We start from the raw sequence: 115,343 nt of genomic DNA, 5'->3' as shown, positions 1-115,343 counted from the left end.
ACCGCCGCCACCCTCCTGGACGAGGCCCAGGACGCAGGCCGCGAACTCGGCGGAGACTTCAACCACCGCTGGACGGCATTCGGCCCCACCAACGTCCAACTCCACCGCGTCAACATCGCCCTCCAACTCGGCGACGCCGGAGCCGCCATCCAGGAAGCCCGAACCGTCGACCTGGACCGCATCCCCCTCACCGAGCGCAAGGCAACACTTCTCATCGACACCTCACGCGCGCTCACCCAATGGGGCAAGCACGACAAGGCATACGACGTCCTACGCGTCGCCCATCAGTTGGCCCCCGAAGAGATCTCGGCCCGCCCCGCCGTACACCGCATGCTGCGCGACCTCATGGCCACCGCCCCACCCAGCACCAAACGCCAACTCCGGGACTTCACCACAGACATCGGGGTGCACCTGTGACCGACGAGCCCGACCGCCGCAAAGTCCTCTACGTCATCGTGTGCGCAGCAGGCCCCGCCGGCGACGTCGGAAAACTCGTCACACTCGCCCACCAACGACGCTGGGACGTCCAAATCATCGCCACCCCCTCCGCCCTGGACTTCATCGACACCCAAGCCCTAGAAGCCCAAACCGGCCACCCCGTCCGCAGCCAATACCGCAAACCAGGCGAACCCCGCTCCCCCAAAGCAGACGCCATCATCGTGGCCCCCGCCACCTACAACACCATTAACAAATGGGCCAACGGAATCAGCGACACCTACGCCCTAGGCATCCTCGCCGAAGCCCCCGCCCTAGACATCCCCGTAGTGGCTCTACCCTTCGTAAACAATGCTCTAGCCAACCGGCACGCATTCAAGCGCAGCCTTGCGACCCTCGAAAGCGAAGGCGTCAAAGCACTACTAGGGCCCGGAAAGTTCGAACCTCACGCACCTGGCAGCGGCGGAGACCGGCTAGATGCTTTCCCCTGGCCCCTGGCCCTCAGTGCTGCCGATGAGGGCGCATGACTCACCACGGCTGAGTTAAATTGGGCGCGCGTCAGCCCGGAGCTTGACCAGCGTCGAAATGCATCCATCACCGAAAACATAATGCCCAGGCACCCCAACCAGTCAACCAACGACCCCTTTCCGATCTACGGCTCCCTAGACTTCTTAAGGGACTTCTCGATATTGAGAAGAGTCTTCTGCATTGACTGCAACGACTCGACTGCTTCGTGAAGCGTTTTGGGCCTATGAAATCTCGGCCCATATAGAGTGCCCAAATCTATCTCATATTGCATGGTTTCCGCTGGCCCTTCGGGTCCGTCGGCTTCAACTCGAACCCTGTAGAAGGTGTCCAATCCTTGATCCAGGCGATCGGGGCCGAAATCCAAAAGAAATTCCATTCGGCGATGAGGTGGCAGCATCGGAATGCCATTCGTGAATATCTTTGCATCTCGTATTTTTCCGTGAATTGCATCACCAAGCGCCTCCTCGCGAGAACTTGCAAGGGGAGGCTCGAATTCTATACGCACATTCCGAGCAATGGTCGTGCCGATATTCTCAATCACAAGATAGAGAAAGTTCCTTGCAAACGGTGACTCTCGTATGTCAACGATGACATAGGGGTCGTTCTGCTCCTTGCGGATCTTCGCTGCAAGGTCGTATTGCTTGGAAGCTATTTCGGCCTGCTCCTTTGCTGAAACGGCTTGGTCGCTTGCCGCCCTGGCTGATGTACCGGCAGATGTCGCAGAATCTTTCGAGGCAGCCGCCTGTCGATATGAGAAAAAGGCTGCGGCTGCCGCTATCGCAGCTCCGATGATCGCAACGACGAGTGCGCCAGTGTCAGCGTCCATGATCCGCTCCCGCTATGTAGTCTCGGCACCAGCTTGCCAGTGTGTCGCCTACCGCGAGCCAGGAATCTGTCATTAAGGCAAACACACGACATGCACCGGACAATCTTGATCTCGTTTGTGGACTGGATGCTCTGCCGAATTGGGCTGTTTTGGATCAAGGGGCGGCGGCGCTCAGGCCGCTGCGCGGCCCCGCGCCAGGCCGCCCGGAGCGTGCGGCGTGGGCGCCGGTCACCGGACGGCCGCGCCGGGCCGCGCATCGCGACGCCCCGCCCAGTCCGCCGGCCAACGGCCGCCACGGGGTCGCGCCACCGCCCAGAGCTAGCAGATCCGATCGTCCGGAGTCCGCACCGATCACGGATGCAGGGATGTTGCCGACTGGCCTGGAAAGGTGCGGGGCTCCCCCCGACCCGATGTGTTCAGGATGGCGGCGGACGGAACCCGTCAAGGGCGCCCTACGGGCGTCACGCTGTGATGGCTTCGCCACCCTTGACAGAACCCGTCCGCCGCTAGGTACAGGTCTCGTCGGGCCGGGGGGAGGAAGGTGGGGGATGAACAGCGGCTACGCCGCTACCCCATCCACAGGATGTCGATGATGCGCAGCGTCTCAGCCTCGTCGTCGATCAGCAGCGTGAGCATGCCCTCACTGTTGGCGCCGAAGAAGGCGTGGCGGATGGCTGTCTGACCTGGCCGTTCAGGTACCGCGTCCCACGGTGTTTCCAATAGGTCGAGGAGTCGCTCAAGTAGTGGGCCGTCGCGGACTTCGTCAGGGAGCCCATTCAGCTCGTACAGCGCGCGTCCGTGGAAGCCGTCCCAGCGGTACGTCACACCCGGCCTTCCCAGCCCGGCGGGGTGTAGCGAACGAAGGTGTCTTCCCTGCCCCGTAGGGCGTCCTGCACCGCCTCGTCGTATCCGGGACGGTCGTAGGCGATGGCCCGCAGGCGCCACTGCCGAAGGAGGGTTTGGACCTGCTTGAAGCGCGCCAGGTCGTGAGCGGCGTCGAGCGCCTCGTCATACTCGGCCCGGAACTGGTCACGATGCGCCTGCGGGAGCGCATCGAAGATCGCAGCCGGATCCTCGCCGGGATCGCGCGGCGCAGTCGGTTCCTCGGGCTGGGCGGTCATGGTGTCCAATCTACCTGTGGGCCGCACGCCGCGCGGAGCCTCCCGCGGAGCAAGCAGCGGCCTCCGAGCATGATCCGGAGTATGTACGGAATGATCTTGTGTGGAGCGCAGTCCCGCCGGAGAGTATGCGCAGGTGAACGAGGGTGCGGAGCCGCCGTAGAGCTTCGGACTTCTAATCCGACGGTCGCGGGTTCGAATCCTGCCGGGCGCGCCCCCGCCTGACCTGCAGTCTTAACCACTGCCAAGATCTAAAATTCTGTCCGGTATGTCCCCGTGTTCGCTCGATGTTCGCTCGGATGTCGCGAACCTGTCGCCGCCACCCCCGCGAATCGCCGCGATCGCCGACCCAGCCGCTCCTACGGCCACAACCCCTGGTTGGCCACGGCACAAGCGCCGGTGTCCACGCCCAGACCAAGGGTCGGGTTGCGGACACCGGCGCGGTGAATCCGATGGTCAACCCTTGCAGGTCACCGTCTCGACGTCCCCGCTAGGTGGACGACACGTCCGGGTGACGTCGTTTCGTCCGGTTCGGTGCGGGCGTTGAGGATGACTGCGGCGGGCGTCTTCGGCGGGCTGGCGGGGCCTACTTACCGCTTACGAGTAGATCTTCGCTGCCACCGCGGCCTTGGCCTCCCGTAGGGACTGCAGCACCGGCCCCCCGAACCCGCCCCCGCCCGGCCGTTCCACCGCACGCAGGTCCTTGGCCAGCGTCCAGCCGCTGCCCCGTTCGATCAGCGACCGGTGCTTGGTCGAGTAGTAGTCGGCGTTGACCGCCACCGCCACACCATCCGCCCCCGCCGCCGCGGCAAGCATGTGCATGTGGAACCGCGTGGAAATCCAGACCTGTCCAGGACCGGCCGGAAGGCCGTGCCCCCACACACCCGCAAAGGGGTAGAACCGCGCACCGGGCAACTCGGGCTCGATGAGGTCGAAGACCGACCGGTCCACGCCCGGGATGCCCTCCACAACCCCGAGCCGGTCAGGGGTCACATCCCAGGCGCGCAGGGTCTCGGCCACGAACGACGCAAGGGCAGGACGCGGCATTTCCAGCAGATCGGACTGCAGACACAACATCACCTCGCGCAACGGCTCCCCGGGTCGCCGATACAGGTGGGAGCCGATACCGAAGAACATGTCGTCGCCGGTGTGACTCAAGGCCGACACGTCCTCGACCAGGTGCGCGGACGGCTCATCACGCACATCGACCAGGTCGAAGTGCGCGGCCAATTCGCGCACCAAGGTCGTCGCGTGCTCGGCCGCCGGCCACAGCCCTTGCCCTGTCATCACCGCCCGTCCGCCGGACCGTTGAACAGCGCCCACTGCAGCGGCCAGAAGGCCGTAGTGCTTGGGCCAGATGCAATTGATGTAGCCACCGCCGATGATGTGCACCACCTGCGCCTGTGCGGCGAGTTCGATGCCGGCCGCCCACCGGCACGCCATCGACGGGTTGTGCATCGCCTGGCGAACCCAGCGCGCAACCTCCCACGGCTCGTCCCCGGGTGCCTCCCAGCACAACCGCCAGAAAGTGTCGGTGAACCGGCTCTTGGGGTGTATGCCGCCCAGCAGGACCTGCGCCGGTCCCGGGCTCGGGCAGTCCAGCCAGACCTCCGCCTCCGGTGCCGTCTCCGCCAGGTGACGCAACCACATGGCCGCGATGAGCTCGTCCCCGTAATTCGGGAAGCCTGTCGTGCCGACAAGGTAGAACATCTCTCTCCAGAGAACTCGATTCACACCATGGACATGCCCCCACATGTCGCCGGATTGGTTCAGGGTAAAGGGAACGTGGTCAGGCGCCCCGCCACGAGCACCAGGCCGCGCACGGGCTTCCAGCCGAGCCGGCGGGCGACCACCATGGGCGCCACGAGATCGTCCCGGCCAACGGGCGGCGATTCACCCATCGCCGTCCTCCCGTGCTGATCCACTACGGACCCACCGCACTGTACGCCGAGGTCGACGACCACCCACCCACTCTCCCGGAGCCATGGTGAACCTCGAGACTCGGCGGGACGGTCAGGTCCTGATCCGCGCGATCGTCGCCCGGACCAGCGCGATCGCGTCGGCCTCTCCCTGGGCGGCAGGACGCTCGCCGTTGTAGTAGTACACCTTGACCAGCACGTTGGCGTGCCGCACCACGAGATCGAAGTCGGTGGCCGCCTCCTCCCGCCGGGGCAACCGCCATGCCTCGTCCCCAAGACCGTGCACGGGCACCGAGCGGGGCTCTTCGGTGGAGATGTACGGCGATCTCCTCCGTTCCAGGGCCATGTCCTCGCGTGCCTCGTCAGTGGCGCTCCCGAAGGCGACCCTGCGCGACAACTCCAGGTCCAGCGCCAGTGAGGCCCCGTCCTTGTCACGGCGGAAGCAGCCGGACATCACCGAATGGGTGAACTCTTTGAAGGAATCGCCCTCCCGCTCGTAATCGGCGGGGCCCGGCAGCATGCGCTGCTGGGTCGCGGGATCGATGGCGGAGCAGGCGCGCGGGGATCGTCTCGGCCTCGGCCCGTCCCGGCCACCAGGGCTCCAGCCAGGGCTGCCCGACGGTCACGGCGACGCACACCGCGAACGCGACCGCCCCCCACAGCACGGTGCGAACCGTCCTCACCGGCCTAGGGACGATCTGCACCTGTCCGGGACCTGCCAGCGCCCGCATCGTCTCCAGGGTGGCGTGCATGCCGGGATCGCGGCCGAACAGACCGTCGCGAGGCGCCGCCAGGAAGAATCTCTTGCCTTCCCCGACCTCCACCTGGACGACCCGGCCGAACAGCGTGGGTATCACCGAGAACAGGCCGGCGTCGCTCCACGGCACCGTCCTGGTCGTGAAGACCAGGCGGTTCCGGAAACCGGATTCGTCGGCCCTGGTGAAGCCGCGCAGCAGCTTGAGGATGAGCGCCGCCTGGACGACCAGCACGGCCACGAGGAAACCGAAGACGGACGGGATGCCCGCATCCCCGTAGGCCCTCGTGCACAACCAGGCGAGCACCGCGAAGAGCGGCAGCAGCCAGATCAGAGGCTTCCGCGATGGGCGAAGCGCCAGGGCTCGCGCGGGCGGTGCGAGCTCATCCCCTGCCGGACGATCGGCGGGCGGCGAGGCACTCACGAGCGTCCCCTCTGGATGAGCCGTTCCAAAGCCGGGGCACTGATCCATTATGGAGGACGGGAGTTAGCGCTGTGCGCCCCTCGCAAGAAGGACACCGAACCTGCTGGACGGGCGGGTGCCGCGCTCGCACACCCCCGGCGGGGTCGAGCAGGAGACCGGGGCGCTGCCCTGGCTGCTGATCTTGAGGAGGATGTCCGTGAGCACGGATGCAGGCTTCTACTCGATCATCGACTACTCCGTCGATGGCGTTGACACCCAAGGGAGCTCGTGGCGGCCTTCGCCGAGATCCAGGAGCGGTGGGTGTGCTGTGCCCGTGGTGCTACATCGGCAAGAGACGCCTGACCGCGGCGCTGGAGGGTCTCGCCGACCGCGCCGGTGTGGAGATCGTCTGGCGCGGCTACGAACTGGCCCCGGAAGAGGGTCGGGTTCCCGGCCCCACGCCCGCCGAGGCCATGGCCGGATGGTCGGGTGATCAGGCGGCGGACCGGATCGCCCGGATCCGGGCCCTGGGCGCCGCAGAAGGGTTGGAGCTCAACCTGCATCTGGCCCGGCCTGTGAACACCCCCACCGGCTGTGCCGGCTGGCCGCCGACCGTGGCCGGGTCGACCAGATGATGGAGCGCCTGCTTGGCGCCTATCACTCCGAGGGACTCAACGTGGCCGACCCGCAGATCCTGCAGGGCCTGGGTGAGGAGGCCGGCCTGCACGCCGCCCGGGTGCGCGCCGTCCTCGCCGGTGACGACTACGTCGAACAGGTGCGGTCCGACCGGCGCCGCGCGGCCGAGCACGGTGTCACAGGCGTCCCCTCGCTGGTGATCGGCGGCAGGCCGCCGGTCTCGGGTGTCCAACCCGCCGACGAACTACGCCGGCTGCTGGAGCGTGGCCTCACCGGCTGACATTTTCGCCCAATCGGCTTCGCCGACGGCCAACCTTGGCCGGTCATGGGCGCGCCGCCAAACAGGGCCAACGTTGGTGGCCGCGTCCTAGTCGGCCAGCGATCTCACGACGTGCCGACGCTGGTTCGCCGCGATATGGAGTTGCTCCAGGAGCATGCCATGCTCTACCCCGACGTGGTGCCTTTCCTCGAGGACGTCCGCCGGCCGGGGATGCGGACCGCTTCTGTGAGCAATTGTTCGCAGAATACGGTCCGCTCCTCCGCGCCGTCGGCCTCACCGATCGGGTTGACTACGTGGTCTTGTGCTGTGAGGTGAGTTCGGCCAAAGGACTACCGGGCTGCGCTTGACGCACTGCGTCCATGCGCGGGTCAGCTGTCGGTGACCCAGTCCATGTGGTCGATCCACTGGTCGAGCAGTGCCTGATCCCCATGCACTTCCAGCGTGCGAGCCGCATCCAGCGGACGGCGCCTGCTGAGCACGAGCAGTAGTTCGGTGGCTGGGCCGCGTACCGCGACGTCTGCCTTCGTGTGCGTGTGTTCCAGGACGACCTTGTCCGGTTCCCGGCGTGCCAGCCACTCTCCGGGCGCGTCGGTTGCGTGGAAATGCAGGGTCTGCCCGCTGCCGCGCATTCCATCGGCGAAGTCCGGCCTGTTCTCCCAGTAGCCGCGGGACGTCATCGTGTCCAGCCAGTCCTCGATGGCCGCAACGGCATGCTCCGGCTCCAGCTCGTATCGCATGTCGAGCGCCGCAGCCGCGTCCGCGCGATGCACGCAAGCCTCGCCGAACAGCCGGCGTGACCAGAACGGCACGCCTGCGGCGGCGCCGGACGGATCCCACACCGGCGTGTCATCGGCGACCGATTCGAACGCCTGCTTCGCCTCGGTCGCACCGTCGGTCAGCCAGGCGCGCCACTCGGCCGAATCGGTCGGACACGGGACGTAGCCGGCGAACGCCCTGCTCGGCTCGGTCATCCGCTCACCCACGAGCATGGTCACCATACGCTGTGTCGCGCCGACATGGTCGACGAGATCGGCCAGGGTCCACCTCGGACATGTCGGCACCGGGGCCGCCACGTCTTGGCCGTCTACCCAATCGGCGAGCGTGCTCGTCTGCTCGACAACAGCCTTCAAGTACGCGGACGTGTCCATTGCTGCACCTCCAGGTGCTCCGTCGATATCTTCTCGAACATGCGTCATGCCACGGACGCTACGCCGCCGCCGGTACGGCGGCGTACGTGATCGTCTTTCCCATGATGCTTTCCCCTCAGAACCCGGCCGGCCGGTAGCGCAGCCAGACGACTCCGGATCGATAGGGCGTGGCCGCGACCAGCTGCAGGCGGATAGGGCCGACACCATCGAGGATCCGCGGCCCACTCGGCCAAAGGTGCGGATTCACCCAGAACCAGAACTCGTCGACCAGACCCTGCTGAGAGAGAGTGTGCGCCAGTTCCCCGCATCCGGAGACGATCAGGTTGCCTGTGTGCTTCTCCTTCAGCGCGGGGACGGCCTGGACGACCTCGCCCTCGATGAGGGCGGCGTTCCAGTCCAGAGGTCCGGCGAGCGTCCGCGAGGCGACGTACTTCGGCATGCCGTTGATCCGCTCCGCGTAGTGACCCATCGTCGGATCCTCGCCGAGGTGCGGCCAGACGGCCGCCAGCCCCTCGTACGTCTTGCGGCCGAGGAGCAGCGCGTCGGCCAGGATCAGCTGCTCGAGGCCGGCGTCGCCGCTGTCGGCGTCGAGCTCCAGCCACTCCTCGGGTGTCGGCGCCTCGAAGGAGCCGTTGACGGTGACTTGGTTGTGGATGATGACCTTTCCCATGCCGGCGAGGCTAGGAGCCGGTCCGCTGCGTCCGCATCGGTCGAACGACTGCTGCTGAGCCGCCGGACACCGCGAGCTCGGATGCCGTCATAAGTCGAGCTGTCCCAGCTCGGCCCGTCGTCTGACCCCCAGTTTCGGATACGCCTTGTAGAGGTGATGGCCGACCGTGCGCGGGCTGAGGAAGAGCTCGGCGGCGATCTCCCGGTTGCTCATGCCGAGGGCCGCGCGACGCACCACCTGCAGCTCCTGGGGGGTGAGCCCGGCGGCGCTCCCGGCGGCGACCTCTCCCGGAGCGGTCTCGCCGAGCGCGGTCAGCTCGGCGCGGACGCGCGGCAGCCAGCCATGGGCGCCGATCCGGTCGAACGTCTCGTACGCCTTCAGGAGCTGCTCCTTGGCCGCGGTTCGGCGGCGGTGCCGGCGGAGCCATTCACCGAACAGCAGCCGGGTCCGCGCATGGTCGTACGGACCGCAGCGCTCGGCCGCCAAGGACTCCTCGAACCGCCGGTCCGCTGCCTCGCCGTCGTCGAGGAGCCCCTGGCAACGCAGCAGGAGGGCGAACGCCGCCGGGCTCTTGGTGTACGTCGCCCAGTCGGCGAGTCCTGGCATGAACCGCTGGGCCCGAGCGGTGTCGCCGACCCGCACCGCCGCCTCTATGTGGTCGGGGACTGCGCGCACCATGATGTCGCGACCGGGCGAACCTTCGCAGACACCCTCAAACCGCTCGAGCGCGCGCCGTGGGTCGCCGCCCATGAGGTCGACCAACCCGAGTGCCCAGGTCGCCTGTGCGGCCGCCATGCCGTGCTGCCGCGGGTCGTCCAGGACGCGCACCGCGAGCCGCTCGGCGCCTGCGCTGTCGCCACGGACGGCGGCAAGCCAGGCCGACATGGCGGAGAGGACGACGACCTCGAGATCCTGACCCAACTCCTCGGCCAGTGCCATCGCCTCCGCGACGTTGCCGTCCGCGTCACGGATCCTCCCCGTCACCAGCTGCGCGAGCACCAAGGGCTCCTGGGCGTATGGCAGCCAGCCTAACTCTCCGCGGCTGCGCAGCTCCGCGACTTGGGCGTCGAGCATCGCCACGGCCGGCTCGTCCTCGCCGATCAGCAAACCCATGAACGCGGCGTTCAATCGCTCCAGGGTGACCCCGCTCCCGATGTCCCGCGCAGCGAGGAACGCCCTGCGCATCGGCTCGACCGCGGACGCGATGTCGCCGCATAACAAGTCGGCGAAGCCCACCAGCCCGTCGATCAGAAGGGTGGGACCCGCAGGGATCGATCGGAGCCGCTCCGCGCAGCGACGCAGCAGGATGGGATCCGCTGTGTCACGGGCGCACCAGGTGGCCTCGGTCAGGATGGAGACGGCAAGGTCCGGCTCGATCGCCAGCACCGGCCCGGCCGCCTCCAGCGCGATCCGGGACGCCTCGGCCGGCGACGTACGCTCGTACGCCACCTGTGCGCGGATCCAGCCGGCCTCCGCCACCTCACCGGGCGCGCCGGTCAGCTCGGCGCCCGCTCCCGCGAGCTCGACGGCCCGGTCGAGCTGCCCGGCGTCGTACGCCGCCCGCGCGGCGGTCACCAGCCGCCTACCGCGGATGGCCGGTGCGGCGGTTAGCTGGGCCGCCCGGTCGAGAGCCCTCGCTGCGGCCGCCGCCGCGCCACGCCCCGTCGCCCGCTGGGCGACCTGCTCCAGACCATCCGCAGCCGCGTCGTCCGGCCCGCCGGCCGCGGCCGCGACGTGCCAGGCGCGCCGGTCGGCGTCGCGCGGATCGGTCAGCACCCGGGCAAGCGCCCGGTGCGCCGCGACCCGATGGGCGAAAGGGGCCTCCTGATAGACGGCCGCCCTGATCAGCGGATGGCGGAAGACCACACCATCGGAGGTCACGTGGACGAGCCGGCTCCGCTCGGCCGGCTCGAAGTCGACGACGTCGCCGCCGAGCTCCGCGGCCGCGGTGATGAGGGTCGGCAGGGCGGAGCCGTGGTCGGCCGCGGCGAGCAGCAGGACAGTCCTGGTCGGCTCCCCGAGACCCTGTACCTGCCGGCGGAAGTGCTCCTCGAGCCGTCCCGCGGCCGACAGCGGAGTGATCGGCGCCGGGACCGCGGGCGCCTCGGTCGCATGGGCCGCCAACTCGACGATGGCGAGCGGATTACCCTCGGACTCCCCGACGATACGGTGGGTGACATAGCTCGGCAGTACCGCCGAGGCCGCGGCGATACGAGCGGCGTCGGCGGCGCCCAGCCGCGGGAGCGTGACGCTCTCCACCCCGGGCGCGGGGAACGCAGGCCCACCGTCCCGGGCAGCGAAGATGGTCGCGACCGAGTCGGCGTGCAGGCGGCGTACGGCGAAGAGCAGGGCGTCGATCGACGACTGGTCGAACCACTGGGCGTCATCGAGCAGGCACAGGAGCGGCCGGTCGCCGGCGATCTCGGAGAGCAGCGACAGCGTCGCCGCGCCCGGCAGCCCCCGCTCGACCGGGACACTGCTCGCTCCGAACGCGGCCCTCAGGGCCTCCGCCTGCGCGCCGGGCAGCGCACCCAGCCGGTCGAGGTCGCGCACGAACATCAGCTGGAGAGCGGCGTACGCCACCTCGGCCTCGGACTCGATCCCCACCACCCGCAGCACACGCATCCCGTGGGCGACACTCTCCGCATAATCGAGAAGCACCGTCTTGCCGATCCCGGCCTCCCCGCGCAGCACCAGCGATCGGCTGCGGCCGTCCTTCGCATCGGCCACGAGGCGATTGATCCGTAACTGTTCCGCGGAGCGTCCAACTATCACAGCCGTCACGCTACGCCCTCGAGTCCATTTCCTCCCCAGGCCCGAGGGAAGCTTCTCGCCGTCAGATCAACAGGCTTGCGCGATCCGACTCGCCTCCAGCAGCAAGCCTCGACGATCACCAGCCAGAACTCCACATGACACAGCTAAAGCGTCAACGTTTTTGACGCGGCACTAGCGGCGGCATCTTCTCGATGGTCGCCGGCTTCCTGGTGTCCCGCTTTCCAGGGGGCATGTCGGCGGTATCGGTCCCCGGCCGGCAGGACGTGGAGAGCCGGTCACCGTGCGCTCATGTCGGCCAGGATGACCACGATCGTCATCACCGGTACTAGGAGAATCGCCAGGCCGACGAACACGTACGACAGGACGAGGCCGGGCCACTTCTGCGGCGCGGCGCCGAGCGCACCCTGCATGAAGGCGACCAAGGGCGCACGGTATTCGAGATGCACCTGCCGGTCCGCCTCCACCGGTACGGTCGCGCCGGCACGCCCGATCTCGGGCGGCAGGAAGTAGGGGATGTGTATCCCCAGCTGATGGTGGCCCGGCGGAAGCGCCAGCGCATTTGGGCCCCACCTGCCGGGGAAGCGCTGCCCGTTCAGCGTGATCACAGGTGACCAGAAGCGATAGATGAACGCCAGCGGATGGGCCTTGATGTCGACCACCAGTTGGCCTTGACCCGCAGCGGTCTGGCCCGCCCACTGGTGCTGGCCCGGCTGCCCGTATCCGCCCGGCGAAGGTTGCTGCGAGGGGTTCTCCCAGGGTTGATTCATGGCCCCATTCTTTCGGCGGTGCCGGACAACCGCTTTCAGTGGGGCCGGACGTGCTGACAGGACGAGCATCCGTAGGTGCGGTGCGCCCACGGGCCGACAGCGGTGTGCTTGCCGAAAACCCCGTCCATGCAGGTCAAGGAGCATCCCGGTACATGTTGAGGATTCCGTCCGGGACGGTACGGTCTTGAGAGATACTCCCCATCCGTTCAGCTCTCAAGACTGGACGTTCGAGGCCCCCTGCCGACACGGCAGCGGATGATCCAGGTCTCCGGCTTGCTGGCGTGTGACTTTCCGCAGGTCGACACCGTCCTCCCTGACCGCCGGTCGCCCGATATCGCACGCAGCGCCCGCGTGATCGCGCTGGACCGCGCCGTGGCCGCGCGCTTCGGGCTCAGAAGGAATCGCGGAAGGCCGCGAGCCTCTGCTGATCCTCCTCGGGTGTACCGGCTCGCTCCGGGCTGCCCGGATAGGTGTCGAAGAGCAGATGGGTCGCTCCCAACGCGGCGAACTCCTCGGCCTGTCGCAGAGCCTGGTCCACATCGTCCAGCCGGATGCGGGGTGCCAGTGCCGGCACCGGCCGTCCGGCCTCCTCGGCAGCCCTGCGCAGGGCCGGGAGCCCCTCGGTACGGAGCCGGTCCGGCGCGATGTTGATCGGGTGCCAGGCGTCGCCGAACCGCACGACCCGGCGCAACGCCCCGGGTGCCTGCCCGCCGACCCAGACGGGCGGGTGCGGTTTCTGGGTGGGGTGCGGCTTCGGATCGATCGTCTCGCCGCCGTAGGTGACCGAGTCCTGGGTCCAGGATTCCAGGATCACCTCCAGGTATCGGTCGGCAAGTGCCCCGCGCCGTTCGAAGGGCACGTCCAGCGCCGCGTACTCTCGCCTTGCCCAGCCGACACCCACCCCGAATATCAGTCGCCCACGGCTGAGCCGGTCCAGGTTCGCGGTGACCCGCGCGAGCTGCAACGGGTGCCGGTACGGCAGGACGGTGACCGTCGTGCCCAGTCCGATCCGTTCGGTCGTCCCGGCCAGCCAGGCCAGCACAGTGAACGGGTCGTAGAACGGCGCCGGATACTGCTCGGCGACATCGGGCGTGACCGCGAGATGGTCGGAAACCATCACAAAGTCGAATCCCGCCTCCTCGGCGAACCGGGCCCAGCCCGCGAACGCCTCCGGGGTCGCATGGGCACCGAAGTTGAGTATGTTGACACCGAGCTTCATGATCGGTATTAACGCCCCGGCCCTTTCCGGTTGTTCCTCGGGATGATGTTCAGCATCAGGAGTAGACCGATATCCGGGCGGTCGCCTCAGGGAGCACCACCTCAGGAGCGGTGTACCGCCCGCTGGTGCATGATAACGACCGCGACGTTCGGCGGCTCGAACCGCATCGGCCGAGACGATGGTGCGCACAGCGGGCACAGACCGCGTGGCGGCGGTATGTTCGCTCGTTATTTGCTCATATGTCACGAAGGCGTCAGCAGTAGGCAATATGCGCCATCGCGGGCCGCTGTCATTTCCCGATAATGGGACGGAGCGGCAGGCGCCGACACCCGGCATAAGAAGAGGCGCCCATCCTCGGGCGCCCCACAGGTGTCGAGGGGTTCCCAAAGGATCGCCGCCGGCTCAGGCGCAATGGCCGGTCGCTATGCCAGTTCGAGCAAGTGACGGCTCGGCGAATAATCGATCTTCCAATCAGCGCAGCACCCGAGCACCCCATCAGCGACGCATCGCACACCCACACTGATCCAGCGCACCTCACGACTGGCCAGCAACGAAAAGCCGACGGCGACCTCAAAGACTTCCCCCGTGCAGGAACAGGCGATCTCGTGAGGCTCGGCATCTTCCCAGGCGTCTGCGCTGTCAAGCATGAGGTGGGTCTCACCGCAGCCGACGCATGTCCGCTCCACGCCGCCTTCTAACGGATCCGCGCGGAGGCGGAAGTTTCGACCGGCGCAGGCGGCACAGGACGCTGAGACCGTCTGGTCGACGTGGTAGCCGCCAGCCGCATACTGTTCCAGGTAATCAGCGAGGTCAGCGGCACTGTCGCCACGCCACGCCTCGCCGCTCGTGTCGATGACCATTGCAGCAGGCTAGACGGACCCGGACCCGGACCCGGACCCGGACGCGGTACGGACGGCTAGGTGAGCCACCGCGGTCGGGCCGCTGGGGACGTCCGGGCCGCCGCGATCGCGGCCCGGCGATCAGTCGGCCTTTCCGGCCTCCCCGGAAGCGGCGACCGGAGTCTCCGTCCGCCCGGCGGCCAGTTCGGCTCGCAACGACCTCACCTCCGCCGCCAGCTCGGCCACCTGCTGCCGCGTGGCCCCGGCGCTCTCCTGCCCCTCGTTGAACTTCTCCACGAACCACGAGGCCAGCGTCGCGGTCACCACACCCAGGAGAGCGATCCCCGCGGTGAACAGCACGCTCGCGACCAGCCGGCCGCCCATCGTGACCGGATACGTGTCCCCGTAGCCCACCGTCGTTACCGTGGTGGCCGCCCACCACAACGCCTCGGGGAAGGTCGTGATGACGGCATCGGGCGCCCCGCGTTCGGCGTCGAGGACCGCCAGAGCCGCGCAGAACACGATGAGCACCGCGGCCACGGCCGCATAGCGGGACACGCTGGCGCGCAGAGTCGTCGACGTGTGCTTGTTGACCAGGCCCAGCACCATGATGACCCGCACCAGCCGCAACGACCGCAGCATCGGCGCCAGCAGCACCACCAGGTCGAACCAATTGCGCCGGACGAACTCCCAGCGGCGCGGTGCCAGCCACAACCGCACCACGTAGTCGGCACCGAACAGGACCCACACCACCGTCACCACGGCGTCGCAGGCTTCCCGCACCATGCCGGGCAGCCCGGGGTCGATGATCGGCCAGGCGTAGGCCGCCAGGAAGACCACACCCGCGAACACCATGGGCACGACCGTCCGGCTGCGCCACGCGTCCAAACGTGCGTCGCCGCGGCGGGCGATCCCCGTCGGCTCTCCTCCGCGCCGCGGCGGCACGTGCTGCTCATCCTCCCGGTGGCGATTGCTGGACATGTCTCCTCCAAGAAATAGCGCGCGTCCGAACCGCCGGCCATCGGTGCTGAGAAGGCCGTTGGCATTGGACGGTCCGACGTGGTGGCCGTGGCACGACGGGGTCGCAGCGGTGTCTCGCCCCGATACGGGCGGCCGGCGGCGCGGCGTCGTTGTTGTCTCGGCCTGCGCCCTCGACGGCGTTGACCAGGGCAGCGGCAAAATATCAGTCCTTGACAAGCGGGCGTAGCAGGGCGAACGCCTCACCTCGACCATGCCGGGCAAGCAGGAGCGAAAAGAACCCAGCGCTCGCCGTACTCGGCCGTGATCTTGGTGACACCTGACCGGTAGGTCTGTGAAAGAGCAAGAAGACCTCCTGACGTGAGGTTTCGCCGGACTTCACCAACCACAAGGCGGTCTTCGATAGGCGACGCAACGCCCGGCTGACCTACGGCAGATGCCTGCTCATTCGCCGTGTCGAGTTCCGCCAAAGAGGCGGGGACGGCCCGGCCCAACGGTCCCGCACCAGCCCGTCACACCCGAGACCGAGGAACGGTGGTGACAGCCCGCGGTGAGTTGCGGGACCGACCCCAATCAGATGCGCGGGCCACCGGCGTCCCGCCCCGCACCGTCACCCGCCCAGGTGCGGCCGCAGGTCGTCGGCTGGGCCGCGGGCAAGGGCGGCGTCATTCGTCCGGGAGGCAGACGACCTCGACCTCTTGGGGGGCGTTGTTGGCGAAGCCGCCGCGATTCCAGGCCTGGCCGTCCGGCTGCACGTTGCCCGCCTCGTCCGAGGCTCGTGCCGACAGCAGGTGGCGGCCGGGGGTCGGGGACCAGTCGATTGTCCAGGAGCGCCAGGTCCACGGTGCGCCGTCGTCCTCGTCGAGGGTGGCCGGTGCCCATGATCCGCCGCCATCGGTGCTCACCTCGACCCCGCGCACCGGTGCGCGACCGGACCAGGCTTTGCCTTCCAGCGTGATCGGCGCGGGCCGGACGATCCGTCTCCGGGACATGAAGTCGGGGAAACCCGGCGGGATCAGCAATGCGCGCGGTTCGATCCGCGTCACCGCCTCTCCCTCTTCGCCGGCGTCCTGGCGGAGGCGGTAGGCGACAGTCTGCTGGAAACCGGTGAACGGCTCGTCCACGGCCGTGATTCGCGTGAGCCACTTGACGTGCGCCATGCCGTACCAGCCCGGTATGACCAGGCGCAGCGGGTGACCGTGCTGAGCAGGCAGGGGCGCGCCGTTCATTTCGTAGGCGAGGATCGTCTCCTCGCGCATGGCCTCGGAGACGGGGAGACTGCGCTGATAATCCTGCTCCACGCCGCGTTCGACACCGTGATCCGCGCCGGTGAAGACCAGCTCCACGGCCGACTCGTCCAGACCGGCCAACGTGAGCACCTCGCGAAGGGGGACGCCGGTCCAGTCGGCGGTACCCACCGCCTCGACGATCCAGGGCTGGCTGACCGGCCGCGGCGTGAGGCGAGCCCGCCCGTTCCCAGCGCATTCCATGGTCACCCGCACCGTGCGGCTCGGCATCCCGCGCAGCGCGTTGATGTCCAACGCCAGCGGCCGACCCACGCATCCCCCGACATCCAGCCGCCACGTACCGACGTCGATCGCGGGGATGTCGTAATGAATGAGCAGATAATGCAGGCCCACGGGAGTCACCTCGTAGCGCAGGGCCTCCAGCGGCATCCCGTGATTGCGTGCGGCCAGCGCCAGTTCATGTTCGCTGAGACCCTCACCGACCTCGGCGAGGCGCGCCGACTCGCTGATCTCGCCCCGAGTCATGTCCACACGAGCCAGCATCGCATATCGCCTGTTCACCGCCACCCCGGCACGCAGCCCACGATGCTCTGCGACTGCCGTCGATGATCGTGCGCTTGCCGAAAACTCATCCACGTAGGTCAAGCAGCATGCCGATACTCGTTGGGGACCCGCCCAGACCTCGGCGTCTTCGTACATCCAGGCTGGCGATCTGGTCCGGATCGGTGACCGGTGTGGGCAGCGGATGCTATGGGCGAGGTTCGCGATGCCCTGGTGAGGTCTCGAACTCGCGTTGGGCGCAGAGCGGGTGCCGCTTGATCCAGATCAATGTGCGGTCGAGCAGTTCTACGCGCAGGTGACCCAGCTGAACGTCGGCCGGGTGCCGCAACGTGCTTTTAGCGCGGGCGCTGGCCAGGGTGGACGTTACCGATAACGACCGGCGCTACTCCGACCACCGGATACAGCACGCGATCGCGCCATTCCCGTCCGAGGGACGTCACCAGTGCTCTTACCGACCTGGGTCTGGACACCGGGTCGTCATTGAGCGTGCTGGCCGTCGATCTGTGGCGAAATCCGACCGGGCGGACGGGTCCGCTGGGCGACGACCTGGGTCACGCCCGCATCCTGCGAACGTCGGCGCTGACCGCCGTACCACGAATGTGCGCCGCCTAACCGGGTGTGACGCGGCTCGCCGACGTTCGGTCCGACGTCGTCGGTCCAGGAGCGCACCCCCAAACACGCGGCGGGAGACGACGTACGGCCGGTCGGCGAGCCGGACCGCAGGTCGCGGAACGAGGTGACATCGCTGCGACCGCACCGATGTCCGGCTCGACGACTCACCTCCTGGGGCCTGTGCCGTCGCGGCACTCCGGCACGAATTCGGGTCATGGTCGGCCTGTCCCGTCTCACGTCCAGTCGCACGGCCGAGTAGCCGGCCGGGCGGGCTGAGCGTCCTGCGCGGCGGCGATCAGGACCTGGTCGTCTTCTGGTGGCCGCCGACGACCTCCCGGAGCGCGGTCGCTCAACCTGCCACGGCGTCCAGGGATTCGGGGAGCACTTGGCCACCGTCGACCACGAAGGTCTGGCCGGTGATGAAGGCCGCTTCGTCGGTCGCCAGGAAGAGGGCCAGATTGCCGACGTCCTCGACCGTGCCCAGGCGTCCCAGCGGGATGGACGCGGCCATCGACTTCAGGTATCCGTCGCCGAGTTCGGCGACACCTTCGGTGAGGACGTTGCCGGGCAGGATGGCGTTGACCGTGATGCCGGCCTCGGCCAGTTCGAGGGCGGCGCTGCGGGCGAAACCGAGCTGGCCCGCCTTGCTCGCCCCGTAGTGGGACCAGCCGGCGAACCCGGTGAGCGGTCCGGTGATGGAGGAGGTGATGATGACCCGGCCGTTGCCCGACCTGGTCAGCGCGTCCAGGCAGGCCCGGACGGAGAGGATGGCGCCCTTGAGGTTGACCCCGAGAACGGCGTCCAGGTCCGCAGCGGTCATCTCGACGAGCGGGGTCGAGGGGAAGATTCCGGCGTTGGCGCAGACGACGTCGATCCCGCCGTGGCGTTCCCGCGCGGTGAGCGCCACGCGCTCGCAGTCCTCCTCGTTCGACACGTCCGCGGCGATGGCGGAGATCCGGCCGGTGACCGCCTCGTCCGCCGCGATCTCCGCGGCCGTCCGTCGCGCGGCGGCTTCGTCGCGTGCGGTGATGAGGACATGGGCGCCGGCGCGCGCGAAGACGGCCGCGATGCCCTTGCCGATGCCCTTGCTGCCGCCGGTCACCACGACCGAGCGCCCTGTTATGGGGGTGAACATTGCCTGTTCTCCTTGTCTAGTGGAGCACGTCCGGCTTGGCCAGGTATTGCTCCGCCATGGCGCATGCGGCGGGTGTGTACGTGGCGGCGAGCGTCTTGGCTTCGGGCACCTCGCCGTGGGATCCCAGCCATGCGATCATCAGCAGCCGGCGGAGCATGATCAGCGTGGGGATCTCCGCCAGTTCCGCGCTGGACAGTGCGCGGACCGTGCCGTATCCGCGCAGCCAGGCGTCGATCATCTGCCCGGCCCGCGGATGATCCTCGATGAACGTCAGAGCGGTTGCCAGGTCGTAGAGGTGCCAGCTGTATCCGCAGTCGTCGAAGTCGATGACGTGGGTGGTGCTCTCATGGTGCAGCAGGTTCGCCAGCCGCATGTCCGCGTGCACGAGCCCGAAGCGGTCCGGGGTCCGGCCGAATCGGTCCAGGCGCGCACGGACCAGCCGCTCCACGCGTTCCAGCAGCGCGGTCTCCGCGAGCCCGACGCCGGGCCCGTCGCGCCAGTGGCCCCAGCGGGGAAGTTCTCCGAAGGCGTCGTCGCAGTCCCAGCTGAACCTGCGGAACCACGGCGGGGGACGCCATCCGCGCGCGTGCCGGTGCAGCCCGGCGGTGATCTGGCCGAGCCTTTCGAACCAGGGGACCAGTTCCTCGTCTTCGGACGGCGCCTCTCCGGGCAGGCGTTCGAAGAGCACGCAGTGACGCCGTTCGATGCCGTCCGGATGGGCGACGTCGGCAACCAGCCGCCCACCGGTGGTGGGGAGCGCGACGGGGGCGGCGACCTGCGCCTCCTGGCGCAGCGAGGCCGTCCAGGCGAGTTCGGAACGGATGGCTTCGAGGTCGTGGTAATCGGGGCGGTGCACGCGCAGCACCGCTTCGAGTTCCCCGTCCCGGAGAAGGTAGGTCGCGTTCTCCGACAGGTTCAGCAAGGTGACCTCGGCCGTCGCCGGGTCCCAGCCGTAGTGCGGCAGCGCGGCCTCGGCGATCGCTCGCAGGCGGTCGGGGTGATGAGCGTTTCCCTGCTCGCTCATGTGTCCTCCACAGGTGTGCGGCCGGATGTCAGTCGCGGCCCTCGATGGACAGGAGCACCCTTTCGATCTCGTCGCGAGCCCGGGCGACACCCTCGGCCGCCCCGGCGATGTAGACGCGTCCCGCCGCCCCGATCATCTGGACGTCGACCAGCGTGTTGTCCGGCGCGACCGCCTCGGCCGCGTTGGCCGCGACGGCGGCGAACAGCGCCGGCGCCATCTCGAAGACCAGCAGGTGCTGGCCGGGCATGACCATCGACGCCTGCCGGTTCCGGTTGGCGATGACCGCGTGCTGGTCGGTGATGTTCTCGATGATGTCGGAGTACAGGATCCTCGGCCGCAGCTGGGCGCTGCCGCTCGCCCCGATCCCGGCGAGGATCGCCTCCCCGGACTCCATGACCTTGGCGAGGCTGCCGGCGTGCACCTCGAGGATGCCGAACTGGCGTTCCACGAACAGCAGGCCCACCTCGATCTCGGGGACCGACTTGACCGCCAGGTCGGTGACACGCTCGATCGCCAGGCCGGGCGCCACCTCCACGATCAGGGCGTGGTCGCCCTCCAGCGGCGGGTAGCCGCGCCCTCTGGTGGGGGTTCCCAGATATGCGGCGAACTGCCGGCGCAGGCTTTCCAGCAGCAGGTAGACCCGCAGTTCGGCGGTCCGCCCGGCCGCCGCGGTGCCGGCCTTGGCGGCCGGTGCCGCGGGCGCGGTGGCGCGGCCCGGCTTCGCGGGGGACTTCGCCCGCTGGGACGCCTGGGGCGGGGCCGTGCCTTCCGGTCGTTCCCGGTCGCCGATGCGTTTCGGGGGCATCGCGGTCACTCGGCGGCGACGTTGAAGTGCTTGGCGAGTTCGGCGTGGGGCCTGGGGATGACGTGGACGGAGACCAGCTCGCCGACGGTCGAGGCCGTCTCGGCGGCCGCCTCGGTCGCGGCCTTGACCGCGCCGACGTCCCCGTTGACGACGACCGCGATCAGGCCGTCACCGACCTCCTCCCGTCCGACGATGGTCACGTTGGCGGCCTTGACCATGGCGTCGGAGGCGGCGAGGGCCGCGACGTAGCCTCGTGTCTCGATCATTCCGATCGCATTGCTCGACATTTCGATGTTCCTTTCGGTGATGGTGCCTTACTGGACGCGCGATGCGCGGTCAGCCGGTCGCGTTCTCCGCGGCCGGCGGGTCGATGGACCCGATGAGCAGGGCGTCGATCGGGGGCGGCGGCGCGGGGAACTGGGCCGCGGCCACCGCGCCCTGGACGACCAGGACCTGCTCGCCCACGCCGCAGCCGAGGGTGTCGAAGGCGACGATGCGGGACCCGGTGTCGGCCACCTCGACTTCGAGGAAGGCGCCACTGGGAAGATCGGGCAGCTTCCGGCTGGCCCAGACGGCCCGGATCACGGTCGCCCTCAACACGGCGGTTCCTTCTCGATCACGACGCCGAGTTCGCGTGCCTTCTCGCGCGCCAGCGGCGTCAGGACGGCGCGGCGTCCGAGGAGCAGCGTGAGGTTGCGCCCGGCGGCATCGGCGACCTGCCGTTCGGTGACCGCCCCGCGCTCGACCCTGCGTACCGCCGGTTCCCGGGGAACCGGTTCTCCGGAAGGCGGATCCGCCGGAGGCGGATTCGCCGAGGGGGAGGCGGACGCCGGGGGCGGCGCCAGGCGGTATCTCAGGCGTCCCTCGCGCAGTGCCCGCCGATCGCCGGGGACGTCGAACAGCCGCAGGAGATCGCCCACGAACGCCGCCAGCTCCGCATCCGTGGTGATCGACACGGTCCGCTGGACGACCGTGGGCGGGGAGGACGCCGGGCGTTCCAACGCGGCCACGACCTCCCGCACGACGTCGCGCACGACCTCCCGTAGTTCGGCCGGGCCGGCGAGCGTGGTCATCGGGCCCTCCGCAGGGCCCGCTCGGCCGCCTCGGCGGCCATGCGCACGTCGGTCTCGCGGCCGCTGAGGTAGACGCGTCCGGTGGCGCCGATCATCCGATAGTCGATGACCTTGATATCGGCGGCCTTCTCGGCCTCGTTGGCGGCCAGGATCGCGTAGGAGGCCGGCTGCATCTCCAGCACGAACAGCGATTCGCCGGGAAGCGTCATGGAGCCCGCCTTGTTCCGGTTGATCAGGTAGGCGTGCATGGGATCCACGCTGGTGATGATCTTCGAGGCGAGGACGGTGGGGGCGGCCGTGGCAGATGTGTCCGCCCCGAGCGCGTCGAGGACCGCGGCGCCGGCGCCGCGCACCGCCGAGGTGGAGCGGGAGTGCAGTTCCAGGTAGCCGAACTGCCGCTCGACGACCAGGATCCCGGCGTGCACGTCGGAGTGCTTGAGCGCGACGTCGGTCAGCGGCTCGATGTCGAGTCCCGGCGCGATCTCGATGATCTGGGCGGCCATGTTGGTGCGGGGCAGGCTGCCCCGGATCCAGGTGCCCAGGTAGCACATCGTCTGGGGTTGGAGCTGGTCGATGAAGATGAACGAGCGGAGTTCAGCCATGGTCGGTCCCGATCACGTCGTGGAGTTCCTGGATGACCAGGCGCCGGATCTCCTCGCGGAGCGCGGCGAGATCCGGCCGGTCCGGTGACGCGGGTCGATCGCCGGGGCGATGCCCGTTCGGCGGCGCCGCGGCGCGCACGGCCTCGCGGCCGGTGTGTTCGATCTCGTCGGCGTCCCAGGGCTGCAGGCCGGTGAAGTCGCCGAAGCCCGCGGCACTGTCGTAGGCCACGCGCTGCCAGTCGACCAGGTGCTGCGGTCCCAGGTTCTCGCCCAGCGAACTGCGCCCCAGGTAGCCGGTCCCGACCGTCATGGTGGGGGCCAGGGCGGTGCTGAAGCCGCCCGCGCCGGTGCTGCTCCCGGTGTTCACGATCACCCGGAGGGCGCCCACGCCCGCCGCGTAGTGCATGATCTCCCTCGGCACGGACGAGTGGATCGCGGCCGAGTGCCCGGCACCGGCGATGCGCAGGATCGCGCGCGCCGCGGCCGTGCCCTCCCGCGCCCCCGCCACCGTCTGCAGGCCCAGCACCGGGGAGAGCTTCTCGTGGGTGAACGGCTCCTCGGGCACCGCGGACTCGAACGGGGCCAGCAGTACCCGGGTACCGGGGGGCACCGTGATGCCCGCCTCGCCGGCGATCCAGGTGGCGTCCTTGCCGATGGCGGAGGTGTTCAGCGCCCCACCGGGGAACAGGTACGAGCGGAGCCGGTCGCGGTCTTCGGGCGTGCAGGGGTGGGCGCCCGCGTGCCGGAGATGCTCGACGAGCGGGACGGCGATCCGCTCGTCGGCGATGACCACCGACTCGGCCGTGCACATCACCGAGTTGTCGAACGCCTTGCTGGTGACGATGTGCTCGGCCGCTGCGGGAAGATCGGCCGTTGCGGTCACGAACACCGGCGCGTTGCCCGGGCCGACCCCGAGCGCCGGGTTGCCGGACCCGTAGGCGGCCCTGACCACCGCCTGGCCTCCGGTGGCCAGGATCAGGTCGGTGCGCTCGTCCGTCATGAGCGCCTCCACCAGGGCGATGGACGGCTCGTCCACCACCTGGATCGCCCCGTCGGGGGCCCCGGCCGCGACCGCCGCGCGTTCCAGCGTCCGGACCGCGTCCGCCGAACTGCCGCGGGCGGCCGGATGCGGGCTGATGATCACCGCGTTCCGGGTCATCAGGGTGAGCAGCACCGTGAAGTAGACGGTGGAGACCGGGTTGGTGGACGGCGTCAGAGCGAAGATCACCCCGGCCGGGCGGGGTATCTCCACGATCTTGGCGGCGGCGTCGACGCGCGCGCTGGTGAAATCCGCGCCCGCATAGTGCTCGACCAGGCCGCGCGAGCACAGCTCGTTCTTGATCCGCTTGTGCTCGACGACGCCGAACCCGGTCTCGCGCACCGCCCGTTCGGCGTACTCCTGCGCCGACGCCGCGGCGGCGTCCGCGACCTGGGCGACGATGCGCCGCACGTGGTCCGCGTCGAAGCGCGCGAACTCCCGGGCCGCCCACCGCGCCCGGCCCAGCATCAGCCGGGCGCGCTCGGTCCGCCGCTGTTCCTCGATGCTCCGCCCGTTCATGCCACGGCCTTCCGGTACGGGCTCGCGGTGGCTTCGCGGCGCGCGGCGCCGACGGCCGCGTCCAGGCGTTCCAGCAGCTCGTCCACCAGATCCGGGCTCATCTGCAACCCGGGCTTGAACTGCAGGACGGCCGGATCGAGGGTCGCGTGGATGGCCCATACGCCGCGTTCGTACAGCGCCCTGCTCACCAGCTTGCCGCCCTGCGGATGGGCGAATTCCAGGCCGATGACCAGACCGTCCTGCCGGATCCCGTGGAAGAAGTCGCCGTGCCGCGCGCTGATCTCCGCCAGGCCCCGTTCCAGCGAGCCGGCGATGTGGCCGACGGTGGAGCGCAGCTCCGGGCGCCCGCAGATGTCCAGCACGGTCAGCGCCATGACGCAGCCGAGCTCGGCGCCGCCGAAGGTCGAGACGTGGCCCCAGCCGTCCTCGTGCAGCCAGCGGGACGCCCGCTCGTTCAGCAGTGCCGCCCCGATCGGGTACAGCCCGCCGCCCAGGCCCTTACCGGTGACGAGGATGTCCGGGACGACCCCGCGCTTGTCGATGGCCCACATCTCGCCGGTGCGCATGAGCCCCGTCTGGACCTCGTCGATGATGAAGAGGGCGCCGTGGGTCTCGCACAGCCGTTTGACCGTCTCGAGGTACCCGGGCGCCGGCATGGGAAAGCCGAAAGTGGCCGGGATCGTCTCGAGCAGCACGCCGGCCACGTCACCGCGGGCCAGCACCTGTTCCATCGCGGCCGGGTCGTTGAACGGCACCTGGGTGAACTCCTCGGGCCGGGACGCGCGGAACGGCTCGGAGAAACGCCGGTCGCCCGCCGCCACCGCCAGGCCCGTGTGCCCGTGGAAGGCCTTGACCGCCGACACGATCCGGGACCGCCCGGTCGCGTGGCGGGCCGACTTGATGGCGATGTCGATCGCCTCGCCGCCTCCGCTGCTGAAGACCACCTTGCTCATGTGCGGGGCACAGGTGGCCAGCAGCGCCTCGGCGAGGGCGGTCCGGGCCAGCGCCGGAAAGTGGTGGTTGCCCACGTCGAAGCGCTGCACGGCGTCGCGCAGCGCGCCCACCAGTTCCGGGTGGAGGTGTCCCAGGCTGTAGGTCCCTCCGTTGAGGTGGACGTCGATCAGTCGCCTGCCCGACATGTCCCAGATGAAGTAGCCCTCGCGGCGGTCGATGACCAGGTCGATGCCATCGGCCAGCCAGGCGCCCGTCTTGCCGGGGTTCCACGTTCTCGCGGATCTGTCCAGCAGATCTTCCTTGGACGTGTAGGCGAAGTATCCGTAGTCGAACACGATGCTCAGGACCTGCCTCGATGTCGGCCACCTGACGGCGGATCGAACCATTTAGTGAACCGTAAGCATGATCTGGTTCAATTATGGTTGTCAAGGGGCGGCGGCAGAACCTGCGGAATCCCGGTGGCCGGGTCAGGGCGACGACACCCGGCGGGACGCAGGGATGGCGCGCGGGAGCGTCGGCGGGGGAACGGTTCGACGTCCGCGGCGTTCGCGGACGAACCGGCGGCGTTCGCGGATGAACCGAAGGGGCGCGGAGGACACCCGCCGTTCGCGGACGAACCGGAAGGTTCGAGGAAGAACGGAGGTCAGGTGCCCTCGACGTCGGTGCGGGTGATGCGGACGGCCGCCGCGTCCTCCTGGTGCCCGGTTCCGGCGTTCTTGCTCTGCACGGTGATGCGGGTGCGGTCGGCCCGGAACAGATCGCGGGAGTGCTCGAACGGCACGTCGTCGGCCGAGCGGGCGACCCGGTCGATCGACAGGAGCGGGGCGCCGGCGTCCACGCCGAGCAGCCCCCCTTCGGCGGCCTTGGCCGACACCACCTCGATGTGCTCGGTGACCGTCACCGGCCGCACGCCGTAGCACTCTTCCAGCAGCTGGTAGATCGACCCGCCGAGCGGCCGTTCCAGCAGGCCGGGGAACAGGCTCTCGGGCAGCCGGGCGTGTTCGAGGGAGATCGGGATGCCGTCGGCCAGGCGGATGCGGATGAGCTCGACGACGAACGTCCCCTCGGGGAGGCGCAGGGCCCGCCGGACCGTCTCGTCCGCCTCGACCAGGCCGGTGCGCAGGATCTTGGTGCCCGCGCTGTAGCCCTGCCGCCGCAGGTAGGCGGGAACGCCGGCGACGTGCGACAGGTCTCGCTCGACCGGGCGGTGGCTGACGAAGGTGCCGCCGTTGCGCCCGGCGGTGCGCCGCACCAGACCGGCCCTGGCCAGGCTGTCGAGCGCCTGCCGCAGCGTGTTCCGGCTCACGCCGTACCGCTCGGCCAGCGCGCGTTCGGCGCCGAGCCGCTCGCCCGGCCGCCGGCGGCCGCCGTTGATCTCATCCAGCAGGCGGCGCCGGACCTCTTCGACGGCGCTGTCCCGGTTGTCGAGGTCCGGGTCCGTGTCCGCTTCGCCCGCCACCCCATGCTCCCCTCATCGCTCGCGCGTTACGGTCCGACCGCTACCGGTCAGCATAGACCGTTGGCTCCGCGCTCAGGCCTGCAGCACCACGCGGCCCAACTCGTCCACTATTCGGCTCTACCGATATCTTGTTTGGTCAGAATCGGTATGCCACCATGCCGGTACCGCCGATCGCGGTCGTCCAGCACCGATTCGTCCGACGTAAGGCGCCCCCACCGAGTGCGCCGGCCGTGGATGCGTCGGTCGCAGCCACCAGGCCAGTCCCCCGAGGAACTCTCATGATCGAGAACTCATCGACCGATCGAGCGACTCCGTCCCAGCGGCAGCCCCGGATCCAGGCGCTGCGGCCCAACAGCGTCGGGCTGGTGGGCGTCGTCTTCATGGTGGTCGCCACGGCGGCGCCGATCTCCGCGATGACCGGCAACCTGCCCGTGGCGCTCGGCTTCGGCAACGAGACCGGCGCCCCCGCCGGCTACCTGGTCGCCACCGTGGTGCTGAGCGTGTTCGCACTCGGATACACCGCGATGGCCCGCCACATCACCACGACCGGCGCGTTCTACGGCTACATCTCCCACGGGCTCGGCCGCGGCCCCGGCATGGCCTCCGGCCTGCTCGCCGTCATCGCCTACATGCTCTTCGAGCCGTGCCTGATCGGCCTGCTCTCCTCGTTCGGGCACGCGACGCTCAAGGCGCAGTTCGGCGTCGACGTGCCCTGGATCGCGATCGCCCTGGTGGCGCTCGCCGTCAACGCCGTGCTGGCCCACTTCGACCTCAACCTGGCCGCGCGGGTGCTGGGCGTGCTGCTGATCGGGGAGCTGGCGGTGCTCACCGCCATGGCCGTGGGCGTCCTCGTCCAGGGCGGCGGCCCGGACGGGCTGCCGCTCGAACCGATCAACCCGGTCAACGCCTTCGACGGGGTCAACCCGGGGCTCGGCCTGTTCTTCGCCTTCTGGTCCTGGGTCGGTTTCGAGTCGACGGCCATGTACGGCGAGGAGTCCCGCGACCCCCGGCGCGTCATCCCGATCGCCACCATGATCACCGTGGTGGGCATCGGCCTGTTCTACGTGTTCGTCTCCTGGATGGCCGTCTCGGGGCTCGGCCTCGCCGAGGCGGTGGCCCTCGCCCGGAACGACCCGTTCGCGATCATGCTCCAGCCGACGGAGACCTACCTCGGCCCCTGGGCGGTGGACGCGTTCCAGTGGTTGCTGATCACCGGGTCCTTCGCCTGCGCCCTGGCCTTCCACAACTGCGCGAGCCGTTATCTGTACGCCATCGGCCGGGAGGGCATCCTGCATCGCGGGCTCGGCCGCGCCCACGCCCGCCATGGCTCGCCGCACACGGCCTCCGCGGTGCAGTCGATCATCGCGACCGCGATCGTGCTGCTGTTCTGGTTCACCGGCCAGGATCCGTACCAGGTGCTGTTCGTGCTCCTGGCGCTGACGGGCACCATGGCGATCCTGATCGTGCAGGGTCTGTGCTCGTTCGCCGTCATCGGGTACTTCCGGCGGAACCATCGCGAGTCCCGGCACTGGTTCCGGACGCTCACCGCGCCCCTGCTCGGCGGGATCGCCTTCATCGCCCTCATCGTGCTGCTGTTCATGAACCTGGAGACGGCCGCCGGCACGGCCGCGGGCAGCCCGCTGTTCCCGCTGATCCCCTGGCTGGTGCTGGGCGTGTTCCTGTTCGGGCTGCTGCTGGCCGCGTTCCTGCGCGCGACCCGCCCGGACAAGTACGCGATCATCGGCCGCGTCGTCCTGTCCGACTCCCAGGAACGCGCCGAGCCGGTGGCACCCCCGGGCGACGAGAACCTTCAGTGACATGAGGGGAAGGGCGGGTGTCGTCGCGCACACGCCCTTCCCCGCCCAGGCGAGGGCACCCGGGTCACCGTGCCCACCTCAGGCTCGGCCGGCCGTGACGGACGCACCGCCGCGGGCGATCGGCCGGTGCGGATGCGGTTTCGGTGAAGCCTCGCCTGGTGGACCCGGTCGCCGGCATCCGTGCGGGCAGGTTCTGATGTCGACGTAGTCGACGGTCATGCTGGACGGGAAGTCGGCCGGCTCCGGCGCACCCGGCCAGTACCCGCCGACCGCGAGGTTCAGCAGCACGAAGACCGGTTGGTCGAACACCCAGCTTTGCTCGCCCAGCTCAGCGCGAGTGACCGAGTGGTACCGATGCCCGTCGGCGTACCAGTCGATCCGGTCCGGATCGCTGTGCCAGTCCACCGTGTAGGTGTGGAATCCGTTCGCCAGGCTCGAGCGGTCGCGGTGGCCCGCCCGTTTCCCGATCGGTTCCCCGCAGCCCGGGCAGTGCGCGACGCCGTACACCTCGCTGGGCCGCGACCCTCTGTATTCGATCACGTCGATCTCGCCGGCGTCCGGCCACCTCAGATCCTTCCGGAACGAACGCCCCAGCGCCCAGAACGTCGCCCATGACCCGCGCGCTGCGGGGAGCTTCACTCTGGCCTGGATCCGCAGCGTGCCGCCTTCCGGCGGAAGGTGGTCGCTGCGCCGCGTCTCCAACCGCGCGGACCGGTAGGTCCCGTCCCGGTCGGCCGTGGCCGTGATCACGAGCCGTCCGTTCCCGTCCAGCCGGGCGTGCCGCGGTGACCGTACGTACTCCTGGATCTCGCCGGTTCCCCAGTTCGGCGGTCCCCCGGGGTAGCTGTGCCCGGTGGTGAAGAGCCAGCGCCGTTCGTCCGGCGGCGCGCCGGCCGGACCGGTGAAGTCGTCGCGCCAGACCGTTGCCGCCGTGGGCCGCGGGACCGGTGGCATCGGCGGCGCGGAGACCTGTTCCGCGGCCGCCGCCGCCAGCACCACTCCCGCACACGAGATCACCACGCCTGACCAGCGCAGCGGCAAGGCCGGCGGCGCGAATCCGAACACCCGGTCCGGCGGCAGCACGAACGTCAGCGCCATCGCCAGGCACCACGCCACCGGCAGGACGACCCACGTGTCTTCGGCGGCCGGCAGGCCGAACGCGGCGGCGGCGCCCGCATACCCGAGCCGGGCCGCGACGGCGGCGGCACCGACGATCACGGCCACGAGGTTGACGGCCACGATCGCCCCGCGGACCGCGGCGTCGGAGGCCGCGGACAGCCCGGGCGTCGCCGGCCCGTGCGTGGGTGCCCACCCGCCGCGCCGGCCCGCGAGCGCCTCCAGGAGACCAAGGACGTATGCCGGGCTCGAGACCGCGTGCGCGACCGCTCCGGCCATGCCGTAGGTCCCGTTCTGCGCCCTGTTCGCGAGCGCCACCGTCACGAACGCGCTGGAGACGAGCGTGAGCAGGATTTCCGGTGGCGCCGACACCGGTGACACACGCCCCAGCAGATGCGCGCTCGGGAAGAACGCCATGAGCAGGACGATGATCGAGGCGAGGTAGTGCGTCCCCAGCAGGCAGTACTGGAGACGCTGCCGATGGCTCAGCCGACTGCGTCTCCAGAGCTGACGGCTCAGAAGGATCTCGAACGCCCCACGAGCCCAGCGCCGCTGCTGGCGTAGGAACATCGGCCAGTCCTCGGGGGGTAGCCCCTGGGCGAGGATCTCCGGAAGATAGAGCGTCCCCCAGCCGAGGGCGTGCAGCCGGAGCGAGGTGTGCACGTCCTCGGACTGGCTCCCGGGGTAGAGCCCACCGACCTGGTCGAGTGCCGCGCGCCGGAAGACCACGTTGGTGCCCACACAGAGCGCCGCTGTCTGCGCGGCCTTTCCCGGCATGACATGGCGGTAAAAGGCGCCCTGCGCCTGCCGGGCACCACGCGCGGCCAGCGATCGGCCAGCGCCGTAGCTTTGCGGCGTCTGGACGAATGCCAGGCGCTCGTCCGCGAAATGCCCAATGGTCCGGCGAAGGAACTCGCGATCCGGTCGGTGGTCCGCGTCGAAGACCGCCACCAGCTCACCGCGGGTATGGGCGAGCGCGTGGTTGACGTTGCCCGCCTTCCCATGTCTCCGGTCAGAACGGCGAAGGTATCCGACGCCTGCGCGGTGACACAGTTCCCGCAGTTCCAGGCTTGCGCCGTCGTCGAGTACCCACGTCCGGTGGGACACGTCCATGTCCCGGGCCGCCCGAATCACCGGAAGCACGACGTCGAGCGGCTCCCCGCACACGGTCACGAAAACGTCGATTCCACCGTCCCACCCGTCGGCGGTGACCGCCCGGGTCCCGGGGTGCCCACGCGTGCTCCACCAGGCGGCGGCGGTATGCCCGACCACGACGAACTGCAAAGTAATGGCGCCGAGCCAAAGCAGGAGCTCAACCGAGGTATCGGTCGAACCGAAGACCAGGAGGACGGCCTCGAAGGCCAGCGCGTGGAGGAACGCGAAGAGGGAGGCGGCACTACCCCACCGGCGCTTACTCCGCAGCTCCGGGCGGTCTTGCGACACGCTCGCCCGACGTGCTCTTACCACCGCACCCACTGTGGCGATCTCCTCCAACGAATCGTTCTCCAGCTGGACCGAACGTTCACCGCTCCGCCCACACCGAATGCGTCGCAACAGTAGATATCGCCGTTCCAAGCCGGGTGTGCGGCGTTCAGGACGGCGTTGGTGGATGTTCGTAAATGGGGGATCCATCGAACGGTTCGCGATGTCGCGGACCGGTCTCCACCGGGTGACCCAGTTTCCCACGACCACCGGCGCCTGACGGTCCGGTGGTATAGACCGGGCGCAAGATTGAGCCCTTTCCAACCTGCTGCGGTGATCTGGGAGTTGGGCTGACAGACGAGCGAAGCCCCTGGTAGATGGGTTTTCGACCAAGAAGACCGGCTCCACCAGAGGCTTCGCATGCTTGTCTGCCCGTCCGGCATCGATATGTCCAGCGCCGCCCTCAGGACTGAACGCCACTACGGTGACCTCGCCGGCGTGGCCGGTCCGCCGGGCCGTCTCCAGGTTTCGTCGGTTTCCGGTGTCCGCGTAACATCGCCCGGCGGGTGCGGCTGTGGAGCGGCGTCCACTCCGGAGGTGGTGAAGACTTCTACGGCCCCGCCGCACCGAGCCGACCGATCGGCCGGACACGCGCCTGAATCGGGGTTTCTCAGCCTGGACCTCCGCGAGCCGGAGCATTCGCCACCCGGTTGTGGCGGGCGCTCTTGCGGATTTCTTGATTCCTGTCTGGGTCTTACGGGGCTTTGACGTCGGCCATTTTTGAGATACGGCGGCGTTGGATGTAGTGCCAGGTCACTGCCAAGAGCAGCGGCGGCCACAACACCGACGGAAGGTACAAGACGGCGACGTCCCATCCCGGGCGAGTACACCCGGGTGGTACCCGGTTCAGCGGTTCGGTGCCCATCACGAAGGTCGCCGTCATCCCCCATACTGCAAGGGTGGCCAGGATGGCCCCCATGATCGCGACTGCCGCGACCGCGGTCACCGGTATCCGGCGAGCGCCGATGAAGGGCACCCAGCGGGGAAAGACCTCCCCCCACCGTCTGATCAGGCCGAACGTCATTAGCGCGGAACCGAGTTCGATGAACGACAGCGACGGCACGTAGATCTTCTCTGCCAGCGACGCAGTCGGCGGAAAGCAGGGGTTCTCTCCGCCGGCATGGGCGCTGATCGCCGTGACCAGCCGCCAGATGGCAGAAGGAAGCACGGTCAAGGGGGCTGCCCAAGTGGCCAGTTTGGCCCACGTCGGGACGAGTTCGGGCTGGAACGCTGCGTTCATACGATCACCATGAGCGAGCCCAGCGAAACACCCAGACACGCCGAATGATGTCCACGGAGTCACTTCCTCATTTCCGGCCACCAAAAGCGTTGGGACGCCTGACACGTTCAGGATCGCGAGAAAGATCCCCTCGGGCTTCCCCCGCGAGTCGCAGGCGGTTCCCCCACGCGGGGGAGGGGTTCACATCTCAAGGGACGCTCAGTTCATGTCGCGGCAGGTGGCAACACCTCCTTCCGCAGAGCATGACCGCTGGCTGATTACTGAGCCTTTTCCATCCTCAGTCTGAGCTGGCCGGATGGAGGCAGAGGACGGCCTGGACGAGGCCCGTTGTCCGGGTCCTCGCGGGCCGCGCGGACGTCGTGGACGGCGCCGGGCCGGGCCGGCGAAGCCCACAGCAGCCGTCCGGCCGGATGGGCGAGGACCTGCACGTTCATCCCGTGTTTCTTGTGCTTCCCGAGTAGAAGGGGCGGTCGGCGGCGACCCGGTCGATCGGCACAGTGTTCCGTCGAGCAAGACGAACGCCTTCGTCGACGCCGCCCGGGCCGCCTGGGTGAGCGTCAGTGCCAGGGCGGCCAGGACCTCGATCGCCTCGGTCACGTACCGGTAGGCGGTGCTGATCCCGACACCGAACCCGGCCGCGAGCTGGGCGTAGGTGTGTCCAATGCGCAGATGGGCCAGGACGAGCAGAGCTTGGCGGCCTGCGGGCAGGCGCCGCCGCCGGTGCGGTCGGAATCGCCGCCATCCGCATCGCCGACCACGACCTTCGACCTCACCGAAATCGTCGACGCCCACCGCCGTCTGGAGTCCAACGCCCACATCGGCAAGGTCATCGTCGAAGTCCGGCACTAGAAGATTCATGAAGATCTGGGGTCCTGGGCGCGGAGCATTCAGGCAATGGCCCGGCCTGCCAACTCTCGTGCCACCCCCGGGTACGGGGCGGTTTCAGGTGTTGGCGGGCAGGTCGGTTCCGGCACCCCGGCGGCGCAGCGCGACCAGGTCGTGGCGGGCGTCGGGCAGGGTCTGCTCGCCGGCGCCCTCGACGACGAACCCGGCGTCGGCGATCATCTTCAGATCGTCGGCGCCGGGCTGGCCCTCGCTGGTCAGGTAGTCGCCCAGGAAGATCGAGTTGACCACGTGCAGGGCCAGCGGCTGCAGGCCGCGCAGGTGGATCTCCCGGCCGCCGGCCAGCCGCACCTCCACGTCGGGGAACACGAACCGGAACATCGCCAGGATGCGCAGGCAGCGATGCGGGGTCAGGTCCCAGCGGCCGCCGAGCGGGGTGCCCTCGAAGGGGATCAGGAAGTTGACCGGCACCGAGTCGGGGTCAAGGTCGCGTAGCGCGAAGGCTACGTCCACGATGTCGTCGTCGACCTCGCCCATCCCGAAAATGGCTCCCGAACAGGGTGAGAGGCCCGCCCGCTTGGCGTCGTCGACCGTCTGCACCCGGTCCTTGAACGTGTGGGTCGAGCAGATCTCCCGGTAGTTGTCCTCGCTCGTGTTGAGGTTGTGGTTGTAGGCGTCCGCGCCCGCCTCGCGCAGCCGGTCGGCCTGGCCCGGCTTGAGCAGCCCCAGGCAGACGCACACCTCCACGTCGGGAGCGGCTTCCTTGATCGTGCCGATCGTGTCGGCGACCCGGCCGATGTCACGGTCGGCCGGACCACGGCCGCTGGCGACCAGGCACACCCGCTTGGCGCCGGCCGCGATGGCACGTTCGGCGTTGCCCGCCGCCTCGCCGGAGCTGATCCAGGTGTACTTGAGGATCTCCGACGTCGAGCCGAGCCGTTGGGAACAGTACGTGCAGTCCTCGGGGCATAGACCGCTCTTCATGTTGACCAGGTGGTTGAGCTTGACCCGCGTGCCGAAGTGGCGTCGCCGCACCCTCGAGGCCGCCGCCACCACGTCGAGGATGTCCTCGTCCGCGGTGCGCAGAACCGCCAGCGCCTCCTCGCGGGTGGGCGTCTCGCACCGCAGGCCCTTCGCGGCCAGCGAGCCCAGCAGGGCATGGGGAGAGTTGTCCGTCATGACAACCCATCTTGGTCGCCTTCGCCCATCAGTCCAATGACGACCACCGACAAGATCGCCAACCGTCAGTTGTATCTTCGGCCGCCGAGCCGCGATCGGGAGAGGGACCTACCGAGCCTGATGCCGAGTTGAAACGCCGAGACGGTGGCGGCCACCACGGCGACCCGGCGCCGCGCCCGCGCGGGCACCACCACCCCGTGTGCTGCGCCATCCGCCGCATCGCTCATCGCGATCACCTCCTCGGCAGGCGATGACCTCTCAGCTCAGAAGGCGACGACCAAAGTGCAACCAGTGTCGTTGAGGCGGGGTTCTCCAGGCGTAGCCGAAGAGGGGAATGGTGATGACCGTGGAGACTTCCACCGCGCACGAGTCGGGCGTCGCACCCGCAGACCGGCCGGACAATGCCTGGTCGGTGATGCAGCGGTTCTACAAGGCCGAGGCGGCGTATGTGGCCGCGGGCGGATACGGGAAGGCCGGCTATGACCGGGTCGCCGCGTATCTGGATCCCGAGGTGGTGCTGCATCAGGCTCCGGGACTGCCGTTCACCGGGACCGGCGCGTGGCGGGGCCGGGACGGTATGGAACGGTTCCTGGCCATCTTCAGCGAGCTCTGGGAGTCGATGGAGTTCCTGGACCAGGAGCACTGGGGGGACGACGACACCGTGGTGGTGCGTAATCGGGTCCGGTTCCGGGCCCGCGCCACGGGCCGGGAGATCGAGACGTGGATCCTGCAGGTGGTCACTGTCAGAGACGGGCGCATGCTCGAATGCCGTCCCTTCTACTGGGACCCCGCCGGCGTGGCCGAGGCCAGTGCCCCGGCGTCCCAGGACAGGCCGAATCCGGGGCAGCGGCACGACCCGCCGGCGCCGACCGGGTGACCTTGACGACTCATTCACCTGCCGGGGCCCGGCCGAAGGCCGCGACACGCCCGTCATCACTGGTCAGGCGGGAAGGTCCAGGGCGGTGAGCAAGTCGGCCTCAGTCGTCGGACCGATGGCGTGTGCCGCTCGATTATTGAGTTACGCGGTCTTGTCGGTTGTCAGCGGGTTTTCTGGCGGGTCTGCGGGGTGCCGTAGGCGGCGAGGAAGACGCGGACAGCCTCGTCGGCGTAGCTTTCGAGCTCTTCTGGGGTGAACTCGCCGGCGTCGCCATGGAACATCGCTTTGTTCAGCGGGATGGACAGGATCAGCCAGTTGAAGTGCTGGGCGGCCAGCATCGGGTCGTCCATGCTCAGGAGCCCGCGCCGGGCGAGCGCGCGGAACTGCTCGGCGAAGGCGGCGTGCCCGCGCTCGGGTCCGTTGGCGTACCACGTGCGGGCCAGCTCGGGGAAACGCTCGGCTTCGGCGATGACGGTGCGCCGCAGCCGGACCAGGTGCGGTTGGGTGACCTCGACGATGTGCCTGCGTGCGAACTCCCGGAGGTCCTTCTCCAGGTCCTCGCTGTCGCCCAGCGCAGCGACCATCTGATGGGTCAGCATCTCGGTGTCGCTGATGTCACCTGTGACGATCGCGGTGAACAGCCGCTTCTTGTCGGCGAAGTGCTTGTAGATGGTCTGCTTGGACACCGCGGCGAGCGCGGCCACCTCGTCCATGCTGGCGCCGCCGTACCCCTTGCGCAGGAACACCGTGCGGGCGGCCTCGATGATCGCCCGGTGCTTCCTGGCGGATCGGCCTGCCTCGGCGAGCCCGCCGTCCCCGGAACCCCTGTCGGCCGCTGCCGCGCCGTGAGCCGGCTCTTCGATGACTGCCTCCTCTGATGAATGTGAAGCCATAGTACTGGACGGCTCAGTACCCAACGCAGTACTGTACCGTCCAGTTCTGGTACGTGCCGGCCACGAGGGAGAACCGATGACGACCGAACACCGAACGAAGTCACAGGACGGTACACAGATCGCCTTCGAGCGGCTCGGCGAGGGCGCGCCGCTGGTGCTGGTCGCCGGGGCGCTGCAGGGCCGGACGAGCTACCGGCCGCTCGCCGAAGAACTCTCCGGGCACTTCACCGTGTTCAACTACGACCGGCGGGGCCGCGGCGACAGCGGCGACACCGCGCCGTACGCGGTCGAACGCGAGATCGAGGACCTCGGCGCGGTCATCGCCGAGGCCGGAGAGACGGCCTCGGTGTACGGCCACTCCTCCGGCGCGGCCCTCGTCCTGCACGCGGCGGCGTACGGCCTGCCGATCGACGGGATCGTGCTGCACGAGCCGCCCTTCGGGTCCGGCACCGAGGAGGAGCGGCGAGCCGAACTCCAGGAGGCGGAGCAGATCTCGGCGCTGCTGGCGCAGGACCGCCGTGGCGACGCGGTGCGGACGTTCCTGGAGCCGATGGGGCTGCCGCCGCAGGTGCTCGACGACCTCAGCCGCGACGCCGCCATGCAGGCTCACGCGCCCACGCTCCCCCACGACCCCTTCGAGGTCATGAGCGAGCACAGCCGGGGCGGACGGACTCCGGCCGAGCAGGCCGCGGGCGTCACCACGGCCGCTCTCGTCCTGGCCGGTGGGGCGAGCCCCGAGTGGATGATCGACGCCGCCCGGCGGATCGCGGACGCGCTGCCGAAGGGACGCCTCCAGATGCTGCACGGCCAGGAGCACATCGTGCCGCCCGAGATCCTCGCACCGGTCCTGACCGAGTTCCTCACCAGATGATCAGGCGGGGGACGGCATCGTGCAGTGACGCGCGAGACCGGGCGCCGTTAGTGAGGAAGGGCCGCCCTTCCTCGGCCTATGCGAGGCGTCGATGTGCTTTCGGATCGGCCTTGCGGTCCTCCGGCAGCGGGATGTGCGACAGATGATCACCGTGGTGCGGATCGGCGCCTTCTATTATTGCGGCCATGATTACTGTGAAAGATGAAAAACTAGATCTTCACAGGAATCGATGGCGCGGGTACCTTGTGAGGCGATACGGAACGCTCCCCGGGTCCAGCGGCCTCACTGACCTGCCCGTCCGTCGAAAAGGCACGCGCTAGAGATGCCGTGCCGTCCCTTTCTCATTGTCGATCACGCGTTCGGCGAAGGCCATGGATCCGCTCTCTACGTGAGGCAGAACCCGGGGGCTCTTACTGGTTCGGGGTGACATGGGAGAGAAAAATGCCCCGTAGAATGCGCACGTTGGCCCCGGCCGCGGCCGTCGCCATCGCATCCGTGCTCGCCGTTCCCGTTTCTCCGGCGCCCCAGGCCGCGGTCACCCGGACGGCGGCGCCGGCGGTCGCCGATCCGGCGTTCGACTTCTCCGCGCCCGATGTCCTGGCGACCAACCTGAGCATCCCTTGGGGACTCGCCTTCCTGCCCGACGGCAGTGCGCTGGTGTCGGAACGGGCGACCGCCCGCATCCTGCGGCTGAGTCCGGGCTCGCCGCCGGCCGAAGTGGCCCGGCTCTCCGGAGTGCAGCCCGCGGGCGAAGGCGGGCTGCTGGGGCTGGCGGTCTCCCCGTCCTACCCGCAGGACGGTTACGTCTACGCCTACTACACCGCCGCCTCCGACAACAGGATCGTCCGATTCGAGCTCGCGGCGTCACCTCAACAGGAAGTGGTTCTTTCCGGCATTCCCAAGGCGTCCTTCCACGACGGGGGCCGCATCCACTTCGGCCCCGACGGGATGCTCTACGCCGGTACCGGCGACGCCGGGCAGCGTTCCAACGCGCAGAATCCGGACACCCCGGCCGGGAAGATCCTGCGGATGCGGCCGGACGGATCCCCTGCCCCCGGCAATCCCGACCCGGACTCGGTCGTCTACACCCTCGGGCACCGCAACGTGCAAGGACTGGCCTGGGGCGGCGGCCACATGTACGCAAGCGAGTTCGGCCAGAACACGTGGGACGAGATCAACCACATCACGGCCGGCGAGAACTACGGCTGGCCGGAGGCCGAGGGCGAGGGCGGTGAGCCGGCATACCGCGATCCCATCGTCACGTGGCCCACATCGGCGGCATCGCCGAGCGGCGCGACCGTCGCGGGCGACACGCTGTACGCCGCCGCGCTGGCCGGCCGGCGGCTCTGGACGGTTCCGCTCGACGGCAACGGCGGAACGTCCGGCCCTCCCTCGGCGGTCCTGCAAGGCACCTATGGACGGCTGCGCACGGTCGCCGTCGGCCCGGACGGCTGGCTCTGGGTCATGACCAGCAACCGCGACGGCCGCGGTACCCCCACTTCGACCGACGACCGCATCATCCGCTTCCCACCGGTCAGCCGTTGAGCGACCACGCTCCCAGCAGAACCGACCGAAAGGCACGACACCGCCGAGCCGCCCGGGGCTCGGCAGCCGATGAACCGACGAGCCGCACCCGGACGTCTGGCCTCACGTCGGCCACCTCAGCCGCCGTCGTCGGGAAGGACGGTGCCGTCACCGCGATCCGCTGGCGCAGCGCCGACGCACCGACCGGCCCGCGATGGGCCAGAACGGCCGCGGAGGCACGCGGTGGTGTACCCGGTGCCTCCGCCGCCTTCACTGCGGTGTGATCGGTGGGCGGCCAGTCGCGCCGGCGCGCCCGCAACGGTTCACGACGGGTGGGCCGGATTCGGGGAAGTCTCTGCGAGTGGCGGCTTCCGGCATGTCAGGTGCCCGGTAGGGAGTGTTCCGGACTCCAGGTAGGCGTTCACCTTCGCGTCGATGCAGGCGTTGCCGTACTCGCCGTAGATGCCGTGGGCGATGGTTCCGCGCAGGGTGAGCAGGCCGGAGCCGGTCATCAGCCGGTGCATGGACCGGGCGCCTCGGTAGGTCGTGGCGGTGTCGCCGGTGGCGGAGACGATCAGCGCCGCGGCCCTGGTGGTGATCCTGGTCGGTTGCTCGCGCGGCGGTTCGGGCCAGAAGGCGCAAGGGGAGATGTTGTTCATGATCGGCCCGAAGAGCGGATGGCGGTGTCGGCTGCGCCGGACGTCCTCCCAGTAGATCTCGGGGTCACGTGGAGCGGCGCTGTCACCACAGATGATCGCGGCTGCGGGGCTGACGAGGTGCGAGAACGTGCCGCTCAGGATGAACCGCAGGGACCCCTCCAGTTCCGGGGTCGGGGCGACCGCCGCTCCATCCGCCGCTCTGTCCAGAACTTTCACGGTGGAGGCGAAGGTGGCGCGCGCCCTGTCCCGGTCGTCGCCGACACCGCCGTAGACCAGGTACGGGACAACGTGCTCGTCGACCATGTGCGAGCCGACACGCAGCGGCTGCACCGAGGACGCCTGAACGATCCGCCGTACGGTGGCGAGCACCGCGTGTTGGGTACGGCCCAGGCCGTATTCGTGGTGCCGTGCCGCGGTCCAGGACGCCCAGGCGCGCAGGGCCCGTTCCGAGGCGGGTTCCCTGCCGATCAGCCTGGGGCCCCACTGGCGTGGATCACCGGCGCTGTCGAGCACCATCCGGTCGGTCCGTCCAGGGAACATCTGCGCGTAAACGGCACCGAGGTAGGCGCCGTAGGAATAGCCGAGGTAGGAGATCCGGCGCTTGCCCAGCACGGCGCGGACGACGTCCATGTCCCTGGCGGTGTTGCGGGTGGTGACGTACGGCAGCACATCGCCGTGCCGGCGCGCGCACCGCTCGGCCAGGTCCCTTTGGAAGGCGACCTGACGGTCGTAGCCCGCCCGGTCGGTGCCGGCCGAGCGTATCCAGATGCCGGCGGGCCATTGACAGTCCAGCGGGGTGCTGCGTCCGACGAAGCGCGGATCCATCCCGATCAGGTCGTACCGGGCGCTGACCTCGCCCATGTACGTGCGGGTCTCCAGGGGCATGCCGAGTGTCGGCTCGGCGGGACCGCCGTGGTTGAGCATCAGGGTGCCGATCCGGCGGGCCGGGTCGGCCGCCGCCAGCCGGGATAGGGCGATCCTGATCGTCGGGCCGCCGGGCCGCGTGTAGTCCAGTGGCACGGTGACCTGGGCGCACCGGGCATTGGCCTGGTCCAGCAGTGCGCCCACCTCGTCATCCGATATCTGCCTGCAGTCCGTCCAAGTGACCTGCTGGTCGTAGTAGTCGTCGAGCCCCGGGGCGGGGTCGGCCATGGCGAACGACGCCGTGCCCGAGGCCGCCAGGACGAGCGCCGCCCCGGACGTGCCCACCCATCGCGCCAGGCGACGGGGGTGTCTCTTCGTCATCATGACCGCGACGCTAAGTCCGGGCCGCCGGGGCGAGAATGCAGTCTGCTGCCGCCCGGAACTACAGCCGGCTGTACTGTCCGTCCGGCGCCGCGCCTGATATTCAGGACTTCACCTGGGGCCGAAAGGGACGTGCGTGCGAAAACGATGGGCACGGCCGTTGCGCAGTGTGGCCTATCTGCTCGGCAGCCTGCTGACCGCGATCGCCGCCGCCGTCGCCTTGCCGCTGCTTCTGCTGCCGGGTCAGGGACGCGCCTGGGCGGACTGGCACCGGCGCCGAGCTGGACGGCTGCTCGGCGTCCCGGTCCCCGCTCGTCCGGCGGAGGACGGTGGGCTCCGGATCCGCATCGTTCGCGTGGCACGCGGAGGTTTGCTGTGGCCGATGGTGCACGCGGGTATGGCGTTGCCCTTCGGCCTGGCCATGGTGGTGTGTCTGGGAAACGTCCTCATGGCGGTCTGGGCCATGACGCTGTGGTGGGTGCATCCGGCAGACGCGGCACCGCGCCTGCTGGGGGACGTACCGGTCAGCGGCTGGGCGGTCGCGTTGACCGCGGCGCCTTCCCAGGCCATCGTCCTCACCGCGGTGGCCTGGTGGGGTGGCCCGCTGCTGGCGCGCACTCACGCCCGGATCTGCCTGGCGCTGCTGTCGCCGTCCGCCACCGAACGGCTGACCCGGCGAGTGGAGGTCCTGACCCTGACACGGGCGGGAGCTCTGGACGCCCACGCCGCGGAACTGCGAAGGATCGAGCGTGACCTGCACGACGGCGTACAGGCTCGCCTGGTGGCGATCGCAGTGCGGCTCGGTGTGGCCCGCGAGTCGCTCACCAGCGCGCCCGAGGGTGTGACGAACCTCGTGAAGGAGGCGCATGAGGGCGTCGAGGAGGCCATGACCGAGTTGCGCAATGTGGTACGCACCGTCTACCCGCCGATCCTGGCCGACCGTGGCCTGGCCGGCGCGCTGGCGGCGCTGGCCGCCGATTCCGCTGTGCCGGCCCGGCTCCAGGTCGGCCGGCTGGACGCGGTCCCGGCCGCGGTCGAGACGGTGGCCTACTTCGTGGTCACCGAGGCGCTCACCAACGCGGCCAAACACGGACGGGCCACACGGGCCGAGGTACACGTCCAGCGCGTGGGCGCCTGCCTGTCGATCCGGGTCAGCGACGACGGGGTCGGCGGCGCGGACGAGGCGCTGGGCACCGGCATCGCCGGGATACGCCGCCGCGTGGCGGCCCTGGACGGCACCGTCCAGGTCACCAGCCCCACGGGCGGACCGACCATCATGGCCGTGGAGGTGCCGTGCGCGTCGTGATCGCCGAGGACAACGTCCTGCTGTCCAGCGGCCTGGAGCTCCTGCTGGCCGCCAAGGGCTTCGAGGTCGCCGCGGTCACCCGCGACGGCCCCGCCTTCCTGGCCGCCGTCGGCGCGCACCTTCCGGACGTGGCGATCGTCGACGTACGGCTGCCGCCCTCCTTCAGAGACGAGGGCATACACGCCGCCCTGCGGGCACGCCGCCTGCACAAGGGCCTGCCGGTGCTGGTGCTGTCGCAGTACGTCGAGCGAGAGTACGCCAGGGAACTGCTCTCGGACGGCCTCGGGGGCATCGGCTACCTGCTCAAGGACAGGGTGAGCCGGGTGGGGGAGTTCACCGACGGGCTGCGCCGTGTCGCCGCCGGTGGCACCGCGATGGACCCCGAGGTCATCTCCCAGCTCCTCCTCCGCCGCGGCAACGACTCCCTGTCGCGCCTCACACCTCGCGAACACGAAGTGCTCGCCCTCATGGCCGAGGGACACGACAACACCACCATCGCCGGGCGGCTGGCCATCACCCACAACGCCGTCCACAAGCACATCGGCAACATCTTCGCCAAGCTGAACCTGTCCCCTGCCGATGCCGGCCACCGCCGGGTCCAGGCGGTCCTGACCTATCTCGGCCACCGGCAGCCCCCATGAACCTCCCCGCCGGACTCAGCCGGTCGGCACGGCCCGGCGGCGTCACCGCCACCAGGCCAGGACCATGGCCGCCACCTCCGCGGAGCGCCGCGCCGGATCGGTCAGTCGCCGCGGGGTCTGCCGAACTCTTCGATCAGCACGGGATACTGCTCTCCACCGTGTCCGGCAGCGATCGAGCGGTCGGCCATCGCCTTGAACAACTTCGGCAGTTCGGCGTTGACGCCCACCGCCTCGCTCTCGTCGATCAGGTGTGCCATCGCCCGCGCGTCGGTCTCCAGGGCCGACACCTCGGCCGGGAAGGAACCGCCGTCGATCTGCTCGGCGTATCCGGGCAGCCATTCGGCCACGACGGTGGCGATCTGCTGCGCGAACGGCGCGTATGTCGCGGCGTCGACTCCGGCCGTCCTGAGAATGGCGGTGCCCTGGAGCCAGGCGTTCAGGACGCTCCACATCATGGCCAGGCCGGACACGTCGTACAGGGACGCCAGCCCATGGTCCGCACCGAGGTAGGTGACGGTGCCGAGCACCTCGAGTGTCGACCTGTGCGCCTCGAAGTCCGGCTGCGGCCCGCTTTGCAGGATCACCGCCTCGGCGGTCCCGATCGCCGGCGGAACGGCCATGATGGCACCGTCCAGGTAACGGGCGCCGTGCCGCTCGGCCCAGTGGGCGGCTTCCCGGGCCTGGGCGGAGTCGCCCGAGGTCAGGTTGATCAACATCGTGCCGTCCAGCTCGATGTCGCTCGTGCCGAGCAGCTCGTGCACGGCTCGGTAGTCGGTGACGCAGATGATCGTCAGGGCACCCGCCTTGAGGGCGTCGCCGACCGTCGGCGCCGACCGTGCGCCCTCGGCCACCAGCGGGTCGGCCTTGGAGGTCGTCCGGTTCCACACGGTCGTGGGATGCCCGGCCTTCAGGAACGCGGCGGCGAGTGCCCGGCCCATCAGTCCGAGTCCGATGACCGTCACGGGTGTTTCCGTTCTGTTGCTCATGGCACCATCGTCAACGTTGATACCGGTATGAAGGTCAAGTGAGGTTCGGATGCGGATCGGGGAACTGAGCGGTCGGACGGGCGTCAACACCCATCAGTTGCGCTACTACGAGGCACAGGGCCTGCTGGAGGCGGACCGCGGCGCGAACGGTTACCGCGAGTACGGCGAGGACGCCGTGCTGCGGGTGAAGCAGATCCGGCACCTGCTGGGTGCCGGTCTGTCCTCTGAGGACATCGCGTACCTGCTGCCCTGTGCGGCCGGAGAGGCCCCGGAGCTGCTCGGATGTCCCGAATTGCTGGCCGCGATGCGGTCACGGCTGCAGCGGCTGGACGATCAGATGGACAGGCTCGCTCAAGCCCGCGGCGCTCTCGCCGACTACATTGATGCGGCCGAGCGAACGGCCGGCGAAGGCTATCCCCCCTTCGACGAGGCCGGCCGGAAGCCCGTCCCCGCCTGAGCAGCCGGGATGGCGGCGACGCCGTCCCGGTCCTCGCCGGCGCACGGCTCGGGCTGCCGGGCCTAAGGGCAGGCTGTCGGCTCACACCGCGTCGGGGCGGCCGCCCGATCGCCTGCCGCGTCCGGGCTCACCGTCGACTACGACGGCACCTACGTCTCGCACGAGCCCGCGCTCATCCGGCAGTCGCTCAAGGACCGTCCGCAACGCCCACCGCGAGGACCACATCCCGGGCGGAAGCAGCGGCGGTACCGCCGCGGTCGTCGCCGCCGGCCCGATCGCCCGCTCCGTCGCGGACGTGCGCTTGGCCGACGGCGTCTGCGCGCCCTCCGGCGCGGACCGGGACATGACCGCCGACCTGGCGGGGCTGCGGCTGGGAGTGCCGGCCGCGCACTTCTACGACGATCTCGACCCGGACGTCGCCACCGTGACCGAACACGCCCTGTCCGAACTCGCGGCACGCGGCGCCGTGCTGGTCGAGCGCGACATCCCGGACGTGCGGCGGCTCAACGAGCTGGTCAGCTTCACCGTGGTGCTGTACGAGGTGGGCCGGGAACTCTCGGCCTACCTCTACCAGCACGCGGCGCCCGTGGCGCTGCGCGAGCTGGTCGGCCGGGTCGCCACCGCCCAGGTCCGGGAGACGCTCGAATCCATCCTGGACGAGGACCAGGTTCCGGCGGCCGACTACCGCGAGGCCCTCGCCGTCCACCGCCCGGCGCTCCGCACGGCCTACGCCGGCTACTTCGCCGACCACGACGTGAGCGCCGTCCTCGTCCCGACGACACCGCTGCCCGCGCGTCCGCACCGGCCCGCCGGGGAAGACCGCACGGTCGAGCTGAACGGCGACGACGCCGACACCTTCCGCACCTACATCCGCAACACCGACCCTCCGAGCAACGCGGGCCTCCCCTGCCTGTCGATCCCCTCGGGGCTGTCCCGCGAAGCCTGCCGATCGGCCTCGAACTCGTCGGCCCCGACTCGTCCGACGCCCGGCTGCTGGCCATCGGCGAGGCGATCGAGCGCGCTGCCGCCGCTGCCGCGCCCAGCGCCGTGAGACCCGGCACCCACCACCAGGACCGACTTCGCCGAGCGACTCACCGCCCTCCAGGAGGGCCGCGACCCGGTCTACACAGGGAGATGAGCGCGGCTCAGCGGCGGACGCGGTAGCGGATGCGGGGTGGCCTGGACATCATGTAGCGGTGTGCGAGGCGAGCCACTCGACCAGAGGACGGAGATCGCGCCAGGTGTCGCGGACCGCGGGCAGCGCCTGCTTCCCGGTGGCCTTCGTCTTGGGTATCCGTTTCTCGACGCCCAGCGACTTGTACCGGATCAGCTCGATACGCGGGTGATCGGCCCGGTAGCCACGAGGCTGGGTCTTGACCCGTTCGCCGACCAGGGAGAACCCCTTGTCGAGCAGCCGGTCCACGATCGCCTGCGCCTCGGCGCCCGACTTGTCGTCGTCGACGGCGGACCGGTAGCGGGCGGTGCCGTCGGGGGTGAAGGCGTGAAAGCCTCCGCCCACGAACAGGCCGTCGGCGCCGAGCTCCAGGTAGTAGCCGGCGTGGCCGTCGCCGCCCACGGTGGCGCCTTGGCTGGTCTTGTAGGGCGATTTGTCTTTGCTGAACCGGGTGTCGCGCTGCGGCCTGAACAGCTTGGCCGGTCCGAACTCGTCCTCCAGCTCCTCCAGCAGCGCCTGCAGCGGTCGGCGCACCGCGCTGTCATAGTCGGCCTTGTGCGCGTGCCAGTGCTCGCGCGTGTTGTCGGCCTCCAACTCCTTGTAGAAGTCGAAGGCCTTGCGCGGTATGCCGTCGAAGGCCATCGATTCCTCCCTTCTTCACAGCAGGGCGACGAAGCGCTCGACCACCTCCGCGGCCTGGGCGGCGTTCAGGCGGGGATCGCAGGCCGTGCGGTAGTGCGGCAGCTCGGGCGGCGGCCGGAACGGCTTGGGCGTGGTGGTGCACTCGGTGACGTCCTCGGGTGTCATCTCCAGATGCAGTCCGGCCGGGTGCCTCCGATGGGCCCGCATGATGCGGACGAACGCCACGATCTCGTCCAGGATCGCCTCCATGAGCCGGGTCTTGGGCCCTGCGCCGATGCGCATCGTGTTGCCGTGCATGGGGTCGCACAGCCACACGACCGGCCTACCCCGTCTGCTGACCTCTTCCACCATTTCGGGCAGGAGGCTGCGCACGCGGGTGCTGCCGAGACGGACGATGAAGAACAGCCGGCCGTCCGCGCCGTCGGGATTGAGCAGGCGGCTGAGCCGTACGGCCTGTGCGGGGCTGATGACGGGACCGATCTTGACGCCGATGGTGTTGGCGACGGAGCGCGCGAAGGCGACGTGCTGGCCGTCGGGCTGGCGGGTGCGGTCCCCGATCCACACCGAGTGGGCCGAGGCGGCGTAGTCGCCGCGCACCAGCGGACGCTCGTAGTCGAGCAGCAGTGCCTCGTGGGAGACGTAGGCCCGCTCCAGCGGCGATCGCCCCGCCCAGGAGTCGCGGACCACCCGCAGCACCCGCTCGGCGCACTCGTGGGCGCGCAGGAGCCGGGTGGGGTCGGGGTGGCGGGCCCGGCGGTCGGTGGCGGGGCTGTTGACCGCGTCGCCCCGGTATGACGGAACGACGGTGCCGTCGGCGATGCGCTCGTAGGGGGCCGAGCGGGGCTTGCCGTACTGGCCGGCCAGGCGGCCCAGCGGGACGACCACGCCCCCGGTGGCCGAGTGGATCACCTCTGCCAGGCCGTACAGCTGTGCGAGTTTGGCGCGCACCTCGGTGGCGCCGGACTCGCAGAAGCGCTCGGCGCAGTCGCCGCCCTGCAGCAGGAAGCCCCCGCCTTGGGCGACACGGGCCACGGCCTGACCGAGCCGGTCGCACTCGGCCCTGGTGACCAGCGGCGGCATCGTCTGCAGGGTGCTGGTGACGTGGTCGAGCAGCGCCACGTCGCCCCAGTCGGGTTGCTGACCCACGGCGGCGATCACGGCGGCGCGTCCTGGAGCCGGGCCTTGTCGACCTTGCCGACAGGCGTGAGCGGCAGGCCGGGAACGACGACCACGCGGTCGGGGATCTTGTAGGCGGCCACGCCGCGTTCGCGCATGAACGCGGCGACCGCCTGGAGGGTGGGCGGTTCGTCCCGGGCGACGATGTAGGCGCAGGTGCGTTCGCCGAGGTAGGGGTCGGGTACCGGGGCCACGGCGACGGCCCGCACGTCCGGATGGGCCAGCAGGTGCTCTTCGACCTCGTCGGCGGGCACCTTGTCGCCGCCGCGGTGGATCACGTCCTTGACCCGGCCGCAGATGACCAGATGGCCGGTCTCGGCAAGGCGGGCCAGGTCGCCGGTGCGGAAGAAGCCGTCGGGGGTGAAGGCCCGTCCGTTGTGCTCCTCGGCGCGGAAGTACCCCCTGATCGTGTACGGCCCGCGGACGAGCAGCTCCCCGGTTCCCCCGGCCGGCACCTCGCCGCCCGCTTCGTCCACGATGCGGACCTCGTCGTGCTCCGAGAGCGGCCTGCCCTGGACGGTGGTCAGCAGCTCGGGCGGGTCGTCCGGGGGACTCTGGCTGAGCAGCCCCTCGGCCATGCCGAACGACTGCTGCACCGGGCCGAGCCGCGCACGGACGTCGCGGGCCAGTTCGGGGCTGACGCCGGCACCGCCGAGTTGCACCAGGCGCAGGCTCGAGAGCTCGTGCGGGCTCCAGGAGGCGGCGTCCAGCCACAGCAGCGCCAGCGACGGCACGAGGCCGGTGACGGTGACGCGCTCGCTTTCGATGAGCGGGAACGCGTCGCCGGGGCTCGGCGTCGGGGTGAGCACGACGCTGCCGCCCGCGTACAGGGTGCCGAGCACGCCGGGGCAGCCGAGCGCGTAGTTGTGCGCGATGGGCAGCGCGGCCAGGTAGACGTCGTCCGGGCCGAGACGGGCGTTGGCGGCGCTGAGCCTGACGTTGCACAGGTAGTCGTCATGGGTGCGCGGGATCAGCTTGGAGCGTCCGGTGGTGCCGCCCGACAGCAGGAAGAAGGCCACGTCCCCCGGTTCGGGCGGCCGCAGCTCGGTCGGTTCGGCGTAGAGCGACGACAGCGGAGTGAACTCCTCCGGCTCGCCGGCGACGACCACGTGCCGGGGGCCGCGGATCCGCCGGGCCAGCTCCCGGTGGTCGAAGCCCTGGTGGACGGCGGGAACGACATAGGCGGCGGCCTCGGTGTGCGCGGCCAGGTGGCCGATCTCGTCGTGCCGGTGAGGGGGCAGCGCGAGCACCGGGGCGGCGCCGAGCGTCAGCAGCGCGAAGAACGTGTCGATCAGCTCGGGCGTGTTCGGCAGCTGCACGATCACCCTGTCGCCGCGCCGCAGGCCCAGGCCGTGGAACCCCGCGGCCAGGCGGGCGGCGCGCTCGGCGAGTTCGCGGTGGGTGCGGCGGGTGGCGCCCGAGACCAGGGCGGTGCGCTCGTCGTGGGCGCGCAGCAGGACGTCGAGGGTCTGGCCGGTCCACAGACCGAGCTCGCGGTAGCGCCCGGCGGTTTCCGCGGGCCAGGGTACGCATCCGGCGATCATCGGGTCCCCCTCACGGCGCCACCCGCACCACGCGCCAGCCGTCCTCCCGGCGGCGGTAGCGCAACCGGTCCTGGATCTCGTCGGCCCTGCGCTGCCAGAACTCCATCTCCTCCGGCGTGAGCCGGTAGCCGCCCCAGTGGCCGGGGCGCGGGACCTCCTGGCCGGCGAAGCGGTCGCGCTCGGCATCGAAGCGCTCGCGCACGACCCGCCGGTCGCCGATCTCGGCGCACTGGTCGCTGCTCCAGGCCAGCAGTTGGATCGAGCGGGGCAGGGTGGCGAAGTGGGCGTCGGACTCCACCTCGTCCAGCCGGCTGACCGGGCCCTCGGCCCTGACCTGGCGCCCCTTGTCGAGCCAGCCGAAGCAGAGCGCGGCCACCGGGTTGACCGCGACGTCGGAGGCCTTGCGGCTCGCGTGGTTGGTGAAGTAGACGAAGCCGTGGTCGACGTAGGCCACGTCCACCCAGCGGGCCGAGGGACGGCCGTGGTGGTCGGCCGTGGCCAGAACGGCGGAGTCGGGCATCTGCGCATTCGCCGCCCGCCACTCGTCCTGCCAGCGCAGGAACTGCCGCAGCGGATCGGTCGGCAACTGAGTCGGCATTCTCCTTATCCCGTCATCCGGTGGTCTTCCTGACACTATTGCCTATAATCGGCGGCATGCAACAAGTCGCACGCACTCTCATCACCCGCCACCGAGAAATCATCGATCAACGCACTTTCCATCTGCTCGGCATGGAATGGGATCTCCTGCCCGGCGTCTACGCCCCCCATCTGTCGCAGTCGTCGGCGCTGTACGCCGAATGGCTGCCCTACCCCCTGCACGGTTCGTTCTGTGAGGTCGGCAGCGGCACCGGCTACATCTCCGTGCTGGCGGCGCTGCGCGGTTGCGCGCCGGTGACCGCGCTGGACGTCAGCGAGGCCGCCGCCGAGAACACACGGCTCAACGCCGAGCGGCACGGCGTCGGGTCGGCGGTCCGCGTGTCCTGCGGCGACATGTTCGAGCCGCTGACCAGCGAGGACAGGTTCGACGTCATCTACTGGAACTCCAACTTCGTCGAGGGCGAGCCCGCCGACGTCCTGGAGCGGGCCTTCTTCGACTCCGGCTACGCGGCGCACGCGGCCTTCTTCCGGGACGCCGCCGCGCACCTGGAGCCCGGCGGCAGGCTGCTGCTGGGCTTCACCGACCTGGGCGACGAGCAACGCGTGCACGCGCTGGCGGCCGGGCACGGCTGGCGTCCCGCACTGCTGCGCGCCGCGAAATGCGCCGCCGAAGAAGGGCACATCGAATACCGGCTCCTCGAATTCACGCGGAGCGGCTGACCATTCTCGCCGGGCCTTGCCGAAGGCCCGGCGTATTCACTTGTAGAGGCGGACGGCGAGCGGTACCAATATCACCGTGGCACCCACCGCCCAGGCGACGGTGAAAAGCACGGGCTGCAATATCGGGCCGCCACTGGAGAGCCCGACCAGCGCGTCGCTCGCCAGCGACAGCGGATTGACGCGCACCACGGGCCGCAGCCATTCGAAGAACTGGTCGACCGGTACGAAGCCCGACGAGAGGAACAGCAGCAGCGTGACCGGCGAGCTGAGCGTTCCGCTGACCGCCTGCTCGCTCTCGGCCGACAGGGCCACCACGACCGCCAGCCACAGGAAGATCCAGGCGAAGAGCACGACGACCGCGAAGAACGCGAGCACGGCCGGCGCCCCCTGCGTGAAGCGGAATCCGACCGTGTGCGCGACGGCCGTGGTGATCGCGGCCACCAGCAGCACCCGTACCAGGTCGCCGGTGATCCGGCCGGCCAGCACGGACAACCGGCTGATGTTCATGGCCCTGAACCGGTCGACGATGCCGCTGCGCAGGTCGGTGAAGAACCCCAGGCCGGTGCCGACGGCGCCGTAGGCGGCGCTGAACAGGACGATGGCCGGGGCGAGCCGGTCGATGTAGCGGCCGCCGGTGGCCTCGCCGACCAGTTCCCCGAAGACCAGCAGCATGAGGAAGAGCAGGATCAGCGGGAACATGACCGAGTCGGCGACCAGTTGCGTGCTCTTGGCGAAGCGCCGCAGGTTGCGGCCGGCCAGCAGACCCGTTTCGGTGATGACGGTCATGTCGCCCTCCTGAACGCCTGGACGGCCGCGGCCGAGAAGACCGCCAGCAGCCCCGCCAGCCACGCCACCGCCTTCAGCACCGGCGCCGCGGTCGGGCCGCCGTCCGCGAGCGCCCGCAGCGCGTCGAGGACGGCGGTCACCGGCTGGTTGCGCACGAACGGCTCGATCCAGGCGGGGAAGGCGTCGGCGGGCACGAAGGCCGAGGAGATCATCAGTAGCGGCAGATAGATGACGTGCAGCGTCGAAGAGACCGCCTCGGGGTCGCTAGAGACGAGCCCGAGCGCGCTGGTGCCGGCCGAGACCGTGAGCGCGAAGCCCACCGACAGCACGACGAAGCCCAGTGACGCCACCGGGCCGGCCTCGAACCGGAAGCCCGCCACGTGACCGGCGGCGATGATCACCACGATGGCCAGGAGCGCCCGCACGCTGTCGGCCGCCATCCGGCCCACCACCACGGCGCCGCGGTTGATGGCCAGCGACCGGTGGCGGGCCAGCATGCCGGTCCGGCGGTCGGAGGCGAAGAAGAACGCGGCGGTGATGGCCACGGAGAACATCCACTGCACCACGATCGCCGGGGGCAGGAACTGGGCGTAGTCGATGCCGTGCGTCCGCAGCAGGTTCTGGAAGAGGGCCAGGAACCCGAAGACGAAGATGATCGGGAACACCAGCATCGTGCTGACGGTGTCGGCCGTCGAGTTGAGCCGGAGGTTGCGCCCGGCCAGCAGCAGACCCTGCCCGAAGAGGTTGCCCAGGCCCGCCTCGGTTCCGGCCGTCATCAGCCGACCTCCTCGGGCTCCCGCTCGGTTTCCCTTCCGGTCAGCGCGAAGAAGACCTCGTCCAGCGTGGGGCGCCGCAGCCTCAGGTCGTCGGCCCTGATCCCGGCCTCGCGCAGCACGGCGACGACTTCCGTCAGCGTGTCGGAGTCGGCTCCGCGGACGGTGGCGACACCGCCGGACTCCACCACGTCGCCGAACCGCTCCCGCAGCACCCGCGACACCTGCTCGCGCGGCTCGGCGCGCACCTCGCAGACCTGCCCGCCGACCTGGTTCTTCAGCTCGCCCGGCGTGCCTTCCGCGATCACCCTGCCGTGGTCGATGACCACGATCCGGTCGGCCAGGCGATCCGCCTCCTCCAGGTACTGAGTGGTCAGCAGCAGCGTGACGCCCTCCGCGCGCAGCCCGGCGACCATGTCCCACATCTCCTGGCGGCCGGCCGGGTCGAGCCCGGTGGTCGGCTCGTCGAGGAAGATCACGGGCCGCTTGACCACCAGGCTGGCCGCCAGGTCCAGGCGCCGCCGCATGCCGCCGGAGTAGGACTTGACGGGCTGGTCGGCGGCATCGCTCAGCCGGAAGCCCGTCAGCAGCTCCTCGGCCCGTGCGGCGGCCGCCCGGCGGTCCAGCTTGAGCAGCCTGCCGAACAGGACGAGGTTCTGCCGCCCGGTCAGCACGTCGTCGACGGCGGCGAACTGGCCGGTCAGGGCGATGGAGGCGCGGACCCCGGCCGGGTCCTCTGCCACGTCGTGCCCCGCCACCGAGGCCCGGCCGCCGTCCAGCGGCAGAAGCGTGCTCAGGCAGTTGACCACCGTGGTCTTGCCGGCGCCGTTGGGACCGAGCAGCCCGACCACGGCACCCGGCCGCACCGTGAACGACACCTCCTCCAGGGCGGTCTTCTTACCGAAGACCTTATGGAGGCGTTCGACCTCGACTTCCCCTTCGCGCATGAGCGCTACCTCCTGATGTGGGTAGTCCTTGTGCCGCCTGTGCCCGTCAGCCGTCCTGTTTCACCGGCGTCTGCTGATGGAAGACGAGCTTCCAGTCGCCTTCGCCGCGCTCGTAGACGCTGGTCATGTAGAGCTGGAAGGAGAAGTCCGCCTCGCTGAGCCGGACGGTCGCCCTGTAGGTGATCAGCGCCGACTCGCCGCCCAGGGACAGCACCTTGACGTCTTCGAGCGTGTAGTCGTCGAACGGCGACTTGTTGGCGTCGATGTCGTCGGCCAGCTCGTGGCCGGTCTGCAGTCCGTCGGGCTCGACGCAGATCGTGCGGCCGGTGACGAGGCCGCGGTAGAAGGCGCCGTTGCCGACCGAGATGGCCGCCCAGCCCTTCTCCTCCAGCTCGTGCAGTTCGTTCTCGATGCTCATCGCGGGCTCCTTTCCGTGGGTGATCGCGATGGGGACTCAGGGGGTGGAGGGCCAGCGGCCGGGCATGCCGCAGAACTGCAGCACCTGCTCGACCAGTTCGTCCTCCTGCGGTATCAGGTAGAAGTGGTCGCCGGGGAAGACCCGCAGCCGGAACGCACCCGTGGTGTGGCGTTCCCAGCCGGCGGCCTCGTCGCGGTCCGCCTCGGGGTCCGCGTCGGAGACGCACGCACAGACCGGGGTGCGGATCGGCGTCATGTCCGGGGGGCGGTAGGTCTCGGTCAGCCGGTAGTCGGCGGCCAGCGTCGGCAGGATCAGCTCGCGCAGCGCGGGGTCGTCCAGGACCTCCTGGCTGGTGCCGCCCAGCCTGCGCAGGTCCTCCAGCAGCGCCTGCTCGCCTCCCAGGTGCACGTCGGTATGACGGAGCCGGTCGGGAGCCGGGCGGCCGGAGACGATCAGCCCGGCCGGCGGGCGCCCGAGCGCCCTCTCCAGGCGCCTGGCCGTCTCGTGCGCCACGGCGGCGCCCATGCTGTGGCCGAACAGGGCCAGCGGCACCTCGCCCATCGCCGCCAGGACGGCGGCGACCGGCTCGGCGAGTTCGTCCATCGTCTGTGCGTGCGGTTCGCGCAGCCGGTCCTGGCGGCCCGGGTACTGCACGCCGTACAACTCGACGCCGGCGGGCAGGCGCGCCCCCCATGTCTTGAAGAATCCGGCGGCGCCGCCCGCGTGCGGGAAGCACACCAGACGGAGCCTGGGCACGTCCTGGATGCGCAGGGGACGCAGCCACCGCTCGCGCTGCCGGACGGTCGTGATGGTCATGCCGGTGATTCCTCCAGCTCCGTTCTCGCGGTGGCGATCAGCTCGTCGGCGGGCATCGGGCGGTGCGGCGAGCCGGACAGGCGCTCGGGGTAGCCGAGTGCGGCGGCCATCGCCTGCCACACCGAGCTGACGGCCAGGGAGTACTGTCCCTCACGCAGTGGATCGACCCCGTCAGTCACGGCCCTCCATGCCTGCGTGATCGCGCGGTGGGCGCCCTCCGGCCACATGGACGCGAGGATCTCCCGGTATGCCGGGGCGTCGGCGGGGCCGATCGCGCAGGTGGCCGGCAGGTCGAGTCCGGGGTCGGCGGTGGCGTCGAGCCGGGTCGTCGTCCTCGCCTCGGCGGGCAGGTGCGGGCGGGGCGACCACAACACGGGACCGTGGGTCTCGGCCAGTGTGAGCGTGCCGCCCTCGGTGCCGATGGTGATGCGGTGCAGCAGGTGGGCGTGGTTGTCGGGGTCCGCGGGGTGCAGCTGGTTCTGCACGCGCAGCGTGAACGGGACGCCGGCCAGCGTGCCGTCGATCGTGCGGAAGGGGCCGCGGCCGGTGGGGACGGGCAGGTCGAAGGGACGAAGGCCGCCCAGCGCCCGGCCCAGGATGTCGAACAGGTGGTAGGAGACCTGCACGCCGCAGGCCGCCTCGACGTACACCGGCCGCAGAACGCGGGCGGCGGCGAGGAAGCGCCGCACCGGAGGCAGGTGCACGTAGTGGCTGTTCACGGAGTACATCACCCGGTTCCGGCGGGCGGCGCGCAATGAGGCGACCAGCTCGTCGCGGAGCAGCGGCCCCTCCTGCAGGACGTGCACGCCGCGGGCCATCAGCTCGGCCGCCACGGCGCTGCCGGGTCCCCCGTTGACCTCGCCGAGCAGCACGACGCAGGCGAGGTCGACGTCGCCGGGCACCTCCTCGACGCGGGTGTGGAGCGGCACGCCGGCCTCCTTCGCGCACGCCTGGGAGCGCTCACCGCCCTTGGCCAGGATGCCGGCGAGTTCGAAGGCCGAGTCCGGTGCGGCGAGAGCCGCCAGGTGCACACGGCCGAAACCGGTACCGCACACCAGCACACGTGGACGCCGGTTCCCCGGTGCACCGCGACCGGTCGCGACGGGCCCGTCCACACGCCCGCCATGCGCGCCGCCGCTCACAGAACCCCCTCCTCCACGGGCGCGCGTGACGGTTCCGCGACTTCCACGGCCGGGTCGTCGCGCAGATCCCGGAGCACGCCGGCCGGGGCCAGCACGTCGGACGCGTCGTGGGCGCCCGCGGGCACCCGGCCCGCGGCCACCGCCCGCGTGGCCGTGGCCGCGAGCACGGCCGTCAGCTCGTAGCTGTCGTCGGCGCGGACGAAAAGGACTCTGCCGTCCAGGTCGAAGACGAGCTGGAAGTACGGCCGGCGGCCGAGGGCGTCGAGGCGTGCCGCCAGCTCGAGGGCCTCGGCGGCCCGCCCGGGTTCCTCGCCCCGGGCTCCCGACAGCGCGCGAAGGGTTCGCTCACCGTCGAACACGCCCCACCATTCGATCTCCGCCAGTTCCAGCGCGCGGGCCAGCCGTTCGGTCTCCCGGCTCAGGTAGGGGTAGGCGCTGACACGGCCGGGAAAACGCGGCAGGGCGACGCGCTCGGCGGGATGCAGAGCGCCGCGGATCGGCTGGTGGCCGCGCCAGGCGGCCAGTGGAGTCGCGTGCTCGCCGTGCAGGGAGGCGATGTAGTCGAGCGAGGCGGCCCTGGTGAAGCGGTCCAGGCCGCCGACGTGGGCGACCAGCCTGGACGGCCGGTCGACGCCCCCGGCCAGTGCGCGCGGCAGCAGCGCGGACAGGCCGGGCATCATCCCCGCGGCCAGCACCGCCGCGCGCCCGCCGGCGAGTGCCGTCAGGCGGGAATGGTCGAGCTGGTCCCCGGCCACGTCCACGTAGTGGGCCCCGGCCTTCAGCGCGGCCCGTGCCACCGTGTCGCCGATGCGGGCCGAGGGGCCCGCGCAGTTCACCACCACGTCGCAGCCGGCGCAGAACTTCGCCGTCCCGGCGGCGTCGTCGATGTCCACCTCGACGGCCTCATCGCCGGGCCGGGCGAGCTTCCGTATCCGGGTCAGGTCCCTGCCGCCCAGGCGCAGCGGCTCCCGCAGGCGGCGCACGAGCGCGCGGCCCACCGTTCCGTAGCATCCGATCACGCCGACGGTCATGGCCGCTCCCACCCCTGGGTCAGCAAGGCGGCGACCTCGTCCACGTGAGGCGGCCGCAGGCAGCTGAAGTGGTCGCCGGGGACATCGGCCACTTTCAGCTCGCCCAGGCACAGCTCGCGCCAGAAGCCGGTCATGTCGTCGCGCAGCCACGGCAGGAACCGCGTGTCACCGAGCTGGCGCAGGAACGTGATGTCACCCGCGTACGGTTCCGGCACGTGGGAGCCGACCGCGAGCAGGCTGTGCCGCACCACCTGGTAGAAGGTGGCGACGTGCCGTTCGACGTCGGCGTCCGAGCCGGCATGGCGGCCGGCGGCGCGGCCGATGGCGGCCAGCCGCTCGTCCCGCGGGCGACCCGCCTGGGCGCGGAAGATCTCCGCGGCGGGCGCCAGCTCGCCGGTGAGCGCGGTGACGCGCCCGGCCGGCACCCGGTCCGTGTCCTCGCGGAGCAGCAGCTCGAAGACCTCGGACATGACCCTCTCGTCACCGGGATAGCCCGCTTCGGCCGGGTCGGCGCCCATGACCTTGGCGAAGACGTACTCCACGACCAGGTCGTCCTCGATGATCCGGGGCAGCGTGTAGCTGCTGATCACGGTGAGGCTCGCGACGTCGGCGCCCGCCTCGGTGAGCTGCCTGGCGATCTCGGTGGCCAGCAGGCCGCCCATGCAGTAGCCGACCACGTGGAAGGCGCCGGCGCCGGTGTCGAGCAGCGCGCGGCTGTACAGGGCGGCCCGGCGTTCGATCAGGCCGCGCGGATCCTCGGCCAGGTAGGACTCCACGTCGGTGACCGCGAGCCCGGCAAGCGGGCTGCCCTTGCCCGCCAGCAGCCGCGAGAGCGCACGGTAGGGAGCCAGCGTGCCGCTGCCCTCGTGGACGAGCACGCGCAGCGGCCCGTCGCCCTCGGACTCGCCGCCGAGCGGGACGAGCGGTGAGCTGTCGGCGCGGCCGCCGTCCTCGTCGGCGGCGCCGCCCCTGCGCAGCTCCTCGGCGAGCGCGGCCACCGTCGGCCGGTGCAGGATCTGGCGGACCAGGTCGTCCCAGTGCACCTCCGCCGCGGCCGGCACCCGCTCACGCAGCGTGGCGGCCAGCTTGGCGACCACGAGGGAGTCGCCGCCGAGGTCGAAGAAGTCGTCGTCGCGGTTGAGGCCGGCCACGTTGAGCACCTCGGCCCAGGTCGCGGCCAGCTCCCGTTCGAGGTCGTCGCGGGGCGGCCCGCCCGCCGAGGCGCGGCTCGCGGCGGCGCGCGGCAGCCAGGAGCGCAGCGTGCCCGTGTCCACCTTGCCGTTGCGGGTCAGCGGCAGCGCGTCGACGATCTGGAGATGCGCCGGGATCATGTACTCGGGCAGCCGCCCGGCCAGATGCCCGGCCAGCGCGGCGACGTCCAGCGGCCGCCGGTCCGCCTTGAAGCGGGCGGCGAAGACGTGCTGCCCGAGCGGGCCGGTCACGTCGCCCGTGCCGGGTAGGCAGACGGTCGCGTCGGCACCCGCCCCGCACAGCAGTTCCAGCCACTGCTCGCGGCCGAGGAAGGTCTGGTCGAGGCCCTTGCGCGAGTCCTCGTAGTCCCATTTGCGCGGGTCCTTCTCCGGCATCATGAACTCCATCGAGGTCATGATCTGGTAGCTGTCCCTGGTGGTCTCGACGAAGACCAGCCAGCCGCCCGGCCGCAGCATCTGCACCAGCCTGTCGAGCACCCGGCCCGCATGGCGGGCGTTGTGCAGGACGTTGACACAGAGGACGACTTCGAAGTCGTTGGGCTTGTACCCCTGCTCGCGGAAGTCCTCGTTGATGTCGAACAGCCCGTAGCGCACCCAGGGCCGGTCGCCGAAGCGCTTGCGGGCCTCGTTGAGGAAGAAGGGCGAGACGTCGGTGAACAGATAGTCGACGTCGTACTCCGCCAGCGCCGGGATCATCTGGGCGCTGATGCCGCCGACGCCCGCGCCGACCTCCAGCACCCGCAGGCCGCCGTCGTGCCGCCCGGCGATGCGGTGCATCATCTCGACGGCGGCGTGGTTGACATAGCGGCTGATGATGTTCTCCCGGTAGGCGGCCTCGGAGATCTCCAGGCGCCCCTCCGGGAAGAGCAGTGGCAGCGGGTCCATCTCGTCGCGGACCAGCTCCGGCAGGTGGTCGGTGCTGGTCTTGAAGTAGGAGATCAGGGCGGCGGGGTAGCTGTCCTCGCGCTGCAGCTCGGCGACCGCCCGCCAGGCGGCGTCGAGGTCGTGCTCGCCGACGGTGCGCACGGCGCGGCGGACCTCCCCGTCCCGCTCCAGGAACCCTTCGTTCTCGAGCACGCGCAACCAGCGGCGCACGAGCCGATGGTGCCGGGGGGCCGCCCCGATGACCTCGATGACCTCCTCGGTGGCGGCGGTAGCGCCGGGTTCCCCGAACAGGCCGTGACGGGCGAGGGCGCGCATGATGCCGATGACCGCCGCCCTGTCCAGACGGGCCATGAACTCCATGAGTTCTTCGCGATCGATGTGCGCGGTCTGCAGGTCTCCGGCGCCGGATCCCGCCGTGCCCAGCTCCTCCGTCAGAGCCGCCGCCGGTGTCTCCCGCGAGGCGGTGCGCGCCGGCTCGGCGAAGGCGGCCAGGCGGCGCTCCATCCCGTCGCCGTCGACCAGCACGTGGGCGGCGGCGACCGCGGGATGCTCCTGGACTGCGGCCTCGACCTCCGCGAGCTCTATGCGGTGCCCCCGGATCTTGACCTGCCGGTCCTCGCGGCCGAGGAACTCGATCAACCCGTCCTCGCGGTAGCGTCCCAGATCTCCGGTGCGATAGAGGCGCTCGCCGGTCTCCGGATGCCGGACGAACCGCCGGTCCGTCTTCTCCGCGTCACCCAGGTAGCCCAGCGCCACCCCGGCGCCGCCGATGTAGAGTTCGCCCGCCACCCAGTCCGGACACGGCCGCATCGCCTCGTCCAGGACGTGGAAGGTCTGGTTGGCCAGTGGCCTGCCGTACGGGACGCTCGTCCAGTCCGGCGAGAGGTCCCCGATCGGGTGGTGGATCGACCAGATCGACGCCTCCGTCGCTCCGCCGAGGCTGACCAGTTCGAGTCCGGGCAGGCGGGCGCGGACGGCCGGGGGCAGCGTGATCGGAATCCAGTCGCCGCTGAGCAGGGCCAGCCTGAGCGTGGGCAGGCCGGTCCCGGGGTTGGCGGCCAGGTAGTGCTCCAGCATCTGGAGCTGCGCGGGGACGGAGTTCCACAGCGTGACCCCGTGCTCGGCGATCAGCCGGGCCCAGCGGGCGGGGTCGCCGCGCCCCTCCGGGCCGGGCAGCACCAGCGCGCCGCCCACGGCGAGGGGACCGAAGACGTCGTAGACCGACAGGTCGAAGCCGAGGCTCGCCAGCCCGAGCACGCGGTCGTCCGCGGTGACCGAGAAGCGGCGATTGATGTCGGCCACCGTGTTGAGCGCCGCCTCGTGGGAGATCATCACGCCCTTGGGCTCGCCGGTGGAGCCGGACGTATAGATGACGTAGGCCAGGTCGCCGGGGCGGGCGCGGCCGGAGGGCGCCGGGGCGGTGGAGGGCGGCAGCGTGTCGACGTCCACGCAGCGCACCCCCGGCGGGCGCTCCGTGATCCAGGACTGGGTCAGCACGGTGGTCACCCCGGCGTCGGCGAGGATGCGCTCGCGCCGGGCGGGCGGCTGCCCGACGTCCACCGGCAGATAGGCGGCACCGGCCAGCAGGGTGCCGAGGACGGCGACGACCTGCTCCCAGCCCTTCTGCATGAGGACCGCGACGGGCGCGTCTCCCGCTCCCGCCGCCAGGCCGTCGGCCACGGCCGCGGCCCGCGCGAGCAGCTCACCGTAGGTCAGCGTGCGCTCCTCGGTGATGACGGCGGGCGCGTCCGGTGTGGCCGCCGCCTGTGCCGCGACGGGCTCGTGGAGCAGACCGGCGGGACGGGGCGCCGTGGTCGCGTTGGCACGGTCGCGCCGCCCGGCCTGCGCGGCGGGCAGTCCGACCGGTGAGGCCGACGTCCACGCGGAGTCGGAGGCGGCCAGGTCGAGCAGCAGCGTGCGCAGTGCTCCGAACAGGTCGTCGATCAGCCCGTCGGGGAAGACGCCGTCGCGTACGTCGGCCCTGACCTCCAGGACGCCGCCCTCGACCAGGGCCTGGCAGTCGATCCACACCTGGGGGGTCTGGCTCCTGCCGTACACCACCTCGGCCAGGCCGCGCATGCCCTCGTTCTCGTCGCTGAGGCCGACGGTGCTGGTGAAGACGACCGGTACGAGGGCGGCCTGCCTGCCCTGGCGGCGGGCGATCTCGCGCATCAACTCCACGCCGGAGTAGAGCCGGTGGTCGAAGTCGTCCCACAGCCGCCGCTGGAGAGCGTCGGCGCGGGCGGCGAAGCCGTCGCCGGCCGCGCCGTCCACCTCCAGCAGGCTGACGGTGGTGAAGTCGCCGACGAGGGAGCCGACCTGCGGGTGGAGAGGGTGCCGGTTGAGGAGCGTGAGGTTGAGGCAGAAGGCCGGCTGGCGGCTCCAGCGGCCGACGACCTCGGCGAAGGCGGCGAGCACGGCGGTGGAGGGGGTGACCCCGTGCGCCGCCGCCCGTTCGCGCAGCCCCCGCCACTGCGCGGGGGTGAAGCGGACCTCGTGGCGGGTGAAGGAGCCGGCCGCCTGGACCTCGCGGTCCTCGCGCAGCGGCAGTTCGGGAGCGCCGGGCAGATCGTCCAGCCGGTCCTCCCAGTAGCGCCGGTCGCGCTCGTAGTCGGCACCGTCGCGCAGGCCGCGGGCGGCGGCCACGTAGTCACGGAAGGTGATCTCCATCGGCGGGAGGTCGGCGCCCGGGTCGAGATAGAGGCGCTTCAGTTCGGTGAGCAGGAGCTGGATGCTCAGGTAGTCGGCGATGAGGAAGTCGATGGAGACGTGCAGCAGGTCGCGATCGTCGGTCCGCGTGATCCGCAGCTCGAACAGCGGCCATGACGCCGGGTCGTGGACGCGGGCGTCCATGGCGGCCCTGGTGGCCGCCACATGCGCCTCGACCTCGTCGGCGGAGCGGCCGCCGAGGTCGGCGGCCTCGATGTGGTACCGGGGCGCCACCGGGGCGGTGACCTGGTAGCCCTCCACGTGGAAGGTGCAGCGCAGCATGTCATGGCGCTCGATGAGCCGGTTCCAGGCGTCCTCCATCCGCTGCGGGTCCAGGTCCGCGAAGGCCAGTTCCGCGTAGACCTGGCAGGCGGTTCCGCCGTAGTCGAAGGCGTCGCCCCTGCCGAGCAGGTAGGCGGCCTGCACGTCGGTGAGGGGGAACGGCTCGTGGCGGTTGCCGGGGTCGGGCGTCAGCTCCGGCGCGGCCGGGCGGCTCAGATACTCCAGCAGCTCGTCCTTGCGGGCGGCCAGCAGCGCGCGCCTCTCGTCGGTGAGGACGCCCTGGGGGGCGCGGAACCGCAGCCGGCCCGCCTCTTCCCACAGGTGCACGCCCTCGCGGGCCAGTTCGGCGATGAGCTGACCAGCCGTCATATCGTGCCCTCCTCGAAGGCTCCGTCGTCGCGATGCTGTTCGATCAGGGCCGCGTGCTCGGCGATGGTCGGCCCGGCGAACAGCGTCCGCAGGGGGAGCTCGACGCCGAACTCGATCCTGATCTCCTCGGCCAGGCGGGTGGCCAGGACGCTGTCGCCGCCGAGAATCACGAAGTTCTGATGCCTGCCCACCTCGGGGACGTCGAGCAACGCCTGCCAGACCCGGGCGAGGGCCTCCTCGACGGGGCCGGCGGGCGGGACGTCCTGGACCTGGCCGCTGCCGTGGTCCTCGGCCAGACGGGTGAGCGCGCTCCGGTCGATTTTGCCGTTGGTGGTGAGGGGGAGGTCGGGGACCTGGACGGTCTGTTCGGGGATCATGTAGGGCGGGAGCTGCCCGGCCAGGTGGTCGTGCAGGTCGCCGGGGTCCAGATCGCCTGCCGGGACGACCAGTGCGGCCAGCCTGCGGGCCGCGCCGCCGACCGTGGTGGCCACCGCCCGCTCCACCTTCGGGTGCGCCAGCAGCGCCGCCTCGATCTCCCCCAGCTCGATGCGGTGACCGCGGACCTTGACCTGATGATCCACCCGGCCCAGGAACTCCAGCGTCCCGTCCGGCCAATAGCGGCCCATGTCACCGGTGCGATACCAGCGCACCCCGTCACGCTCGACGAACTTGGCGCTGGTGGTGTCCGGATCGCCCCGGTAACCCTCGGCCACCCCCGCGCCGCCGATCCACAACTCCCCCGGCCCCCAGTCCGGGCAGTCCCGCCCCAACTGGTCCACCACCCGGAAACACTGATTGGCCAACGGCCGCCCATAAGGCACCGACACCCACTCCGGCGGCACCTCGGCCGGAACCGGGCAGTAGTTGGACCAGATCGCCGCCTCCGTCGCACCACCCAACGCCACCAGCCGGCACTCGGGCGCCGCCCGCGCCAGCCGCGCCGAAACATCCAGCGCCACCCAATCACCCGACACCATCGCCAGCCGCAACGACTCCAACTGCCCCCGCTCGGCCACCAGCAACATGTCCAGCAACGCCGGAACCGTGTTCCACACCGTCACCCGATGCTCGGCCACCAGCCCCGCCCACCGGGACGCATCACGCCGCTCGTCCTCGGCCACCATCACCAGCGACCCACCCGCCGACAACAACCCGAACACATCCCACACCGACAGATCGAAATCCAACGCCGACACCGCCAGCACCCGATCCCGTTCCCCGACACCGAAACGGGCATTGACATCCAGCACCGTGTTCAACGCCGCCCGATGACAGACCTCCACCCCCTTCGGCTCACCCGTCGACCCCGACGTGAAGATCACATACGCGCTCGCCCCCGGATCCACCTCCACCGGACCCTCCAGCGGCTCCCCCTGCACCAACTCGGTCACCAGCACCCGCGCACCACTACGCCGCATGATCGACTCACGCCGCGCCTGCGGCTGATCCACACCGATCGGCACATACAACGCCCCCGCCGCCAGCACACCCAGCACCACCGCGACCTGATCGGGCCCCTTGGGCAGCGACACCGCCACCGCCTCACCCCGCCGCACCCCCCGCTCACGCAGGAAACCCGCCACCCGCAACGCCCGCCCGGCCAGCTCCCCGTAAGACACCCCCGGACACACCGCCACCCGAGCAGGATCACAACGCGCCCACTCAAAGAAACGACCGTGCAGCGTCCCCTCCGGAACCGGCGCCGCGGTGTCGTTCACCGCCGCCCGCACCGCCAACTGCGACGCCGGCACCAACGACGGCGCCACCCCATCCCACTCACCCTCCAGCAACCACTCCAGCAAACGCCCATACCCATCGGCCATACCATCCAGCACACCCGCCGGGAACAACTCCTCCACCGCATCCCAATTGACCAGCAGACCACCATCCACCTCGACCACCTGATGATCAATCCACACCTGCGGCGTCTGCGAGACGCCCCAGACCGGATCGTCGAAGAGCGTGTCGGCGAGCGCGCCGTCGTCACCCGTCACGCCGAGCGTGCTGGTGAAGACGACGGGCATGGTGACGTCGGCCGAGCCGGTGCTCTTGGCGAGCTCGCGCATCACCCAAAGCGCGGACACCTCGCTGTGCTCGAGGTCGTGCGCCACCCGGCGCTGCAGGCGGCGGGCGCTGTCCAGCCAGGTTTCGCCCGGCTCGTATGCGACCAGCAGCAGCGAGGTGAAGTCGCCCAGGACGGCGTCGATGTCCGGGTGCACCGGGCGCCGGTCGAAGAGCGTGAGGTTGATCGTCATGTCGCGGCGGGCGCTCCACGCGCCGAGCGCCTCGGCGAACGCCGTGGCGAGAACCGTCGAGAGGGTGAGGCCGTACCGGCGGGCCGTGTCCTTGACGGCCCGCCACTGCTCGGCGGGGACGCGGATCTGGCGGCGGGTGAAGCGCGGGCGGCCCAGGCGGGCCGGGTCCGCGGCCAGCGGGAGTTGCGGCGCGGGCGGCAGCTCGGCGACCCTGGCGGACCAGTACTCCTCAGCGCGCCGTCGTGCCTGGACCTCGGGCTCGACCGTGAGCACGTAGTCCCGGAAGGACAGCCCGATGTCCGGCAACTCGGCCTCTGGGTCGCGGTAGAGGACGTCCAGCTCGCCCAGCAGGGTCATGATGCTGAGCGCATCCAGGGCGATGTTGTCGAAGCTGACGCCGAGGCGTGTGCGGCCCTCGCCGTACCGGACGGCTCGCACGTCGAACAACGGCCACCGGGTGGCGTCGATGAGCTGGTGCGACATGGACTCGCGCAGCTCGGCGAGGGCCCGGTCGCCGTCGCCCTCGCCGGCCTCGGTCACGGGAATGGTCAGGGGCGGCACCGCCGGCAGGATGTGCTGGGTGCCGTCCGGCAGGAACACCGCGCGCAGCATCTCGTGCCGTTCGATGAGCCGGTTCCATGCGGCGTTGAGGCGGGGCAGGTCGAGCCCGTCGAAGTCGTACTCGTTGTAGAAGTGGCAGCCGACGCCGCCGAGCGTGAAGTCGTCGGTGCGGCCGAACCAGTAGGCGCGCTGCACGTCGGTGGGCGGGAACGGCTCGTGCCGTCGTTCCGGGTCGGCTCGCAAGGCGGACTGCTCGGGAGACTCGTCCTGCTCCCCCAGCCGCACGGTCCGGGAGAAGTCGGCGAGTTCGGGGTGATCGAAGAGATTGGTCAGCTCGGCACCCGCGACGCCGGCCGCTTGGAGGCCGGTGACGAGGCGTGTGGCCAGGAGGCTGTCGCCGCCGAGGGCGAAGAAGTTCTGATCGCGGCCGACCGCGTCCAGTTTCAGCAGCTCGGCCCAGATCGCGGCCACGATGCTCTCCACACCGGGGCGGGGCGGATCGAAGTGCTCCGCACGCTCGGCGAGCTGCTCGGTCAGGGTGTTCTGGACGGCGGTGCGGTCGATTTTGCCGTTGGTGGTGAGGGGGAGGTCGGGGACCTGGACGGTCTGTTCGGGGATCATGTAGGGCGGGAGCTGCCCGGCCAGGTGGTCGTGCAGGTCGCCGGGGTCCAGATCGCCTGCCGGGACGACCAGTGCGGCCAGCCTGCGGGCCGCGCCGCCGACCGTGGTGGCCACCGCCCGCTCCACCTTCGGGTGCGCCAGCAGCGCCGCCTCGATCTCCCCCAGCTCGATGCGGTGACCGCGGACCTTGACCTGATGATCCACCCGGCCCAGGAACTCCAGCGTCCCGTCCGGCCAATAGCGGCCCATGTCACCGGTGCGATACCAGCGCACCCCGTCACGCTCGACGAACTTGGCGCTGGTGGTGTCCGGATCGCCCCGGTAACCCTCGGCCACCCCCGCGCCGCCGATCCACAACTCCCCCGGCCCCCAGTCCGGGCAGTCCCGCCCCAACTGGTCCACCACCCGGAAACACTGATTGGCCAACGGCCGCCCATAAGGCACCGACACCCACTCCGGCGGCACCTCGGCCGGAACCGGGCAGTAGTTGGACCAGATCGCCGCCTCCGTCGCACCACCCAACGCCACCAGCCGGCACTCGGGCGCCGCCCGCGCCAGCCGCGCCGAAACATCCAGCGCCACCCAATCACCCGACACCATCGCCAGCCGCAACGACTCCAACTGCCCCCGCTCGGCCACCAGCAACATGTCCAGCAACGCCGGAACCGTGTTCCACACCGTCACCCGATGCTCGGCCACCAGCCCCGCCCACCGGGACGCATCACGCCGCTCGTCCTCGGCCACCATCACCAGCGACCCACCCGCCGACAACAACCCGAACACATCCCACACCGACAGATCGAAATCCAACGCCGACACCGCCAGCACCCGATCCCGTTCCCCGACACCGAAACGGGCATTGACATCCAGCACCGTGTTCAACGCCGCCCGATGACAGACCTCCACCCCCTTCGGCTCACCCGTCGACCCCGACGTGAAGATCACATACGCGCTCGCCCCCGGATCCACCTCCACCGGACCCTCCAGCGGCTCCCCCTGCACCAACTCGGTCACCAGCACCCGCGCACCACTACGCCGCATGATCGACTCACGCCGCGCCTGCGGCTGATCCACACCGATCGGCACATACAACGCCCCCGCCGCCAGCACACCCAGCACCACCGCGACCTGATCGGGCCCCTTGGGCAGCGACACCGCCACCGCCTCACCCCGCCGCACCCCCCGCTCACGCAGGAAACCCGCCACCCGCAACGCCCGCCCGGCCAGCTCCCCGTAAGACACCCCCGGACACACCGCCACCCGAGCAGGATCACAACGCGCCCACTCAAAGAAACGACCGTGCAGCGTCCCCTCCGGAACCGGCGCCGCGGTGTCGTTCACCGCCGCCCGCACCGCCAACTGCGACGCCGGCACCAACGACGGCGCCACCCCATCCCACTCACCCTCCAGCAACCACTCCAGCAAACGCCCATACCCATCGGCCATACCATCCAGCACACCCGCCGGGAACAACTCCTCCACCGCATCCCAATTGACCAGCAGACCACCATCCACCTCGACCACCTGATGATCAATCCACACCTGCGGCGTCTGGGACAGCATCGAGCCCAGGCGGCCCAGGCTCCGCTGGACGTCCGCGCCCACGAGGTCGCCCATTCCGAGTGCGCTGGTGAACACCACCGGCGCGGTCACCCGGTCGTGCCGGCCGCCCCGGTTGAGGTCGCGCAGGACCTCGACGCCGGAGTAGGCCGAGTGCGCCGCGTCGCGCTGGAAGCGGGCCTGTAGCGTCGCCACCCGTTCGGCGAACGTCTGCGGCCGCGACAGGTCCACCTCCAGCAGGATGAGGTTGGAGAAGTCGGCGACCATGCGCTCCACGTCCGGGTGGACCGCCTGCCGGTCGAAGAGCGGAACGTTGAGCAGGAAGTGCGGCGCGCCGCTCCACGCGCCGACGACCTCGGCCAGCGCGGCGGCCATGACCATCGGCAGCGTCACGCCGTGCGCGCGAGCGTGTTCGGTCAGCCGTTCCCTCTCCGCGGTGGTGAGCCGGCGGTCTCGGCGCACCACCCGGACCTGCTTCACCTTCTCCGGGCTGACGGCCAGCGGCAGGGGCGGGCCGGGCGGCAACTCGGGCAGGCGGGCGGCCCAGTAGCGGCGGTCCGCCTCGTGGTCCTCGGCCCGCAGCCGTTCCCGCTGGGCGAGGTATTCGGGGAAGGAGCAGGTCAGCGGCGGCAGGTCCGCGTCCTCGCCGCGGTAGAGCGCGGCGAGGTCTTCCAGGACGATCTGGATGCTGCGCACGTCGGCGACGAGCAGGTCGATGTTGATGTGCAGGCGGTGGGCGCCGTCCGGCAGCAGGGAGAGCGTCAGGTCGAGCACCTCGCCGCGTTCGGCTTCCAGGCGCCGGTGCGACAGCCGTTCGCGCAATGTGAGCAGGGCCTCTTCGGCGTCATCCGCCGCGCGCAGGTCGTGGACGGTCAGGCCCGGCCATGGGCTCTGCGGCAGGATCTGCTGGGTGCCGTCGTCGAGGAAGCGGGCTCGGAGCAGGTCGTGCCGCTCGAACAGGGCGCGGGTGGCGCGCTCCAGGGCGTCGCGGTCGATGGCCCGGCCGTCGAACTCCATGTAGAAGTGGCAGCCGACGCCGCCGAGCACCTGACGGTCGCGGCGGCCGAACCAGTAGGCGTGCTGGAGCGGGGTGAGACCGAAGGGGGCGTCGCGGTCGACCGGTCCGGCCGCGGGTCGCGACGGGGCGGCGGCGCCGTCCGACTGGAGCAGGGCATGCCATGAGGCGACCGTCGGGGACTCCACGAGGTCGGCGAACCCGACGTTCACCCCCTGGCGCTGCCAGTCGTTCGCGAGCTGCATGATGCGGATCGAGTCGAGGCCCTGGGCGATGAGGTCCTCGCCGTGCCCGAGATCCTCCGGGCGGACGCCGAGCAGCTCGGCCGCGGCGCGGGCGATCTCGTCCGCCGTGGGAGGACGCGGCGAGGTGGCGGCGGGACGGGCCGGCGCACTTGCCGTGGCCCGGGAGCGGAGGTCCGGTGCGGCGTCCAGTGTGACGGGCGGGGTGGCCAGAGTGTCGGCGGCGCGGACCGGCAGCAGTTCACGCCGGTAACGGGTCACGAGTTGCGCCCGGTCGCCGACCAGCGATCCCGGGTCGACGGTCGCCACCGTCTCCACCACCACGCCGCAGGCGTCGATGACGGCGCTCCGCACCTCGCGGGCCGAAGGACCGGCTCCCGGCGCGGACTCCACCACTATGGTCGGGCCTCCACCTTGCACGGTCTGAAAGGCACGGCAGGGCGACCCGGTCAGTTCGCTCACGGCCGCTTCAAGATCATCTACTGAAAGCAGCCGGCCTTGCACGGACATGCAGTGCGAACGCATAGCCGTTTCCGTCATGGCACATAACACTGACATATCCCAAAGCGCCTGACGAATCTCCAATTTTATTGCGGGCGCCCCGAGTAGCCATTCGATCATTAGGCTTGCCTAACCTAACTGCCCAACCGGGAGAGGTTGATCAGCGGGAACGTGCCAAGGGTGCCCGGTCGACGGGGCGTGCCGGGTCGGGGCCCGCTCTTTCGAGGTGCCCATCCGGGCACTTGCCTCCTCCCCGGCCCGTCCATAGCTTCCGTCGATGACGTCCGGAAGGAGGTGGCATGCCGCCGGCACTCACTCGGGAACCCAGCGACGCCGCCGAGGCGCACGCACTCGGCGACGAGTACGTCACCGCACTCGGCAAGATCATCAACAGTCATGTGCGCAATGAGGCGGCGGGGGCGGCGGTGTTCGACGAGCCGTCGATTTCGCTCGCCCCCACTCCGCGCGACAAATGGCTCGCCTGCAGAATGGCCATGGAGGAGTACGGTCACCATTTAAAGTTCAACAAGCTCGCGGACGATCTCGGGTTGGAGAACGCCCATGACCGTCCGCCGCTTTCGGTCTTCGACTATCAGGTGGAGTCGTGGACCGGATACGTGATGACCAAGGCGATCGTGGATCTGGCCGAGGTCGTGCTGATGGAAGATCTGTGCGAGTGCTCGTACCTGCCGCTGCGCAGGCTGTGCCGGTCGCTGATGCCGGAGGAGCGCTTCCACGTCGGGTTCGGGACCGCGCGCGCCAGACGGCTGGGCGCCGATCCGGGCACCCGTGAAGAGGCCCGCTCCTCGGCGCACCACCTCATCGCGCTGACGCTGCCCTTCTTCGGCCGCAGCGGCTCCAGGAACAACGAGATCTTCCGCAGGTGGGGCATCAAACGGCTGACCAACGACGAGGCGCGAGCGGAGTTCATCCGCCGCACCCGGGCGCTGCTGTGCGACGACCTCGGACTGGACTACCCGGAGGTGGCGACGCGATGGCCCGGTACTACGAGCTGAGCGCACCGCCCGAGGAACTCGCCCGCGACCTCGGTCCCGGCGGCGACCGCGTCGCCGCCCTGCTCCACGGCATGTCCGCGCACCTCCCGGCGGACGGCGCGCACGTCCCGCGGCGGGGTGAAGCTCACGTGCCGGAGTCGGTGGCCGGCGCGCCGGTGCGGCTGATGCGGGACGTTCCCGCGGCGCTCCTCGACCGTGTGGACCCCGGCTGGCTGGCCCGGCTGGAGGGTCGCCGTCACGACGCCCGGCAACGGCTCACCGACACCGGCCGCGGGGATCGGCTGGAGCTGGCCGAGCACGTGGCGATGCTGGTCGCCACCCCGCGGCTGCGGCCCGCCGACCCCGGGGACGCCGACGCGCTGGCGATCTCCGGCGCGATCCTCTGGCTGGTCGGCACCCTCGTCGCCACCGCGCTGACCGACGACCGTGACGACGCGCTCGCCGAGCTGATCACGTGCGGCTGGTGGCCGGTGGGTCCCGTGGACGGCGCCTTCCGCATCGCCCCCCTCGACCTCCCGAGCCGTCCCCGCGGCCGCCTGCCAGAAGGGTCCGTCATGCCCGAGATTTCACCCGGGGCCGTCACTGTCGAGACGCCCACCGCCCCGCAGCGGGGTTCGGGGCGAGCCGGGGAGGGCCCCTCCGCGAACCTCGCGGTGCACCTGGCCGCCAAGGCCCAGCGGGAGGGCTGGTGGCAGCGGCCCGCCTTCCACACCCCGGAGCGCGCCTGGACGCATGGCGAGGTGCACACCCTCGCCGCCTCCGCCGCTTCGGTCCTCATCGACCATGGCGTCCGCCCGGGCGACAGGGTTCTCATCGCGATGGGCGACGGCATCGCGTGGGTGGCGGCGTTCCTCGCCGCCGCCAGGCTCGGCGCGGTGGCGATCCCGGTCAACCCCGACCTGGTCCCCGACGAGCACGCTTTCATGGCCGGCGACTGCCGGGCCCGTCTCGCAGTGGCGGAAGACCACCTCACCGGCCGCTTCGACGGTCCCGCCGTCCTGACGGGCGAGCGCCTGATGCGGCTGGCCGCGACCGCCCCGCCGGGACCGGCCGCGGATGTGACCGGCGACGCGCCGTTGTACGCGCAGTACACCTCCGGCACGACCGGTGCGCCCAAGGCGGCGCTGCACCGCCACGCCGACCCGGAGCGCTACCAGCGGGCCGCCGGCGACGGCGTGGTGGGCGTGCGGCACGATGACGTGACGCTGTCGGTCTCGAAGCTGTTCTTCGCCTACGGCCTGGGCAACGCGCTGGTCTTTCCGCTCTTCTCCGGCTCCTCGGCGGTGCTGATGCCGCACCGCCCGTCGCCGGCGGAGATCGCGGAGGCCGTCGTGCGGCACGGTGTGACGCTGCTGTACGGCGTGCCGTCCGCGTACGCCAGCCTGGTGGCCGGCTGCCCGCCTGAGGCGTTCTCCTCGGTACGGCTGGCCGTCTCGGCCGGCGAGTCCCTGTCCACCACCCTGGGCGCCAGGGCGCGCGAGGTGCTCGGCGTCCCGGTCCTGGACCAGCTCGGCTCCACCGAGGTCGGCCACGCCTACTGCTCCAACACCGCCTGGCGGGACGAACCCGGCACCATCGGCCGTCCGCTGCCCGGATACGAGGTCGTGCTGCGCGACGAGAACGGCGCGCTCGTCACGCAGGGCCAGGGAGAGATCTGGGTGCGAGGCGCATCGGTCATGGTCGAATATCTGGAACGCCCGGAGCAGACCGTCCGGGCGCTACGCGGCGGCTGGCTGCGTACCGGGGACCTGGCGGAGTACGTGGACGGCGGTGCGCTGAAGCACTGCGGCCGCAACGACGACATGGAGATGGTGGGCGGCATCACCGTCTCTCCCCTGGAGATCGAGCGTGTGCTGGCCGAGCACCCGGCGGTGTCCGAGGTCGCGGTGGCGGTCATCGCCGACGAGTACGGTGCGCGCAAGCTGCGCGCCTTCGTCGTTCCCTCCCCGGACGCGGACCGTGCCGGGCTGGACGACGACTTGATCGCCCTGGCCAGGCTCCGGCTCGCCCCGTACAAGGTGCCGCGCAGCGTGGAGTTCCGCCCGAGGCTGCCGCGCACCCCGACCGGCAAGCTACGCCGCTTCGCGGTGCGCGAGGGGAGGTGGTGACCTCATGGCGGTTCCTTCCCTGGACGAGCGATCGATCCCCCGCCTGGCATGGAGCGAGCGGTCCGGTCTGACGTCCGCGCCGGAGTGGCGCCCGGATGAGCCGGCGGTCGTCGACTCCTGGCTCGTCGCCGAGGGGCGGGTCCGCGGCCTGCCCATGCACGGCCGGCGTTTCCTGCGCGCCTGCGCCGAGACGGTGCCCGAACTGCCGCCCGCCACCGTCCAGTGCTTCCTGGACGCGGTGCGGCGCTGGCTGCCCGCGCACGGCCGCTGGTTCCCCCGGATCGAGGCCTACCGCGGGCCCGAGCCCCGGCTGGCTCTGTGGCCCAGACCGGCGCCCGAGCCGGGCGCCGGTGAGGTGACGCTATGGATCCCGCCGGATCCGGACCCGCGCCTGTGGCCCACGGTCAAGGGCCCCGATCTACGCGTCCTGGCCGGGCTGCGAAAGCGGGCCGAGGCGGCCGGCGCCGATGACGCCCTCCTCTACGACGGCGGCGGCACGATACTGGAGACCGCCCACAGCGCGCTGGTGTGGTGGCGCGGCGACGAGCTGTGCGTGCCCGAAGCCGGTCTGCCCGTGCTCCCGTCGGTGACCAGGGCTCATCTCGAACGGCTGGCCGGGTGCTGGCGGTGCCCCGTCCGGAGCGAGAGAGTCGACCTGGCCGAACTGCCGGGGCTGGAGACCTGGACCCTGAACGCCCTGCATGGTCTTCGTCCCGTGCGCGCCTGGGTCGGCGCCGACGGCCGCTCCAGGGCCGCCAGGGTCTCGCCCCGGGCCGCGGACTGGCGGCGGGCCGTACGGCACCGGGCCGTCCTGCCCGCCTGCAACCTCTGGGAACCGCCGTGCGCACACTGATCGTCGACAACTACGACTCCTACACCTACAACCTGTTCCAGCTCGCCGCCCAGGCCTACGGAGTGGAGCCGGTGGTGATCACCAACGACGACCCCGGCTGGGCCGAGCTGGATCCGGCCCGCTTCGACGCGCTCATCATCTCTCCCGGCCCGGGACGCCCGCAGCAGCGGCGCGACGTCGGCGTCACGCTCGACCTGATCCGCGACTCCGGGCTGCCCACCCTGGGCGTCTGCCTCGGCCACCAGGCGCTGGCCTGGCTGTCGGACGCCGATGTGGTGCCCGCTCCCGCGCCCGTCCACGGTTACGTGGAAGAGATCGGGCACTGCGGACGCGACCTGTTCCGCGGTCTGCCCCAGCGTTTCCACGCCGTCCGCTACCACTCGCTGTGCGTGGCCACACCCGCGCCCGACGACCTGGAGATCACCGCGTGGGCGGCCGACTCGGTCGTGATGGGCCTGCGGCATCGCAGGATGCCCTGGTGGGGCGTGCAGTTCCATCCCGAGTCGATTTCCACCGAGTACGGGCCGACGCTGATGTCCAACTTCCGCGACCTCGCCGCGGAGTACAACGAGACGGCCGGGTCCGGAGGCGGCGCGGAGGGCGGTGCCGGAGGCGGCGCCGCCTTCGCTCCGAGGCGGCCGGACACGCCGCGCTGGTCGCTGGAGGCCGAGCGGATCCACGGGGTCCCCGACGCCGACAGCGTCTTCGCCGAGCTGTTCGGGGACGAGCCGTACTCCTTCTGGCTGGACAGCAGCTGCGTCGAGCCTGCCCTGTCCCGCTTCTCCTTCCTCGGCGACGCAGGGGGGCCGCACGGCGAGATCCTGTGCTGCCGGCCGGGATCCGGCAGCGTGCTGGTGCGCGCCGGCGGCAGCGCGTCCACGGTCCGCTCCTCGATCTTCGACGTGCTCGACGCCCATGTCGCGGCGCGGGCCGTCCCGAGCGATCCGGCGCTGCCGTTCGATCTGAACGGCGGCTACGTCGGCTACTTCGGCTACGAGATGAAGCGGGACTGCGGTGCCCCCGCGGCGCACGTCTCGTCGTCTCCGGACGCCACCTGGATGTCGGCGAGCAGGTTCGTGGCGATCGACCATGAGGCCGGAGAGACCTGGGCGCTCGCGCTGACCGACGGCGGGCCCGGGAGCCGGGCCGCGGCCCGGGCCTGGGTGGACGGGGCGGCCGGCGTCTGCCGGAAGCGGCGGAGGGCGGCGCGGCCGGCGCCGCGGCCGAGCGTGGAGTTCGATCCCGAACCGTGGCTCGTCCGGCCGCGCGAGCGCTACCTGGCCGACGTCGAGGAGTGCCTGCGGCTGCTGCACGCCGGGGAGAGCTACGAGATCTGCCTGACCAACACCGCGGAGATCGCCTTCGACGGCTCCCCCTACGAGCTCTACCTGGCTCAGCGGCGGCTCAACCCCGCGCCCTATGCCGCTTATCTGCGCCTGGGCGAGATGCACGTTCTGTGTTCGTCCCCCGAGCGCTTTCTGAAAGTCGACCGGGACGGGGTGGTCGAGTCCAAGCCGATCAAGGGCACCGCGCCGCGCGCCCCCGAACCGCGCGTGGACGCCGCCCTGCGCGATGAGCTGGCCACGTCCGACAAGACCAGGGCGGAGAACCTCATGATCGTCGACCTTCTCCGCAACGACCTGGGCCGCATCAGCGACATCGGCACGGTGAGCGTGCCGCGCTTCATGGCGGTGGAATCCTACGAGACCGTGCACCAGCTCGTGTCCACCGTGCGCGGCCGTCTGCACGAGGGGGTGACCGCCGTGCGGGCGGCGAGGACGTGCTTCCCGGGCGGATCGATGACCGGAGCACCGAAGCTGCGCACGATGGAGATCATCGACCGGCTGGAAGGGCGGGCGCGCGGACCGTACTCCGGCGCGATCGGCTTCTTCGGCCTGGACGGCACCGCCGATCTCAACATCGTCATCCGCACCGTGGTGGCGCAGCCGGGCCGCCTGTCGGTGGGCGCGGGCGGCGCCATCGTGCTGGACTCCGATCCCGAGGCGGAGTACGAGGAGATGCTCCTCAAGGCCAGGGCGCCGCTGCGCGGTCTGGCCGCCCTCGATCACGGCGCCGTGGGGGGCGGGGCCGTGCTCAGCGGCGGCGGGCCCGCCGCGAGGGTCCGGGGTCCCGAACCAGTCCGCGACTGAGCGCGACGGCGGCGGCCAGCGTCCGGTTGGAGCAGTTGAGCTTGGCCAGGATGTTGGCGACATGCCGTTTGGCGCCATGCTCGGAGATGCCGAGGCGACGGGCGATCTGCTTGTTGCTCAGTCCCTCCACCATCAGCGTCAGCGCTTCCATCTCACGGTCCGTCAGCGCGGCCTGCTCCACGCTCTCGTGCACGGGAGGCGCCGCGATCGGCTCGGGCTCGGGAGGGTCGGCCGGGCCGACCTCGGCCATCAGCTTGCGCGCGACCGGGTGGGGTATCGGCACCAGCCCGCTGTCCAGGTCGCTCAGCGCGCTCATCAGCACGTCGCGGGTCAGCGTCGGCTCCAGCAGGTAGCCGTCGGCGGGCACGGCCGCCACTCGCGCGAGCATCTCCCCGGTGGCGGCCGGCAGCATCAGCAGCACTCGCACGCCGAAGCCGACGGCCGTGCTCGCGAGCTTCTCCGCCTGCTGGGGCTCGTCGCCGTAGTTCAGGACCAGCAGCGTGGGACGGCCGGAGTGCAGCAGCTCCATGCTGTGGTCGAAACTGCCGCTGGCGAGCACGTCGTCCAGCGCGTCCAGCTCGCGCAGCATGGTGCCCAGCCCGCACCGGACCACCTCGCTTCCCAGCGAGACGAGGGCGACGTGGGCGCCGTTCCGTCCTGCCTGCTGATTCGAAGTCATCAGAACCCGTCGTCGATCCGGAGAGCAATGGCCGTTATTACATTAATGCCCCCGACCAAAAACCCCGGCCTTGTACGTAATACCCTGCAGAAAGCCCCCTATGCCCGGCGCATGAACATCCCCGGCCATTTCGCGACGCTCGGGTCGGCCACGCCGGACACCGCCGGTGACCTTGTCGGGGCGGAGGCGCGCGGCCCGAAGGTGCCCCGCTGACGCGGAATCGCCCGAATCGGTTTGATCACGGCTGTTGCGGCGACGATCGGCCGCGATTACGGTGGACAGGTGTCCAGTCAGGTGACCAGTACGGCGCCGCGCCGGGATCTCATGCCCGGCAGGCCGGAACGGCGGCGAACCTGATGGCCGCCGGGCACGAGGCGCCGCGGCGGCCGAGACCCGGCGGCCGGCCGGCCGTGGAGAGCGACGGTCGTCGGCCCCACCGGACAACCGGCATCGTCCCGCCCCCAGAGGAGCACCATGGCCATCCGCGTCCTTCACGTCGCGACCGGCAACGTCGGCCGCATCGCCCTGTCGCAGCTGATCGAGGATCCCCGCTTCGTTCTGGCCGGGCTGGTCGTCTCGAGCCCAGAGAAGGTCGGGCGGGACGCCGGCGAACTCGCCGGACTCGACGTGGTCACCGGTGTGGCGGCCACCGACGACCTGGACGCGGCACTGGAGGCGCAACCGGAGTGCACGGTCTATTGCGCGCTCAGCGAGACCCGGTTGTTCGAGGCGCTCGACGACGTCCAGAAGATCCTCGCTTCGGGAAGCAACGTCGTGGCCTCCTCGCCGGTGCCCCTGATCTACCCCTGGGGCGTGCTGCCCGACCGCATGATCGGCCCGATCGAGGACGCCTGCCGGACGGGCGGGGTGAGCCTCTTCGCCACCGGGGTCGATCCCGGCTGGGTCAACGACCTGCTGCCCTTCGCGATCGCCAGCACCTGCCAACGGGTGGACCAGGTTCGCTGCTCGGAGATCGCCGACTACGCGACCTATGACGGCGGCCCGGTCATCCTCGACTTCATGGGCTTCGGCCGGCCTCTCGAGGACCTGCCGAAGATGTTCAAGCCGGGAATGCTGGCGGCCTCGTGGGGCGTCAGCCTCCGGATGCTGGCTCGCGGGTTCGGTTTCGAGCTCGACGAGATCACCGAACGGTTCGAACGGGAGCCGGCGCCGGAGGCGTTCGACATGGCCGCCGGGCACATCCCCGCGGGCGGAGTGGCGGCCATGCGCTTCCAGGTCAGCGGCCTCGTCGGCGGCAAGGAGGTGCTCGTCATCGACCACACGACCCGGCTGCGCGGCGACCTGCGTCCCGACTGGCCGCAGCCCGCGCAGGACGGCGGCTCCTACCGGCTCGAGATCGTCGGCGAACCGTCCTACCGCGTCGACGTCTGCCCGACCAGCGCCAAGGGAGACCACAACTACGCCGCGATCGCGGCGGGCGCCGGGCGCATCGTCAACTCCATCCCCGACGTCGTGGCGGCGGCGCCGGGACTCCGGACCCCGCTCGACCTGCCCTTCAACACCGCGCGCGGCGTCTTCGCCACGGCGCTGCCCAGCTGAGCCCTGCCAGAGAGGACACCAACGATGGGACGTGTGGACGGGAAGGTCGCCCTGATCAGCGGCGGCGCGCGCGGCATCGGGGCGGCCAGCGCGCGGGCGCTGGCCGCCGAAGGCGCCAAGGTCGTCATCGGCGACATCCTCGACGACGAGGGCGAGGCCGTCGCAGACGAACTGGGCGACGCCGGCCGCTACGTGCACCTGGACGTGACGCGCGCCGAGGACTGGACGGCGGCCGTCGAGACCGCCGTCGGCGAGTTCGGCCGCCTGAACGTGCTCTTCAACAACGCGGGGATCGCCAACGGCGCGGCCATCAACCGCTTCAAGCAGGAGAAGTGGCAGCAGATCATCGACGTCAATCTCACCGGCCCGTTCCTCGGCATCCGCGCGGCCACCGACGCGCTGATCGCCGCCGGGGGCGGCTCGATCATCAACAACTCGTCCATCGAGGGCCTTCGCGGCACCTCCTGGGCGCACGGCTATGTGGCCTCGAAGTGGGGTCTGCGCGGCCTGACGAAGTCGGTCGCCATCGAGCTCGCGCCGCACGGCATCCGGGTCAACTCGCTGCACCCGGGCCTGATCCGGACCCCGATCACCGAGGGCTTTCCCGATGACCTGATCCCGATCCCGCTCGGCCGCCCCGGCCGGCCCGAGGAGGTCGCCTCCTTCGTGCTCTTCCTCGCCAGCGACGAGTCCTCCTACGCCACCGGATCCGAGTTCGTCATGGACGGTGGAACGGTCAACCAGATCCCGCACAAGAGCTGACCGCGGCCGACGACCCCGGGCTGCATGTCCGTGCTCGTCGAGGATTCCGCCCGGGCGGCCGGTCCGGGGATCAGGGCGTCCGGAACACCCGGGGCGCAAAGGATCGCGATCGTCCGAGCGGCCGCACGGGGAGGGAGCGTCCGCCCGGGGGCGCCTTCCCGGAGCCGGCCAGGGAGGACATCCGGATCCCGGGCCGGCTCCCCCACCCCGACAAGTGCACAAATTGCGCCGAGCCCTGATCGGTGAACTTTCCTAATCTTGATTTACGTCGGAAAGTCCACAACACGAAAAGGGGTGAGGGTAATGCCGACGACCCGCCGCCAGGTGGAAACCTCGTTCGACACTCTGATGCAGCTCGACTACGCGAAGTCGGAGGTCGGGCTGCGGCTGCCCGACGGCAGCACCGAGCGCGTGATGATGGAGACGGCGTGCCCGACCGAGTTCATCGTGCACGAGCCGGTCGCGCACGGCGACGGGCTCAAGATGGACCTGGAGATCATCCGGTTCGAGCTGGTCGGTGTCAGCACCGAGCTCTGGCCGGGCGAGACGATCAAGGTCTTCGGCGGCGCGCTGAGCGCCCCCGACGCCCGTCCGATCATCGGCACCGTCGACATCCCCGCCGGCCGGACGCTGGAGCAGGGTCTGCGCAGCGAGCAGGTTCTCTACCTGACCGTCGAGACGCCTCTCGGCAGCCTGCACAACGAGACCCCGATCCGGATGGTCGGTGACATCTACCAGATCCCGCCGCTGGGCTCGCGGTTCGAGTCCCAGGGCGACGTCCCGCTCCTGGACGCCCAGGGCGAGCGGCGGCTCGACGTGTGGGCCTGCGCCAACGAGGCCTGATCGGCGACATCCGGTGGCGGTGCCGTACGGCGCCGCCACCGGATGGCCATCGCACCGAGGGGACCGGCACCGCCGGTCCCCTCGGTCATTTCCGGCTCACCGGGCGGCCCGCTCTCCCGCGCACCTCATCCGGTAGCGGGACGGAGACACCTCGTACCACTTCTTGAAGGTCCGTTCAAAATGGCTCAGGTCGTTAAAGCCCGCCGCGTGGCAAATCTCTGAGACGGGTCGCTCGGTGTCCTCGAGAAGATGACGCGCCCGCGCAAGCCGCAGCCGTGTGACAAGGTCGATGTAACGTTCCCCCGTCTGCGCCTTGAACGTCCGCGAGAAATGGTAACGGCTCATGCAGGCCACATCCGCCGCATCGTTCAGGGACAGATCGGAATCTGCGTAGTTCGCCCGGATATGCGCGATGGCGAGGGCGATGCCCTTTGACGTCGTGTCCGCGAGAGCCGCTCCGGGAGACCCCGGCTGGACGTCAGAGGCGGCCGTGTCCGTCCCGGACGAGCCCGCACCGCCACCGCCGGCCGGAAACGGTACGACCCGGGTTGCTCTGGCGCCTGACGCGGCGGCCGACGCCTGCCGCCGCTCGCGGAAACGCTCGGTGAACCACAGGAGCTCCCTGATGAATTCCGAGATCTGCGTGCGCAGGGCCGCGCCGCCGCACGCGCGTTCAGATCCCGCCAGGGCGAAGTCGGCGATCGTGGCGACCACCTGCCCCGGGACGGCCTGCCCGTCGAGCGACCGCACGACGGTCCTCAGATGGTCGAGCGCCTGACGGTCCTCCCCGTTGGAACTCGTCGCCATCAGCCCCACGGGCAGCCCCTGCAGTTGCCTGGGCTCCAGTCCATCGAGCATGGACTTCAACTCGCCCGAATAGGAGTTGTGGATCAGAGGCGTCGCGAGCACCACCGCACTGGCCACGCGGAGCGCTTCCACGAGATCACCTCCCGGGGCGGTCTCGGCGGACCAGTCCAGCGGTTCCGCCCCCGCCGACTCCAGTGCCTGGGCGGTCTCCTCCACGAGCGTTCGGGTGTGCGGCGAACGAGGGTGGTCGCCGCCCAGCAGCACGATCCGATGTCTGCGTCGGCGATCATTGACAACGTGCATCGTCACTTCTGTCTCCCGGGATGCGCGACGGATGATGAAGCGGGGTGTGCACGGAGGCCGATGATCTCCTCCTACTCCTTTGACGCGGACGTAGGCGGCGATTCGACAGCCCGCGAGAGAAAATCGTGCGGTGCCGATGGCGTCACGGAGTGTGCGATTTCAGGCTCGGCATGCCGAAACCGCCCGTCCACCGACTTGTCAGTGGACGGACGGATCAGCATCCTTTTCGGCTACCGCTGCAGGACGGGGGCACGGTCGGACGCACGGCCGCGCGGATGCCGTAGGCGGTACTGCGAGGGCGAGACCTTGAACCAGCGTTTGAAAGTGCGCTCGAAGTGGCTCAGATCGTTGTAGCCGACGGCGTGACAGATCTCCGAGACCTGTTTGTCGGTCTCGGTCAGCATCACCCGGGCGTCACTGAGCCTGAGCATCGCGACGAAGTCCATGAACCGGCGGCCGGTCTGGACCCTGAAGGTCCGCGAGAAGTGGTAGCGGCTCATGCAGACGTGCCGGGCGACCTCTTCCAGCGCGAGCGTGCCCTCCCGGTAGTGCGCACGGATGTAGGCGATCGCCTGGTTCATGGCCTCGCTCAGCTCACCGTCGACCGGGTGCGCGACCGAGCTGGCGTCTTCGCCGCGTCCCTCCGGGTCGCCGGTGCGGCTGGGCGGTCCGGCCGACCGGCCGCCCTCTCCCAGCCGCTCCGCGTACCACAGCAGTTCCCGTATGAAGTCGCTGATCCGGTCGTTGAGCCGCGGGTTGGTGAGCTCCAGGCCGGACCCCATCCGGGTGAAGTCGTGCCTCGTCGCGATCACCTGGTCCGGGATCGCGACCCCGTCCAGCGCTCGCACGACGACGCGCAGATGATCCAGTGCCTGCGGGCTGGCCACCCTCCCGCTGGAGGACATGAGCCCCACGGGCTTGCCGCGCAGATGCGCCTCGCCCAGGTGGTCGAGCGCGTTCTTGATCAGTCCCGAATACGAGTTGTGATAGAGCGGCGTCACCAGGATGACCGCGTGTGCGGCGTCCACGCTGTCGCGCAGCCGCTGACCCGACTCGTGACCGGGCCCGGCGGGCGGAAACGGAGTGCGGCCGATGTCCCAGTGGATCGGTTCGGCGCCCGCGTGCACGAGCGCGGAGACCGCGGCTTCCAGGAGCACCTGCGTGTGGGACGGTTGTGCGGCGCTGCCTCCGAGCAGGACCACACGCGAGAGTCCGGTCTGCGGCGGTTCCTCCGGGTCGAACGTTGCGGTCGTCACGTGACCTCCTCCGTCAGCGCGGCCACGGCGATCGGATCCGCCGCTCCGTCGACCGAGAGGACCGAGACGGCCACGCGCAGCCTCCCGCTCCGCAGCGCGGTCCAACCCGTTCGATGCGCCCGGTCGAGCACCAGCGGGTCTCCCGTGGGACCCCCCGCCTTCCTCACGCACTCCGCGGCCGACCAGACCCTGGTGGCGGCCGGCGACAGTTCCTCGCCGTGTTCCGCGGCGAGGAGTTCGGCGAGCTTCATCCCCGGCTCCCCGAGCATTCCTCTCCACTGCTCCGGCATCCGGGGCTCGACGGCCTCCACGTCACAGGCCACCGTGCCCTCCCCCGCCACTCCCAGCGTGTACGGGCGGGAGTGGGAGGCCGAGACCGGCTCTCCCGAGGCGATGTGCGTTCGCCCATCGGGCCGGTGCTCGACCCGGACCTCGCGTCCGAGCGCCCGCTGAATCGCGGCTTGCGTCCGAGCAGCGCGGTCTCCGTCGTTCTCGCCGGCCAGGCCGGCAAGGATGCGGCCCTGGATCAGTTCCGCCGCACGCCGCTCCAAGTAGGGGACGAGCAGTGCCGCGCTCCAGCTCCCCGGTTCGGGCAATGCCGCCACCACATGGAGCACCAGCCCCTCCCACGACTCGCAAACCCGCCCTTCGGCATCCAGGACCAGCAGGTCGTACACGAGGCCGTCCTCATTCGACTCGCGCTCGACGGCGGAAATGGTCACCTCTCCAGTCGGGATCTCCCCCAGGTGGATCCGGTGGACCGAGACCGGCAGCACCCGCTTGTGCGGGATGCAGGCTTGCGCCGCGTGGATGAAGGCGTCCCGCGCACCGAAGTCACCGAGGACGAGATCATGCGGCAGATAGTCACTGAACCAGCGTGCTTCCACCCGCGTTTCCACGGTGGCCGAGCAGCTACGAGCGTGCAGTCCCCGATACTCGCGCACGCGCTGAAACGCCGGGCCGTGGAAGAGCAGCCGCTCGTACAGCTCCCTTTCCGCGCCCGATGCCGCCCCGCCACCCGTGACGGCGGGGGAACCGCTGCCGGGGGCCTGCCGTCCCTCCGGGCACCGGTCGAGGCGGCAGACGGCCCGGAAGTGATCGGCCTCGAACCCCGTCTCTTCGCTCCGTACCACCACTTCCACACGCGACTCGTCGTGGAGAAGTGCGGCGATCCTGATTCTGCGCTGTCCGTCTTCCGGAACCGTGATCGGCCTGGGCAGCTCCACCTGTTCGAAGCGTTCCGGCCGGCTTCCGGTGAGAGCCGCGCAAACCTGCGCCATGGCTTCCAGCCCCACCACGGCGGGCACCAGGGGCACCCCGTCCAGCGCATGGTCCGCCAGGTACATGTCGGTGCCGGTCGACAGGGTGGCCTCCGCGACCATCTCGACATCGGGGTAATGGACCGGAACGCGATCGAGGAACCGCAGGAGGGGCAGCTCTCGGGAGTCGTACCGCAGGGTCGGCGGGTCGCCCAGCCTTCCGGAGGCCACGACGGAAGTAGCCGGTCCGGCGCCGTTGACCAGCCGGCGGAGCAGATCGACACCGTCGTCCGGGCTGATCGGCATGATGCCCATGCGCGTCAGCGACTCGACGAGGTTCAGCCGATCGCCCATTCCCGCGCCCGACCACACCGACCACTCGACCGTCACGCAGCGGCAGTTCGGCAGCAGCTCGGAAACGGCGTCCACCTCCGCTCGCATCCAGTCGTTGGCCAGTGCGTAGTCGGCCTCGCCGCGCAACCCGGAGCGGGCGATGACCGACCCGAACGCCACCAGCACCCGGAGGCGATCACGGTCGAGAGCGTCCAGCAGGTTGCGCAGCCCGGGGACCTTGGGCCGGAGGGTCGCGGCGAGGTCCTCCCCGTCGAGATCGCCGATGAGCCGGGGCCGGTTGAAACCGGCCGAGTGCACCAGCGCGGTCACGGGGCCGAGCGTCCGACGCACCTCGTCGACCGCGTCGCGGACCTGCGCGGCGTCACAGACGTCGGCCCGGACGTATCGCGCCTCGACCCCGGCCTCGCGCAGACGGCGCAGCGTGCCCGACAGTTCCTCGTCGTCTTCGGGACTGGACCTGCCGAGCACGGCGACACGCGCACCGGTCGCCGCGGCGAGCCCGATCGCGCTCTCGGCCCCGATTCCCTTTCCACCGCCGCTCACGAGCAGGACGTCGTCGGGGCCGAGCCGGTCCTGACCGGCGTTCCCGGCCGCCGTCGACGGACGCAGCCGTGAGACCAGCCGCTTCTCCTCGCCGATCAGCCGGGCCTCCTCGAAATCCGTCCCGGTCTCGGCTTCGCGTCGTATCCGCGCCAGTGATGCGAGCCCGTCCGCGAGACTGACGTCGATCAACCTGACCGGAAGGTCGGGCCGCTCCAGGGCGAGGGTGCGGGTGATGCCGCCCGCGGTGCCATGGTGGAGCACGGCCAGCCGCCGGATGGCGGGGTCGGTCGCCCGCCGGATCGCCTCCAGGAGTGCCTTCGCCTGGTCGATGTCCCGTTCGGGCGACACATAGATCGCGAGTGCCGGGTCGCCGGCTCCCCCCTCGAACGCGGCTCGGACGGCCCCGGCGTCACCGGAGCCGCCGACGCTGATCACTTCCCAGCGGTGCGGGACGGCCTCGCCGAGCAGCGGGGCGGGAACCCAGGCGATCTCGAACGGCCGCAGCCAACCGGCCACTCCGGCGGGCAGGCGGTCCCGGTCGGTCCCGTCATCCGGTTCGGCGTTGGCCAGCACCCCGGCCAGCTCCGCGATCGTCCCGGTGGCGAACTCGGGTGCCGCGAGCGGCGGGCGCACGCCCAGTTCGGCCGCCGCGTCGGCGACGATCTGACCGACCGTGATCGAGCTGAGGTTGAGGTCGGTCAGCATGGAAGAGTCCGCGGGCACCGCTTCCAGGGGCAGTTCGGCCTGCCGGGCGATCAGCCGGCGCACGACCTCGGTCGGATCGCCCTCCGGCTCTTCTCCGGAGGCACGGCCCGGCTCGCCGGCGCCGCCGGGCTCCGCGGCTCCGGCCTGATCGGGCGTGGGTTCCACGAACATCGGCGGCGCGCCGTCATCGTCCGGCGCGGACTCGCAGGGATTCGCGAGGAACGCCGGGCGGCGCCGGGGGTCCGCACCGTTCCAGCGGTGGCGGCCGTGCGCGAGTCCCGCCACATCCATCCGCGCGCCGAGCACGTAGGCGGTGCCGACCGCCGTGAGCAGCGGTCGCAGGCTCGCCGAACCGGCATCCGTCGCGACCACGGGCACAGAGACGACGCGGTCGGCCAGTCCGGTGAGGACGGTGCCCGGCCCTACCTCGATGAGCAGGTCGATGTCGTCGGTCAGTTCTTCGAGCGCGTCCGTGAACCGGACGGGAGCGACGAGCTGGTCGAGCAGCAGATCCCGCACGTCCGTCCCGGGGTCCAGAGCCCGGCCCGTCACGGTCGACACCACGGCCGCGTCGCCGTGGACAGGACCCAGCCTTTCCAGTTCCGCGCGCAGTTCCTTGTCGGCCTGTGCCATGAGCGGCGAGTGGAAGGCGTGCGACACCGGGAGTGGAATCGTGCGGACGCCGCGAGACCGGGATCGCTCAAGCAGGGACGGGACGTCTTCGGCGGCACCGGACACGACCAGGTGCCCGGGAGCGTTGTAGGCGGCCACGCAGAGGTCGAGGCCGTCGATCAGTTCCTCCACCACCGGCTCAGGCGCCATGACCGCCGCCATGGCCCCGCTGCGTTCCGTGCAGTCGGCCATCGCACGGCCCCTGATCCCGGCCAGACGGAGCAGTTCGTTCGGTGTCAAGGCGCCTGCCCACTGCAGCGCGGTCAGTTCGCCCAGGCTGTGTCCGAGTGCCTTGTCCCCGGTGATGGCGAGGTCCGCCAGGACCTGTGCGGCCGCGACGGAACACGCCACTATGGCGGGTTGTGCGATGGCCGTGTCCGTCGCGTCCCCCTCCATCGCGCGGACGTCCTGGAACAGGCCGGCGACCCCGGCGAACCTCCTCGCCAACGCGCCGCCGTCGCGGTGGGTCGGTGACGCCTGACCGGGAAAGAGGAAGCCGATCCGCGGCTCACCGGCCCGTTCCCCAAGAAGGACGCCATCCGCGGCATCGAGCCGCTCGGTCCGGCCATGGTCGATGCCGTCCGCCAGCGAGTCCATCCGCGCGGCGAACTCGGCGGGCGTCGCGGCCAGCACGGCCGCGCGCGCGGAGCCCGGCCGTGCCGGAGCCTTGAGCGCCATGTCGATGGCGAGGTCGCGCATGCCTCCGAAGCTGAGGACGTCGGCGCGCTCGGCGAGCGTCCGGGCGCCGGCACCGAGCTCACGCAGGTTCTTCGCGTCGAGGAGGAACAGTTCGTGATCCTGTGCTGTGCCGCCGAGCAGCCGTTCCCTCACCGTCAGCCGGCGGCGGCGCGCCGCCCGCGCGCCCGCCAGGGTGATGTGCGTGTTGATGCCGCCGAAGCCCATCGCGCTGACACCCGCGCGCGGGGTGGTCCCCTCGGGCCAGGGCTCCGGCTCCTTCAGGACGCGCAGGCGCGCGTCGGGACCGGTCAGTTCCGCATGGGGCTGTTCGTTCCCGGTGGTCGGCGGCAGGATCCCGTGGTCCACGCTCAGGATCGCCTTGATCAGCCCTGCCACGCCCGCGGCGGCCTTGGTGTGGCCGATGTTCGCCTTGATCGTGCCCAGCGCGGCCGGCCGTTCCCGATCCCCGGATTCCCGGCCGGCCGCGGCGAGCGCGCGAAGCTCGGTCGCGTCCCCCACCGCGGTGCCGGTGCCGTGGCCTTCGAAGAGCTCCACCTCGTTCGGTCCGTACCCGGCCCTGGCGTAGGCGCGGCGCAGAGCGAGCATCTGCCCGGACGCCTCGGGACGCGTGATGCCTCCCCGGCCGTCGGAGGAAACTCCCCAACCATGTATCACCGCCCGGATCCGGGCCCCCCATTCCACGGCGTCCGAGTGACGGGCCAGAACGACGAACCCGCACCCTTCGCCCGGCCAGAATCCCTCCGACCGCCTGTCGTACACGCGCATCAACGTCGGCGCGAGCGCACCGGTCTTGGCGAAGCCGATCAACTCGAACGGGTCGATGCTGAGATCGACTCCTCCGGCCAGGGCGACGTCCAGATCCCCGGCGACCAGGCGCCCCACGGCGTCGGTCACCGCCAGCAGAGAGGAGGCGCAAGCACCGTCGACGGTGTAGCCGCCGCCGTGGTAGTCGAAGGTGTTGCAGATGCGACCGGCGATGGTGTTCGACAGCCCCCCGGCCAGTGAGTCCTCTCCGAACGCGGGGAACGGCGCCTTGTAGTCGCGTTCGAGCGCGGCCAGGAACTCCTCGCGGGCCGCACCGTCCATGCCCGTATCGGCCAAGGCCTTCCCGACGGTGCGCCGAACGTAGGGCCAGCGCAGGCGCATCATCGTCGAACGGGAGAACTCGCCGGTCAGGGTGTTGCCCACGACGATCCCCGCGCGGTCGCGGTCCAGCCCGGGCAGCCGCTCGAGTCCCGCGTCCTCGACGGCCTGCCCGGCGATGTCCAGCGCCAGCCAGTGGACGAGGTCGGTACTGCGGTAGGTGGCCCCGGAGACGCGATACCCGACCCTGTCGAACTCGTAGTCTTCGAGCAGCGCCGCATGGGTCGCGTAGATCGCGTCCGGGGTCGAGGGGTCCGGGGAGTAGTAGTCGTCCAGCCGCAGGCGTTCCGGTGGGATACGCCGGAACATCCGGCGCTGGCTCAGGATCAGGTCCCACAGTTGATCAGCGTCGTCCGCACCGGGGTAGCGGCAGGCGAGCCCGATGACGGCGATCGGTTCGTGCATGACGTCCTTCCTCTCTCGGCCGTGCTCGCGTCAGCCGCTCTGCGCGGCGGCCGTCGCGGTGACGCCGGGCTCGCCGGCGGAACGGGAGGAGCCGGCCCGCGCGCGCAGGTCGAGTCCCCAGAGAAGGGCACCGCGCATCAGGCAGGTCAGAACCAGGCAGTAGAAGATCCCGAAGACGATGTGAGCGCTCATGAGCACGCCGTACAGCGCGGCGGCGACCAGCGAGAAGGCGATCTGCCCGCGCGGCCGCACCGGGGACGTACCGGGATCCGTGATCATGTACGTGGTGAAGAGCAGGAAGGCCACGCCGGTCATGGGCGCGAGCGCCGCACCCAGCTCGGTGTCGGTGACGAGCGCGCGGATCACCGCCTGGGCGACGAATCCACCGACCCAGCCGACGATGATCCCCCACTTGCCGGTGAGCTGCAGGTTGAGCATCAGTCCCGACGCCAGCAGGGCGAGCGGCACGATCCAGTCGAGGATTCCCCCGAACGGCTCGGTGAAGTGGTACGGCATGGCGATCCCCACCCACGGGAAGAGGGTGAGCGTGGCCGCGATCCCCAGGTTCGAGGGGTTCATGAAGTGCCGTGAACGGCCGCCGACGGGCGCCCGGAAGAGGTACTTGGCCGATCCGGCGACCACGGCGGCGAAGGCGAACGGCCACAGGCGGGCGCCCGGATAGATGAGCATCGCGATGGCCAGACCCGAGATGTGGGCGGGGAGCAGGAACGTCACAAAGGCGTTCCAGCCGCCCAGAAAACGCGGGCGCCGAGCCTCGGACCACGCCTGGACGCACTCCAGGACGATCTCCGTGGTGTACGACGCCAGTACGGCCACCACCGGAGCGGCCCACGGGGTCTCCATGCCGAGCCACAGGTGTCCCACCACCGTGAACACGGAGATGGAGAGGGCGAACCGGCGCAGCGCCATCACCCGCAGGTCCTTCTTCCGCGTCCCGGCGGGCGTGCCTCCGGAACCGCCTTCGGGCCGTCCGGAAGGTGACGAGGTGTCCGACGGGGTGACGACGGAGCTCATGACGCGCCTCCTGCTAGTCGGGCGGACCATCGCCCTGGGGTGAGTGTCAGATCGGTGTGCCGCACCCGCCCGGCGCGGTCGCGCCAGTCGACCCGGACCGGGAGCGACGTGCCGGGCGGCAGCTCTCCGAGGCCGAAGTGCAGTTCGACACTGCGCGCGCTCGCGTGCCCGTTGCCGCCGTCCACCTGTGCGGTGAGGCGCCGCCCGTCCGGCAGGCGGACGGTCGCACGGGCACCGACCGCCGGCGAGCCGGTCATCCGTTCTCCGGCGGTGCCCGGCGCGGCGCGCGTTGACCCCCCGGGTCCGGCCGGCAGGAGCAGCCGCAGCGACAGGGACCCGCCGTGCCGCGAAGCGCGGTTCCGGTAGAGGTACGACGGCTCCCATTGGCGCGCCAGGGCGAAGTCCAGGCGGCCGTCGGCGTCCACGTCGGCGGTCGCGACTCCCCGGGTGACGCCGCGATCGGCGATCCCGGCGGCCGCCGCGAGATCGGTCCACCGTCCATCGCGGGTGCGGGTGAAGAAGACATCGTGCTGCTGCCCGGCGAGATCCCATCCCTCGCTGTGCCGCGGCCACGCCCCGATGTGCTTGAGAAGCGTGTCGTTGGACATCGCCAGCTCGGCGATCTGAGGCCAGAGGTTCTTGTCGCCCTTGGCGAAGCCCGTGGCCTGGACGAGTTCCGGGACCGAGTCGTTGTCGAAGTCGCCGAACTTGACGTCCCATCCCCAGCCGGTGCGGGCCATGCCGAGCCGGTCGCTCTCGTCGCGGAACGGAGCGTGCCCGCGCCCGATGGCCTCGCCCGTGTTGATCCACGCGTAGTTGCTCTCCATCAGGCCGAACTGGGTGGAGATGTTGCTGACGAACATGTCGGTACGGCCGTCGCCGTTCATGTCGGCGAAGTCGATCCCCATGCCCTTGAACGAGTCCTTGCCCAGAACCTTGGATTTCGGGGTCCGGAATCCGTTCTCGCCGCGCACCTCCTCCAGCCGGATCCGGCCGGGGGTGGACCGGTTGACGAACATCCGGTCCGGCCCGAAATCGTTCGCGAAGTAGAGCTCGGGCAGCAGGTCGCCGTTGAAGTCCTGCGCCCCGATCGCCAACGTCCAGGCGCGGGCCGCGTCGCGGGAGAACACGCGTTGCTCCTCGGCGAAGGGCGCCGCCGGAGGGACGCCGGGACCGCCGCCGGATTCCCGCCCCGTCCAGCGGTAGATCCGGTTGACTCCCCCGTTGTAGGCCCGCGACATCGAATCGTTCATCGCCATCGCGGGATCGCTCCGGGCCTTGCGGTCGAGAAGCCTCGCCCCATCGGGAAAGTAGTTGCCGACGATCAGGTCGAGGTGGCCGTCCCCGTCCACGTCGGCCGAGGCGATCGTGTCGGTGTACCAGCGTTGCCGGGCCTCGCCGCGCTGCCCGCCGACCAGTTCGACGGCGTTGTAGGACCGCGCGCTCGGCGACGCTCCCTCATCGGACCGGAAGAAGATGACGGGAGTGCGTCCCCAGTAGTAGGTCAGGAGATCGGTCCGGCCGTCCTCGTTGAAGTCGCCCGGCAGGCACCCCATGGGCGCTGTGGTCGCGCGGTCGTGGCCCAGCGCGCCCGGTTCCAGGATGAACGGCGCGTACCGGTTGCCGGTGCCGCTCGCGGGGGAAACGGTGATGGTGTCGGTGCGCGGATCACTGAGGCACACGTCGTCCGAGCGTCCGTTGCGGTCGACGTCGGTCAGCGCCAGTCCGGCCCCCACACCGGAGATCCAGGTCGCGATCTTCTCCAGGGCCGGCTGGACGGGACGCCGGGTGCGGAACCCGTCCACGGCGACCGAGGCGATCGGCCGGCGCTCGAACGCGAACCGTTCCCTGATCTCGGCGGCGTCCAGCGCCTCAACGCCCGGGAAGCGGGTGGCGAGTCCTGTGACGACGATGCCGGCCACCGCGGCGAACTTCGTCAGGTGCACCCTCATTCCGGCCTCCGGGCGCGGACGATCATCCGGGGGCTGTCACAGCCGTACGCCGCCTGGGTGAAGTCCCCCCACACCTCCTCGACCACGAAGCCCGCCCGCTCCAGCAGAGCCCGCAGTTCGGTGAGCGAGTACAGGCGGAGCGAGTAGGTCGCGCTGTCCTGGACGCCGTCCCGCAGCCAGCTGACCGTCTCGCTCCACCGGCCGTTCATAGGGTCGAAGGACCGTCGGCACCACACGGTCATGCCGCCCATGTCGAACCAGACGCGGCGGGCCGTCCGGAGCATCGCCTCCCGGTTCTCGGTGTCGATGAGGAGCCGGCCGCCGGGCACCAGGGCGCGGTACGCGGCGGCGATGGCCTCGGCGTCCTCGTTCTCGTCGGCGACGTAGCCCAGCGCGGTGCTGAGGTTGACGACGGCGTCGAAGCGTTCGACGGCGTCCAGGTTCCGCATCTCGGAAAGGATCAGTTCGAGGTGGACGCCGGCCTCCCGGGCCGCGCGGCGGGCCTGCTCCAGCAGGCCGGGCACCGCGTCCAGCCCGGTGACGACGCTGCCCTGCCGGGCCAGCGGCACGCCGATCCGCCCGTAGCCGCAGCCGAGGTCGAGCACACGGGTGCCCCGCCGCAGGTTGAGCATCCGCCTCACGGCGGCGACCTCGGTCGCGGTCCGCTCCTCCGGGAGGGTGGTGCGGGCGAACCACAGGTAGTCGGGGTGGGTGAAGAAGCTTTGCCAGCGGTCGTCGACCGCGGCCGTCGGAGTCGTCGCCGGGTCTGTCATCTCTGCTCCACATCCGGGTGTCGTGGGTGCTGGGTCGAACTCGTGGCGGCGGGCTCGGGAGGAGGGCACGTCGCGCTCCGGGTCTCCCGCCGCCACATCTGGTAGAAGTACTGGCGCCAGCCGTCGTCGATGAGCCGGTCGCGGACCGAATGAACCGTCTCGACGGCTCCGCGGATGTACGCCCGCAGTTCCTCGGGCTGCGTGCCGGTCAGTTCGAGGAAGTACACGGGGTCCGCGAGCCGGCGCGCCTCCCAGCCGAAGGCCGCGCCCTGGAGAAAGTCCGGGCGGTACGCATCGGGGATCCGCGCCGCGGTTTCGACGGCCAGTCCCGGCCGGTCGAGCCGGCTGAAGGCGCAACCGAGACCGAGTCCGCTGTAGCAGTCTCCACGGACGTTCTCCGGCAGCCGGGTGATCGCCGCGTGCGCCCCGTCGAGATCGTCCATGAAGACGAACCACAGGCTGCGCCCGTAGCCCTGGTAGCACACGTGCCGGGCGACCGGGCCGTGACGGAGGAACGGGGCGGTCGCGTCCGGAGCACCACCGCGGAGAAACCCGCTCCGGAAGCCCAGGCCCTCGTAGACCAGCAACCGGTAGCGGTAGTCGAACTGGCCGGCGACCTGCGCGAGCCTGGCCGGCCGGCGGGAGTACCACATGCCCAGCCACCAGCCGAGGCCGACGTAGTTCTGGTAAACGGTTCGCGGGGCCAGTCCCTTCACCATCAGGGGTTCGAAGGAGCCATAGCCCTTCAGCGCCATCACCGCCCAGGGCCCGAACCCCATGCAGGCTCCCTCATAAGCGAAAGGTCGGTGATAGGGCTCGACGCGATCCAACTCGGGCTGGACATGCTGCGGGTGGCGGCTGCGCGCGACCGCGTTATAGCCGAGGAGGAACGTTCGAACGATGTCCCTGACGCGGCTCCGGGAAACCGTTTCCAGCGGAAAGTCGTCCGCGACCCGGACGAGCCGCTGCGGTGATCGGCCGAAGATCGGAGTGAGTAGCTGGAGCGGCCGCCGCGGCGGGCGGCGCTGAGGCACTGACATCACTGGCGGGTCCCCCTGCGGGTGTGGGTTCGGGCTCGACGGCGGCATGGGCGGGCACGGCCGTTGGGAATGGATGTTCAATCGGTGGCTCAGCGCCATCGAGAAGGGGGTGAAGGCGCTCGACCATGCCCTCTCCGGCAATGGCCCGAATCACCTCGGGAACCTTTTCACCCAGGTCATGGCTCATGCCGGGAAGCGTCATCAGCAGGCGCAGCCACCGCGTGTCGGCGGCCTGGACGGGCCGCCTGCCGGCGAGGCGCAGCGCGGCCTCCAGCGTCGGGCGCACCCGGGCGTCCCGTTCCCGGTGGTACCGGCTCATCGCCGAATCCCAGTCCAGGTCGCCGGAGAGGTGATCGTGCAGTGCCGAGGCCAGCATCCGCGCACTGGCCACCGCGTGATCGATGCCGGCGCCGATGCAGGGATGGACCGCGGCGCCCGCGTCCCCCACGAGGGCCCAGCCCGGCCCGTGAGGAGTGCGGAGGTAGCTCTCCAGCCGGCGGGTGCCGCGCAGCCTCCCGGCTCTGGTGGCTCCGGCCAGCCGGGGCGCCAGGGTCGGGATTCCGGCCAGCACCTCGGTGAAGAGCCGTTCGCGGTCCCGGCGCCATCGCCCGAACTCTTCCTCGGGCGGCATCACGCACACACAGTGCAGGTCGTCGTCGCACGCGGCCAGCAAGACCAGGTTCTCGCCTGCCCAGTAGTACTCGAACGCGGGAACGGGGGCGGCGGCCAGGTCGCGATAGTAGCCGTAGTAGGCACAACGCACCGCGGGCCGCGACAGGTAGGTTTCGGCGGCGGCCTGCCCGGCCACCAGGGAGTCACGCCCGTCCGCACCGATCACGACCTTGGCGGTCACCCGGCGCCCGCCCTCCGGCGTCCGCAGCACGGCGCCCGTGACCCGTCCGGTCTCGTCCCGGCACAACTGCGTCACCGGATGCCCCGGGAGCCATTCCACCTCGGGAAACGACCGCGCCCGCGCGACCAGCAGCGGGTCGAGCCGTTCCCGGCGAAGCCCCAGCACATAGGGCGTGACCATGAGGTCGGCTTCGGTGACGCAGCCCGCGACGTCGGTCCGGAAACGGCGCATCGGCGGGGCGCCCGCCGCGGCGAGATCTGCGGCGACTCCCAGTGGTTCGAATGCCTCCCAGTCGCCGAACACATGTGTGGACAATGTCGGACCGAGGCGGGAGGCCCGGTCGGCCAGCAGAACACGGTGACCGCTCCGTGCGAGCAGGACGGCGGTCGCCGCTCCCGCGACCCGGCCCCCGACGATCAGACAGTCGTATTGATGGTAAGTCGACATCCGCACTCCACCTTTACCGTGCCGGCGCCGCACATACCAAGAAATCGTGACAAGTCGGCGCCGCCTCGACTCGGCACTTCTTGCGCCGTTTTAATTGCGCCGCGGAGCCACTTTTATTCTGCAGCCGATCTGCGCACAATCAATGCGGAGCCACGGCCGGAGGAGGCACCGTGAAGAGCTACGAGTACGTGCACACAGTGTCGTTCGAGGAGACCAATGCGATCGGCAACGTCTATTTCACCCACTACCTGCGATGGCAGGGACGCTGCCGCGAGCAGTTCGTGCACGAGCAGGCGCCCATGGTGCTCGACGAGCTCGCTGAGGGCGTCGCCATGGTGACCACCCGCTGCTCCTGCGAGTACCTGGCGGAGCTGACCGCCTTCGACCGGGTCGCGGTGCGGATGCGGGCCGGGGACGTCACCCAGAACCGGCTCACCCTGCTGTTCGACTACGTGCGCCTCACGCAGGTGGAACAGGAGCAACTGGTGGCGCGTGGTGAGCAGCAGCTCGCGTGGATGCGGCGCGACGGCGAACGCCTGGTCCCGCATCGGGTTCCGAGCGGGCTGCTGGCGGCGATAGACGCCTATGCCGACACGACCGGCTCCTGGCGACGCTGACGGAGGACGCCCCGGAGGCCCCGGCCGGTCGGCCGGGGCCTCCGGGGCTAGCGGGGCTTCGGGCCCGCCTGGGCCTCCGGTGTAGCCGGACCCGGCGGGGCTCACTGCGGGTCACGAGTTCTGGTTCCGTGACGTCAGCGCAGAGCCGCGACCGCCCGGACGGCCCGACGCACATCCGCCTCCCCCGTGACGAGGCTCGGACCGAGCCGCACGTAGGACTGCTTGTAGGGAGTGGCGCCCGCGTACACCCGGTGCTTGTGGATCAGCTCCTCCTGGGCCGCGCCCGTCTCCATGCCCTCGACCGAGAAGCACACGATGCCGGCCGACAGCGCGGGATCTCTGGGAGTGTGGAGCCGGACATGCCCGAGCTCTGACAGGCCGTCCTTGAGCTGCGTGGACAGTTCCTGGATCCGGTCCCTGATCCGCTCGGCGCCGATGCGCCGGTGGAAATCCAGCGCCTCGGGCAGCGCCCACCGGTTCTCGAAGGTGTGGTAGCCGCCGGGCGTGTTGAGCTCACCGGGCTCGCCCACCGGAGGACGTCCCTCGATCCAGGCGACGATCGCGGCCTCGGAGAAGCTCGGGATGATCGGCTGGACGGCCGCCCACGCGTCAGTACGTCCCCACACGAACCCGGTCCCGCGCGGGCCGAACAACCATTTGTGTCCGGACGTCACGTAGAAGTCGCATCCCGTCTCGGGAATGCGAACCAGCGTCGCGGCGAACTCGTGCGCGCCGTCCACGCACACCAGCACCCGGTCGGCGGCGTCCCGGCGCGCGTTCACCTGCTTCACGGCCTCGCAGATGTCGGCCATCGGCAGGCGGACGCCGGTACTCGAATGGACCGACGTGAGTGCGAGCACACGGGTGCCGGGACGTATCTCCCGCCGGATCCGCGCGACGATCTCCGCCACCGACGCGCGGGCCGGGTCGGTGTACAGGGGCACACGTCGCACCGAGAAGCCGGCCACGTCCGAGTGAAGGCGCAGCGCCTCGTGTGTGGCGTAGAACTCGTGATCCGTGGTGAGAACCTCCTGGCCGGGCCGCAGCTTGAGTCCCCGGTAGAGCAACCCCAGCCCCATCGTGGTGCTGTCGGTCAGCATGTACTCGCTCTTGTCTCCGCCGGCGTACGCGGCCAGGGCCCGGCGCACGGCGTCACTGGTGCGCATGTCGTTGGCCTCCATCCCGTACTTGTGGGGATCGAAGTCCATGAGCCGCCGATACCTGGCGACGGCCGCGCGAACCTGGGCCGGTGGTGACGAGAGCACGAACGCCGTGAACTGGGCGTAGCGGCGAGTCACGGCGAACTGGTCCCGGACCGAGGACCAGTCCCGCGGGTCGAAACGGCCGGGCGCGCCGGCCTCTTCACCGGGACCGGTGGCGGCATTGGCCGCGCCGTTCAGATAGCCGGTGCCCGAGGCCAGCAACGTACCGGCCCCCAGCAGACCACCGCCCAGCAAGGCGCGCCGAGATGTTCCCCTCCGACGGCCCGTCACGGCTTGCGGAAGGCTTCTGACTCGGGACATCGTTAAATCCTCCCAGGGGTGAGCTAAACGAGAACGGGCGACGATCTCGCAGAAAGTAACTCCGCAGGATGACCGGCCACAAGAAGCCGTGCCCACAACAGCATTTTTCGCCGTGCCGCCATCTCGGCACATGCGCAACAAAAGCCGGGCAAGGCATTTTTCCTCGAAGCTAGGCTGCTCAGCCGAGAGATGGCGACGGAAACCATCAGCGAATCCGCATGAAGGGGGAGGGAGCCGCGATGTTCGCCGGGAGAGCCGCCAAGCTCGGCGGGGCCGCGACGACCGCGCTCGGACTGCTTGCGGGAACCGCCGCGGCGGGCACCGGCGGGCACGGATCCGCGGGCCTCGGCGATCCTTATTTCCCGAGCTACGGCAATGGCGGATACAACGTCTCGCATTACGACATCCGGCTGCGGTACCAGCCTCGCGACGACCGGTTGTGGGGCACCACCACGGTTCTCGCGCGGGCCACGCAGGTTCTGACCCGCTTCAATCTGGACTTCGCGCTGGGAGTGCGCTCCGTCCACGTGAACGGAAGGCCCGCCAGGTTCGTCCGGCAGGGCACCGAGCTCCAGATCACACCGGCGACCGTGTTGCGAAAGAATGCCCGCCTCACCGTCGTCGTCGCCTATGACGGCGTTCCGTCGAAGGTGGACGCTCCCGGCTTCACCCGATGGATCCGAACATCCGACGGGGGCATGGCGGTCGGCGAACCGGAGGCGGCGATCTACTGGTATCCCAGCAACGACCACCCGCGGGACAAGGCGACCTTCGACATTTCCGTGGCCGTTCCGGAGGGCGTCACGGCCGTGTCCAACGGGCTCTTTCTCGGGACCCGTGACCGCTTCCCGAGACCGGGATGGAAGCGTTGGAACTGGCGCGTCACAAGCCCGATGGCGACCTACCTCGCGTCTCTGGTGATCGGGGACTACGACCTGGAAGTGGGAGAGGGCTCCCACGGACGCCCGTTCGTCACGGCGTACGCAAAGGGGCTGGGCGCCGACCGGCCCGCCGCCGAAGCCAGCATCGAACGGACACCCGAGATCGTGCGCTTCTTCGCCGGCCTCTACGGCGACTACCCCTTCGAGGCCGAGGGCGGGGTCGTCACGGCCGAGGGCCTCACCTTCGCACTCGAGAACCAGACCCGGCCGAGCTACTCGCGGAAGTACTTCACGCTCGGCAGCAACACCTACGTGGTGGCCCACGAGGCGGCCCACCAGTGGTTCGGCGACTCGGTCTCCGTCGACACCTGGCGCGACCTGTGGCTGAACGAGGGTTTCGCCACCTACGGCGAATGGCTGTGGTCCGAGCACATCGGCGAGGGCACCGCCCAGGAGATCTTCGATTACGAGTACTCCCGGCGTCCCGCCGACGACCCGTTCTGGCAGGTCCTTCCGGCCGATCCGGGGGCGGACCTGGCGTTCCACCGAGCCGTCTATGATCGGGGCGCCATGGCCCTGCACGCGCTCCGCACGACGGTCGGTTTCGCGGTGTTCAAACGGATCATGCGTACCTGGGCCGCACGGCGAGGCGGCGGGACGGGCACCATCGAGCAGTTCATCGAACTGGCCGAACACACGTCCGGGCGGCCGCTGCGCCCGTTGTTCGACACCTGGCTGTTCTCCCGAGGACGGCCGGCCGCGACCGCCGCGACCGCCGTCTCACCCTCGGCGCTGAGCAGGGCCGCCCCGCCGAGATCCGTCAAGAAGATCGTCTCGGCGGACGCCCATCCGCATCGAGGCGCCCCCAGGTCCACGCACCACACGCACACGGAACCGTAGATGGGCAGGCCCCTTGTTCCATTCCGACGCCTATCCCCTGTGGCACGGCGCATACCCGATGGGCTCCTACCTTCGAAACCTGAACGGGCCCGGTCGGTTTCTGGTTCACGGGGAAGGCGCCTGGGTCCACGACCACGACGGCAGACGGTACCTGGACGCCCGGTCGTCCATGTGGCACGGCATCCTGGGGCACGGTCATCCGGCGGTGATCTCCGCGATCCGGGAACAGGCGGAAAGGCTGATGCTGGGCGGCACGGTCTTCTATGACCGGCCGCCGCACGTCACCGTGACCTTCGCCGAAAGGCTGGCCTCGGCGCTGCCCGGGGGGCTGCGCCGGATCCGGCTGGGCGGCAGCGGCGCGCAGATGCTGGAGGGCGCGGTCATGCTCTCCCGTCTCCATCGCGCGATCAGCGGAACGCCCGACCGCACCGCGGTCATCAGCATGGCGGGCGGCTACCACGGAATGAACACCGCCGCGCTCGCGCTCAGCGGTTCGCTGGCGAGCCAGCACGGCTTCTACGGCCCGCTGCCGAACGAGGTGTACTTCGCGGATCAGAGCGCCGGGAGCTGGACGGCGGCGGTGCTGGCGGTGGCCGACCGGCTGGGCGACGACCGCGTGACCGCCGTCCTCATCGAGCCCATCATGAGCTCCACCGGTGACATGCCCGCCACCGCGGATCTGCTCACGCTGGCCGAGCTGTGCCGGGACAGGGAGATCCATCTCATCGCCGACGAGGTGACCACCGGCCACGGGAGGGTGGGGGCACTGTCGCGGATGAACCAGCTGGGAGTCCTCCCCGACATGCTGGTGCTCGGTCCGGCGCTGACCGGCGGCTACCTGCCGGCCGCCGCGCTGGCCGTATCGGAGGAGATCTTCCAGGACATGGCGGAACCGCCGAACGGACTGGGGCTGCTGCACGGTTCCACCACGGACGGCAACCCGCTGGCGGCCGCCGCGGGCCTGGCCGTCCTCGACGTGCTTCAGGGCGGTGTGCTCAGCGGCGTGCCGGACAAGGCTCGGCTGCTGACCGACACGCTGGTGCAGATTCGCGACGCGCACCTGCCCGCGGGGGACGTGGCGGGTGTCGGGCTGCTCCAGAGGCTGGTGCTCCGGACGTCGGACGGTGACCACTGGCTGGGGCCGGAGGCGACGATGCTCCGCGACGCCTGCGAGGAGAACGGCCTCCTGGTCAGCACGACTTCGGGGTGCCTGTTCGTCGTCCCACCGCTCACCATCATCGAGCACGGAATCCACGAGATCGGTGAAAGACTGGACCGGTCCTTTCGCCTGTTCCGGACCCGGTCGTGAACCTCGCCGGCACCGGCCGAAGTGGACGACACCGGCCCCGCCGACGTCAGAAGTAGATCCCGGCCACGACGCACAGGACGTTCAGGCCGAGGAAGATCTGCAACGAGACGTCCCGCAGCACGAGTTCCTCCGGTTCCTCGGCGGCGCCCCGCTCCATCACGAGGTTGAGGCGCATGATCATCAGGATGAAGGGCACGACGCTGAGGGCCCGGAGGCTCAGCCCGGGCATGCTGCTCACGTCGAGCGCCCACAGGGCGTAGGTCACCACCACCGCCCCCGACAACGTCGCCCGCAGCTGCGCCAGGTAGCCGCGGGAGTAGGCGCGCAGGGCCGCGCGCGTGCCCTCCTTGTCCAAGGCGAGTTCGGCCTCGCGTTTTCCCACCACGAGGAGCAGGGACATCAGCGACACCACGATCAGGAACCAACTCGACGCCGGGACGCCGATCACGACCGCGCCGGCGACGGCCCTGATCACATGGCAGCCCGCCACGGCGGCCAGATCGACGATGGGCCAGTGCTTGAGCACGATGCTGTACGCGGTCGCGAGAGCGAGGTAGCAGGCGACCGCGGCCACGAGCCGGCTCCCTCCGGCCACCGCGGCCGCCGGCAGTGAGAGCGCGATCAGGAGGGCGGCGGCCGTGAGCGCCGCGCCGACCGAGATCCTGCCGGCGGCCACGGGACGCCGAGCCTTCCGAGGGTGCAGCCTGTCCGCTGCGACGTCTCGAACGTCATTGACCAGGTAGGTGCCGCTGGCCGCCAGGCAGAGGGCGAGGAAGGCGCCGACCGTGCGCAGCACGCTCGTCAGGTCGTCCGCCGAACCGGAGGACGCCAGGGCGGAGAACACCAGCAGGTTCTTCAGCCACTGCCTGGGACGGCAGGCCCTGATCAGTGAGACTGCCCATCCCCGGCCGGACGCGGCGCCGCCGAGATTCGGATGGGCGGCTTCGGAGGCGGGTGGGTCCGGATGATGGGGCCGCGCGCCGACCTGAGTCATGACCGCATCGCTTCGGTGCCGCCGGTCGCCTCCGGGGCCGCGGTCTCGACCTCCCGAGGCCTGACCGGAGACCGCGCTCCCATGCCCGCGAGGGCGCCCAGCATCGCGAGCGCGATCAGCGGATACGCGTCACCGGCCACGAACTCGACGACGCTCCAGTGCCGCTCGCTGCCGTCATAGAACTGCATGAGCCAAGGCGGGCCGATGTAGAACACGGCCGCAACGAATGCCGTGACCGTGCCGAGCATCAGATCCCGGCGTTCGACCGCCAGCGCCGCCAGGATCATGAGGCCAGGGACGACCCAGACCCAGTGATACGTCCAGGAGGTCGGCGCCCAGAGCAGCGCCGGCATCGCATTGACGACCAGCGCCGCCGCCGCACCGTACCCCGGCATCCGGAACATGTTGCGCATCGCGAGCACGGTCATGGCGAGCACCGCCGCATACAGCATCACCACCAGCGCACCGGGAACGGGAGCCCAGTGGAACCGTTCCGTCAGCCCCACCAGAGACTGGTTGGGAGACCACCACCAGCCGACCAGGTCCGTCACGCGGTCGCTGTCGAAAAGATGCTTGGTCCAGTAATCCAGGGAATCATCGAAGGCGACCGCGAACCCGGCCGCGGTGCCGATGGCGAAGCCCGCGGCGCTGACCAGCAGCGCACGGGTGTCCTTCCGAAGCAGAAAGAACAGCAGGAAGACACCGGGCAGCACCTTGATACTGATCGCCAAGCCCAGCAGCAGACCGCGCGGCCAGCGTGGCCGGGGCGTCAGGCAGTCGGCGGCGACCATGGCCATCAGCACGATGTTCATCTGCCCGAAGGTGAGTTCGTCGCGGACGGGGCCCAGCAGCGTGAGCACCGGCAGCACCGCCAGGGTGAGGTGCCAGGCGTTCAGGCCGCTGAAGCGCGGCGCGATGACGCGTGCGAAGAGATGGACCACGCAGGCGAGGGCCGCCAGCGACACGGCGAACCAGAGAGCGATTCCGAGTCCGCGCGGCAGGAGCGTCACCGGAGCCAGTGTCGCGGCGGCGACCGGCGGATTCATCAGGACCAGTTTGAGCGGACCGGTGGCCGTCCGGATCTCCGGCAGGTCGTGGACGCTGCCGCCGTTCCACCATTCCGCGCTGGCGGCGCGGTAGACATCGAAGTCGAGCGAGTGGAACTCGTTCAGTCCCAGGATGACAGAAAGGGCCGCGAGCTCCAGTATCAGGGCGGCGGCCACCCGGCCTTTCATCGTCATATCGGTACCCTCCGCAGCGCCCTTTCTCCGGGAACCTCGATCGCTGCGAGAGTACGGCCGCGCCGATACCCGGGCTCGGCCAATCTTGCTCAGCTCCGCTTCGGAGGATCGTCCTGCTCTGTGCTCGCGCACCGGGCGCGAGCGGCGCGCGGAAGCGGCCCGTCGAGAAAATTCAGTCCATGCTGTCGAATCGGGGGCGGGCTGCGCGTCATGGAAGTGAGGACCGGTCGCAACGAGAGCCGGCGCCCTGAGCTGGAAGGACGATCGTGAAGTATGCCCTGCTGGTCTACCAGAACGAGAAACAGAACTCGGACGTCTCCGAGGACGAGCTCGCCTCCCTCTACGGGGAGCACCACCAGCTGATCGCCGCACTGCGGAAAGCCGGAGCACTGGAGGGAAGCACCCAGCTCAAGGAGTCGTACACGGCGACCACCGTGCGAACATCGGAAACCGAAACCGAAATCATCGAGGGTCCGTTCGCCGACAGCCCGGAGCAGCTCGGCGGCTTCTACCTGATCGAGGTGCCCCATCTGGACGAGGCATTGAGGTTCGCCAGGCTCCTGCCATCGTTCACCGTGGAGATCAGGCCGATCATGGAGAGCGGGAACTGAAGATGGGAGATGCGGTCGAGGAAGCGTACCGGGCGCACTGGGCACGGCTCGTCGCCCTGCTCACCGCCCAGTTCCGGGACCTCGACCTCGCGGAGGAGACACTGCAGGAGGCGTTCGCCGCGGCGGTGTCGCATTGGCCCGCGGAAGGAATTCCACGCAATCCCGCCGCCTGGCTGCTCACCACCGCCAGGCGGCGGGCCGTCGACCGGCTGCGGCGGGACGCGACGGCCGCGCGCAATCTCCCGCTCCTGGTGAAGGAGGAGGAGGTGCTCGACGTTTACCAGAGCGACGATGCCTCGCAGATCCCGGACGAGCGGCTCCAGCTGATCTTCACCTGCTGTCACCCGGCGATGGCGATGGAGTCTCGCATCGCCCTGACCCTGAGGTTCGTCGGCGGCCTGACCACCGCGGAGATCGCCCGGCTGTTCCTGGTCTCGGAACCGACGATGGCCGCACGCCTGGGCCGGGCCAAGAAGCGGCTCTCGGCCGCCGGCATCCCGTTCGGAGTACCCGAACGGCACGAGCTCGGCGAACGGCGGGCCGGCGTGCTGGCGGTGATCTACCTCGTCTTCACCGAAGGGTACGCCGCCACCAGCGGCGACCGGCTCATCCGCGAGGACCTGGCCGGTGAGGCCATCCGGCTGGGACGCCTCATGGCCGAGTTGATGCCCGGTGACTCCGAGGTGACCGCGTTGCTGGCCCTGATGGTGCTGCATCACGCCAGACGCGCGGCCCGGCTGGACTCCGAAGGCGAGATCGTCCTCCTCGCCGAGCAGGATCGCGAACTGTGGCGCTGGTCGGAGATCGACGTCGGGCTGAGCCTGCTGACCGGCTCGGCCTCCGACATCGACCGGCCCGGCCCCTATCTGCTGCAGGCCGCGATCGCCGGCGCGCACGCCCGCGCCCGGCACGCCGCCGACACCGACTGGCCGACGATCGCCAAGCTCTACGCCCGGCTGGAGCAGGTCACCGGCTCCGCCGTGGTCCGGCTGAACAGGGCCGTGGCGGTCGCGCACGTCTCGGGCCCGCAGGCGGCACTCGACCTGCTCGTAGGGCTCGAAGAGGAACTCCCCCGGCATCACCTCCTGCCGGCCACGCGCGCCGACCTCCTGCGCCGCCTCGGCAGGCGGACCGAGGCCATCGCCGAGTACGACCGCGCACTCGAACTGGTCCGTACCGACGCCGAACGCACGTTCCTGCTGGCCCGGCGAACCCGCTGCTGAGCGGGCGAACGTCCGATCTTCCTCCCCGTCACCTGCGATGACGCCGCCCAGAGTGAATATCTGGGCGGCGCTGTCGATTCCGGGCCCGCTTCCCCGTCATCGCTGTGAAGGCCGGTTGGGAGGCCGGCGGACAGAACCAACGACAAGGGAGGAGCTGACCCACGTGGATACAGCGACTCAGAAGAACGATCGGTCGAAGGGACTCGCCCTGGCCCTGCTGGCCACGGCGCAGTTCGTGCTGATCCTTGATGCCGGAATCGTCAACGTCGCGTTGCCCTCGCTCGGCAGGGAACTGGATTTCGCTCCCGGCAACCTGGCTTGGGTCTCCAACGCCTACACGGTGGTCTTCGGAGGGCTGCTCCTGCTGGGCGGACGGTTCGCCGACCTGGCGGGGCCCCGCAGGATGTTCATGTTCGGCATGGCGATCCTCACCGTCGCCTCGCTGGCCGGCGGCCTGGCCATGTCGTCCGGCTGGCTGATCGCGGCTCGCGCGGGCCAGGGGCTGGGCGCGGCGCTGATCTCGCCGGCGGCGCTCATGCTGGTGATGACGACCTTCGCCGCCGGCCCGGAGCGCAACCGTGCGCTGGGCGTGTTCATGAGCATGTCGGGACTCGGCGGAGCCTGTGGCTTCCTCTTCGGAGGCGTGCTCACCGAGTGGCTGGGCTGGCAGGCCGTCTTCTACGTCAACGTGCCGATCGCCGCGTCGGCCGTGGTCCTGGCCCGGCGCCTTCTGCTCGAAGTGCGCGGCGACCGGACCGGCAGGGCCTTCGACGTCGCCGGGGCCGTCACCGTCACCGTCGGGCTCGCGCTGCTCGTGTACGCGATCCTGGACGCCAACGAGGCCGGCTGGGGCTCCGCGCGGACGCTCACCGTGACCGGGGTCGCTCTGGTCCTGCTGGCGGCGTTCACCCTCATCGAGGCGCGGAGCGCGAATCCGCTCATCCCGCTGTCGATCTTCAGGAACCGGACCCTCAGCAGCGCCAATTTCCTGGCGGTGCTCCTGACCATGTCCGTCTTCCCGTTCTTCTTCTTCCTCACGCTCCATCTCCAGCAGGTGCTCGGCTACTCCCCGTTCGAGGCCGGACTCGGGCAACTGCCGGTGGCGCTGGCGATGAGCGTGGCCGCCGCCGGGTTCGCGTCCAAACTCGTCGACCGGTTCGGCTACGCCAACGTTCTCGCGGGCGGGCTGGCGCTGATCGCGGCCGGCCTCGGCTGGATGTCCGGCATCTCCGTCGTGGGCGGCTACTGGGCGCAGGTGGCCGGTCCGTGCATCCTGGTCGGCACCGGTGCGGGCTGCACATTCGTCGCCGTCACCGTGGCGGCCACGGCGACGGCCCGGCCGCACGAGGCGGGACTCGCCGCCGGACTGATCAACACCACCCAGCAGATCGGCGGCGCGCTGGGGCTCGCCGTCCTGGTGGCGGTCTCGGCCGCCGCGACCACCGGCGCCGCGGGTTCTCGCGCCGGTCTCGTGGACGGCTACCAGGCCGCGTTCCTGACCGGCGCGTTCATCGCGGTCGCCGCGGCCGTACTCACCCTGGTTCTGCTCCGGAGGGCGGGCCGGCCGGCCGGCGCCCCCGTGGAGGAAGCGGATGTCCCCACAGAGACGGCCGCAGATCTGAGGTGAACCGGCGACGGCACTGCGGGGCCGGCACCGCCAGCACGGCGGCGCCGGCCTCGCGGCACGTCCACCCGCACGAAGGCGTAGACGGGGAGCGTCACTGCCCTCACCGCCGGACCGGCGCGGCGTGTGGGACGGCATGGCGACCAGCGCACGGCTGGAACGGCCTCAGCCCGCGCGGGTCACAACGGGCACGGAATCCGAAGCGGGACGCGGTTCGCTCCGTCGCCAAAGCACGCGCAGGGGCATCGCGGACAAAGTCACCAGGCCCAGCAGCAGGAACGACGCCGTCATGCCCCACCGGTCGATGGACGAACCGAGGAGCGGTTGAAGAGCCGCGGTCATCAACGTCAGCAACAACCCCTGCAGCGAGAGCAGGGTCGCGCGGGTGGCCGATGAGACCCTCTGGTTCAACTGGTCCGACAGCACCGGCCTCAGCGAACCCTGAACGAACCCGATGAGCAGCATGCTGCCGAACCCGATCCACCACTGCTCGGCCATGGCGAGGACGGCCAGGCCGAGGGTGAACAGCGCAGGCCCTGCATAAAGCGAAGCCGGCAAGGCTCTTCCGGAGGCCAGCACCGAACCGAAGCGCGACCCGGCGACGCCCGCGAGACGCAGGACCAGGAACAGCACGCCGATCCAGCCGACCGACAGCCTGTGCTCGGAAACGTACGGCTGGAAGAGGAGGAAGACGACGATCCACGCGCTCGAAGAGATGAGTGCCGAGAACACCAGCAGGTACCGGATATCGGGTTCACGGCGGACGAACGAACCGGCCGCCCGCAGCGTCGCCACGTACGGCTTGCGATCCGCCGCTTCCCGTGGCGGTTCCCTCGTGGCCAGCACGAAGCCCAGCCCGACGACGGTCATCAGGCTCGACAGCAGGAGCGGCAGGGCGAGCGACCATGCCGCGACCACCCCGCCGGCGACGCTGGCGACACCCTGTGAGAACTGGATGATCGCGTAGGAACGGCCCGCGACGGACTTGTACTCCTGCTCCCTGCCATCCGCCTTCAGGCTGTCGTACTGCATGGCCATATCGGTGCCGGATTGCAGGGCCATCCCCGCCGACCAGACCAGATAGCCGGCCATGACCCCCCAATAGGCCGGGACGAGCGCCATGACCGCGATTCCGGTCGCCACCGTCGCGGTTCCGATGAGGAGCGTGATCCGGCGTCCCACCGCGTCCGCCAACGCGCCCGCCGGAACCTCGGCACCCGCCATCAGCAGCCACGAGAGCCCCATCATCACGGTGATCTGGGTCAACGACAGATGCCGCTCGTCCCGGAGGAAGAGAATCCAGACCGGCATGAAGAGGGAAAAGTTCGTGAACCCCTGATACAGGTAGACCTTCCGAATGTTGCCGCCGCCCGGGGCCACCGAAGCGCCCTTTCCCTGGCCGCGCCTCAGCATGTGACGTCCCATCGGTGCAGATACATGAACCGGTTACCCGGCGTACGGGGCGGCTGCGGAATCTTGATCCTCCGGCGGGCGACGTCGGTCACCATCGGGTGGAACAGGAACACCTGCGGCACGTCTCCCACGATCAGAGCCTGGGCCTCGTTCAGGAGCGCCATGCGGGAGGCCCGGTCCGGCTGGGTCTGGCTTTGATCCAACAAGCGGTCGACCTGTGGATTGCGATACGCCAGCCGGTTCCAGCCTTGTGGCGTGAGCATCGCAGAGTGGTAGAACGCATGGAGGAAGGCGGGATCGGGATTGGGTACGAGCGCCATCAGAACCGCGTCGTAGGTGCGCGGGTAAACGTGGTCCCGCAGGAGTTCGCCCATGGCATGGCTCCTGACGGTCACGTCGACGCCGGCATCGGCCAGATCCCCGGCCACCGCCGCCGCGGCATTCTCCTTCACCGAATCGCCGGCCACCGTCAGCAAAGTGAAGGCGAGCGGACGACCGTCCTCTGACATGCGCATCCCGTCGGGGCCGGGCGGGTAGCCGGCCGCGTCCAGCAGTTCGCCCGCCGCCCGGCGGTCATGCGCGAAACGGGGGACGTCGGCGTTGTGCCACGGGCTGAGCGGAGTGATCATGCTGTGCGCGACCTCACCGTGCCCGTCCAGCACATCGCGAACGAGGCGCTCACGGTCGATGGCATGGGCGATGGCGCGGCGTAGCCGGACATCGGCGAAGAGCGGGTTGTCCAGATGAAAGCCGAGGTAGGTGAAACCGGCGTCGACCGAGGCGTTCACCCGGAGGTCTCCGCTCCGGGCGAGTTCGTCCGCCAGCGCGGGCCGCACGCCCGGGACGTAGTCGACCTCACCCGCGATCAGCGCCTCGACGGCGGACTCGGCCGAGGGGAGACAACGCCAGACGACCTCGTCCAGGGGCGGCCTTCCCAGGTGGTATCCGGTCCTCGCCCGCATCACCACACGATCACCACGGTGCCATCGGGCGAACTCGAACGCCCCGGAACCGACCGGCGACCCGTTCAGCGGATGCCCGTCCAGGGGGGCATCGGCATATCGGTGCCGGGGAAGTACGGGACGCCAGGCGAGGGCGTTGAGAAGCGCGGGATAGGGCCGCGGTAGCCGCACCCTCAGGCGGTGTGCGTCCAACGCCTCGAAGGCGATGGGCTCGCCGTCCACCATGAACTCCATCCAGCGATGGCTTCCGCTCGCGGAGTTCTGCAGCGCGGTGAAGGTGAAGGCCGCGTCCTGTGCGGTGACCGGCGTCTCGTCATGCCAGCGCGCCTCTGGGCGCAGTTCGAAATCCCAGACCAGTCCCGACTCCGAAACGCTCCAGTTCCGGGTCAGCCGCCCCGGTACATAGCGCAACCGTTCATCGGTCAGCACAAGGTGATCGAAGATCCGGTTCAGCACCTCGCCGGTGCCCAGATCGCTGTACAGCAACGGATTGAGAACCGTGACATCAGAGGTACGGCCGATCGTCACTCGCCGAAGCGTCATGCCGAACTCCCGCTCGCGATGGTGCCGATTCCACCTGACCATAGGTCGCGGAACACCGCCGCAACCCGGCATTTGTTGCGCGATCCGGTGCGGATGGGCAGACGGCCGGCCGCACCATGTCGCGCAACTTTTCCCTTTCCGGAACCGAGGTTCTGCGATTCCCTGACAGTTGCCAGCCCACTGTCACGGGGACGGATCATGCCGAACATCGGATACCGGACGACCGCCGCGGGAACCGCCATGGCACTCGCCGTCTCTGGAATCTGGACGTCACCCCCGCCCGCCGCCGCGCAGGGAGGAGGCGCCGACCTGGAGACCATGACCATCCCCGAAATCCAGCGGTCCATGGATTCCGGACGGCTGAGCTCCGAGCGCCTCACGAGGCATTATCTGCGGGGAATCCGCAAGGTCGACGGCCATCTTCACGCGGTCCTCAACGCCAATCCCGACGCACTGCGCCACGCACGGGAAAGCGACAGGCGACGGGCCGGGGGCCGGCTGCGCGGGCCCATGGACGGAATCCCGGTACTGCTCAAGGGCAATATCGGCACGGGCGACAAGCAACCCACAACTGCCGGATCGACGGCCATGACGCGCGCTCGCCCCGCTGATGCGTTCCTGGTGAAGAAACTGCGCACCATGGGAGCCGTCCTGCTCGGGAAGGCCAACCTCTCGCAGTGGGCGGCGATGCGCTCCTCGAAGGCGGTGAGCGGCTGGAGTTCGGTCGGCGGACTGACCGCCAATCCGTACGCGCTCGACCGAAGCCCCTGCGGATCCAGCTCTGGGTCCGCGGTCGCCGTGAGCGCCCGGCTCGCGACGGTCGCCCTCGGAACCGAAACCGACGGCTCGATCACCTGCCCGAGCAGTATGAACGGGGTCGTCGGGCTGAAACCCACCCGCGGCGCGATCAGCCGCCGCGGGCTCGTTCCGATCTCCCTGAAGCAGGACACGCCGGGGCCGATCGGCAGGAACACCACCGACACCGCACTGCTGCTGGCGCTGCTGCAAGGCCCCGACCCGGGCGATCCGGCGACGCTGCAAGGCCCCGGCCCGGGCGATCAGGTGACCGTGTCCGGCGGAGGATTCACCATCGACCCCGGTGATCCGCGGAAACGATCGCTGCGCGGTGCCCGGATCGGTGTGTGGCGCAGCGCGGTGGCCGGCGGTCCGGACGGCCCCGAGATCCTCGATCGCTCGGTCGCCGCGCTCGGCGCCCTGGGCGCGACGCTCGTGGAACCGGTCGATCTCCCGCCGGTGGACCGGCTCTCCGAGTTCAAAGCCCTGCTCTGCGAGTTCAAGCACGACCTGAACCACTACCTGGCGGCGACCCCCGGCGATCATCCACGCACCCTGGCCGGCCTCATCGCCTACAACCGGGCTCACTCCGGCATCGAGATGCCGTACTTCGGGCAGGACTACTTCGAGGCCGCGGAGCAGACCAGCGGGGACCTGGACGACCCGGCGTGCGCCGGACCACGGGCGGCGGCCCTCCGGAGCGCCCGCGAGGCCCTCCAGACGACCCTCGAGCGACACCGTCTCGATGCCATCGTCTCCCTGACCACGGGACCCGCCTGGAAGGCCGACCTGGCGACCGGTGACCCCGCCTTCGAGAGCGCGGCCTCACCGGCGGCCATCGCGGGGCACCCCCACCTGACCGTCCCCGCCGGGCAATCGGCCGGGCTCCCCGTCGGGCTGTCGCTGATCGGCCCGCGCTGGAGCGACGCGCGGCTGCTCGCGTTCGGATTCGCCTTCGAGCAGTTCACCAAGGCACGAAGGCCGCCGCCCACCGCGTGGCGCACCCCCTGACCCGCTCCCCCATTCCGCCTGATCCTTCATGGAGGTATCGATGCGACCGAAGATGCGTGTCACGGTCCTCGCCGCGACCGCCGCCGTGGCCCTCGCCGCGGTTCCCACGAGCATTCCGGCATCGGCCACGACCGAAGAGGCCGGCAAGCCGGACCACCGCAAGAAGGTCCACGCCACCGGAAAGTTCGAAATCACCAAATGGGTCGAAACTCCGTACATGGAGCTTCCCGAAGGCGGCGAACTCAGCACCGTCAGCACGCTCCAGATCTTCCGCGGAGGGATCGAGGGCGACGGGGGGTCCGAATCCCAGAAGTTCACCCGCGAGGACGGGACCTCTCGATTCACCGGCCTGGTGCGCGTGAACGGACGGCTCGGCGACCGTTCCGGCACGTTCGTCCTGCAGGTGCAGGGCGGCTACGACGGAGTCGCCCGCAGCCGCTGGTTCGTGATCCCCGGCTCGGGCACCGGCGAACTCAAGGGCCTGCGCGGGTCGGGAGGCCATGTATCCACGCATGAAGCGTGGCCCTACGTGACCTACACGCTGAACTACCACTTCGAATAGCAAACGAGCCGCGCGCGGCCCGCACAGCGAAGCGGGCAGGGACGAGTACGTCTCCTGCCCGCTTCGCTGTGCGGGGAACTATCGCGAATCAACCGCCGACGCGCGATCCTGCGGTCTTCGCGTGATCGGGCCAGCTCGCCGCCTGCGTGGGCGGAAGCCACACCCAGTCCTTCATCGGCACACCCCGCCCCGCCGGGTCGAAAAGTTCCGCACCGTCCTGCTTGAGTGCGGCTTCGTGTTCGGCCGTGTCCTTACCGAGTTTGAACGCGGCTCCGTCGTCCTTGAGGGCGACCACGGCCTTCCCGCCGTACTTCAGACAGGGCAGTCCGAACATCTTCCCCGTCGCGAAACCGTCCGCTTCCAGGTCGGCGGCCAGGCTCTCGAACGCCGCTGCGCCATCGGCACTCATTGAACCGCTCATCCTTCCAATCGGATGCCGTGCTCTGACGCTTCAACCCTCCGGCAGGCCGCTACGCATTGGCTACTGATAAATTGCGCTCCGCAGCCGAGCGAGTCGGCGTTTGTTGCGCTCACCGAGCGGGCTCCGGGTCAGCACGCGGGCGGCTCGGCGACCGGACGGACCTCCACCGTGGTACCGGGCAGGTACGCGGCCAGCTCGAGCGCCTCGTCCACGTCGGCGGCGTCGATGATGTAGAAGCCCCCCAGCTGCTCCGTCGTCTCGGCGTAGGGGCCGTCGGTGACCAGCCAGTCGCCATCGCGGCGACGCATGGTCTTCGCCGACCCCGAGAGCGCCAGCTCCTCGCCCCCGTCACGACCGACGTCGCGCTCGGCGAGCCTGCGGATGAAGGCGCCGTGCGCGTCATAGGCGGCGCGACGTTCCTGTTCCGTGGCCCCAGACCACTTCTCCTCCTCCTGGTAGATCAGCAGCGCGAACTTCACGGCGTCCCTCCGTTTCCGGCTTCTGCCACGGCCCTCGCCCGATCGGCCGCGGCGGCGCACAGTACCGACAGCCAACCATCGATCGAGGTGCCATCACCACCGACCACGTTCACCGACGTGGCAACAAACTCCAGATCGTGCAGCAGGAAACTCCAGGCCCGTCCTCGGCCGAATGGGTGAAGGTGAGGCGGTGACCACCTCGCCCGAGAGGAGACCCTGCAGATGAGAAGGTCCTTCGAGAACTCCATCGTCATCGCGGCCACCCGGGAGCGCGTGTGGTGGGCACTCACCGACCCCGCCGAGCTGAACCGGTGGGAGACGACCGACGCGCACCTGGACCTCCGTCCGCACGGCGGGTTCCTCTACGAGTACGCCTACGGTCCGTCCAGGCCGGGAACCTTTCTCGTCGTCGATCCGCCCGGCAGGCTGATGCAGGACAACCTCGTTTTCCATCACAACGCCAGCTACCACTACATCAACACCAACACCCTCGAGACCGTCCCGGACGGCACGCGGCTCACGGTCAAAGTCGAAGGTTATGGGGACCACGACGAAGAGCAATGGCTCCTGGAGAGCATGGACCTCGGGTGGGAAACCGATCTCCGGATCCTCAAGGCCTTCGTCGAATGGGGCAAGGACCTGCGTCCGCAGCTCTGGCGCGGGCTGAAGATCGGTCTGCAGTACATATCGCATTCGGACGGCGGCACGCAGGGAATACGCGTATTGGAGGCGCTCGAAGGAGGTCCGGCGGCCACCGCCGGCATCACCTCCGGGGACATCGTCGTCGCCCTCGACGGAGAGCCGTTCGCCGACTTCCGCGGCTTCCGGTCACTGCTCGCCCGCTACCAGCCCGGAGACACGGCGATCTTCAGGGTCCTGCAGGGCGGGGAGGGGACGGCCACGGATCTCAAGGTCGTTTTCGGGGACGCCCGATGACCGGAACGCACGGCTCCAGGTCGCCGTCGCCGCTTCCCGCGCTGGACTCCGACACCGTGGTGGTGGGGCTCTGCGAGGAACCCGACATGCTCGTCCAGGACTTCAGCCTGCGGCACGCGACATGGGCGGTCCTGAGCACCCTCATGCTCAAGCTGACCCGCTACGACGATTCTTGGCGCGCCTGGCCGGAGCTCGCCGAAGAGCTGCCCACCGTCGCGAACGGCGGTCACCGGACGCTGGAGGACGGCCGAACCGAGATCACCTGGCGGCTGCGGCGCGGTCTGCGCTGGCAGGACGGTGTCCCGGTGACGGCACACGATGCCCTGTTCACCTACGAGCTGCTCAAGGCGACGCCTCCGCCCTACCCTCACCACACGATCATCGAGAGCATCAGCGAGATGATCGTCCCGGCCGGCGACCCCTACACGCTGATCATTCGATGGAGCGCGGACAAGGCGTTCGCCCCGCACGAAGAGTGGGGCACGGTCCTGCCCCGTCATCTGCTCGAGAACGCCGATCTGCAGATCCCCGAGATCCGGGACCGGCATCCGTTCCTCCGCTCGCCCGTCTTCCAGGGCCCGTACCGCTTGGAGGAATGGAAGCCCGGTGAGCACATCACGGTCATCGCCGCCGAACCCCATCCCCGGGGCGGGCCGCTGGTGCGCCGGATCGTCTTCCGCTTCTACCCGGGACCACGCGAGCTCCGAGAGGCGGTGCTGACCGGTGAAGTCGACGTCACCGACCTGACCGGATTCGACATCGAGGACGCCGCCGTCCTCGAGAGCGCGGCGCCGGCGGTCGACGTGCACTACACGCCCGCGCTCACCTGGGAGCACATCGACCTCAACCTCGACGATCCGGTCCTGGCCCGGCGGGAGGTGCGGCGAGCGCTGGCCCACGCCATCGACCGGCGCGAGCTTTCACAGCGGCTCTACCAGGGGCGGCAGCCGATCGCCCACTCCTGGCTGCCCGCCCGCCATCCGGCCGCCGCCGACGACGTTCGCCGCTACGACCATGACCGGGATCGGGCCGGGGCGCTGCTGGACGCGGCCGGGTTCCGGCGTGGCGCCGACGGGATGCGGCGAGCCCCCGACGGCTCCCCGCTCGTGCTCGAACTGCTCACCACCCGGCCTGCGGAGGGAGGCCGATGGACCGCGTCGGCCCAGCGGCCGGAGGCCGCCGACCTCATCCGGGAGCAGCTGGGTCGGGTCGGTGTGGGCGTCCAGGTCGAGCTGCTCCCCGCGGACGAGGCGTTCCCGGTCTTCCGGAGGCGCAAGTTCCGGCATATGGCGATGTTCGCCTGGTCGATGGGGCTGGAGACCACCGGATACCTCATGTGGCATTCATCGAAGATCCCGGACGACAACGAGTGGTACGGCATCAACGTGTCCGGCTGGCGCCATGCGGAGAACGACGGACTTCTCGACCGGATGGCCGCGGAGCACGACGAGGACGAACGACATGACCTGATGCGCCGGCAGCAGCGGCTCTGGGCCGAGGAACTGCCGTCGCTCCCCCTCTATTTCCCGGTAGGTGTCTCTACCGCGAAACGCGGCCTACGCAACATCCGGCCGGTCGGGGTCTTCGGCTCATACGTCACCTGGAACGCGTGGGAGTGGGAGTGGACGCCGCCGGAAGCACCGTGAAGGCGTCCGGGGGCGCGCAACGTCCCCGCTTCGCACACCCTCTCGCCTTCTGGTGCGGTTTCTTCGCCTGCGTGGCGGGGGTCGCATTGCACTTCCCGATGTACCTCCATTCCTCGCACATGGGCTACCACATGGCCGGCATGCCGATGGACGCGCCGATGATGGCCGGCATGGCCTTGATCGTCGTCGGCCTGGCCGCCACCGTCTACGGCCTGGTCCCTCGCGGGCCGGCCCCGGTGCGGCGCGTCCGGGACGTCCGGCACGTCCGGGTCCGTGTCAGGGACGACACCCCGCTCCGCCCGGCGCATCTCGGATTGATGGCGGTCATGACCGCGGCGGTGACCATCGACGCCATGAAACCGATCACGCTCGGCTTCGTGGCACCGGGAATGGCCAGAGAGTACGGCCTGAAATCCGCCATCAACCCGGACGGCACCCTGCCGGTGGCTCTGCTGCCCCTCTGCGGCCTCACCGGGACCGTGCTCGGTTCGTTCCTGTGGGGATGGATGGGCGACCGCATCGGCCGCCGCTCGTCCATCCTCCTCGCCGGGGTCATGTTCGTCACGACCGCCGTGTGCGGCACCATGCCGTCGTTCGCCTGGAACCTGGCCATGTGCGCCCTGATGGGGCTGGCCGCGGGCGGGATGCTGCCCATCGCGTTCTCCCTGCTGGCCGAGACGATCCCGGCACGCCACCGGGGGTGGGTGATGGTGCTCATCGGCGGCAACCTCGCCGTCGCCTACGCTCTCATGAGCTGGCTCTCGTCAGAACTGGTACCGACCTACTCATGGCGCTCGCTCTGGCTGGTCGGCCTGCCAACGGGCGTCCTGCTCATCCTGCTCAATCGCTGGATCCCCGAATCCCCGCGCTTCCTCCTCGCACACGGGCATGAGGCCGAGGCTCGACAGATCATGGCCAGGTACGGGTTGGCCGAAGCGGTCGAGGCCGGGGCCGCGGCCGAAGTCGAGGTCCCGGCCGAACACAGCGAAATTCCGCCGAAAGGCGGTGGATACGCGCCGCTCTTTCAACGACCGCTCGCCGGGCTGAGCCTGGCGGTGGTCGTCCTGGGCCTCGGCATCGGGCTCGTCACCTATGGCTTTCAGTTGTGGATCCCCTCCAATCTGCAGAAACTCGGCCTGGACCAGGCGACGGCCGACCGCGCGCTTCGCGACTCGGCGTTCCTCGGACTACCGCTGATCCTCTTCGCCGCCGCGTCGTACGCCCTGTGGAGCGCGAAGAAGACCCTCGTCGTCCTCGTGGTCGTCGTCACCGCGGCCCTGGTCGCGTTCTCGGTGGCGGGGGATTCCCTCTCCGAGAGCAGCACGTGGCTGTACGTGCTGCTCGCCGCCCCGATCGTCGGTACGGCCACCATCGCCGCCGTGCTGGCCGCCTACAGTTCCGAGGTCTATCCGACACGCATTCGCTCCCGTGGTTCCGGCCTCTCCGCCGGGGTCGGCAAGCTGGGCGGCGTCCTCGTCACCACGGCCTTGGCCGCGGGGCTCGCAGTCCCGTCCATTCCGGCCACCGCGCTCATGGGGGCGGTCCCGCTGGCCGTCTCCATCGTGGTGGTCGTCGTGTTCGGCGTGGAAACCCGCGTCTCTTCACCGCCCCGCCCCGAACGCGAACTGTCCGCCGCGAAAACCTGAGCCATCCCGGCCGGCGCCGCCGACGAACTGTGTGGAGCCGCGGACGCCGTTGAAGGGCCGGGGGCGGTCCGCCAGGCGGACCGTGGACCGTCAGGCAAGACGTGTTCCGGTGGGCGGACTGTGGCGTTACCGGCCGCCCCCGGCGAGGTGTTCTGCTCGTCTCACCGACGCGTGGTGGCCCGTCACCGCGCCGGACTGAGATCGGACAGAGGAGAGGCCGATGGTCGCAGAGCCCCCCGCCCAGCCGGCGCCCGCCGCGCGGAGGCCGGGCGCCGGGACTCCCCGGCGTTCCCGCCGCGGCCGGCTTCCGGGACGCCAGGACTGGTCGACCTGGCCGCACTACCAGGCGGCCGAGCGGGGTTTCCGCGGCTACTGGTACCCGGTGGCGTTCTCGTCGAAGATCACCGGCAGGCCCACGGCCGTGACGCTCCTGGGGGAGCGCATCATGGTCATGCGCGACCGCGGCACCGTCTACGCGCTCAAGGACCGCTGCCCGCACCGCGGCGTTCCGCTGAGCCACGGCGACCAGCAGTTCCCGGGGACCGTGTCCTGCGTCTACCACGGGTGGACGTTCGACCTGCGGAGCGGTGACCTGGTCGCGGCGATCACCGACGGCCCGTCCTCGCCGATCTGCGGCAAGGTCACCCAGCCGACGTTCGAGACCGCCGAGCGCCTCGGCATGGTCTGGATCTTCGTGGGGGACGGCGAGGACGCGCATCCCATCGACGAGCAGCTGCCCGAGGAGCTCGTCGACAACCCCGCCGTCGTCGGCGTGCGGCTCCAGCGCCGCGCCGGCGACTGGCGCTTCGCGGTGGAGAACGGCTACGACGAGGGCCACGCGAAGTACCTCCACCGCACCTCGCTCTGGCGGCTGTTCAAGCCGATGCCGGTGCACAACGACACGCGCATCGTGAAGCGCGGCCGCTGGATCTACCGGGTCCAGGACAGGCAGTACTGGGAGGCCGACTTCCCCGGTCTCGGCAAGTGGAGCGGTCAGGCGTGGTACAAGCTGAGGCCGCCGAAGGAGAACGCCGGGAACAGCAACATCGGCAACACCGGCGGCTCCCAGAAGGTCGATGAGACGATCGCCGCCCAGGACTTCCCCGGGTTCGCGTCCGTCTCGATGCCCGGCGTGCTGCGGATCGCCTACCCGCGCTTCATCCACTACGAGTTCTACGTGCCCGTCGACGCCGGCGAGCACCTGTACGTCGGCGTGATGGCCGGCTTCCGGCGGGGCATCCGGACGCTGCCGTTCTACGCGAAGTACCTGGGCGCGGTGCGCTGGCTGTTCCACGGCCAGTTCTCCGGCCAGGACAAGTGGATGGTCGAGGTGACCGACGCTCCGCCGGAGCGCCTCTACCGGCCCGACGACTCCCTGCTGCAATGGCGCAGGCTCGCCGAGGACGTGACCAAGGCGCGGACCGGCCAGCTGCGGGCCGAGGGCCTGACCGGCGAGGACCCAGAACCGGAGGCCGTACCGTAATGGCGCGCATCGTCCTGGGCGTCGGTGCCTCGCACTCGACGCTCATGAACACCCACTGGGACGAGGTCGAGCACGTCGATCGTGCCGAGCGGTTCCGCGACGCCCTCGGCGAGGCCCGGGACGCGGTCGCCGGCGCCCGCCCCGATGTCGCGGTCATCGTGGGCTCGAACCATTTCCGCGGGTTCTGGCTCGACCTGATCCCGTCGTTCACCCTCGGGGTGGACGAGGTGATCGCCTCCGGCGAGTCCGGAACGCCCAAGGGCCCGCAGCGCACCGACCCCGAGTTCGCGCAGGCCCTCGCCGAGGACCTGGTCGACCACGGGACGGAGGTCGCGATCTCGGCGAGGATGCAGATCGACCACGGCCAGTCGCAGGCGGTGCAGTACGTGCTGCGCGACCTGGAGATCCCGATCGTCCCGCTGGTGATCAACGTGTTCGCCGCGCCGCTGCCGCGGATGAGCCGGTGCGTCGAGCTGGGCAGGGGCATCGCGCGCGCCATCGAGGCGATGCCCGGCGACGTCCGCGTCGTGGTCATCGCCTCTGGCGGCCTGTCCCACCGGCTGCCCTGGCCGGTCAGCTGGCGGAGCCCGGAGAACGACGACGAGGAGTTCCTGGTCGAGGCGTGGCGCAACGGGCGGGGCGACTGGGAGAAGTACGACGAGCGGCGCAGGCAGATCATCACGTCGGCGCAGCCGGTGATCTCCCCCGAGTTCGACGCGGAGTTCCTCGGAGCGCTGGAGCGCGGAGAACTCGCGAGGTACGGCGGCTGGAGCACCGAGCAGATCGAGGCGGCGGCCGGCAACGGCGGCCAGGAGCTGCGGGCCTGGATGACGATGGCCGCCGCGCTGGGGTTCGCGCCGGGGAGGGG

94 protein-coding genes and 1 pseudogene (2 of these 95 cut by a window edge) are annotated in these 115,343 nt (G+C 70.2%); 34 read left to right on the top strand and 61 right to left on the bottom strand.

The features are described from left to right. Together ACTWPP_RS12715 and ACTWPP_RS12710 are read left to right on the top strand one after the other, a co-directional pair. Positions 1-417: the final stretch of a helix-turn-helix domain-containing protein gene (locus tag ACTWPP_RS12715; protein ID WP_443104406.1), read on the top strand. It extends 996 nt beyond the left edge of the window; the window shows 417 of its 1,413 coding nt (coding positions 997-1,413); its start codon lies beyond the left edge, outside the window; it ends in the stop codon at positions 415-417. After that, on the top strand, positions 414-962 hold the full coding sequence (locus tag ACTWPP_RS12710) for a flavoprotein (protein WP_443104405.1): 549 nt from the start codon (positions 414-416) through the stop codon (positions 960-962). Before ACTWPP_RS12715 ends, ACTWPP_RS12710 begins: the two co-directional genes overlap by 4 nt. Positions 963-1,087: 125 nt before the next feature. Here the strand turns inward: ACTWPP_RS12710 and ACTWPP_RS12705 are convergent, their stop codons facing one another. The 6 genes from ACTWPP_RS12705 to ACTWPP_RS12680 form a co-directional block, all read right to left on the bottom strand. After that, positions 1,088-1,789: a hypothetical protein gene (locus ACTWPP_RS12705; RefSeq protein ID WP_443104404.1), complete on the bottom strand. Its 702-nt coding sequence runs from the start codon at positions 1,787-1,789 to the stop codon at positions 1,088-1,090. 567 nt (positions 1,790-2,356) lie between these two features. Beyond that, positions 2,357-2,614 carry a hypothetical protein gene (locus ACTWPP_RS12700; protein WP_392906277.1) on the bottom strand — a complete coding sequence of 86 codons (258 nt, stop codon included), beginning with the start codon at positions 2,612-2,614 and terminating at the stop codon, positions 2,357-2,359. After that, a complete protein-coding gene (locus ACTWPP_RS12695; RefSeq protein ID WP_443104403.1) occupies positions 2,611-2,910 on the bottom strand; it encodes a DUF6247 family protein in 300 nt (99 codons plus the stop codon). Before ACTWPP_RS12695 ends, ACTWPP_RS12700 begins: the two co-directional genes overlap by 4 nt. Positions 2,911-3,504: 594 nt before the next feature. Further along, positions 3,505-4,617 (bottom strand): polysaccharide pyruvyl transferase family protein, encoded by a 1,113-nt coding sequence (locus ACTWPP_RS12690; RefSeq protein ID WP_443104402.1) that lies wholly within the window; start codon positions 4,615-4,617, stop codon positions 3,505-3,507. A gap of 303 nt (positions 4,618-4,920) precedes the next feature. Further along, on the bottom strand, positions 4,921-5,280 hold the full coding sequence (locus ACTWPP_RS12685; RefSeq protein WP_443104401.1) for a hypothetical protein: 360 nt from the start codon (positions 5,278-5,280) through the stop codon (positions 4,921-4,923). Next, complete coding sequence (locus ACTWPP_RS12680) at positions 5,258-6,004, bottom strand: hypothetical protein (protein ID WP_443104400.1); 747 nt, start codon at positions 6,002-6,004, stop codon at positions 5,258-5,260. The genes ACTWPP_RS12685 and ACTWPP_RS12680 overlap by 23 nt, the downstream gene beginning before the upstream one ends. Positions 6,005-6,306: 302 nt before the next feature. On the opposite strand from ACTWPP_RS12680, the gene ACTWPP_RS12675 reads away from it, so the two are divergent. Further along, the gene (locus ACTWPP_RS12675; protein ID WP_443104399.1) at positions 6,307-6,618 is read left to right on the top strand and encodes a DsbA family protein; all 312 of its coding nucleotides are present in this window, start codon (positions 6,307-6,309) and stop codon (positions 6,616-6,618) included. Beyond that, the gene (locus ACTWPP_RS12670; RefSeq protein ID WP_443104398.1) at positions 6,615-6,899 is read left to right on the top strand and encodes a DsbA family oxidoreductase; all 285 of its coding nucleotides are present in this window, start codon (positions 6,615-6,617) and stop codon (positions 6,897-6,899) included. Before ACTWPP_RS12675 ends, ACTWPP_RS12670 begins: the two co-directional genes overlap by 4 nt. 368 nt (positions 6,900-7,267) lie before the next feature. Here the strand turns inward: ACTWPP_RS12670 and ACTWPP_RS12665 are convergent, their stop codons facing one another. The 18 genes from ACTWPP_RS12665 to ACTWPP_RS12580 form a co-directional block, all read right to left on the bottom strand. Further along, the gene (locus tag ACTWPP_RS12665; protein ID WP_443104397.1) at positions 7,268-8,047 is read right to left on the bottom strand and encodes a maleylpyruvate isomerase family mycothiol-dependent enzyme; all 780 of its coding nucleotides are present in this window, start codon (positions 8,045-8,047) and stop codon (positions 7,268-7,270) included. Between the two features lie 115 nt (positions 8,048-8,162). Next, the gene (locus ACTWPP_RS12660) at positions 8,163-8,717 is read right to left on the bottom strand and encodes a dihydrofolate reductase family protein (RefSeq protein ID WP_443104396.1); all 555 of its coding nucleotides are present in this window, start codon (positions 8,715-8,717) and stop codon (positions 8,163-8,165) included. Between the two features lie 87 nt (positions 8,718-8,804). After that, positions 8,805-11,492: an AAA family ATPase gene (locus ACTWPP_RS12655; protein ID WP_443104395.1), complete on the bottom strand. Its 2,688-nt coding sequence runs from the start codon at positions 11,490-11,492 to the stop codon at positions 8,805-8,807. 275 nt (positions 11,493-11,767) lie between these two features. After that, complete coding sequence (locus ACTWPP_RS12650; protein ID WP_443104394.1) at positions 11,768-12,259, bottom strand: hypothetical protein; 492 nt, start codon at positions 12,257-12,259, stop codon at positions 11,768-11,770. A 391-nt stretch (positions 12,260-12,650) separates the two neighbouring features. Continuing rightward, positions 12,651-13,478 carry a TIGR03619 family F420-dependent LLM class oxidoreductase gene (locus tag ACTWPP_RS12645; RefSeq protein WP_443104393.1) on the bottom strand — a complete coding sequence of 276 codons (828 nt, stop codon included), beginning with the start codon at positions 13,476-13,478 and terminating at the stop codon, positions 12,651-12,653. Positions 13,479-13,900: 422 nt separating this feature from the next. Continuing rightward, positions 13,901-14,338 (bottom strand): hypothetical protein, encoded by a 438-nt coding sequence (locus tag ACTWPP_RS12640; RefSeq protein ID WP_443104392.1) that lies wholly within the window; start codon positions 14,336-14,338, stop codon positions 13,901-13,903. A gap of 120 nt (positions 14,339-14,458) precedes the next feature. Then, positions 14,459-15,298: an ion transporter gene (locus tag ACTWPP_RS12635; RefSeq protein ID WP_443104391.1), complete on the bottom strand. Its 840-nt coding sequence runs from the start codon at positions 15,296-15,298 to the stop codon at positions 14,459-14,461. Positions 15,299-15,960: 662 nt separating this feature from the next. Further along, on the bottom strand, positions 15,961-17,178 hold the full coding sequence (locus ACTWPP_RS12630) for a sulfite oxidase (RefSeq protein WP_443104573.1): 1,218 nt from the start codon (positions 17,176-17,178) through the stop codon (positions 15,961-15,963). Between the two features lie 886 nt (positions 17,179-18,064). Next, on the bottom strand, positions 18,065-18,850 hold the full coding sequence (gene fabG, locus ACTWPP_RS12625) for a 3-oxoacyl-ACP reductase FabG (RefSeq protein ID WP_443104390.1): 786 nt from the start codon (positions 18,848-18,850) through the stop codon (positions 18,065-18,067). 16 nt (positions 18,851-18,866) lie between these two features. Then, a complete protein-coding gene (locus ACTWPP_RS12620) occupies positions 18,867-19,874 on the bottom strand; it encodes a phosphotransferase enzyme family protein (RefSeq protein WP_443104389.1) in 1,008 nt (335 codons plus the stop codon). A 28-nt stretch (positions 19,875-19,902) separates the two neighbouring features. Beyond that, a complete protein-coding gene (locus ACTWPP_RS12615; protein WP_443104388.1) occupies positions 19,903-20,679 on the bottom strand; it encodes a hypothetical protein in 777 nt (258 codons plus the stop codon). 5 nt (positions 20,680-20,684) lie between these two features. Further along, positions 20,685-20,966: a BMC domain-containing protein gene (locus ACTWPP_RS12610; RefSeq protein ID WP_443104387.1), complete on the bottom strand. Its 282-nt coding sequence runs from the start codon at positions 20,964-20,966 to the stop codon at positions 20,685-20,687. A 49-nt stretch (positions 20,967-21,015) separates the two neighbouring features. Further along, positions 21,016-21,279, bottom strand: a complete 264-nt coding sequence (locus tag ACTWPP_RS12605) for a EutN/CcmL family microcompartment protein (RefSeq protein ID WP_443104386.1) — start codon at positions 21,277-21,279, stop codon at positions 21,016-21,018. Beyond that, a complete protein-coding gene (locus ACTWPP_RS12600) occupies positions 21,273-21,752 on the bottom strand; it encodes a hypothetical protein (RefSeq protein ID WP_443104385.1) in 480 nt (159 codons plus the stop codon). The genes ACTWPP_RS12605 and ACTWPP_RS12600 overlap by 7 nt, the downstream gene beginning before the upstream one ends. After that, the gene (locus ACTWPP_RS12595) at positions 21,749-22,354 is read right to left on the bottom strand and encodes a BMC domain-containing protein (protein ID WP_443104384.1); all 606 of its coding nucleotides are present in this window, start codon (positions 22,352-22,354) and stop codon (positions 21,749-21,751) included. Before ACTWPP_RS12595 ends, ACTWPP_RS12600 begins: the two co-directional genes overlap by 4 nt. After that, on the bottom strand, positions 22,347-23,912 hold the full coding sequence (locus ACTWPP_RS12590; protein ID WP_443104383.1) for an aldehyde dehydrogenase family protein: 1,566 nt from the start codon (positions 23,910-23,912) through the stop codon (positions 22,347-22,349). Before ACTWPP_RS12590 ends, ACTWPP_RS12595 begins: the two co-directional genes overlap by 8 nt. After that, positions 23,909-25,252 carry a class-III pyridoxal-phosphate-dependent aminotransferase gene (locus tag ACTWPP_RS12585; protein ID WP_443104382.1) on the bottom strand — a complete coding sequence of 448 codons (1,344 nt, stop codon included), beginning with the start codon at positions 25,250-25,252 and terminating at the stop codon, positions 23,909-23,911. Before ACTWPP_RS12585 ends, ACTWPP_RS12590 begins: the two co-directional genes overlap by 4 nt. 257 nt (positions 25,253-25,509) lie before the next feature. Beyond that, the gene (locus ACTWPP_RS12580; RefSeq protein ID WP_443104381.1) at positions 25,510-26,325 is read right to left on the bottom strand and encodes a GntR family transcriptional regulator; all 816 of its coding nucleotides are present in this window, start codon (positions 26,323-26,325) and stop codon (positions 25,510-25,512) included. Positions 26,326-26,603: 278 nt separating this feature from the next. Between ACTWPP_RS12580 and ACTWPP_RS12575 the strand changes: the two genes are divergently transcribed. Then, a complete protein-coding gene (locus tag ACTWPP_RS12575) occupies positions 26,604-28,142 on the top strand; it encodes an APC family permease (RefSeq protein ID WP_443104380.1) in 1,539 nt (512 codons plus the stop codon). A gap of 78 nt (positions 28,143-28,220) precedes the next feature. Here ACTWPP_RS12575 and ACTWPP_RS12570 read toward each other — a convergent pair whose 3' ends face one another. The 3 genes and pseudogenes from ACTWPP_RS12570 to ACTWPP_RS12560 form a co-directional block, all read right to left on the bottom strand. Continuing rightward, positions 28,221-30,701 (bottom strand): glycosyltransferase family 2 protein, encoded by a 2,481-nt coding sequence (locus ACTWPP_RS12570; RefSeq protein WP_443104379.1) that lies wholly within the window; start codon positions 30,699-30,701, stop codon positions 28,221-28,223. A 733-nt stretch (positions 30,702-31,434) separates the two neighbouring features. Beyond that, positions 31,435-31,980, bottom strand: coding sequence for a hypothetical protein (locus ACTWPP_RS12565; RefSeq protein WP_443104378.1), 546 nt, complete (start codon positions 31,978-31,980; stop codon positions 31,435-31,437). 338 nt (positions 31,981-32,318) lie between these two features. Then, positions 32,319-32,703, bottom strand: a pseudogene (locus ACTWPP_RS12560) (transposase family protein); the annotation flags it as partial. On the opposite strand from ACTWPP_RS12560, the gene ACTWPP_RS12555 reads away from it, so the two are divergent. Then, positions 32,650-32,829 carry a zinc-binding dehydrogenase gene (locus ACTWPP_RS12555; protein WP_443104577.1) on the top strand — a complete coding sequence of 60 codons (180 nt, stop codon included), beginning with the start codon at positions 32,650-32,652 and terminating at the stop codon, positions 32,827-32,829. The pseudogene ACTWPP_RS12560 and the gene ACTWPP_RS12555 sit on opposite strands and share 54 nt — an antisense overlap. Before the next feature lie 93 nt (positions 32,830-32,922). Here the strand turns inward: ACTWPP_RS12555 and bioB are convergent, their stop codons facing one another. Both bioB and ACTWPP_RS12545 read right to left on the bottom strand, forming a co-directional pair. After that, entirely contained in the window at positions 32,923-34,002 is a 1,080-nt protein-coding gene (bioB, locus tag ACTWPP_RS12550; RefSeq protein ID WP_443104377.1) for a biotin synthase BioB, read from the bottom strand. Positions 34,003-34,067: 65 nt separating this feature from the next. Further along, positions 34,068-34,229 (bottom strand): hypothetical protein, encoded by a 162-nt coding sequence (locus tag ACTWPP_RS12545; protein WP_443104376.1) that lies wholly within the window; start codon positions 34,227-34,229, stop codon positions 34,068-34,070. A 113-nt stretch (positions 34,230-34,342) separates the two neighbouring features. Between ACTWPP_RS12545 and ACTWPP_RS12540 the strand changes: the two genes are divergently transcribed. Continuing rightward, positions 34,343-34,879 (top strand): nuclear transport factor 2 family protein, encoded by a 537-nt coding sequence (locus ACTWPP_RS12540; protein WP_443104375.1) that lies wholly within the window; start codon positions 34,343-34,345, stop codon positions 34,877-34,879. Positions 34,880-35,040: 161 nt separating this feature from the next. Here the strand turns inward: ACTWPP_RS12540 and ACTWPP_RS12535 are convergent, their stop codons facing one another. Then, entirely contained in the window at positions 35,041-35,772 is a 732-nt protein-coding gene (locus tag ACTWPP_RS12535) for a TetR/AcrR family transcriptional regulator (RefSeq protein ID WP_443104374.1), read from the bottom strand. 76 nt (positions 35,773-35,848) lie between these two features. Between ACTWPP_RS12535 and ACTWPP_RS12530 the strand changes: the two genes are divergently transcribed. Together ACTWPP_RS12530 and ACTWPP_RS12525 are read left to right on the top strand one after the other, a co-directional pair. Beyond that, positions 35,849-36,643: an alpha/beta fold hydrolase gene (locus ACTWPP_RS12530; protein WP_443104373.1), complete on the top strand. Its 795-nt coding sequence runs from the start codon at positions 35,849-35,851 to the stop codon at positions 36,641-36,643. Between the two features lie 453 nt (positions 36,644-37,096). Further along, positions 37,097-38,188: a PQQ-dependent sugar dehydrogenase gene (locus ACTWPP_RS12525; protein ID WP_443104372.1), complete on the top strand. Its 1,092-nt coding sequence runs from the start codon at positions 37,097-37,099 to the stop codon at positions 38,186-38,188. Between the two features lie 302 nt (positions 38,189-38,490). On the opposite strand, the gene ACTWPP_RS12520 is transcribed toward ACTWPP_RS12525, so the two are convergent. After that, a complete protein-coding gene (locus ACTWPP_RS12520; protein WP_443104371.1) occupies positions 38,491-40,074 on the bottom strand; it encodes an alpha/beta hydrolase in 1,584 nt (527 codons plus the stop codon). A 166-nt stretch (positions 40,075-40,240) separates the two neighbouring features. Between ACTWPP_RS12520 and ACTWPP_RS12515 the strand changes: the two genes are divergently transcribed. Both ACTWPP_RS12515 and ACTWPP_RS12510 read left to right on the top strand, forming a co-directional pair. After that, positions 40,241-41,377 (top strand): histidine kinase, encoded by a 1,137-nt coding sequence (locus tag ACTWPP_RS12515; RefSeq protein WP_443104572.1) that lies wholly within the window; start codon positions 40,241-40,243, stop codon positions 41,375-41,377. Then, entirely contained in the window at positions 41,365-42,018 is a 654-nt protein-coding gene (locus ACTWPP_RS12510) for a response regulator transcription factor (protein WP_443104370.1), read from the top strand. Before ACTWPP_RS12515 ends, ACTWPP_RS12510 begins: the two co-directional genes overlap by 13 nt. A 101-nt stretch (positions 42,019-42,119) precedes the next feature. Here ACTWPP_RS12510 and ACTWPP_RS12505 read toward each other — a convergent pair whose 3' ends face one another. After that, positions 42,120-43,004 (bottom strand): NAD(P)-dependent oxidoreductase, encoded by an 885-nt coding sequence (locus ACTWPP_RS12505; RefSeq protein WP_443104369.1) that lies wholly within the window; start codon positions 43,002-43,004, stop codon positions 42,120-42,122. Between the two features lie 49 nt (positions 43,005-43,053). On the opposite strand from ACTWPP_RS12505, the gene ACTWPP_RS12500 reads away from it, so the two are divergent. Together ACTWPP_RS12500 and ACTWPP_RS12495 are read left to right on the top strand one after the other, a co-directional pair. Then, entirely contained in the window at positions 43,054-43,461 is a 408-nt protein-coding gene (locus ACTWPP_RS12500) for a MerR family transcriptional regulator (protein ID WP_443104368.1), read from the top strand. Beyond that, positions 43,388-44,512: an amidase family protein gene (locus ACTWPP_RS12495; RefSeq protein WP_443104367.1), complete on the top strand. Its 1,125-nt coding sequence runs from the start codon at positions 43,388-43,390 to the stop codon at positions 44,510-44,512. The genes ACTWPP_RS12500 and ACTWPP_RS12495 overlap by 74 nt, the downstream gene beginning before the upstream one ends. Positions 44,513-44,647: 135 nt before the next feature. Here the strand turns inward: ACTWPP_RS12495 and ACTWPP_RS12490 are convergent, their stop codons facing one another. From ACTWPP_RS12490 to pdxH, 4 genes are read right to left on the bottom strand one after another with little or no spacing between them, the layout of a single operon-like run. Then, positions 44,648-45,277 carry a DUF2461 domain-containing protein gene (locus ACTWPP_RS12490; RefSeq protein WP_443104366.1) on the bottom strand — a complete coding sequence of 210 codons (630 nt, stop codon included), beginning with the start codon at positions 45,275-45,277 and terminating at the stop codon, positions 44,648-44,650. Positions 45,278-45,292: 15 nt separating this feature from the next. After that, positions 45,293-46,435: a 3-deoxy-7-phosphoheptulonate synthase gene (locus tag ACTWPP_RS12485; protein ID WP_443104365.1), complete on the bottom strand. Its 1,143-nt coding sequence runs from the start codon at positions 46,433-46,435 to the stop codon at positions 45,293-45,295. After that, on the bottom strand, positions 46,432-47,997 hold the full coding sequence (locus tag ACTWPP_RS12480; protein ID WP_443104363.1) for a (2,3-dihydroxybenzoyl)adenylate synthase: 1,566 nt from the start codon (positions 47,995-47,997) through the stop codon (positions 46,432-46,434). The genes ACTWPP_RS12485 and ACTWPP_RS12480 overlap by 4 nt, the downstream gene beginning before the upstream one ends. Positions 47,998-48,007: 10 nt before the next feature. Next, entirely contained in the window at positions 48,008-48,595 is a 588-nt protein-coding gene (pdxH, locus tag ACTWPP_RS12475; RefSeq protein WP_443104362.1) for a pyridoxamine 5'-phosphate oxidase, read from the bottom strand. Positions 48,596-48,651: 56 nt separating this feature from the next. On the opposite strand from pdxH, the gene ACTWPP_RS12470 reads away from it, so the two are divergent. Continuing rightward, positions 48,652-49,314: a methyltransferase gene (locus ACTWPP_RS12470; protein WP_443104361.1), complete on the top strand. Its 663-nt coding sequence runs from the start codon at positions 48,652-48,654 to the stop codon at positions 49,312-49,314. Positions 49,315-49,350: 36 nt separating this feature from the next. Here ACTWPP_RS12470 and ACTWPP_RS12465 read toward each other — a convergent pair whose 3' ends face one another. Genes ACTWPP_RS12465 through ACTWPP_RS12425 form a run of 9 tightly spaced genes read right to left on the bottom strand, consistent with a single transcriptional unit; the run spans position 49,351 to position 67,495 of the window. Continuing rightward, positions 49,351-50,100 carry an ABC transporter permease gene (locus tag ACTWPP_RS12465; protein WP_443104360.1) on the bottom strand — a complete coding sequence of 250 codons (750 nt, stop codon included), beginning with the start codon at positions 50,098-50,100 and terminating at the stop codon, positions 49,351-49,353. After that, positions 50,097-50,876, bottom strand: a complete 780-nt coding sequence (locus ACTWPP_RS12460) for an ABC transporter permease (protein ID WP_443104359.1) — start codon at positions 50,874-50,876, stop codon at positions 50,097-50,099. Before ACTWPP_RS12460 ends, ACTWPP_RS12465 begins: the two co-directional genes overlap by 4 nt. After that, positions 50,876-51,820 (bottom strand): ATP-binding cassette domain-containing protein, encoded by a 945-nt coding sequence (locus tag ACTWPP_RS12455; RefSeq protein ID WP_443104358.1) that lies wholly within the window; start codon positions 51,818-51,820, stop codon positions 50,876-50,878. Before ACTWPP_RS12455 ends, ACTWPP_RS12460 begins: the two co-directional genes overlap by 1 nt. 46 nt (positions 51,821-51,866) lie before the next feature. Next, a complete protein-coding gene (locus ACTWPP_RS12450) occupies positions 51,867-52,238 on the bottom strand; it encodes a nuclear transport factor 2 family protein (protein WP_443104357.1) in 372 nt (123 codons plus the stop codon). Between the two features lie 36 nt (positions 52,239-52,274). Further along, a complete protein-coding gene (locus ACTWPP_RS12445; RefSeq protein ID WP_443104356.1) occupies positions 52,275-53,054 on the bottom strand; it encodes a thioesterase II family protein in 780 nt (259 codons plus the stop codon). Further along, entirely contained in the window at positions 53,051-54,196 is a 1,146-nt protein-coding gene (locus tag ACTWPP_RS12440) for a Gfo/Idh/MocA family oxidoreductase (RefSeq protein ID WP_443104355.1), read from the bottom strand. The genes ACTWPP_RS12445 and ACTWPP_RS12440 overlap by 4 nt, the downstream gene beginning before the upstream one ends. Continuing rightward, complete coding sequence (locus ACTWPP_RS12435) at positions 54,193-55,227, bottom strand: saccharopine dehydrogenase NADP-binding domain-containing protein (RefSeq protein ID WP_443104354.1); 1,035 nt, start codon at positions 55,225-55,227, stop codon at positions 54,193-54,195. Before ACTWPP_RS12435 ends, ACTWPP_RS12440 begins: the two co-directional genes overlap by 4 nt. Beyond that, positions 55,224-60,683, bottom strand: a complete 5,460-nt coding sequence (locus tag ACTWPP_RS12430) for an amino acid adenylation domain-containing protein (protein ID WP_443104353.1) — start codon at positions 60,681-60,683, stop codon at positions 55,224-55,226. The genes ACTWPP_RS12435 and ACTWPP_RS12430 overlap by 4 nt, the downstream gene beginning before the upstream one ends. Then, complete coding sequence (locus tag ACTWPP_RS12425; RefSeq protein ID WP_443104352.1) at positions 60,680-67,495, bottom strand: amino acid adenylation domain-containing protein; 6,816 nt, start codon at positions 67,493-67,495, stop codon at positions 60,680-60,682. The genes ACTWPP_RS12430 and ACTWPP_RS12425 overlap by 4 nt, the downstream gene beginning before the upstream one ends. Before the next feature lie 242 nt (positions 67,496-67,737). Here ACTWPP_RS12425 and ACTWPP_RS12420 point away from each other — a divergent pair, with 242 nt between their 5' ends. Genes ACTWPP_RS12420 through pabB form a run of 4 tightly spaced genes read left to right on the top strand, consistent with a single transcriptional unit; the run spans position 67,738 to position 73,565 of the window. Beyond that, positions 67,738-68,454, top strand: a complete 717-nt coding sequence (locus ACTWPP_RS12420; RefSeq protein WP_443104351.1) for a Phenylacetic acid catabolic protein — start codon at positions 67,738-67,740, stop codon at positions 68,452-68,454. Further along, positions 68,433-70,562, top strand: a complete 2,130-nt coding sequence (locus ACTWPP_RS12415) for an AMP-binding protein (RefSeq protein WP_443104350.1) — start codon at positions 68,433-68,435, stop codon at positions 70,560-70,562. The genes ACTWPP_RS12420 and ACTWPP_RS12415 overlap by 22 nt, the downstream gene beginning before the upstream one ends. A gap of 4 nt (positions 70,563-70,566) precedes the next feature. After that, a complete protein-coding gene (locus ACTWPP_RS12410; protein WP_443104349.1) occupies positions 70,567-71,415 on the top strand; it encodes an aminotransferase class IV in 849 nt (282 codons plus the stop codon). Continuing rightward, positions 71,403-73,565: an aminodeoxychorismate synthase component I gene (gene pabB / locus ACTWPP_RS12405; RefSeq protein ID WP_443104348.1), complete on the top strand. Its 2,163-nt coding sequence runs from the start codon at positions 71,403-71,405 to the stop codon at positions 73,563-73,565. Before ACTWPP_RS12410 ends, pabB begins: the two co-directional genes overlap by 13 nt. On the opposite strand, the gene ACTWPP_RS12400 is transcribed toward pabB, so the two are convergent. After that, positions 73,510-74,244: a response regulator transcription factor gene (locus ACTWPP_RS12400; RefSeq protein WP_443104347.1), complete on the bottom strand. Its 735-nt coding sequence runs from the start codon at positions 74,242-74,244 to the stop codon at positions 73,510-73,512. The genes pabB and ACTWPP_RS12400 overlap by 56 nt on opposite strands. 474 nt (positions 74,245-74,718) lie before the next feature. Between ACTWPP_RS12400 and ACTWPP_RS12395 the strand changes: the two genes are divergently transcribed. The 3 genes from ACTWPP_RS12395 (at position 74,719) to ACTWPP_RS12385 (ending at position 77,409) form a co-directional block, all read left to right on the top strand. Further along, positions 74,719-75,804 (top strand): NAD(P)H-dependent amine dehydrogenase family protein, encoded by a 1,086-nt coding sequence (locus ACTWPP_RS12395; protein ID WP_443104346.1) that lies wholly within the window; start codon positions 74,719-74,721, stop codon positions 75,802-75,804. 24 nt (positions 75,805-75,828) lie between these two features. Further along, a complete protein-coding gene (locus ACTWPP_RS12390; protein WP_443104345.1) occupies positions 75,829-76,566 on the top strand; it encodes a glucose 1-dehydrogenase in 738 nt (245 codons plus the stop codon). Between the two features lie 303 nt (positions 76,567-76,869). Further along, positions 76,870-77,409, top strand: a complete 540-nt coding sequence (locus tag ACTWPP_RS12385; protein ID WP_443104344.1) for a hypothetical protein — start codon at positions 76,870-76,872, stop codon at positions 77,407-77,409. A gap of 96 nt (positions 77,410-77,505) precedes the next feature. On the opposite strand, the gene ACTWPP_RS12380 is transcribed toward ACTWPP_RS12385, so the two are convergent. The 8 genes from ACTWPP_RS12380 to ACTWPP_RS12345 all read right to left on the bottom strand — a co-directional run bounded on the left by ACTWPP_RS12380 (position 77,506) and on the right by ACTWPP_RS12345 (position 91,655). Next, positions 77,506-78,519 (bottom strand): helix-turn-helix domain-containing protein, encoded by a 1,014-nt coding sequence (locus ACTWPP_RS12380; RefSeq protein WP_443104571.1) that lies wholly within the window; start codon positions 78,517-78,519, stop codon positions 77,506-77,508. Between the two features lie 230 nt (positions 78,520-78,749). Further along, positions 78,750-79,775 (bottom strand): NAD(P)H-dependent oxidoreductase, encoded by a 1,026-nt coding sequence (locus ACTWPP_RS12375; RefSeq protein ID WP_443104343.1) that lies wholly within the window; start codon positions 79,773-79,775, stop codon positions 78,750-78,752. Beyond that, a complete protein-coding gene (locus ACTWPP_RS12370) occupies positions 79,772-85,555 on the bottom strand; it encodes an SDR family NAD(P)-dependent oxidoreductase (RefSeq protein WP_443104342.1) in 5,784 nt (1,927 codons plus the stop codon). The genes ACTWPP_RS12375 and ACTWPP_RS12370 overlap by 4 nt, the downstream gene beginning before the upstream one ends. Positions 85,556-85,585: 30 nt before the next feature. Then, entirely contained in the window at positions 85,586-86,590 is a 1,005-nt protein-coding gene (locus ACTWPP_RS12365; RefSeq protein ID WP_443104341.1) for an RnfABCDGE type electron transport complex subunit D, read from the bottom strand. Further along, positions 86,587-88,542 (bottom strand): CRTAC1 family protein, encoded by a 1,956-nt coding sequence (locus ACTWPP_RS12360; RefSeq protein WP_443104340.1) that lies wholly within the window; start codon positions 88,540-88,542, stop codon positions 86,587-86,589. The genes ACTWPP_RS12365 and ACTWPP_RS12360 overlap by 4 nt, the downstream gene beginning before the upstream one ends. Beyond that, the gene (locus ACTWPP_RS12355; protein ID WP_443104339.1) at positions 88,539-89,315 is read right to left on the bottom strand and encodes a class I SAM-dependent methyltransferase; all 777 of its coding nucleotides are present in this window, start codon (positions 89,313-89,315) and stop codon (positions 88,539-88,541) included. The genes ACTWPP_RS12360 and ACTWPP_RS12355 overlap by 4 nt, the downstream gene beginning before the upstream one ends. Continuing rightward, entirely contained in the window at positions 89,312-90,217 is a 906-nt protein-coding gene (locus ACTWPP_RS12350) for a DUF1702 family protein (protein ID WP_443104570.1), read from the bottom strand. The genes ACTWPP_RS12355 and ACTWPP_RS12350 overlap by 4 nt, the downstream gene beginning before the upstream one ends. Next, positions 90,189-91,655: an FAD-dependent oxidoreductase gene (locus tag ACTWPP_RS12345; protein WP_443104338.1), complete on the bottom strand. Its 1,467-nt coding sequence runs from the start codon at positions 91,653-91,655 to the stop codon at positions 90,189-90,191. Before ACTWPP_RS12345 ends, ACTWPP_RS12350 begins: the two co-directional genes overlap by 29 nt. A 170-nt stretch (positions 91,656-91,825) precedes the next feature. On the opposite strand from ACTWPP_RS12345, the gene ACTWPP_RS12340 reads away from it, so the two are divergent. Then, positions 91,826-92,272, top strand: a complete 447-nt coding sequence (locus tag ACTWPP_RS12340; protein WP_443104337.1) for an acyl-CoA thioesterase — start codon at positions 91,826-91,828, stop codon at positions 92,270-92,272. A gap of 134 nt (positions 92,273-92,406) precedes the next feature. Here the strand turns inward: ACTWPP_RS12340 and ACTWPP_RS12335 are convergent, their stop codons facing one another. Next, the gene (locus tag ACTWPP_RS12335) at positions 92,407-93,729 is read right to left on the bottom strand and encodes an aminotransferase class V-fold PLP-dependent enzyme (RefSeq protein WP_443104336.1); all 1,323 of its coding nucleotides are present in this window, start codon (positions 93,727-93,729) and stop codon (positions 92,407-92,409) included. Positions 93,730-94,034: 305 nt separating this feature from the next. Here ACTWPP_RS12335 and ACTWPP_RS12330 point away from each other — a divergent pair, with 305 nt between their 5' ends. Both ACTWPP_RS12330 and ACTWPP_RS12325 read left to right on the top strand, forming a co-directional pair. After that, entirely contained in the window at positions 94,035-95,576 is a 1,542-nt protein-coding gene (locus ACTWPP_RS12330; protein WP_443104335.1) for a M1 family metallopeptidase, read from the top strand. Positions 95,577-95,634: 58 nt separating this feature from the next. Continuing rightward, entirely contained in the window at positions 95,635-96,885 is a 1,251-nt protein-coding gene (locus ACTWPP_RS12325; protein ID WP_443104334.1) for an aminotransferase class III-fold pyridoxal phosphate-dependent enzyme, read from the top strand. A 46-nt stretch (positions 96,886-96,931) separates the two neighbouring features. Here the strand turns inward: ACTWPP_RS12325 and ACTWPP_RS12320 are convergent, their stop codons facing one another. Both ACTWPP_RS12320 and ACTWPP_RS12315 read right to left on the bottom strand, forming a co-directional pair. Beyond that, positions 96,932-97,879, bottom strand: a complete 948-nt coding sequence (locus ACTWPP_RS12320; protein WP_443104333.1) for a decaprenyl-phosphate phosphoribosyltransferase — start codon at positions 97,877-97,879, stop codon at positions 96,932-96,934. Continuing rightward, positions 97,876-99,102 (bottom strand): glycosyltransferase 87 family protein, encoded by a 1,227-nt coding sequence (locus ACTWPP_RS12315; protein ID WP_443104332.1) that lies wholly within the window; start codon positions 99,100-99,102, stop codon positions 97,876-97,878. The genes ACTWPP_RS12320 and ACTWPP_RS12315 overlap by 4 nt, the downstream gene beginning before the upstream one ends. 284 nt (positions 99,103-99,386) lie before the next feature. Between ACTWPP_RS12315 and ACTWPP_RS12310 the strand changes: the two genes are divergently transcribed. From ACTWPP_RS12310 to ACTWPP_RS12300, 3 genes are all read left to right on the top strand, one after another. After that, positions 99,387-99,731 (top strand): YciI family protein, encoded by a 345-nt coding sequence (locus ACTWPP_RS12310; RefSeq protein WP_443104331.1) that lies wholly within the window; start codon positions 99,387-99,389, stop codon positions 99,729-99,731. 2 nt (positions 99,732-99,733) lie between these two features. Then, positions 99,734-100,954, top strand: coding sequence for an RNA polymerase sigma factor (locus tag ACTWPP_RS12305; RefSeq protein ID WP_443104330.1), 1,221 nt, complete (start codon positions 99,734-99,736; stop codon positions 100,952-100,954). A gap of 163 nt (positions 100,955-101,117) precedes the next feature. Further along, complete coding sequence (locus tag ACTWPP_RS12300; RefSeq protein WP_443104329.1) at positions 101,118-102,581, top strand: MFS transporter; 1,464 nt, start codon at positions 101,118-101,120, stop codon at positions 102,579-102,581. Positions 102,582-102,743: 162 nt separating this feature from the next. Here the strand turns inward: ACTWPP_RS12300 and ACTWPP_RS12295 are convergent, their stop codons facing one another. Continuing rightward, the gene (locus ACTWPP_RS12295) at positions 102,744-103,991 is read right to left on the bottom strand and encodes an MFS transporter (protein ID WP_443104328.1); all 1,248 of its coding nucleotides are present in this window, start codon (positions 103,989-103,991) and stop codon (positions 102,744-102,746) included. Further along, positions 103,985-105,496: an ABC transporter substrate-binding protein gene (locus tag ACTWPP_RS12290; RefSeq protein ID WP_443104327.1), complete on the bottom strand. Its 1,512-nt coding sequence runs from the start codon at positions 105,494-105,496 to the stop codon at positions 103,985-103,987. The genes ACTWPP_RS12295 and ACTWPP_RS12290 overlap by 7 nt, the downstream gene beginning before the upstream one ends. A gap of 198 nt (positions 105,497-105,694) precedes the next feature. On the opposite strand from ACTWPP_RS12290, the gene ACTWPP_RS12285 reads away from it, so the two are divergent. Both ACTWPP_RS12285 and ACTWPP_RS12280 read left to right on the top strand, forming a co-directional pair. Next, positions 105,695-107,302 (top strand): amidase, encoded by a 1,608-nt coding sequence (locus ACTWPP_RS12285; protein WP_443104326.1) that lies wholly within the window; start codon positions 105,695-105,697, stop codon positions 107,300-107,302. Between the two features lie 40 nt (positions 107,303-107,342). Next, positions 107,343-107,864, top strand: a complete 522-nt coding sequence (locus ACTWPP_RS12280) for a DUF3224 domain-containing protein (protein ID WP_443104325.1) — start codon at positions 107,343-107,345, stop codon at positions 107,862-107,864. Between the two features lie 88 nt (positions 107,865-107,952). On the opposite strand, the gene ACTWPP_RS12275 is transcribed toward ACTWPP_RS12280, so the two are convergent. Further along, positions 107,953-108,273: a hypothetical protein gene (locus ACTWPP_RS12275; protein ID WP_443104324.1), complete on the bottom strand. Its 321-nt coding sequence runs from the start codon at positions 108,271-108,273 to the stop codon at positions 107,953-107,955. A 140-nt stretch (positions 108,274-108,413) separates the two neighbouring features. Next, complete coding sequence (locus ACTWPP_RS12270; protein ID WP_443104323.1) at positions 108,414-108,764, bottom strand: YciI family protein; 351 nt, start codon at positions 108,762-108,764, stop codon at positions 108,414-108,416. 222 nt (positions 108,765-108,986) lie between these two features. On the opposite strand from ACTWPP_RS12270, the gene ACTWPP_RS12265 reads away from it, so the two are divergent. The 5 genes from ACTWPP_RS12265 to ACTWPP_RS12245 all read left to right on the top strand — a co-directional run. Continuing rightward, the gene (locus ACTWPP_RS12265) at positions 108,987-109,700 is read left to right on the top strand and encodes an SRPBCC domain-containing protein (RefSeq protein WP_443104322.1); all 714 of its coding nucleotides are present in this window, start codon (positions 108,987-108,989) and stop codon (positions 109,698-109,700) included. Continuing rightward, positions 109,697-111,346 (top strand): peptide ABC transporter substrate-binding protein, encoded by a 1,650-nt coding sequence (locus ACTWPP_RS12260; RefSeq protein ID WP_443104321.1) that lies wholly within the window; start codon positions 109,697-109,699, stop codon positions 111,344-111,346. Before ACTWPP_RS12265 ends, ACTWPP_RS12260 begins: the two co-directional genes overlap by 4 nt. Beyond that, complete coding sequence (locus ACTWPP_RS12255; RefSeq protein WP_443104320.1) at positions 111,310-112,992, top strand: MFS transporter; 1,683 nt, start codon at positions 111,310-111,312, stop codon at positions 112,990-112,992. The genes ACTWPP_RS12260 and ACTWPP_RS12255 overlap by 37 nt, the downstream gene beginning before the upstream one ends. A 220-nt stretch (positions 112,993-113,212) precedes the next feature. After that, complete coding sequence (locus ACTWPP_RS12250; protein WP_443104319.1) at positions 113,213-114,475, top strand: Rieske 2Fe-2S domain-containing protein; 1,263 nt, start codon at positions 113,213-113,215, stop codon at positions 114,473-114,475. Next, positions 114,475-115,343, top strand: the 5' portion of a protein-coding gene (locus ACTWPP_RS12245) for a hypothetical protein (RefSeq protein ID WP_443104318.1). The gene runs 79 nt beyond the window's last position; the window shows 869 of its 948 coding nt (coding positions 1-869); it begins with the start codon at positions 114,475-114,477; the stop codon falls past the right edge of the window. The genes ACTWPP_RS12250 and ACTWPP_RS12245 overlap by 1 nt, the downstream gene beginning before the upstream one ends.

This window comes from Actinomadura sp. 3N407 (assembly GCF_052245875.1).
Classification (GTDB): domain Bacteria; phylum Actinomycetota; class Actinomycetes; order Streptosporangiales; family Streptosporangiaceae; genus Spirillospora.
Note: the sequence above shows the minus strand (reverse complement) of the source record. Positions and strands in the feature narration are given on the sequence as shown.

Bases quoted from the DNA above. Each gene is read 5' to 3' on its own strand.
- ACTWPP_RS12705 (WP_443104404.1), bottom strand. From the start codon at position 1,789: ATGGACGCTGACACTGGCGCACTCGTCGTTGCGATCATCGGAGCTGCG.
- ACTWPP_RS12695 (WP_443104403.1), bottom strand. From the start codon at position 2,910: ATGACCGCCCAGCCCGAGGAACCGACTGCGCCGCGCGATCCCGGCGAG.
- ACTWPP_RS12690 (WP_443104402.1), bottom strand. From the start codon at position 4,617: ATGTTCTACCTTGTCGGCACGACAGGCTTCCCGAATTACGGGGACGAG.
- ACTWPP_RS12685 (WP_443104401.1), bottom strand. From the start codon at position 5,280: ATGTCCGGCTGCTTCCGCCGTGACAAGGACGGGGCCTCACTGGCGCTG.
- ACTWPP_RS12670 (WP_443104398.1), top strand. From the start codon at position 6,615: ATGATGGAGCGCCTGCTTGGCGCCTATCACTCCGAGGGACTCAACGTG.
- ACTWPP_RS12665 (WP_443104397.1), bottom strand. From the start codon at position 8,047: ATGGACACGTCCGCGTACTTGAAGGCTGTTGTCGAGCAGACGAGCACG.
- ACTWPP_RS12660 (WP_443104396.1), bottom strand. From the start codon at position 8,717: ATGGGAAAGGTCATCATCCACAACCAAGTCACCGTCAACGGCTCCTTC.
- ACTWPP_RS12650 (WP_443104394.1), bottom strand. From the start codon at position 12,259: ATGAATCAACCCTGGGAGAACCCCTCGCAGCAACCTTCGCCGGGCGGA.
- ACTWPP_RS12645 (WP_443104393.1), bottom strand. From the start codon at position 13,478: ATGAAGCTCGGTGTCAACATACTCAACTTCGGTGCCCATGCGACCCCG.
- ACTWPP_RS12640 (WP_443104392.1), bottom strand. From the start codon at position 14,338: ATGGTCATCGACACGAGCGGCGAGGCGTGGCGTGGCGACAGTGCCGCT.
- ACTWPP_RS12635 (WP_443104391.1), bottom strand. From the start codon at position 15,298: ATGTCCAGCAATCGCCACCGGGAGGATGAGCAGCACGTGCCGCCGCGG.
- fabG (WP_443104390.1), bottom strand. From the start codon at position 18,850: ATGTTCACCCCCATAACAGGGCGCTCGGTCGTGGTGACCGGCGGCAGC.
- ACTWPP_RS12620 (WP_443104389.1), bottom strand. From the start codon at position 19,874: ATGAGCGAGCAGGGAAACGCTCATCACCCCGACCGCCTGCGAGCGATC.
- ACTWPP_RS12615 (WP_443104388.1), bottom strand. From the start codon at position 20,679: ATGCCCCCGAAACGCATCGGCGACCGGGAACGACCGGAAGGCACGGCC.
- ACTWPP_RS12610 (WP_443104387.1), bottom strand. From the start codon at position 20,966: ATGTCGAGCAATGCGATCGGAATGATCGAGACACGAGGCTACGTCGCG.
- ACTWPP_RS12600 (WP_443104385.1), bottom strand. From the start codon at position 21,752: ATGACCACGCTCGCCGGCCCGGCCGAACTACGGGAGGTCGTGCGCGAC.
- ACTWPP_RS12595 (WP_443104384.1), bottom strand. From the start codon at position 22,354: ATGGCTGAACTCCGCTCGTTCATCTTCATCGACCAGCTCCAACCCCAG.
- ACTWPP_RS12590 (WP_443104383.1), bottom strand. From the start codon at position 23,912: ATGAACGGGCGGAGCATCGAGGAACAGCGGCGGACCGAGCGCGCCCGG.
- ACTWPP_RS12585 (WP_443104382.1), bottom strand. From the start codon at position 25,252: ATGGTTCGATCCGCCGTCAGGTGGCCGACATCGAGGCAGGTCCTGAGC.
- ACTWPP_RS12575 (WP_443104380.1), top strand. From the start codon at position 26,604: ATGATCGAGAACTCATCGACCGATCGAGCGACTCCGTCCCAGCGGCAG.
- ACTWPP_RS12565 (WP_443104378.1), bottom strand. From the start codon at position 31,980: ATGAACGCAGCGTTCCAGCCCGAACTCGTCCCGACGTGGGCCAAACTG.
- ACTWPP_RS12555 (WP_443104577.1), top strand. From the start codon at position 32,650: ATGGGCCAGGACGAGCAGAGCTTGGCGGCCTGCGGGCAGGCGCCGCCG.
- bioB (WP_443104377.1), bottom strand. From the start codon at position 34,002: ATGACGGACAACTCTCCCCATGCCCTGCTGGGCTCGCTGGCCGCGAAG.
- ACTWPP_RS12545 (WP_443104376.1), bottom strand. From the start codon at position 34,229: ATGAGCGATGCGGCGGATGGCGCAGCACACGGGGTGGTGGTGCCCGCG.
- ACTWPP_RS12540 (WP_443104375.1), top strand. From the start codon at position 34,343: ATGACCGTGGAGACTTCCACCGCGCACGAGTCGGGCGTCGCACCCGCA.
- ACTWPP_RS12535 (WP_443104374.1), bottom strand. From the start codon at position 35,772: ATGGCTTCACATTCATCAGAGGAGGCAGTCATCGAAGAGCCGGCTCAC.
- ACTWPP_RS12530 (WP_443104373.1), top strand. From the start codon at position 35,849: ATGACGACCGAACACCGAACGAAGTCACAGGACGGTACACAGATCGCC.
- ACTWPP_RS12525 (WP_443104372.1), top strand. From the start codon at position 37,097: ATGCGCACGTTGGCCCCGGCCGCGGCCGTCGCCATCGCATCCGTGCTC.
- ACTWPP_RS12520 (WP_443104371.1), bottom strand. From the start codon at position 40,074: ATGATGACGAAGAGACACCCCCGTCGCCTGGCGCGATGGGTGGGCACG.
- ACTWPP_RS12505 (WP_443104369.1), bottom strand. From the start codon at position 43,004: ATGAGCAACAGAACGGAAACACCCGTGACGGTCATCGGACTCGGACTG.
- ACTWPP_RS12500 (WP_443104368.1), top strand. From the start codon at position 43,054: ATGCGGATCGGGGAACTGAGCGGTCGGACGGGCGTCAACACCCATCAG.
- ACTWPP_RS12495 (WP_443104367.1), top strand. From the start codon at position 43,388: ATGCGGCCGAGCGAACGGCCGGCGAAGGCTATCCCCCCTTCGACGAGG.
- ACTWPP_RS12490 (WP_443104366.1), bottom strand. From the start codon at position 45,277: ATGGCCTTCGACGGCATACCGCGCAAGGCCTTCGACTTCTACAAGGAG.
- ACTWPP_RS12480 (WP_443104363.1), bottom strand. From the start codon at position 47,997: ATGATCGCCGGATGCGTACCCTGGCCCGCGGAAACCGCCGGGCGCTAC.
- pdxH (WP_443104362.1), bottom strand. From the start codon at position 48,595: ATGCCGACTCAGTTGCCGACCGATCCGCTGCGGCAGTTCCTGCGCTGG.
- ACTWPP_RS12470 (WP_443104361.1), top strand. From the start codon at position 48,652: ATGCAACAAGTCGCACGCACTCTCATCACCCGCCACCGAGAAATCATC.
- ACTWPP_RS12465 (WP_443104360.1), bottom strand. From the start codon at position 50,100: ATGACCGTCATCACCGAAACGGGTCTGCTGGCCGGCCGCAACCTGCGG.
- ACTWPP_RS12460 (WP_443104359.1), bottom strand. From the start codon at position 50,876: ATGACGGCCGGAACCGAGGCGGGCCTGGGCAACCTCTTCGGGCAGGGT.
- ACTWPP_RS12455 (WP_443104358.1), bottom strand. From the start codon at position 51,820: ATGCGCGAAGGGGAAGTCGAGGTCGAACGCCTCCATAAGGTCTTCGGT.
- ACTWPP_RS12450 (WP_443104357.1), bottom strand. From the start codon at position 52,238: ATGAGCATCGAGAACGAACTGCACGAGCTGGAGGAGAAGGGCTGGGCG.
- ACTWPP_RS12445 (WP_443104356.1), bottom strand. From the start codon at position 53,054: ATGACCATCACGACCGTCCGGCAGCGCGAGCGGTGGCTGCGTCCCCTG.
- ACTWPP_RS12435 (WP_443104354.1), bottom strand. From the start codon at position 55,227: ATGACCGTCGGCGTGATCGGATGCTACGGAACGGTGGGCCGCGCGCTC.
- ACTWPP_RS12430 (WP_443104353.1), bottom strand. From the start codon at position 60,683: ATGACGGCTGGTCAGCTCATCGCCGAACTGGCCCGCGAGGGCGTGCAC.
- ACTWPP_RS12425 (WP_443104352.1), bottom strand. From the start codon at position 67,495: ATGTCAGTGTTATGTGCCATGACGGAAACGGCTATGCGTTCGCACTGC.
- ACTWPP_RS12420 (WP_443104351.1), top strand. From the start codon at position 67,738: ATGCCGCCGGCACTCACTCGGGAACCCAGCGACGCCGCCGAGGCGCAC.
- ACTWPP_RS12415 (WP_443104350.1), top strand. From the start codon at position 68,433: ATGGCCCGGTACTACGAGCTGAGCGCACCGCCCGAGGAACTCGCCCGC.
- ACTWPP_RS12410 (WP_443104349.1), top strand. From the start codon at position 70,567: ATGGCGGTTCCTTCCCTGGACGAGCGATCGATCCCCCGCCTGGCATGG.
- ACTWPP_RS12400 (WP_443104347.1), bottom strand. From the start codon at position 74,244: ATGACTTCGAATCAGCAGGCAGGACGGAACGGCGCCCACGTCGCCCTC.
- ACTWPP_RS12395 (WP_443104346.1), top strand. From the start codon at position 74,719: ATGGCCATCCGCGTCCTTCACGTCGCGACCGGCAACGTCGGCCGCATC.
- ACTWPP_RS12390 (WP_443104345.1), top strand. From the start codon at position 75,829: ATGGGACGTGTGGACGGGAAGGTCGCCCTGATCAGCGGCGGCGCGCGC.
- ACTWPP_RS12385 (WP_443104344.1), top strand. From the start codon at position 76,870: ATGCCGACGACCCGCCGCCAGGTGGAAACCTCGTTCGACACTCTGATG.
- ACTWPP_RS12380 (WP_443104571.1), bottom strand. From the start codon at position 78,519: ATGCACGTTGTCAATGATCGCCGACGCAGACATCGGATCGTGCTGCTG.
- ACTWPP_RS12370 (WP_443104342.1), bottom strand. From the start codon at position 85,555: ATGCACGAACCGATCGCCGTCATCGGGCTCGCCTGCCGCTACCCCGGT.
- ACTWPP_RS12365 (WP_443104341.1), bottom strand. From the start codon at position 86,590: ATGAGCTCCGTCGTCACCCCGTCGGACACCTCGTCACCTTCCGGACGG.
- ACTWPP_RS12360 (WP_443104340.1), bottom strand. From the start codon at position 88,542: ATGAGGGTGCACCTGACGAAGTTCGCCGCGGTGGCCGGCATCGTCGTC.
- ACTWPP_RS12355 (WP_443104339.1), bottom strand. From the start codon at position 89,315: ATGACAGACCCGGCGACGACTCCGACGGCCGCGGTCGACGACCGCTGG.
- ACTWPP_RS12345 (WP_443104338.1), bottom strand. From the start codon at position 91,655: ATGTCGACTTACCATCAATACGACTGTCTGATCGTCGGGGGCCGGGTC.
- ACTWPP_RS12330 (WP_443104335.1), top strand. From the start codon at position 94,035: ATGTTCGCCGGGAGAGCCGCCAAGCTCGGCGGGGCCGCGACGACCGCG.
- ACTWPP_RS12325 (WP_443104334.1), top strand. From the start codon at position 95,635: ATGGGCTCCTACCTTCGAAACCTGAACGGGCCCGGTCGGTTTCTGGTT.
- ACTWPP_RS12320 (WP_443104333.1), bottom strand. From the start codon at position 97,879: ATGACTCAGGTCGGCGCGCGGCCCCATCATCCGGACCCACCCGCCTCC.
- ACTWPP_RS12305 (WP_443104330.1), top strand. From the start codon at position 99,734: ATGGGAGATGCGGTCGAGGAAGCGTACCGGGCGCACTGGGCACGGCTC.
- ACTWPP_RS12295 (WP_443104328.1), bottom strand. From the start codon at position 103,991: ATGCTGAGGCGCGGCCAGGGAAAGGGCGCTTCGGTGGCCCCGGGCGGC.
- ACTWPP_RS12290 (WP_443104327.1), bottom strand. From the start codon at position 105,496: ATGACGCTTCGGCGAGTGACGATCGGCCGTACCTCTGATGTCACGGTT.
- ACTWPP_RS12285 (WP_443104326.1), top strand. From the start codon at position 105,695: ATGCCGAACATCGGATACCGGACGACCGCCGCGGGAACCGCCATGGCA.
- ACTWPP_RS12280 (WP_443104325.1), top strand. From the start codon at position 107,343: ATGCGACCGAAGATGCGTGTCACGGTCCTCGCCGCGACCGCCGCCGTG.
- ACTWPP_RS12275 (WP_443104324.1), bottom strand. From the start codon at position 108,273: ATGAGTGCCGATGGCGCAGCGGCGTTCGAGAGCCTGGCCGCCGACCTG.
- ACTWPP_RS12265 (WP_443104322.1), top strand. From the start codon at position 108,987: ATGAGAAGGTCCTTCGAGAACTCCATCGTCATCGCGGCCACCCGGGAG.
- ACTWPP_RS12260 (WP_443104321.1), top strand. From the start codon at position 109,697: ATGACCGGAACGCACGGCTCCAGGTCGCCGTCGCCGCTTCCCGCGCTG.
- ACTWPP_RS12250 (WP_443104319.1), top strand. From the start codon at position 113,213: ATGGTCGCAGAGCCCCCCGCCCAGCCGGCGCCCGCCGCGCGGAGGCCG.